Consider the following 115343-nt stretch of genomic DNA (forward strand, 5'->3'; position numbering starts at 1 on the left):
CGCCCCCTCGAAGGGGGCGGCCCACCGCCGTTTCTGTCCGCTCTGTCCGCGGGTGACCCGTCAGGCGGGGGCGCCGCCCAGGTGGTGCACCCGGACCATGTTGGTGGTGCCGGGGACGCCGGGGGGCGAACCGGCGGTGATGAGCATGGTGTCGCCCTTGCCGTAGCGCTGGAGCTTGAGCAGCTCGGCGTCCACCAGGTCCACCATCGCGTCGGTGTTGTCGACGTGCTCGACGACGAAGCTGTCCACGCCCCAGCTCAGGGTGAGCTGGTTGCGGGTGGCGATGTCGGTGGTGAAGGCGAGAATCGGCTGGGTGGCGCGATAGCGCGACAGCCGGCGGGCGGTGTCACCGGACTTGGTGAAGGCGACCAGCGCCTTGCCGTCCAGGAAGTCGGCCATCTCGCAGGCCGCGCGGGCCACCGCACCGCCCTGCGTACGCGGCTTCTTGCCGGGCACCAGCGGCTGGAGGCCCTTGGACAGCAGCTCCTCCTCGGCCGCCTCGACGATCTTCGACATCGTCTTGACGGTCTCGATCGGGTACTGGCCCACCGAGGACTCCGCGGAGAGCATCACCGCGTCCGCGCCGTCCAGGATCGCGTTGGCGACGTCGGACGCCTCGGCGCGGGTCGGCCGGGAGTTGGTGATCATCGACTCCATCATCTGGGTCGCCACGATCACCGGCTTGGCGTTCCGGCGGCACAGCTCGATCAGCCGCTTCTGCACCATCGGGACCTTCTCCAGCGGGTACTCCACCGCCAGGTCGCCGCGGGCCACCATGACGGCGTCGAAGGCCATCACGACCTCCCGCATGTTGGCGACCGCCTGCGGCTTCTCGACCTTGGCGATGACCGGGACCCGGCGGCCCACCTCGTCCATGACGCGGTGCACGTCCTGGACGTCCTTGGCGTCCCGCACGAAGGACAGCGCGACCATGTCGCAGCCCATGTGCAGCGCGAACTTGAGGTCGTCGATGTCCTTCTCGGACAGCGCCGGGACGTTGACCGCGGCGCCGGGCAGGTTGATGCCCTTGTGGTCGGAGATGACCCCGCCCTCGATGACGATGGTGCGCACCCGCGGGCCGTCGACCTCGACGACCTGGAGGGCGACGTTGCCGTCGTTGATCAGGACCGGGTCGCCCTTGGAGACGTCGCCGGGCAGGCCCTTGTAGGTCGTGCCGCAGATGTGCTTGTCACCGGGCACGTCCTCGGTGGTGATGACGAACTCGTCACCGCGCACCAGCTCGACGGGGCCCTCGGCGAAGGTTTCCAGGCGGATCTTGGGGCCCTGGAGGTCGGCCAGCACGCCGACGGCGCGGCCGGTCTCCTCGGCCGCCTTGCGGAGGCGGTGGTACCGCTCCTCGTGCTCCGAGTGGGTCCCGTGGCTCATGTTGAAACGGGCCACGTTCATACCAGCCTCGATCAGCGTCTTCAGCTGGTCGTAGGAGTCGACGGCGGGGCCCAGGGTGCAGACGATTTTGGAACGGCGCATGGCTGGAATCCTATCGGTTTGTTTCAGAGCGGAATATTCCACGTGGGGGAAACACCAACGGCTACGCGTTGACCAGGGCGTATGTCTGCTGGGCGATCTCCAGTTCCTCGTCGGTGGGCACCACGGCGACCGCGACCCGGGCGTACTCGGGCGAGATCAGCCGGGCCTCGTCGGACCGTACGGCGTTGAGCGAGGCGTCCACCGCCATGCCCAGCTCCTCCAGCCCGGCGACGGCGGCGGCCCGCACCGGGGCGGCGTTCTCGCCGACGCCCGCGGTGAAGGCCACCGCGTCGACCTTGCCGAGGACCGCGGTGTAGGCGCCGATGTACTTCTTCAGCCGGTGGATGTAGATGTCGAAGGCGAGCGCGGCGCGCTGGTCGCCCTCGTCGATCCGGCGGCGGATCTCCCGCATGTCGTTGTCGCCGCACAGCCCAAGCAGCCCGCTCTTCTTGTTGAGCAGCTCGTCGATCTCGTCCGCCGACATCCCGGCCACCCGCTTGAGGTGGAAGGTGACCGCCGGGTCGATGTCGCCGGAGCGGGTGCCCATGACCAGGCCCTCCAGCGGGGTCAGACCCATGGACGTGTCGACGCACCGGCCGCCCCGCACGGCGGACGCGGAGGCGCCGTTGCCCAGGTGCAGCACGATCACGTTGACGTCCTCCGGCGCCTTGCCGAGCAGCTGCGCGGTCCTGCGGGAGACGTAGGCGTGCGAGGTGCCGTGGAAGCCGTAGCGGCGGATGCGGTGCGCGTCGGCGGTCGCCACGTCGATGGCGTAACGGGCCGCGTACTCCGGCATCGTGGTGTGGAAGGCGGTGTCGAAGACCGCGACCTGCGGGAGGTCGGGGCGCAGCGCCTGCGCGGTGCGGATGCCGGTGATGTTCGCCGGGTTGTGCAGCGGGGCGACCGGCACCAGCCGCTCGATCTCCTTGAGCACCGCCTCGTCGACGACCGTCGGCGCGCTGAACTCCAGCCCGCCGTGCACCACCCGGTGCCCGATCGCGGCCAGCTCCGGGGAGTCCAGCCCGAGCCCGTCGGCGGCCAGCTCCGCGGCGACGGCCTTCAGCGCGGCCTCGTGGTCGGCTATCGGACCCTCCGTCTCGCGCCTGGCGCCACCGGCCGCAAGCGGGGTGTGCACCAGGCGCGAGGTCTCCTCGCCGATCCGCTCGACCAGGCCGGTGGCGAGCCGGGTGCCCGCGGCGGAGCCGCTGTCCGACGCTGTGCGCATGTCGAGCAGCTGGTACTTCACCGACGAGGAGCCGGAGTTGAGGACGAGGACGCGGGTGGCGGTGGCAGTCATGGAGCGGCTTTCCGGTGGGGAGGCGGGGGCAGGCGGTGTCAGGCGGTGTGTCCGGCGCCGGGCTGGGCGCCCTGGGCCTGGATGGCGGTGATGGCGACGGTGTTGACGATGTCCTGGACGAGGGCGCCGCGCGAGAGGTCGTTGACCGGCTTGCGCAGGCCCTGGAGGACCGGGCCGACCGCCACCGCGCCCGCGGAGCGCTGGACGGCCTTGTAGGTGTTGTTGCCGGTGTTGAGGTCCGGGAAGATCAGCACGGTGGCCTTGCCCGCCACGTCGGAGTCCGGCAGCTTGGTCCGCGCGACCGCCGCGTCCACCGCCGCGTCGTACTGGATCGGCCCCTCGACCAACAGATCGGGCCGCAGCGCGCGGACGATCTCGGTGGCCTTGCGGACCTTGTCGACGTCCGCACCGGACCCGGAGGTGCCGGTGGAGTACGAGAGCATGGCGATCCGCGGCTCCACGCCGAACCGGGCGGCGGTGGTGGCGGACTGGATGGCGATGTCGGCCAGCTGCTCGGCGTCGGGGTCCGGGTTGACCGCGCAGTCGCCGTAGACCAGCACGCGGTCGGCCAGGCACATGAAGAAGACCGACGAGACGATCTTGGCGCCCGGCCTGGTCTTGATGATCTCGAACGCGGGGCGGATGGTGGCGGCGGTGGAGTGCACGGCACCGGACACCATGCCGTCGGCCAGCCCCTCCTGGACCATCAGCGTGCCGAAGTACGAGACATCGGCGACCACGTCGTAGGCCAGCTCGTGGCTGACGCCCTTGTGGGCGCGCAGCCGGGCGTACAGCTCGGCGAACCGTTCGCGCAGCTCGGAGGTGTGCGGGTCGATGATCTGCGCGTCGGCGAGGTCGATGGCCAGGTCGGCGGCGCGCTTGCGGATCGCCTCCGCCTCGCCCAGCAGCGTCAGGTCGCAGACGTCGCGGCGCAGCAGCACGTCGGCGGCGCGCAGCACCCGCTCCTCGGTGCCCTCGGGGAGGACGACCCGGCGGCGGCCGGCGCGGGAGCGCTCGATCAGCTCGTGCTCGAACATCATCGGGGTGACCCGGCCGGAGCGGGCGACGGAGATGCGGTTCGTCAGCTCCGCGGTGTCGACGTGCCGCTCGAAGAGCCCGAGCGCGGTCTCGGCCTTGCGCGGCGAGGCGGCGTTCAGCTTGCCCTCGATGGCGAACAGCTCGGCGGCGGTCGGGAACGAGCCGGCCGGTACGGAGATCACCGGGGTGCCGGGTGCCAGCCGGGCGGCCAGCGCCATGATGTCGGGGCCGGGCCGCTCGTCGAGGGTGAGCACCACTCCGGCGATCGGCGGGGCCCCGGCGCTGTGCGCGGCGAGCGAGCCGATGACCAGGTCGGCCCGGTCCCCGGGGGTGATCACCATGCAGCCGGGGGTCAGCGCCTTGAGGAAGGTCGGCAGCATGGCGCCGCCGAAGACGAAGTCCCGCGCGTCCCGCGCGAGGCCGGAGTCGTCGCCGAGCAGCACCTCGGCGCCCAGGGCGTGCACGATCTGGTTCACGGTCGGCGCGGAGAGCGAGCCCTCCTCGGGGAGCGCGTAGCAGGGCACCGGCAGCCGGGCCGCGAGCCGCTCCACGACGGCCTCGCGCAGCTCGGGGGTGACGCGGTTGACGACCATGGCGACGACGTCGCAGCCCAGCGAGGTGTAGGCGCGGTAGGCGTTGCGGGCCTCGGCGCGGACGGCCTCGGCCTCCTGGCCCTGGCCGCCCACGACGGGTATCACCGCGGCGCCGAACTCGTTGGCGAGCCGGGCGTTGAGGTTCAGCTCGGCCGGCAGGCTGGTGGCGGCGTAGTCCGAGCCGAGGACCAGGACGTACTCGTACTCCTTGGCGACCTGGTGGAAGCGGTCGACGAGCCGGGAGACCAGCTCGTCGGTGCCGCGCTCGGCCTGGAGGGCGGCCGCTTCCTCGTAGCTGATGCCGTAGACGGTCTCGGCGGGCTGGGTGAGCCGGTAGCGGGCCCGGAGCAGTTCGAAGAGCCGGTCGGGTCCGTCGTGGACGAGCGGGCGGAAGACCCCCACCCGGTCGACGTGGCGGGTCAGGAGCTCCATGACTCCCAGTTCGACGACCTGGCGGCCGTCGCCGCGCTCGATACCGGTCACGTACACGCTGCGCGTCACGTGTGCTCTCCGTCCCTCTCCGATGCCCGCGAGCGTGCGTGCCCACGAGTTTTCCCTGCTCGCAAGGTCAAAATTACCCGTTATTGTGGGCTTGCCCCTCTTGACAATACCTGCGCGTGTGGCTAAGCCGCTCTCCCAGTTTCCCCGGTGTGCTCGGGGCGGGGACAGTGGGGGTGGTCCCTGTGTGAGGCCGGGGCCGGCCGGCCCGTGAAACAATCGGACCGGCTCACACGAACCAACAGCGAGCACAGGAGACACAGCACGATGCGTATCGGAGTCCTCACCGCGGGCGGCGACTGCCCTGGCCTGAATGCTGTGATCCGGTCTGTCGTCCACCGCGCGCTCACCGGCCACGGCGACGAGGTCATCGGCTTCGAGGACGGCTTCAAGGGCCTGCTCGACGGCCGCTTCCGCAAGCTCGACCTCGACGCGGTCAGCGGCATCCTGGCCCGCGGCGGCACCATCCTCGGCTCCGCCCGGCTGGAGCGCGCCCGGCTGCGCGAGGCGTGCGAGAGCGCCAAGGACTTCTCGCGCGAGTACGGGATAGACGTGCTGATCCCGATCGGCGGCGAGGGCACGCTGACCGCGGCCCGGATGCTCTCCGACGCCGGCATGCCGGTAGTCGGCGTCCCCAAGACCATCGACAACGACATCTCCTCCACCGACCGCACCTTCGGCTTCGACACCGCCGTCGGCGTCGCGACCGAGGCGATCGACCGCCTCAAGACCACCGCCGAGTCGCACCAGCGGGTCATGGTCGTCGAGGTCATGGGACGGCACGCCGGCTGGATCGCGCTGGAGTCCGGGATGGCCGGCGGCGCCCACGGCATCTGCCTGCCGGAGCGCGAGTTCGACGTCAACGACCTGGTCAAGATGGTCGAGGAGCGGTTCGACCGCGGCAAGAAGTTCGCCGTGGTCTGCGTCGCCGAGGGCGCCCACCCGCTCGCCGGCACCATGGACTACAAGAAGGGCGCCATCGACCAGTTCGGGCACGAGCGGTTCTCCGGCATCGGCACCGCGCTCGCCCACGAACTGGAGAAGCGCCTCGGCAAGGAGGCTCGCCCGGTCATCCTCGGCCACGTCCAGCGCGGCGGCACCCCGACCGCGTACGACCGGGTGCTGGCCACCCGCTTCGGCTGGCACGCCGTCGAGGCCGCGCACCGCGGCGAGTTCGGCCGGATGACCGCGCTGTGCGGCACCGACGTCACGATGGTCCCGCTGGCCGAGGCGGTCACCGAGCTCAAGCGGGTACCGGCGAGCCGCATGGACGAGGCGGAGTCGGTGTTCTGACGTTTGATACGTCAACTCGCTGCGGGCGGTGCGCTGTTGGGCGCGCCGCCCGTGCTTGCTTTTCGACGTGTTCGGCGCATCACGCGGCCCGGCGCGGCCCGGTTCGTACGAGCCGGCCGCCGTAGGCTGCTGCGCATGATCCGTGCTGTGGCATTCGACGTCGGCGAAACCCTCATCAGCGATGATCGCGGGTGGGGGGCATGGGCCGACTGGCTCGGTGTCAGCCGGCACACGTTGTCAGCCCTGGTCGGCGCGGTCGTTGCCCAGGGCCGGGACAACGCCGACGCGCTGCGCCTGCTCTGCCCGGAGATCGACATCGAAGCGGAGCGGGCAGCGATGGAACGGGCGGGGCGCGGCGAGTACTTGGACGACAGCGACCTTTACCCGGACGTCCGGCCGGCGCTCGCCGCACTCCGGGAGTCGGGGCTGCGGGTGGTCGTGGCGGGCAACCAGACCAGGCGGGCGGGGGAGTTGCTGCGTTCCCTGGATCTGCCGGTGGACGCGGTGGCCACGTCCGGGGAGTGGGGCGTGGCCAAGCCGGCCCCGGAGTTCTTCATCCGTACTGTCGAACTGGCCGGCGCCGAGGCGGGCGAGGTGGTGTACGTGGGGGACCACCCGCAGAACGATGTCCGGCCGGCGCGTGCCGCGGGGCTCCGGACGGCGCACCTGCGCCGGGGGCCGCTCGGGCATCTGTGGGCGGACGGCGCGGACGCCCAGGCCGCGGACTGGCGGATCGGCGGTCTGGCCGAGCTGGTGGACGTGCTTCGGCTGGACTGAGTCAAATCGGCGGCGCCGTCCATGTGCTGGCCTGCGAGGTCGTTTGCGTACCCGGACGGTGACGACGCGAGTACGGTTCGCAGTGGTCGCGCCGAACGGAGAGCAAATGCCCAGCATTGTGTATCGCGGGGTAGGGCCCCGTATCGCCTATGAACGCCGCATCGCCGGTCTCACCCAAGCCGAGCTGGCCCGCGTCGCCGGCATCGCCCTGGGATCCCTGCGGAAGGTGGAGCGCGGGGAGCGGGGCATCTCGGAGGCTGTCTTGGACTCGGTCGCCACAGCCCTCGACATCGACCCTTCCCGATTGCTGCCACTCCGGGAGCAACCGGACGATCGCGTGCACCAGGCCATGCCCACGCTGTCCGCAGCCCTCGCAACCTACGAGGCTCCGGAGGATGGCCCGTGCCGAGCCCTGCCGGCCATTGGCGAGGCCGCGGCATCAGTTGCCGCCTACCGTCTCAGCGCGCAGTACCTCCGTATCGCTCGCACCGTTCCGGATCTTCTCGCCGAGCTGTGCCGCGCACTGCACACCGCGGCGTCGGGCGACCGACCGACGCTGGCCCGGTTGCTGGTTGACGCCTGTCGGGCGGCTGACGCTGTCGCCTTCAAGTACGGTGCGAAGGACCTCTCGGCCCGGCTCATCGCCCTCATGGGGTGGGCATCGAGTCAGGCCGATGATCCTCTGGTCAATGCGACGGTGGCCTACGTCCGCGCCGAGACGTTCTTCGCGGCCCGAGCGCACGCAGCAGGATTACGCATCCTTGAGCAGGCCGTGGTCGAAACGCCGCCGGACAGCGCGCCGCCCGCGCTCGCTGCCCGCGGGGCACTGCACATGCGTGCCGCTGTGATGGCGGGTCGGGCGGGCGACGGGGATGCGGCCGAGTGTCATCTCGATGAAGCGCGTGCCGTTGGTGACCAGGTGCCCGAGGGGGTGTACCGCGGGACCGCGTTCGGGCCGGACAGTGTCCGCGTCCATGAGGTATCGGTAGCGGTAAGTCTGGGGGACAACCACCTGGGCCGGGCGCTGCAACTGGCTCGGGAGTGGGCGCCTCCTCGGGACCTGCCGGCAGAGCGTCGCAGCGGGTTCTACATCGAGCTTGGGCGCGCACAGCTCTGGTCCGGCCGCCCGGACGCGGCATTCGAGTCGCTGAAGGCTGCGCGCCGGATCGCTCCGCAGCACGCACGGGAGCACAGGTGGGTGCGGGAGGACGCGGCAACGTTGCGGCGGCTGAAGCGTGCCGACGCCGAATCCCTCAGCAATTTCGCCGAGTGGTGCCACGCCGGATCCGCCGTCTGAACGGCACCCCTCACAGGGGTACTTGAGGGTCGCCCCCTCCGGGACTCTCTTCCTGAGCCCAACGGCACAGGGAGACGACCGTGACCACAACGACATTTCCGTCTGCGGACCCCGGCGTGCGCATCGACGCCGAAACCATCAGCGAGACGATCCGCGAAGCACTGCGCGTCGGCTCCGGTCGGCCGGATCTTACGACGCTCGCCGCGCTGGAGGAGGTGTTGCGTGGTCACGTCGCGCTGCTCCTCACCGAGGCTCGCGAGATGGCCCGCGGCCGGTGGCCGTCCGGTTGTGAGGTGTCACGGCTGACCGCCCGGCTCGACGGTATCGAACGGCAGATGCGACAGGGGCTCGGCGACGGCGCCCTGTCCGCTCACGTACAGGTGCACCAACTGGCCCGGGACTGCCAATGGTTGCTGGCCCATCATGCCGCCGGGTCCCGGTCCCTCCGATGAGCCACTGCCACCCGGAACACGCGCCGTTGGCGTTCATCTACGATCGGTGCGCCGGCCGTGCCCGCCGTCGGCTCGACATGCGACTGGACGGCTGCCGCAGCTACGCGGAGCACCAGGGCTGGACGGTGGTGGGGCTCTGGATCGACCTTGGCGATCACGCCCTGAGCGCGTACCGTCCACGGCATGCTGCACTGTTGGACGCCATGCGGGAGGGGGCGGGCGGCTGCAGTCGTGAGGCGCTGTGCCTGGTACACAGCATGCCCCGGCTGGCCACCGACCCCACGCACCGGCTCGTGCTCCAGCGGCGCATCGCCGAAGCCGGCGGCCGGACCGTGACCACCTTCGGTGCGTACGCGTGAGAACCTCCACGCACCGCACCCCGCTCCGTACACCTCCGGTGGGGGGGCGCACCGTTGGCTGCGCCGCCCCCGCTGGCCTACCGCCGACTCACTGGCGCACAGTCCAGTGGTCGTCGGCACCGGCCTGGATGAACTTCAGGGCCGGGCAGAGGAAGGATGGCCGGGCGGCGTGCTCCGTCGGGCGCGTCGCCCGCGCTTTTCCGTGCGGGTCAGCCTTTCGCGGCGGCGCGCTCGATCCGGTCCAGGAGGCGGTGGCGGCGTACCGCATGGGCGAAGTCGGGTGCGTGGTGGGTGCCGTTCGCGAGGTCGGCGCGGATCTGCTCGTAGGCGTGGGCGACGGTGTAGGCCATCTCGGTGCGGCGGGTCGTAAGTTGGGGCAGTGTCTCGTATGAGGCGGGGATCGGCAGTTCCTTGAGGGCGGCCTCGTCGGCGCGCGCGCCGTGTACGGTCACCTGGCCGAACTGGAGGTGGCCGGTGCCGCCGGTCAGGAGGAGATCGCCCTCGGTGCCGTTGATTTCCCAGTGGAAGTCGGTGGCGCGGGAGAGGCCGCCGCGGAAGTGGACGGAGGCGACCGCGCCGCTCTCCAGCAGGCCGTGGACGGCGAGTTGGTCCGGTGCGGTCATCGGCAGGGTCTCGCCGGTCGTCTCGTTGCGGACGGATGTGCGGCGGGTGGCCAGGGTCGCGCCGAGGTCGGTGAACTCCCCGAGGGCCATGGTGAGTGCGTCGATGGTGTGGCCGAAGGGGACGGTCAGCAGGGTCGCGCCGTTGGTCGGGTCGAGGGTGTAGGCGTTGCGCCCCGGGATGTCCCCGCCCCAGCCGCGGCCCGAGGCGATGACGCTGGTGGAGAGGACCTGCCCGACGTACCCCGAGGCGATCAGATCGCGGGCGTAGCGGACCGGGGGAGCGGAGCGGGCCTGGAGGCCCACGAAGGTGCGCAGCCCCTTGGACTCGGCGAGGGCCGTCAGCTCCTCGGCCTCGGCGAGCCCGTTGCCCAGCGGCCACTCGCTGAGCACCATCTTCCCGGCGTGCAGCGCGGCCAGCGCCAACTCCCGGTGCTGCGGCACCTTTACCGTGATCACCACCAGGTCGACCTCGTCGCGCCGGACCAGCTCCTCGGGGGTGCCGAAGGCCAGCGGGATGCCGTACTTCTCGCCCGCGGCCCCGGCGGAGGCGGCACTGGAGGCGGACAGCGCGCGGACCTCGAAACCGTCCAGGGCGCGCAGCGCGGGCAGGTGGGCGGTGGCGGCCCAGCCGCCGGAGGCGCTCAGGCCGATGATGCCGACGCCGATGGGGGTGCGGAGTGACCGGGTGGTGGCAGGCATGGGTGTCTCCTTGGTGCTGCGGGCGGGGCGGGGTGTCCGGCGGCCGGTGATCACGACCGTAGCTCATGTTCGCGTGGATGTGAACATGAGGGTTTGGTCATGGATAATGGGCGCATGGCCAGCCGTACTTCGTCGCCCCTGGTCCACCCCGACGAGCGGGAGCTGGACCTTTTCGTGATCATGAGCGCCCTCGCCGACCCGATCCGCCTGAGCATCGTCGTCACGCTCGGCGTCCATACCGAGGTTCCCTGCGGGACGTTCGAGCTGCCGGTCGCCAAGTCCGCGCTCAGCCGGCACTTCAGGATCCTGCGCGAGTCCGGGCTGATCCGGCAGCGGGACGCGGGCACCCGGCGGGTGAACGCCCTGCGCCGCGAGGAGCTGGGCCGCCGCTTCCCCGGGCTGCTCGACCTCGTACTGAAGGAGGGGGCCGGGCGGGAGGTGGCGGTGGCCGGGGCGGACTGAACGGGACCGCGACGTGCCGGCGGGCAGGCCCCCGCCCTGACGTCAGGAACGGGGGCCTGCCCGGCGTACGTGCCGCGGGCCACCGGCTTGTGGCTGTCGGCTTGTGGCTACTGCGCTCCGATCGCCTCCAGCATGTTCAGCCGGGCGGCCCGGCGGGCCGGCCAGAGTGCGGCCAGGACGCCGACGACGAGGGCGATCAGCAGGAACAGGCCGAGCCGGCCCCAGGGGAGCACCAGCGCGTACGCCGGGAAGGACGAGCCGACCAGGCTGCCGCCGGCCCAGGCCAGGAAGACGCCCACGCCCATGCCGAGCACCGCGCCGAAGAGGGAGATCACCACCGACTCCAGCCGGACCATCTGCTTGACGCCGCTGCGGGCCAGGCCGATGGCGCGCAGCATGCCGATCTCCCGGGACCGCTCGAAGACCGACATGGCAAGGGTGTTGACCACGCCGACCACCGCGATGATCACGGCCATGCCGAGCAGCCCGTAGACCATGTTCACGATGGTGTCGATCGCTCCGGCGGCCTTCTTGCGCAGATCGTCGTGGGTCTGGACCTTCAGCAGCGGGCTGTCGCCGAGCGCGTGCCGGATGTCCTTGGTCAGCGCCGGGGAGCCGCCGCCGGACGCCTTCACCAGCAGCCGGTCGTTCTTGGCCCGGGGCAGATGCGGGTCGACCACTGACACGTCGGTGAAGGACTCGCCGAGCACCTCGTTGTCCTTGTAGACGGCGGCGATCTTCAGCTTCGCCGGCTTCTCCTTGTCGAAGAAGTTCGCGTTCACCGTGTCGCCGACGTGCCAGCCGTGCTCCTCGGCGCTCTTCTCCGAGACGGCGATCCCGTTGGCGCGGACCGTGTCCAACGAGCCCTGGACGAAGGTGATGTGGGTGACCTTGCCTATCTGGGCGAGGTCGGTGCCGCGGAGGTAGCCGAAGCCGCCGTGGCCGTCGGCCCGGGTGCTGAAGCCCGCGCCGCGCAGCGGGGCCACCGCCTCGACGCCCGGGAGCTTCGCCACCTTCTTCGACAGCTCGGGGTCCAGGCCGGCGAGCGTCGAGGTCTCGACCTGGTAGTCGGCGGTCAGCTCCTTGGCGGCCATCTTGTCCATGGCCACCTGCGCGGAGTGCCCCACGACGGTCATGCCGGTGATCAGGGTGAGGCCGATCATCAGGGCGGACGCGGTCGCCGCCGTACGGCGCGGATTGCGCAGCGCGTTCTCCTTGGCGAGCCTGCCGCCGATGCCGAAGAGGCGGGTGGTGACCGGGCCGGCGAGGGAGATCAGCGGACGGGACAGCAGCGGGGCGAGGATGATCACGCCGGTCAGGGTCAGCGTGGAGCCGAGCATGGCGATCGGGAGGCCGTCACCGGTCTTGAGGGTGGAGACGTAGAACATGACGGCCACGCCCAGTGCCGTGACCACCGCGCCGAGGGTGTTGCGCAGGACCAGGCCGCGCTGTGTCGGCGGGGCCTCGACGCTGCTCAGCGCCTCCACCGGGGCGATCCGGGCGGCCTTGCGGGACGGCAGCCAGGCGGCCAGGACGGTCACCAGCACACCGACGGCCAGGGAGGCGAGCACCGTGGTGGGGCTGATGACCACCGGCCCGTCCGGGAAGCCCGCGCCGTTGGCGTCCAGGACGGCGCGCAGCCCCACGGCGATCCCGGTACCCAGCGCGAAGCCCACGACCGAGGAGATCAGCCCCAGCAGACCCGCCTCGGCGAGCACCGAGCGTACGACCTGGCGGCGCGAGGCGCCCACCGCGCGCAGCAGCGCGATCTCGCGGCTGCGCTGGGAGATCAGCATGGTGAAGGTGTTGGCGATGATGAACACCCCGACGAACAGGGCGATCCCGGCGAAGGTCAGCAGCGTCTTGCTGAGGGCGCTGTTCTGCTCGGCGATCATCCGGGCCTGCTCGGCGGCGAGTTGCCGTCCGGAGGTCGCCTGGGCGCGCTTGGCGGGCAGGAGTTGACCGACCTCGGCGGTCAGCTTCTGCTGGTCGGTGCCGGGGGCGGCGGCCACCACCAGCTCGTCGAACTGGCCGGGGTGCAGATACAGCCGCTGCGCGGTGGCGGTGTCGAACAGCGCCAGGCTGCCGCCCGCGGTCACCGCCGGGTCGTCGGTACCCACGATGCCGACCAGCTTCTTCGTCAGCACCGGGCCGTCGGTGGCGAACCGCACGGTGTCGCCGATGCCGACACCGGCCGCCTTCGCGGTGGACTCGGCCAGCGCGATCTCGTTCCCGTTCGCCGGGCCGCGGCCGCGGACCAGCGGGTAGCGGCTGTCCGTACCGTCCTTGCCCGGCTGGTAGTTCGCGGCGTGGTTCTGCCAGCCGTTGCCGATCGGCTGGTCGTCGCGGCCGGCCAGGGTCGCCTCGCCGGTGACGTCGGACCGTACGGACGTCACGCCCGGCAGCGCGCGGATCCGGTCGGCGAGCCGGGTGTCGAGCGCGGTGGTCCGCCTGCCGTCCTTTCCGGGGCCGGGGCCGGCGTCGGGGTCCGAGGTGGCCTTCACGGAGACGGCCACGTCCTTGAGGTTCTTGGCGGAGGCGTTCTTGACGGCCTCGCCGACGGAGTCGCTGAAGATCAGGGTGCCGGCGACGAAGGCGACGCCGAGCAGGACCGCGAGCGCGGTCATCAGCAGACGGGCTTTGTGCGCAAGGACGTTGCGCAGGGCGGTTCGCAGCATGGTGGTGGTGTCAGTCCTGGGTCCGGGAGGTGGCGGGGACGCGGCCGGGCGGTGCGCCGGCGGCCGTACGGCCTGTGGTGAGGGCGGCTCTAGCTCGTCCGGCCCTTGGCGTCGAACATCCGCATCCGGTCCAGGACGGCGTCCGCGGTCGGCTCGTGCAGCTCCTCGACGATCCGGCCGTCCGCGAGGAAGACCACCCGGTCCGCGTACCCGGCGGCGACCGGGTCGTGGGTCACCATCACCACGGTCTGGTCCATCGCGCGCACCGACTCCCGCAGGAAGCCCAGGACTTCGGCGCCGGAGCGGGAGTCGAGGTTGCCGGTCGGCTCGTCCGCGAAGATGATCTCGGGCTGGGCGGCCAGTGCGCGGGCCACCGCGACCCGCTGCTGCTGGCCGCCGGAGAGCTGCGCGGGCCGGTGGCCGAGCCGCCCGGAGAGGCCGACGGTCTCCACGACCCGGTTTATCCACTCCTGGTCGGGGCGGCGGCCGGCGATGGCCATCGGGAGCGTGATGTTCTCCAGCGCGGTCAGCGTCGGCAGCAGGTTGAACGCCTGGAAGATGAAGCCGATCCTGTCCCGGCGCAGCCGGGTCAGCTGCTTGTCGCCCAGCGACGCCAGCTCGACGTCCCCGATCCGGGCGGAGCCGGCGGAGATCGAGTCCAGCCCGGCCATGCAGTGCATGAGGGTGGACTTGCCGGAGCCCGACGGGCCCATGATGGCGGTGAACCGGGCCCGGCCGAACTCCACGTTGACGGAGTCCAGCGCGACCACCCGGGTCTCACCCTGGCCGTAGACCCTGCTCAGGTCGGTGGCGCGGGCGGCGACGGCGGTGGCGCGGGCGGGGACGGTGGGACGGGGGACGGCGGCGTGCGGCACCGGAACTCCTGAAGGGGGATGGAAAAGGCGATACCCCCATCCTCGATCCCGCAGGTCAGCGCGGTCTTCGCCCGCAGGGACCGAATGCCGCACCGGCCGCAGGTGCCACGCCGGCCCCCGGCGTCATCCTCTGGACGGACGGGGCTCCGCCCGCAGACCGACGGGGACACGTCAGGGTCGGGACCGGCCGCGGCCGGTCACCGTGGCGGCTCCGCCTCACCTGCCAGGCGCCAGAACTCCGCCACGATGCCGCCGAGGAAGTCGCGCCCGGCCCGGCCGGACTCGTCGGGGGCGTCCCCGCCGGTCCAGCTCAGCGAGGCCGCCATGGTCGCGTGGTATTCGTCGTGCAGCTGCTGGAGGACGTCCTGGAGCAGTTCCTTGGGCAGCGGTGCGAGCTTGCCGACCGGACGGACAAAGCCCTGCCAGCGGGTGGTGGCGGCGCTGGTCAGCAGCTCGGCGAGCTGCTCCTCCTGACCGGTGCAGCGGAGCAGCGCGGGCCGCGGCAGCTGCAGCGCCTCGGCGAGGGCGGCGGCCTGGCGCTCGGTGCCGCGCCAGGGCCCGCCGTCCTCCAGGCGCTCGTACGCGCTCTGGTCCATGCCGATCCACCGGGCCAGGTCGGCCGGGGCGAAGCCGAGCGCGAGGCGGTGTTCGCGCAGGGTTCCGGGCGCGCTGAGGAGTTCGGCGGGGGCGCACCACAAAGCGCCCGCGAGTGCGGTCAGCTCGGCTTCCGTGGGGGCGCTCTCGCCCAATTCCCAGGAGGCCACCGTCACCGGTTGCAGCTGAATTCCGTAAGCGGCCCAGATTCCATAGGCGACATGCGCATGGGTCATGCCGAGGGCCTCGCGCAGCCGGCGGGCGGCGGCGGCGTTGAAAGGGGGCCTGCGCGCGTCCCCGTCGTGCGTGTTCACCGGCACACGGTAGGTGACGGTACGGCTTCGCACCTATCGTGCGGATATCCAAGTTTCCGGGTTGGAGGAAGGTACGTGGCGACAGTCCGTCCCCGGCCGTCTTTCGCCGCTTTCCGGCCAACGGGCCGCCGGGCCGGTGCGCCGGCCCTTCCCGGATCCCGTTCCGGTCCCGGCCGGTCAGCCCTTCACCGCGCCGCCGAGCGCGAAGCCGCCGCCCAGCCGCCTGGAGACAAGGATGTACAGCAAGATCACCGGTGTCGAGTAAAGGATCGAGAATGCGGCGAGTTCACCGAAGGCGATGGCGCCGTAATTCCCGAAGAAAGTGAAAATGCTGACCGACGCCGGAAGCCGGTCGGGCGAGAGCAGCAGCATGAACGGGACGAAGAAGTTCCCCCACATCATGATGAAGGTGTAGATCGCGACGACACCGCAGCCGGGCCCCATGAGCGGCAGGATGATCCGCCGCAGGGTCTGCCACCAGGACGCGCCGTCCGTCCAGGCGGCCTCCTCCAGCGCCTTCGGCACCCCGTCCATGAAGTTCTTCATCAGCCAGATGGCGAACGGGAGTTGCGCCGCGGCCAGGAACAGCGCGGTGCCGTACCGGGTGTCGATCAGGTCGACCCGCACGAACAGCCCGTAGACCGGGACCATCACCGCGGTGATCGGCAGGCAGGTCGCGAACAGGACGGTGAGCAGGTACGGGCGGCTGAAACGGGACCGGTAGCGGGACAGCGGGTAGCCGGCGAGCGCCGCGCAGACCACCGTGAGCAGGGTCGCGCCGCCGCAGATCAGCAGGCTGTTGAGCATCGGGGTGAAGGTGATCTCGTCGGTCAGCACCGCCGAGAAGTTGCGCAGGGTGGGCGGGGCGGGGAGCCCCACCCGGAGCGTCGCGTGCGGGTCCAGCGACGCCAGCACCAGCCAGGCCAGCGGGATCGCGAACGCCACCGCGGCGACCAGCAGCGCGGCGTCGGCGGCGAGCCGGTGCCGGGTGGCGCGCCGGAGCACCGGCCGCCCGCGGACCGGGCGCCGCCGGGCGGCCGCCGCCGGCCCCCGCGGTCCCGTACGCACCGGCCGCATCAGGTGTCCTCCCGCAGCAGTCGCAGGTAGACCGCCGAGAACAGCGCGCCCACCACGAGCAGCAGCAGCGCCACCGCCGTGCCGTACCCGATCAGGGACTTCAGGAACGCCTGGTCGTACATGAACACCGGCAGCGTCTGGCTGCGGTTGCCGGGGCCGCCGCGGGTGATCGCCCAGATCAGCCCGAAGACGGAGAGCGTCTGGAGGGTGTTGAGCATCAGATTGGTGCCGATGGAGCGGCGGATCATCGGGAGCGTGATGTGCCACAGCCGGCGCAGCCCGCCCGCGCCGTCCACCGCCGCGGACTCGGCGACCTCCTGGGGGATCTCGGAGAGCGCCGCGGAGTAGACCAGCATCGAGAAGGCCGTGCCGCGCCAGACGTTGGCGAACGACACGGCCAGGATGGGCAGGGTGAACAGCCAGTCCTGGGTGGGGAGATGGAGCCATGCCAGGAGGGCGTTGAGGGTGCCGCGCCGCTCGAAGAAGGTGTAGAGGAGGAAGCCCGCGACGATCTCCGGGAGCACCCAGGCGGTGATCACCACCGCGCCGGTCACCGTCCGCACCGGCCGCGACGCGCGCCGCATCAGCCCGGCCAGCGCCAGCCCGAGCGTGTTCTGGCCGAGGAGCGAGGAGACGACCGTGAACACCAGCGTCAGCACCACCGCGTTGCGGAAGGCCGGATCGGCGAAGGCGTGCCGGAAGTTGGCCAGCCCGACGAAGGACGCCGACTGCTGGCCGGTCAGCTGGGTGTCGGTGAAGGCGAGGTAGCCGCAGTAGCCGATGGGCCCGGCCAGGAAGAGCAGCAGCAGGACGGTGGCCGGGGCCAGCGGCGACCAGCGCAGCAGGTGCCGGTTCACGGCTTGGCGACGACCCGGCCGCCGACCACGGACCGCACCGTGGCGTCGTACTCCCCGGCCGCCTTGTCCGGCGAGGCGTCGCCGGCGGTGACGGACTCCGTCGCCTCCCCGATCGCCGCGGCGACCCTGGGGTATTCGGGCAGCGCGGGCCGGTACTGGCTGATGGGCACCAGACCGGTGAAGAAGCCGACGCCCGGAACCGACTTCAGATACCGCGGATCGGCCGCCACGTCCTTGCGAACGGTGATCTGGGCGCCCCGCACGCACCACTCCAGCGCGTTGCTCCGCGACTGGAAGGTCTCGATCAACTTCCAGGCAAGATCGGGGTGTTGGGCCCGCTGCGGTACCGACCAGGTCCAGCCGCCGGCCAGGCTGACCCGGCCGGGCGGGGCGCCGTGCTGCGTCGGGAACGGCGTCTGGCCCAGCGTCGTCGACCAGGCCGGCCACGGCTTCCCGCCGCCCGTCTTCTGCCACTGCTGGGCCAGCCAGGAGCCGTCGAGGTCGATGGCGAGCTTCTGGTCGGGCAGCAGCTCGGCGGCCACGTTGGTCTGGATGTTGGGGCTGAGCGCGTCGGAGACGTCGGGCCCCAGCTTCTCCTTGTAGACGGTGTCGATGAAGCCGAGGCTATCCTTGAACCCCTGGGTGCCGGTGACCCACTTCCGCGCGCCGGGGTCGTAGAGCTGGTCGTGCCCGGTGCCGTACAGCAGCATCTCGAAGCCCTGCATCACGGCGGCCTCGCCCGCGCCCTTGCCGGTGAAGACGTTCAGCGGGATGACGCCGGGGACCCGCTGCTTGATCGTGCGGGCGGCCTGCAGAACGTCGTCCCAGGTGCGGGGGTGCCAGTCGGCGGGCAGCCCAGCCTTGCGGAAGACGTTCTTGTTGAACCACAGCCCGCGGGTGTCGGTGCCGTCCGGGACGCCGTACGTCCTGCCGTCCTGCCCCCTCGCCGCGGCCCTGGCCGACGGCTCGAACTGCCGCCAGGCGGCCCACTTCGCGAGGTAAGGGTCCATGGGACGCAACAGCCCCGCCGTGATGTCGGAGTTGACCAGGAAGGTGTCCTCGTAGACCACGTCGGGCGCGGTCTTCGGGGAGCGCATCATCTGCTGGATCTTGGTGTAGTAGTCGTTCTCCGCGGCCTGGATGGGGATCAACCGGACCTTCTTGCCGGGGTTCGCCTTCTCGAACTGCCGTGCCACGAGGGCGACATAGTTGTCCCGGACGCGCACCGCGTTGTCGGTGTCCTTGATGAAGGCGACCGTGACGGTGTTCCGGTCGCTCCCGGACCCGCCGCCGCAGGCGGTGAGCGCGCCGGCGGCCAGCACGGCGGCGGTGAACAACATCAGCAGGGTGGTGGAGCGCACGGCACGACCTCCAACGGACCACGGTCAACTCACCACGGCGTACTGCCTGCTGAAAGTAAGCCACCGGTCACACCGGGTCAATGCCCCGACCAGCGATAGCGCAACTCCGGGCGGCCGACCTGGCCGTACTGCGGGGCGCGGACGGCCTGGCCGCCCGCCACCAGGTGCTCCAGGTAGCGGCGCGCGGTGATCCGGGAGATCCCGACGTCCGCGGCGGCCTCGGTCGCGGTCAGCCCCTCGACGGCGCCCCGCAGCACATCGGTCACCGCCCGCAGGGTGGCCGCGGTCAGCCCCTTGGGCAGCGAGGCCGGCCGCGGGGCGCGCAGCGCGGCGAGCGCCCGGTCCACCTCGTCCTGCCCACTGGCCTCCCCGGTCGTCGCGCGGAACTCGGCGTAGCGGACCAGCCGCTCGCGCAGGGTGGCGAAGGTGAACGGCTTGAGCACGTACTGGACCACGCCCAGCGAGACGCCCTCGCGCACCATCGCCAGATCGCGGGCGGAGGTCACCGCGATGATGTCCGCGCCGTGTCCGGCCGCGCGCAGCGTCCGCACCAGCTGGAGTCCGTGACCGTCCGGCAGGTAGAGGTCGAGCAGCAGCAGGTCGACCGGGTGGTGGTCGAGATGGCGGCGCGCGTCGGCGCACGAGTGCACGGTGCCGGACACCGCGAAGCCCGGCACCCGCCCCACGTAAAGGGCGTGCGCGGCGGCGGCGACCGGATCGTCCTCGACGACCAGGACCCGGATGTCGGCAGGGCTCACCGGGCACGTCCTTTCGCCGCCGGGCGGCCGGCGGAGCGGGGGAGAGGGCGCCTCATGGTGCCACCCGCAGCGGCAGCCGGACGGTGAACCGGGCGCCGCCGTCCGGCCCCCGGCCGAGGACGATCGTGCCGCCGTTGCGCCGGACCGCCTGCCGGACCAGCGCGAGCCCCAGTCCCCGGGAGCCGTCGCGGTCGCCGCGCCCGGCGGGCTCCTTGGTGCTCCAGCCGCGCCGGAACACCTCGTCGGTCGCGTCCGCGGCGACCCCGGGCCCGTTGTCCGTGACGCACAGCAGCAGTTCCCCGGCGTCCGCCCGCGCGCTCACCCGCACCTGCGGGGGCGCGCCGTGCTCCTGCGGCGGGGCCGCGGCGTCGATGGCGTTGTCGACGAGGTTGCCCAGCACGGTCACCAGGTCGCGGGCCGGCAGCCGCGGCGGCAGCAGCCCGTCGTCGATCCGGCTGTCCGGGGTGAGGACCAGCTCGACGCCGCGCTCGCCGGCCTGGGCGGCCTTGCCGAGCAGCAGCGCGGCCAGCACCGGTTCGGCGACCGCGCCGACGACCCGGTCGGTCAGCGCCTGGGCCAGCTCCAGCTCGGCGGTGGCGAACTCCACGGCCTCCTCGGCGCGCCCCAGTTCGATCAGCGAGACCACCGTGTGCAGCCGGTTGGCGGCCTCGTGCGCCTGCGAGCGCAGCGCCTCGGCGAAGCCGCGTACGGAGTCCAACTCGCCGGACAGCGCCTGGAGTTCGGTGTGGTCGCGGAGGGTGACGACGCTGCCGCGGTGCTCCCCGCCGGAGACCGGGGAGGAGTTGACGACCAGCACCCGCTCGCCGGTCAGATGCAGCTCGTCGACCCGCGGGCCGGCCGCCCGCAGCGCCTCGGTCAGCGGCTCCGGCAGCCCCAGCTCGCCGACGGTGCGGCCCACCGCGTCCTGCGAGAGGCCCAGCAGCTCCCGCCCGCCGTCGTTGATCAGCGCGACCCTGCGCTGCCCGTCGAGCATCAGCAGCCCCTCGCGGACGGCGTGCAGCGCGGCCTGGTGGTAGTCGTGCATCCGGCTCAGCTCGGCGGCGTTCATCCCGTGGGTGTGCCGGCGCAGCCGGGCGTTGATCACGTACGTTCCGGCGCCGCCCAGCGCCAGCGCCGCCGCGGCCACCCCGGCCAGCGCCAGAACCTGGTCCCGCAGCTGCTCGCTGATCGTCGCGATGGTGATCCCGGAGCTGACCAGCGCGGTGATCCGGCCGTTTCGCCCCGGGTCGCGGACCGGCGCGACGACCCGCACCGACCGGCCCAGCACGCCCAGGTGCGTCTCGGCGAAGATCCGGCCGTGCAGTGCGGGCCCGATGTGCCCGAGGTACTTCCCGCCGATCGCGGACGGCTCCGGATGCGTCCAGCGCGTCCCGTCCGGCGCCATGACCACCACGAAGTCGACCCCGGCGTCCCTGCGCAACCGCTCGGCGTACGGCTGGAGCGCGGCCGTCGGGTCCTTCGTCCGGGCCGCCGCCACCACCGCCGGGGAGTCGGCCACGGCGGTGGCCGCCGCGGTCGCCTGCCGGCGCGCGGTCTCCTCCGCCTGCCGCCCCGCGCTGAGGTACGCGAACACCGCGCAGCCCACGACCACCACCGCGACCAGCACGACCTGCATGGCGAAGAGCTGCCCGGCGAGGCTGCGGGGGCCGCGCAGCCGCCAGGGCCGTCGGGGCGGCCGGGGACGGGGGAGGCGCATGCATAACAGTCTGCACGGTCACTTTTACGTGAACGAAATGTACGTAAGGGTGACGGGCGCCACACGGCCATGCATAGTCGCCGGGACTTGTTGTGCGCCGGAGCCGCAGATCGGCGCAGAACCGCAGACCCGAGGAGGCAGCCGTGGCTGCACAGACCCCGCCGTCCGGGGACACCGCCGAGGAGACCCCGCCGGCCAAGCGGGACCGGACCCATTTCCTCTACATCGCCGTCATCGCGGCGGTCCTGCTCGGCATCGCCGTGGGCTTCGTCGCACCCGGCTTCGCCGTCCAGCTCAAGCCGCTCGGCACGGGGTTCGTGAACCTCATCAAGATGATGATCTCGCCGATCATCTTCTGCACCATCGTGCTGGGCGTCGGCTCGGTCCGCAAGGCGGCCAAGGTCGGCGCGGTGGGCGGGCTGGCCCTCGGCTACTTCATGGTGATGTCCACCGTCGCGCTGGCCATCGGCCTGGTCGTCGGCAACATCCTGGAGCCCGGTTCCGGCCTGCACCTGACCGAGGCGCTCCGGCACGCCGGCCAGGCCCAGACCGCCGGTGGCCACGAGTCGACCACCGACTTCCTCCTGGGCATCATCCCGACCACCCTGGTCTCCGCCCTCACCAAGGGCGAGGTGCTCCAGACCCTGCTGGTGGCGCTGCTGGTCGGCTTCGGCCTCCAGGCGCTGGGCGCGGCCGGCGAGCCGGTGCTGCGCGGGATCGGCCACCTCCAGAAGCTGGTCTTCCGGGTGCTGTCGATGATCATGTGGGTGGCGCCGGTGGGTGCCTTCGGTGCCATGGCCGCCGTCATCGGCGCCACCGGCGTGAAGGCGCTGACGTCCCTGGTCGCCATCATGACCGGCTTCTACGTCACCTGCCTGCTCTTCGTGGTCGTGGTGCTCGGCGCGCTGCTGCGGCTCTGCGCCGGGGTGAACGTCTTCGCGCTGCTGAAGTACCTCGGCCGGGAGTTCCTGCTGATCCTGTCCACCTCCTCCTCGGAGTCGGCGCTGCCGCGGCTGATCGCGAAGATGGAGCACCTGGGCGTCAGCCGCCCGGTCGTCGGCATCACCGTCCCGACCGGCTACAGCTTCAACCTCGACGGCACCGCCATCTACCTGACGATGTCCTCGCTGTTCGTCGCCGAGGCGATGGGCAAGCCGCTCTCCCTCGGCCAGCAGGTCTCGCTCCTGCTCTTCATGGTCATCGCGTCCAAGGGCGCGGCCGGCGTCACCGGCGCGGGCCTGGCGACCCTGGCCGGCGGCCTCCAGTCGCACCGCCCCGATCTCGTCGACGGCGTCGGCCTGATCGTCGGCATCGACCGCTTCATGAGCGAGGCCCGCGCGATGACCAACTTCGCCGGTAACGCGGCGGCCACCGTCCTGATCGGCACCTGGACCAAGGAGGTCGACAAGGCCCGGGTCGCCGAGGTGCTCGCCGGCCGGCTGCCGTTCGACGAGCGGACCCTGGCCGCCGAGGCCCACGGCACACCGCCCGCCCCCGAGGCCGCCGCGCCGCGGGACGGTGCGGAGAAGACGTCCGCGACGGTCTGACGCTCCCCCGGCTGACGCTGGGCGGTGGCTCCGGACGCGCGGGACGCGCAGGAGGGGAGAAGGGGCGGGCGCCACGGGGCGCCCGCCCCTTCGGCGCCGCCCGCCTAGGCGGGCAGCATCCAGATGGTGGCCAGCGGCGGCAGGACCGCCGCGACGGAGCGCTCGCGGCCGTTCCAGGGGACCGGTTCGGCGGGCAGGGAGGCGGGGTTGGCGACGCCGCTGCCGCCGTAGCGGGGGGCGTCGGTGTTGAGGACCTCGCGCCAGGCGGGGACGCGGTCCGGGACGCCGATGCGGTACGCGTGGCGCACGACGGGCGAGAAGTTGGTCACCGCGACGAGCGGGCTGCCGTCGGCGGCGTGGCGGACGAAGGAGAAGACGTTGTCCTCGCTCGCGCCGCCGTCGATCCACGAGAAGCCCGCGGGGTCGGTGTCGCGCTCCCACAGAGCGGGCAGGGCCGCGTACCGGCGGTTGAGGTCGCGTACCAGATCGCGCATGCCCCGGTGGTCCGGCTCCGCCTCGTACGACGGGTCCAGCAGCCACCAGTCCGGGCCGTGGCTCTCCGCCCACTCCGCGCCCTGGGCGAACTCCTGCCCCATGAAGAGGAGTTGCTTGCCCGGATGGGCCCACATGAAGCCCAGGTACGCACGGTGGTTGGCGCGCTGCTGCCACCAGTCGCCGGGCATCTTCGACACCAGCGCGCGCTTGCCGTGCACCACCTCGTCGTGCGAGATCGGCAGGACGTAGTTCTCCGAATAGGCGTAGATCATCGAGAAGGTCATCTCGCCGTGGTGGTACTTGCGGTGCACCGGCTCCTTCTCGACGTAGCCGAGGGAGTCGTGCATCCAGCCCATGTTCCACTTCAGCCCGAAGCCCAGCCCGCCGAAGCCGCCCGCCCCGACGTGGTGCGTGGCGCGGGTGACGCCGTCCCAGGCGGTGGACTCCTCGGCGATGGTGACGACACCGGGGCAACGCCGGTAGACCGTCGCGTTCATCTCCTGGAGGAAGGCGACCGCGTCCAGGTTCTCCCGCCCACCGTGGGCGTTCGGCGTCCAGCCGCCGTCCCCGCGCGAGTAGTCGAGGTAGAGCATCGAGGCGACCGCGTCCACCCGCAGCCCGTCGATGTGGAACTCCTCGCACCAGTACACCGCGTTGGCGACCAGGAAGTTGCGCACCTCGGTGCGGCCGTAGTCGAACTCCAGCGTGCCCCAGTCCGGGTGCGCGGCCCGTGCCGGGTCCCCCGGCTCGTACAGCGGGCGCCCGTCGAACTCCGCCAGCGCCCAGTCGTCGCGCGGGAAGTGCGCCGGCACCCAGTCCATCAGCACGCCGATCCCCGCCCGGTGCAGCGCGTCGATCAGGAACCGGAAGTCGTCCGGGGTGCCCATACGGGCGGTGGGCGCGTAGAAACCGGTCACCTGGTAGCCCCACGAGCCGCCGAAGGGGTGCTCGGCGACCGGCATGAACTCCACGTGCGTGAAGCCCAGGTCCTTGACGTAGGCGGGGAGTTGGGCGGCCAGCTGGCGGTAGGTGAGACCGGGCCGCCAGGACGGGAGGTGGATCTCGTAGACCGAGAACGGCGAGGTGTGCACCGGCCGCGCACCGCGCCGGGCCATCCAGTCGGCGTCCCGCCAGCGGTAGTGCGACGCCTCCACCACCGACGCGCTGGCCGGCGGGCACTCGGTCCGGCGCGCCATCGGGTCGGCGCGCACGGTCGTCGAGCCGTCCGGCCGGGTGATCTCGAACTTGTACAGCTCGCCCTCGCCGATGCCCGGCAGGAACAGCTCCCAGACCCCGGACGAGCCCAGCGACCGCATCGGGAAGCCGGTGCCGTCCCAGTAGTTGAAGTCCCCGACGACCCGCACCCCTTGGGCGTTGGGTGCCCACACCGTGAAGCGGGTGCCGAGCACGCCCTGGTGCTCCATGGTCCGCGCCCCCAGCGCCTGCCACAGCTGCTCGTGCCGGCCCTCGCCGAACAGGTGCAGATCCAGCTCCCCGAGCGCCGGCAGAAAGCGGTACGGGTCCCGTACGGTCAGTCGGCCGCCGTCGCCGTAGTCGACCAGCAGCTCGTAGTCCGGGACCGTGCGCAGCGGCAGGACGCCGGCGAACAGCCCGTCCCCTTCGGAGCGGAGCGCGGCCCGCAGCCCCTTCCCCACGACCGTGACGGCCTTCGCGTACGGCCGCAGCACCCGGATCCGCAGCCCGCCGGACACCGGGTGCGCGCCGAGCAGGGCGTGCGGGTCGTGGTGCGCGCCGCCGAGCAGCCGCCCGCGGTCCTCGTCGGACAGGGGCTCGGCGGCGGGCACCTGCCGGCCGCCGGGGGCCGGGGCGGGGGCCTGGGGAGCGGCCTGGGGGGCGGCGGCCCGTGCGGTGGGATCGCGCGGCGGGGGGCCTCCGGGACGGAGCCCGGGGGAGAGTCCGTCCGGGGTGGTGGTGGGTGACGGCGATGTGGGGGAGCATCGCGAAGCGATTCCGTCCGGGGTGGTGGCGGGTGACGGGCGGGCGGTCACGAGGGGGCCTCCTAGGGGCGGGGTCGGTCGGTGCCGGGCGTCGGTGCCTGGTGGGTGGGGCGGGCGCGGGCGGCGGGCCCGGCGTACGGGCGCGGGTCAGCCGGCCGCCCCCGGCTCCCCGCAGGCCGCCAGCCTGCGGATCGCCGCCATCGGTACGGACAGCCAGTCGGGCCGGTGCCGTGCCTCGTACAGCACCTCGTAGACGGCCTTGTCCGTCTCGTAGGCGCGCATCAGTTCCGGGGCGGAGCGCGGGTCCAGGCCGCCGGCCTCGGCATAGCCCAGGCAGTAGGCGGCGCGGGTGCGGCGGGCCCAGTCCAGCGCCCAGGGGTCGCCGCCGGCCGGTCCGCTGCGGGCCGCGTAGTCGAAGGAGCGGAGCATCGCCGCCACATCGCGGACGGCCGGCTGCGGGCGGCGCCGCTCGGCCAGCGGCCGGGCCGGTTCGCCCTCGAAGTCGATCAGCGACCAGTGGCCTCCCCGGGCCGAGCGCAGCGTCTGGCCCAGATGGAGGTCGCCGTGGATGCGCTGGGCGGCCCAGCTGCGGCCGTCGTGGCCGACCGCGGCGAGCGCGTCGAAGGCGGTGCGCAGCCGCCCGCGGTAGGGCTGGAGCACCGGTACGGCGCGCGCGGTCGCCTCCAGCCGCTCGTGCATCTGGGCGGCGATCACCTCCAGCTGCGGGCGGCGCAGTTCGGTGGTGGGCAGGGTCTGGGCGAGCGCGGTGTGCACCTCGGCGGTGGCATGGCCGAGGGCCCGTGCCGACCCGGTGAAGTCGGCGCGCACCGCGAGCGCGTTGAGGGCCAGCTGCCAGCCGTCCGCCGAACCGGACAGGAACGGCTGGAGGACGCCCAGCGTGGTCGCCTCGCCGCTCTCCTCGGGGGTCGCCGCCTCGAACCAGGCGGCGGGGGCCGGGACCCGGGCGCACTGGGCGCCGGCCAGGGCGCGCGGCAGCTCCAGGTCCGGGTTGACACCGGGCTCGATTCGCCGGAAGACCTTCAGGATGAACGTATCTCCATAGACGATGGACGAGTTGGACTGCTCGACGGCGATCGGCCGGGCGGGCAGCCCGGTGGGGATGTCGGTGTCCGGCTCCCGGCAGAAGCGCAGCGCCCCGATCCGGCCCGGGACCCGCAGCCGCTCCAGCAGCAGCCCGCAGAGCCGGTTGTCGAGCAGCGCGTCGTAGACGGTGCGGCCGCGCAGCGGGCCGCCGGCCGGGCGGCCGATCACCGCGGGCGCGAGCTGCGGCGGCGGTGCGGGATGGGCGCCCAGCAGCAGCTGGTAGCAGTCCCCGCCGGCCGGCGCGCGGCCCGGCGGGGCGCTCTGCTGGGCGCGGATCAGCAGCTGGAGCAGGCCCGGTGTGCCGCCGCCGTCGCCGTTGGACGGCAGCAGTTCGGTCGCCGAGACCAGCGTGAAGCCGGTGATCAGCCGTCCCTTGCCGGCGAACCAGCGCTGGCGGGGCACCCATTCGGCGAGCAGCGGTGCCAGCGAGGACAGCAGATCGGGTGCGGTGACCAGCGGGCGGTCAGGGGTGTTTCGGGTGGCACGGGTCGAGGCGGTGTCCGACATGGCGTCGCGTCCTTTCCCCGGGCACACGACAGATAGGCAAAGTGTCCCGGAATGCGGCCTTCACTGAGCGGCGGTATGGGACGTGTCGGGCGAGATCGTCCGTACGCGCGCGCGTTTTCGGCGTTTCTGGGCGTTCGCTTCGCTGTGCGGCGGTGCTCCCCGAGCTCTGACGAGCAGGGGGGATCCCCACCCCCGAGCTCTGATGAGCAGGGGACCCCCACCCGGGCCGGGGGGACCGTCCATGGCCCTCGCGGCCCGTGCGGTAGTAGGGAGGTTGCCCGAGCGGAAGGTCAGAAAACGCCCGTACGCGCCGGCAGGCCGCGTACGGGCGGAGGCACCGGGGGCCCGTGCCCGGTGGGGCAGGGGCTAAGCGGGGTTCCTGCGCAGTCGGAACCAGTAGAAGCCGTGGCCCGCGAGGGTCAGCAGGTACGGCAGCTGGCCGATGGCGGGGAAGCGCACGCCGCCGATGAGTTCCACCGGATGGCGGCCGTTGAAGGACTGGAGGTCCAGCTCCGTCGGCTGCGCGAAGCGCGAGAAGTTGTGCACGCACAGCACCAGGTCGTCGTCCGCGCCCTCGCTGCCCGGCGCCTCCCGCAGGAACGCCAGCACCGCGGGGTTCGAGGAGGGCAGTTCGGTGTAGCTGCCGAGCCCGAACGCCGGGTTCTGCTTGCGGATCTCGATCATCCGGCGGGTCCAGTGCAGCAGCGACGACGGCGAGCTCATCGCCGCCTCGACGTTGGTGACCTGGTAGCCGTAGACGGGATCCATGATGGTCGGCAGGAACAGTCGGCCCGGGTCGGACGAGGAGAATCCGGCGTTGCGGTCCGGCGTCCACTGCATCGGCGTGCGCACCGCGTCGCGGTCGCCGAGCCAGATGTTGTCGCCCATCCCGATCTCGTCGCCGTAGTAGAGGATCGGCGAGCCGGGCAGCGAGAGCAGCAGCGCGGTGAAGAGCTCGATCTGGTTGCGGTCGTTGTCCAGCAGCGGGGCGAGCCGGCGGCGGATACCGATGTTGGCGCGCATACGCGGGTCCTTCGCGTACTCCGCGTACATGTAGTCGCGCTCTTCGTCCGTGACCATTTCGAGGGTCAGCTCGTCGTGGTTGCGCAGGAAGACGCCCCACTGGCAGCCGGAGGGGATCTGCGGGGTCTTGGCCAGGATCTCCGAGACCGGGTAGCGGGATTCACGGCGGACCGCCATGAAGATGCGCGGCATGACCGGGAAGTGGAAGGCCATGTGGCATTCGTCGCCGCCGACCGCGTAGTCGCCGAAGTAGTCGACCACGTCCTCCGGCCACTGGTTGGCCTCGGCCAGCAGCACGGTGTCCGGGTAGTGCGCGTCGATCTCCGCGCGGACCCGCTTGAGGAAGGCGTGCGAGGCCGGCAGGTTCTCGCAGTTGGTGCCCTCCTCGGCGTAGAGGTACGGCACCGCGTCCAGCCGGAAGCCGTCGATCCCCAGGTCGAGCCAGAACCGCAGGGCGGAGATCATCTCCTCCTGGACGGCCGGATTCTCGTAGTTGAGGTCCGGCTGGTGGGAGAAGAACCGGTGCCAGTAGTACTGCTTGCGGACCGGGTCGAAGGTCCAGTTGGAGGCTTCGGTGTCGACGAAGATGATCCGGGCGTTGGCGTACTGCTTGTCGTCGTCCGCCCAGACGTAGTAGTCGCCGTACGGCCCTTCCGGATCGGTGCGGGATTCCTGGAACCACGGGTGCTGGTCGCTGGTGTGGTTCATCACCATGTCGATGATGACCCGCATTCCGCGGTGGTGCGCGGCGTCCACGAATTCGACGAAGTCGGCCAGGTCGCCGAACTCGGGGAGTACCGCGGTGTAGTCGGAGACGTCGTAGCCGCCGTCCCGCAGCGGGGACTTGAAGAACGGCGGCAGCCACAGGCAGTCCACCCCCAGCCATTGCAGGTAGTCCAGCTTGGCCGTGATGCCTTTGAGGTCCCCGATGCCGTCGCCGTTGCTGTCCTGGAACGAGCGCACCAGGACCTCGTAGAAGACGGCCCGTTTGAACCATCCGGGATCCCGGTCCTTCTCCGGGGTGTCTTCGAACGTGTCGGGAACAGGCTCATTGACGATCAATTGGGTGACCCTCCGATCGGTGAGGACGGTCGCAGTGACAGCACATGAGCGGGCGCGAGCGAACTGCCCGGCTCCAGGCGCACATAGTTGTCCCTGCCCCAGTGGTAGGTGTCGCCGGTGAGCTCGTCGCGCACCGGGAAGGAATCGTGCCGGCCGAGGCCGAGTTCCGGCATGTCCAACGACACCGTCGCCTCGTGGGTGTGGTGCGGGTCGAGGTTGACCACTGTGAGCACCGTGTCGGCTCCGTCGCCGTGCCCCTCGTGTTTGGAGTAGGCGATGACGGCGTCGTTGTCGACCTGGTGGAAGTGCAGGTTGCGCAGCTGCTGGAGTGCGGGATGGCGGCGGCGGACCCGGTTGAGGGCGGTGATGAGCGGGGCGATGGTACGCCCCTCGCGGGCCGCGGACTCCCAGTCGCGGGGCCTGAGTTGGTACTTCTCCGAGTCGAGGTACTCCTCGCTGCCGCGCCGCAGCGGGGTCGCCTCGCACAGCTCGTACCCCGCGTAGACGCCCCAGGTGGGGGAGAGGGTGGCGGCCAGTACGGCGCGCACCTCGAAGGCGGGCCGGCCGCCCTCCTGGAGGTAGGCGTGCAGGATGTCGGGGGTGTTCACGAAGAAGTTGGGCCGCAGGTAGCCGGCGCTCTCGCCGGTCAGCTCGGTGAGGTACTCGGTCAGCTCCTGCTTGGTGTTGCGCCAGGTGAAGTAGGTGTACGACTGGTGGAAGCCGATCTGGGCGAGGGCGTGCAGCATCGCGGGGCGGGTGAACGCCTCGGCCAGGAACAGCACGTCCGGGTCGGTGCGGTTGATGTCGCTGATGACCTTCTCCCAGAACGCCACCGGCTTGGTGTGCGGGTTGTCCACCCGGAAGATCCGGACGCCCTTGGCCATCCAGAAGCGCAGCAGCCGCTCGGTCTCGCGGACCAGCCCGCGGAAGTCGCCGTCGAAGGCGATGGGGTAGATGTCCTGGTACTTCTTCGGCGGGTTCTCCGCGTAGGCGATGGAGCCGTCGGAGCGGTGGTGGAACCACTGGGGGTGCAGGGTGACCCAGGGGTGGTCGGGGGAGCACTGGAGGGCGAAGTCCAGCGCCACCTCCATCCGCAGGTCGCGGGCGGTCCGTACGAAGTGGTCGAAGTCCTCGAAGGTGCCCAGTTCGGGGTGGAGCGCGTCGTGGCCGCCGGCTGGCGAGCCGATGGCCCAGGGGGAGCCGACGTCGTCCGGGCCCGCGGACAGCGCGTTGTTGGGGCCCTTGCGGAAGGACGTGCCGATGGGGTGGACCGGCGGGAGGTAGACCACGTCGAAGCCCATCGCGGCGACCGCCGGCAGCCGCTCGGCGGCGGTGCGCAGGGTGCCGCTCGCGGCGGTGCCGTCCGGTCCGGTGACGGCGCCCTCGGAGCGCGGGAAGAGCTCGTACCACGAGCCGTACAGGGCTCTGCGGCGCTCGACGACGAGCGGCATCGGGCGTGAGACGGTGAGCAGTTCGCGCAGCGGATGGCGGTCCAGGGCGTCGACGACTTCCGTGGCGAGCGCGGCGGCGAGCCGGGTGGCGGCCGGCAGGCCGGTGTCGCGCAGCGCGTCGACGGCGGCCAGGACGGACTCCCGCCCGTCGCTCTTGGGGACCTCGGCGGCGGCCCGTTCGTGCAGCTCGGCGCCCTCGGCGAGCACCAGCTCGGTGTCGATACCGGCGGGGATCTTGATCGCGGCGTGCTTGCGCCAGGTGGCGACCGGGTCGGACCACGCCTCCACGGTGAACGTCCAGCGACCCTCGATCCCCGGTGTGACCTCGGCCGTCCACCGGTCGGTGCCCGGTGCCCGCTCCCGCATCGGGGTCCAGGGGCCGCAGCGGCCCGCGGGGTTGCGCAGCACCACGTTCGCGGCGACTGCGTCGTGTCCTTCGCGGAAGACGGTGGCCGAGACCTCGAAGGTCTCGTCCACCACCGCCTTCGCCGGGCGACGGCCGCAGTCGATCTGCGGGCGGATGTCCAGAACAGGGATGCGACCGATCATGGGCTCACCTGGGCTTGTGATGCTTTGTGGGGTTTTGTCCTTTGTATCCGCTCCACGGTAGGAGGACGGGGTGCGGGCATGGGCGCTCCTGTCCGCTTTCACTCTGCTGGCGGATGGCACGGCGGACCGGATCGGGTCCTGCGGATCGTGTGCGAGGAACGGCGTACCCGGTGAGCCTTCCCGTACGCGGCGGCCGGGAAATCAGCCGGAACGTGAACTACTGATACGTAACCGCTCACGCCCCGCGATCCGGCGGGCAGGGCCCGGCGCCCTGGCGGGCGGCGGTGGCTCGGTGCTGCCACGGTCGGCGTTCGCCTCCTCAACTCGGTGTGATCACAGCGGAGTTGCGGTGTGCGGAAGTCCGGTGCCGCGCCGGGGCCCGTCGGCGCGATACCGCAGCCTCTCGCCGCGGCGGGGTCCGTACAAGAGTGCACCAGGGGGTGGAATCGGCCATATCGGCGGACCGGGCGGTAGCAGGGCGACGGCATGGGAGCGGGGGGGGGGGGGGGAAAAGATNCCGCAGCCTCTCGCCGCGGCGGGGTCCGTACAAGAGTGCACCAGGGGGTGGAATCGGCCATATCGGCGGACCGGGCGGTAGCAGGGCGACGGCATGGGAGCGGGGCGGTGCCCGGAACACTTCCGGACACCGCCCCGCTCCTGGGGTGGGAGCACCCCGGTGCGCTCGGTGCGCGATCGGGCGGTTGCCCAATCAGCCGTGGCGCGGCCTTGTCTGACGCGATGTCAGCAGACGGCTCACTTGACGTTGACGCCGGTCCAGGCCGACTCGACGCCCTTGACCTCGGCGCTGTTCGCGCCGTAGAGGTCGGTGGCGGCCTTGACGGTCGCCTCGCGGGCGGCCTTGTAGTCGGTGGTCGAGGTCATGTAGGCGGTCAGCGCCTTGAACCAGATCTTCTCGGCCTTGTCCCGGCCGATGCCGGTGACCTTGGAGCCGTCGGCGGTCGGGCTGTCGTAGTGGTCGCCGTTGGCGTCCTTCGGGCCGCTGCCCTCGGACAGCAGGTAGAAGAAGTGGTTGGCGATGCCGGAGGAGTAGTGGACGTCGACGTTGCCGGCGTCGGCGCTCCAGTTGTCCAGCGACTGGCCGTCCTTGCTGGGCTTGTCCATGTAGCGCAGCGGCTTGCCGTCGCCGTTGATGTCGATCTTCTTGCCGATGAAGTAGCTGCCCGGCTCGGCGGGGTTCTTGGCGTAGAACGCGACGGAGGCGCCGAAGATGTCCGAGGTGGCCTCGTTCAGGCCGCCGGACTCGCCGCTGTACTCCAGCTTCGCGGTGGCCGCGGTGACGCCGTGCGACATCTCGTGGCCGGCCACGTCCAGCGCGGTCAGCGGCTTCTTGTTGCCCTGGCCGTCGCCGTACGTCATGCAGAAGCAGCCGTCGTCCCAGAAGGCGTTGACGTAGTTCTGGCCGTAGTGGACGCGGGAGGTCGCGCCCTTGCCGTCGCCCTTGATGCCGCTGCGGCCGTGCACGTTCTTGTAGTAGTCCCAGGTCTCCTGGGCGCCGTAGGCGGCGTCGACCCCGGCGGTCTCCGGGTTCTCCGGCTTGCCGTCGCCCCAGGTGTCCGTGGAGTTGGTGAAAAGCTTGCCGTTGCCGCTCTCGCTGCCGCTCAGGTTGAACGTCTGGTGGCCGCCGCGGGCGTCGTCGGTCAGCTCGAAGCCGTTGCCGCCCTTCTTGCTGGCGACGTCGACCTTGCCGGCGTACTCGCTGTTGCCGACGCCGTTCTCGATGCCCTGGTACTGGTAGAGCTTCTTGCCGGTGTTCGCGTCGGTGATGACGTGCAGCTCGTTGGGGGTGCCGTCCTTCTGGAGGCCGCCGACCACGGTCTCGTACGCCAGCACCGGGGTGCCCTTGGCGGCCCAGATCACCTTGCGCGGCGTCTGCGCGTCGACCTTCTTGGCGCCGATGGTCTTGGTGGCGGTCGACTCGGCGGCCAGCGCGGCCGTCTTCGGGGCGATCTTCGCCGTGGTGGAGGCCACCGCGATGGCGGACTTCGCCGCCTTGGTGGTGCTCTTGATCGCGCCGCCCTTGGCGGTGTGCACCACCAAGTCGCCGCCCAGCACCGGCAGTCCGGCGTAGGTGCGGTCGTAGCGGGTGTGCGTGGTGCCGTCGGCGTCCTTGATGACGTCCCTGGCGACCAGCTGCTCCTGGGAGCCGAGGCCGAGCGCCTTCGCGGTCTGCGCGCGGGCGGCACCGGCGTCGCGGAGCAGTTCCGCGCGGTGCGAGCCGCTCAGCTTGAGCGGGGAGCCGCCCTGGGCGGAGGCGGTGGGGGCGGGGGAGGCTCCGGCGGTGCCGGCGGTGATGCCGGCGGCGAGCAGGGCCGCCGCCGCGAAGGCGGTACCGGCCACACGGGTCTTACGGGATATGCGGGGGGTCACGCGTGCTCCTTCAACTTTGCCAAATGGTGGGGGTGCAAAGCGATGCGGGTGTGACATGCGTCGGGAAGACTGCCATTCGAACGCGCACATGTCAGGGGGGTGTAAAGAGGTTGTCCGAAACTCGTTCGGGGAGAGGTGCGCGCCGTCCGTATAACGGAGCCGGGCGCCGCCCCCGGAAGACCGGGAGCGACGCCCAACTTGTCCGCAGAGCGGGTGAGTTGCCGGAAATCAGATGACGCCGTGGCGCCTCTTTCATATACAGGTGACGATCAGGTGGCCACGCACCGTCAGAACGTCAACTTCCAGCCGTTGAGGGTGCCGGTGTCGCCGGAGTAGACGTCCCGGACCCGCAGCTTCCAGGTGCCGCTCGCCGGCTTCGCGGAGGCGTTGACGGTGTAGGTCGCCTTCACATCGGCGGCCGCGTCACGGGAGTTCGCGTTCTTCAGCCGGTAGGCCGTGCCGTCCGGGGCGAGCAGGTCGATCACCAGGTCGCCTCGGTAGGAGTGGGTGATGTCCACCCCGACCTTCAGGGTGCCGGGGGCGTTGCCGCTGCGCTTGACGGCGATCGGCGAGGTGACCGCCGCGCCCGCGTCCGGGATCGCCACCTTTGCGGTGCTCTCGAAGACCGTGCCGCCGCCGTCCGTGACGCGGGAGCCGACGTTGACCGCGGCCCAGGTGTCGGCGACCGTGTTGTACGTGGCGCTGCCCTGGCCGAAGAGGTCGGCCGCGGCCTGGAGGGTGGCGGTGCGGGCGCCCGCGTAGTCGGTGTTGGCGTTCATGTACTGGGTGAGCGCCTTGAACCACACCTGCTCCGCGTTGGCCCGGCCGATGCCCGGCACCGGCAGGTTGTCGGAGGTCGGGCTGTCGTAGTGGACGCCGTTGATGTCCTTGGGGCCGCTGCCCTCGGACAGCAGGTAGAAGTAGTGGTTGGCGACGCCGGAGGAGTAGTGGACGTCGAGGTTGCCGACGTCGCTCGACCAGTAGTCGGCAGAGGAGCCGTCCTTGCTGGGCTTGTCCATGTAGCGCAGCGGGGTGCCGTCGCCGTTGATGTCGATCTTCTTGCCGATGAGATAGCTGCCCGGGTCGGCCGGGTTGTTGGCGTAGAACGCGACGGAGGTGCCGAAGATGTCCGAGGTGGCCTCGTTGAGGCCGCCGGACTCGCCGCTGTAGTTCAGGGCCGCGGTGGCCGCGGTGACGCCGTGTGTCATCTCGTGGCCGGCCACGTCCAGCTCGGTCAGCGGCTTCTGGTTGCCCTGACCGTCGCCGTACGTCATGCAGAAGCAGCCGTCGTCCCAGAAGGCGTTGACGTAGCTGTCGCCGTAGTGGACGCGGGAGTAGGCGCCGACGCCGTCGCCCCGGATGCCGGTGCGGCCGTGCACGTTCTTGTAGTAGTCCCAGGTCTCCTGGGCGCCGTAGGCGGCGTCGACCGCGGCGGTCTCGGCGTTCTGCGGCGTGCCGTCGCCCCAGGTGTCGGTGGAGTTGGTGAGCAGCGAACCGGTCCCGGACGAGCCGTGGTTGAGGTCGTAGGTCTTGTGGTTGCCGCGGGTGGCGTCGGTCATCGTGAAGGTCGGCGCCGAGCCCGAGGTCCCGATGGTGACCTGGCCGCTGTACTCGCTGTTGCCGATGCCGTTCTCGATGCCCTGGTACGCGAAGATCCTGGCGCCGGTGGTGGCGTCGGTGACGACGTGCAGCTGGTTGGGGGTGCCGTCGTCCTGGAGGCCCCCGACCACCGTCTCGTACGCCAGCCGCGGGGTGCCGTCGGCCGCCCAGACCACCTTGCGCGGCGCCTTCGCCGCCGCCGTCCGCTTCGAGCCGCGGGCCTGCGCCGCCTTGACGGCCTGCGCTGCGGCGGCGGCCGGTGTGATCCTGGCGGTGGTGCCCGCCGGCGTGAGCCGAGCGCGGACGGCCTTGGTGACGCCCTTGAGCGCACCGCTCCGGGTCTGGTGCACCACGAGGCCGCCGCCGAGGACCGGCAGGCCCTGGTAGGTGCGCTCGTAGCGGGTGTGCAGGGTGCCGTCGGCGTCCTTCTCGACGTCCTTGACGACCAGCTTCTCCTGGGCGCCGAGCCGCAGTTGCCGGGCGGTGGCCGCGGTGGTGGCGGTGGCGTTCCGTATCAGCTCCGCACGCTGGGACGGGGAGAGCGTGGCCGGCAACGCGCCGGCGAACGGCGTGGCGTGCGCGGTGCCGGGACGGGCCGCGGCGCGCGGCTGGGCGGCCGCTCCGGCGCCGGCCTGTGCGCCAACAGCCAGCAGCGCGGTGGCCGCGACGAGCGCGCAGGCGGCGGTGGTGCGTCTGGGGCGGGTCGGTGCATGGGGGGTGCGTCTCACACTGACTCCTTCTGCGGGGCCGCCGGCCTCCGGGAGGGCGGCGGCTGAGGGGGACCGGGCGGCGGAGCGGCCGTCCGGGCAGAGCGAGGCAGAACTGTGGAGCGTGTGGGGGGAACTGGTGGTGCGAGAGAGGCGACCGCCCGGGATGGCGCTGTGGGGGATCCGTGCGGTGGTTGCCGGGAAGAGTCCCACCGTCGCCCGGCGATTGTCAGGTGCAGTCCAACTAATTGGCCGGAAAACGTCCGTTGGGCGAAATCGCTGTCCGGAAGCCGGACAGCGGGCCGGATTCCGAGGCGCGCCCCTCAGGCAGAGGCAGGCGAACCACCTTCACTGCCCGCGGAGTTGCGGATCCCGCAGTGACCGACCGTCACCCGACGCTCTCCCGCCACGCCCGGTGCAGCTGGGCGAACCGGCCCCCGGCGGCGGTCAGTTCGGCCGGACTTCCGTCCTCGACGACCCGGCCGCCGGCCATCACCAGCACCCGGTCGGCGATCTCCACCGTCGACAGCCGGTGGGCGATCACCAGGGCCGTACGGGCGCGCAGCACCGTGGCCATGGCGCGCTGCACCGCGCGCTCGCCCGGGATGTCCAGCGAGCTGGTCGCCTCGTCCAGGATGAGGACGGCCGGGTCGGCGAGCAGCGCGCGGGCGAAGCCGACCAACTGCCGCTGGCCCGCGGAGATCCGGCCGCCGCGCTTGCGGACGTCGGTGTCGTAGCCGTCCGGGAGGGCGGCGATGAAGTCATGGGCGCCGATCGCCTTCGCGGCCCGCTCCACCTCCCCGCGGGTGGCGTCCGGGCGGCCGATGGCGATGTTGTCGGCGACCGTACCGGAGAACAGGAACGCCTCCTGGGTGACCATGACGACCTCCCGGCGCAGCTCGGCGCCGGCCAGTTCGCGCAGGTCCACGCCGTCCAGCAGGACCCGGCCCTCGGTGGGGTCGTAGAAGCGGGCCAGCAGCTTGGCCAGGGTGGACTTGCCGGCGCCGGTGGCGCCGACCACCGCCACGGTCGTGCCGGGCGCGAGCGCGAGGTCGAAGCGCGGCAGCACCTCGGCACCCGTCCGGTACGCGAACCGGACGCCGTGGAAGGCCACTTCGCGGCCGGGCCGGGCGGGCGCCGCGGCCGGCAGCGCACGCGGTGCGGCGGGCTCGGGCACGGCCGGCCGCTGGGCGAGCAGCCCGGCGATCTTCTCCAGCGAAGCCGCCGCCGACTGGTAGTCGTTGAGGAACATCCCGAGGCGGTCGATGGGGTCGTACAGCCGGCGCAGATACAGCACCGAGGCGGCCAGCACACCGAGGACGAGAGTGCCGGTGGCGACACGGTAGGCACCCCACAGGACGATCGCGGCGATCGCGACGTTGGCCACCGCCCGGGAGCCGACGGTATAGCGCGCCATCTCCAGTATCGCGTCGCCGTTGACCCGCAGATGGCGGTCGTTCAGCCGGGCGAAGGCCGCGTCGTTGGCCCGCTCGCGGCGGAACGCCTGCACCGGGCGGATGCCGTTGAGGGTCTCCGCGAAGCGGACGATGACGGCCGCGATGGCGGTGGACCGCTTCTCGTACGCGCGCTTCGAGCGGCGCTGGAAGGAGCGGACGAGGAGCGCCAGCGGCACCGCGGAGACCAGGGCGGCGGCACCGAACCCCCAGTCCAGCCAGAGGAGGGTCACGGTGATGTAGACCGTCGAGAGGGCGACCGTGACCAGCTCCTGGAGGCCCTCGTCGAGGAGTTCGCGCAGCGACTCCACGTCGGCGGTGGCCCGGGAGATCAGCCGGCCGGAGGTGTAGCGCTCGTGGAAGTCCAGGCTCAGCGCCTGCGCGTGGCGGAAGATCCGGTCGCGCAGCTCGACCAGCACGTCCTGGCTGGCCCGGGCGGAGAGCCGGACGAAGGCGCACTGCAGCCCGCCGGCCGCCGTGGCGCACAGCGCCGCCACCACCGCCACCGCGATCAGCGGACCGCGGTCGCCCGCCCGCAGCGCCGGCACCGCGCGGTCGAGGGCGTAGGCGACCAGCAGTGGTCCGGTCTGCAGGGCGACCTGCTGGAGCAGCAGCACGAGGGCGGCGGCCCGGACGCGCCCGCGGTGCGGCGCCAGTAAGGACCGCAGCAGTGCGCGCGAGGCGCCCTTGGGGGTGGGCAGCCGGTCGGTCGCGAAGGCGTCGGGGGCCGCCTCCCGGGGGCGCCGCCCGGAGGGGGTGCCGTCCCGTTCGCCGCTGCTGTCCGGGTCGTCGGTCGGCAGGCCGGTCGCCGTGGTCGTCATCGGGCGCTCTCCCCCTCGCGCGGTCCGCTGCGGCTGGTACGGGTGGTGCCGCGGCCGGCTCCGGTGACCGGGCCGCCGCCCTGGGCGCGGCCGCCGGCGCCGGGCTCCGCCGCACCGGACATCAGCGCGGCGTACTCCGGGCTGTCCCGCAGGAGTTGGTGGTGGGTGCCGACCGCGGCTATCCGGCCGCCCGACAGCAGCGCCACCCGGTCGGCGAGCAGGACCGTGGACGGGCGGTGGGCGACGACCAGCGCGGTGGTGCCCGCCAGGACCTTCCGCAGCGCCGCCTCCACCAGGGCCTCGGTATGGACGTCGAGGGCGGAGAGCGGGTCGTCGAGGATCAGGAAGCGCGGCCGGCCGACCACGGCGCGGGCCAGGGCCAGCCGCTGCCGCTGCCCTCCGGACAGGCTCAGCCCCTGCTCGCCGACCTCGGTGGCGGCGCCCTGGGGGAGCGCGGCCACGAAATCGTCGGCCTGCGCCACCTCCAACGCCCCCAGCAGGGCTGCTTGTTGGTCCGTCTGACGGGCGGTGGTGGTGAGGCCGGTGCGGTCGGCAGGGACATCGCGCTCGCCGTGGCCGTCCTGGACGTTCTGGGCGTTCTGGGCGTCCGGGGTGCCCGACGCGCCCATGAGGACGTTCTCCGCAACGGTCGCCGAGAACAGGGTGGGCTCCTCGAACGCCACCGCCACCAGCGCCCGCGCCTCGTCCCGGCCGAGCGTGGCCAGATCGCGGCCGTCCAGCGTGATCCGGCCCGCCGTGGGGTCGTACAGCCGCGGCACCAGCGCCGTCAGCGTGGTCTTCCCGCTGCCGGTCGCCCCGACCAGCGCCATCGTCTCCCCGGGCCGGATGTGCAGATCGACGCCCCGGAGGGTGGCCGGGGTGCCCGGCGGCGCGTCCGGGTACCGGAACTCGACCGCTTCGAAGACCAGCCCGCCCACGGGCGGCGCACCGTCGGCCGGGCCGCCGCCCGCGACGTCCGCGGCGCGCGGCCCGTCCCCGTCCGCTCTCCCCACCGCTGCCCGGTCCGCCGTCCCGTCCGCCGCGCGGGCCGCTGCCCGGTCCGGTGCTGCCGGGTCGTCCGGCAGGGGCTCGTCCATCACCTCGAAATAACGGTCGGCCGCGGTCGCCGCCGCACTGCTCATCGCCAGCAGGAAGCCGATCGAACCCACCGGCCAGCGCAGCGCCAGCGCCGTGGACAGGAAGGCGACGAGCGTCCCCGCGGACAGCCGGCCGTCGGCCACCTGGACCGCCCCCAGCACCAGCGCGGTGCCCACCGCGAGCTCCGGGAGGAGGGTGTTGAAGCCCCAGATGACGGACAGCAGCCGGGCCTTGCGCAGTTCGGTCGTCCGGACCGACCGGGTCAGCTCCTTGAAGGCGCGGGCCTGGCTGCGGTGGCGGCCGAACCCCTTGATGATCCGGATGCCGAGGACCGACTCCTCGACGACCGTCGTCAGATCGCCCACCTGGTCCTGCGCCCGGCGCGCGACCAGCGCGTACTTCGCCTGGAAGACCGAGCACAGCACCATCAGCGGCAGCATCGGCGCCAGCAGCACCAGCCCGAGCGACCAGCGCTGGGCCAGCAGGATCGCACAACCCACCACGATCGTCGTGCCGTTGACCACCAGGAACGTCAGCGGGAAGACCAGGAACAGGCGCAGCACCGTAAGATCCGTCGTGGCCCGGGAGAGCAACTGCCCCGATGCCCAGCGGTCATGGAAGGCGACCGGCAGCCGCTGCACACGGCGGTAGAGCGCCTCGCGCATCGCCGCCTCCACCCCGGCCGTCGGCCGCGCCACCAGCCACCGCCGCAGCCCGAACAGGCCCGCCTCGGCGAGCCCGAGCAGCAGCAGGCAGCCGCCGCCCCACCACACCCCTCCGGTGTCACCGGTCACCACCGGCCCGTCCACCAGCCACTTGAGGACCAGCGGGATGACCACGCCGATGCACGACGCGACGACCGCCACGAAAGCGGCGGTGAACAGCCGTGCCCGCACCGGCCGCACGAACGGCCAGAGGCGCAACAGTGAGCGCACGGCGGAGAGTTGGACCGGCTCGGCCGGGTCCACCGGGTCGGTCCGGGGCGTCGGGTGCGTGGTGAGTGCCATCACTCGCGAGCGTACGGCGAGCCACTGACAACGCTCATGCGGTTTTGCGGCATGCGGGTCTTCCGCATACGGTCTCCCGTTTTCCGGAACATGGCGTTCCGCCAGCCGCCAGCGCCAGCCGTCCCCTGCTACGCCGGCACCACCCGGAACAGCAGCACCGTCCGCCCGGGCACCGCCACCGCGGCCCCCGCCGCGTACCGCACGGCCGTCCGCGCCCCGCCGTCCGCCGCACCGTCCGCGTCCGCCCCCTCGGCCGAGGTGTCCACGACCAGCTCGTACGCGCCCGCCCACGGCGGCCCCGGCAGCGTCACCGCCCGCGGCTGCGCGCCGGCGTGCAGCACGGCGAGGAAGCTGTCGTCGACGACCCGGATGCCGCGGTCGTCGCGCTGCGGGATGTCGTTGCCGGACAGGTACATGGCCAGGGTGGCGCCCGGCGCGTACCAGTCCGGTTCGGTCATCTCCGTGCCGTCCGTGCCGAACCACGCCAGATCGCGCAGCCCGCCGTGCCGCTGCGGCCGGCCGGAGAAGAACGCCCGGCGGCGGAGCACCGGATGGGCGCGGCGCAGCGCGATCAGCCGCGCGGTGAGGGCGGCGAGCGCCCGCCAGTGAGGGTCGTCGAGGAGCGACCAGTCCATCCAACTGGCGGGGCCGTCCTGGCAGTAGGCGTTGTTGTTGCCGTGCTGGGTGCGGCCCAGCTCGTCGCCGGCGACCAGCATCGGGACCCCGGTCGACAGCAGCAGGGTGGTCAGCAGGTTGCGCAGCTGGCGGCGGCGCAGCGCGGTGACGCCGGGGTCGTCGGTCTCGCCCTCGGCGCCGCAGTTCCAGGACCTGTTGTCGTGGGTGCCGTCCCGGTTGTCCTCGCCGTTGGCCTCGTTGTGCTTGTGCTCGTAGGTGACCAGGTCGCGCAGGGTGAAGCCGTCGTGCGCGGTGATGAAGTTGACCGAGGCGTACGGGCGCCGGCCGCCCCAGGCGTACAGGTCGCTCGACCCGGAGAGCCGGTAGCCCAGGTCGCGGACGTCGTGCGCGCCGCCGCGCCAGAAGTCGCGGACGGTGTCGCGGTAGCGGTCGTTCCACTCCGTCCACAGGGGCGGGAACGCGCCGACCTGATAGCCGCCGGAGCCCACGTCCCAGGGCTCGGCGATCAGCTTGACCCGGCGCAGCACCGGGTCCTGGGCGATCACCGCGAGGAACGGCGAGAGCATGTCGACGTCGTGCATGGAGCGGGCCAGCGCCGCCGCCAGGTCGAAGCGGAAGCCGTCCACCCCCATCTCGGTGACCCAGTAGCGCAGCGAGTCGGTGATCAGCCGCAGCACGTTGGGCTGGACGACGTGCAGGGTGTTGCCGCAGCCGGTGTAGTCGGCGTAGCGGCGGGCGTCGCCCTGGAGGCGGTAGTAGCCGCGGTTGTCGATGCCCCGGAGGGAGAGCGTCGGACCCAGTTCGCCGGCCTCCGCGGTGTGGTTGTAGACGACGTCCAGGATCACCTCGACACCGGCGTCGTGCAGCGCCCGCACCATCCGCTGGAACTCGCCGACCTGCTGGCCCCGGGTGCCGGTGGCGGCGTACCCCGCGTGCGGCGCGAAATAGCCGATCGAGTTGTAGCCCCAGTAGTTGCGCAGCCCCCGGCGCACCAGATGGTCCTCGTGCGCGAACTGATGGACCGGCAGCAACTCGACGGCGGTGACGCCGAGCCGGGTCAGATGGTCCAGCGCGGCCGGGTGCGCCAGTCCCGCGTAGGTGCCGCGCAGCTCCTCCGGGATACCGGGGTGACGCATCGTGAAGCCCCGGACGTGCAGCTCGTAGAGGACGGAATCCGGCCAGGGCGTCTTGGGCCGCCGGTCGTCCCGCCAGACGTCCCCGCCCTCGTCGTCGGCGACCACCACCCCCTTGGGGACGTACGGCGCCGAGTCGCGGTCGTCGCGCACCGTGTCGGCGTACTGCTGCTGCGGCCAGTCCCGGGCGTGCCCGTAGAGCTGGGCGGGCAGCGCGGGCCCGCCCGGGCCCGCTTCCGTGTACGTGCCGAAGTCGCCGTCCACCGCCCGGGCGTACGGGTCGAGCAGCAGCTTGGCCGGATTCCAGCGGGCGCCCGTCCAGGGGTCCCAGCGGCCGTGCACCCGGTAGCCGTAGCGCTGCCCCGGGCGGGCGCCGGGCAGGAAGCCGTGCCAGATCTCGTGGGTCAGCTCGGTGAGGGGGTGGCGGGTCTCCTGCCCCTCGTCGTCGAAGAGGCAGAGCTCGACGGCCTCGGCGCCGCCCGCCCACAGGGCGAAGTTGGTGCCCGCGACGCCGTCCGGCCCGGTGCGGCAGCGGGCCCCGAGGGGCGTCGGGCTGCCGGGGCGGACGTCCGCGGGCGCGGTGAGCGGTTCCCCCGCCACCGCCTCCTGCTCGGGTGCGCTGGACACTACCGGCCTCCTGCGGCTTCGGGCTCGGTCGAGTGGTGGCCCCGAGCCTGGCGGCGCTCCCCCAGCTCACGCTGGGGGGACCCGCACCCAGCGTGAGCTGGGGGAGTCCCGGCCGCGCGCGGGCCCACCGCCCGCAATGTCGTGCTGCGTCGTGCGGTGCCTGCTGCGTCGTACTGTGTCGTGCTGCGCCGTTCCGCGTCGATCCCGTCGATCCCGTCGATCCCCGTCACCCCGTCGATCCCCGCGGTCCACGGCGATCCCCGTCGTTCTGTGTCGATCCCCGCCCTTCGGCGTCGCCCCCCGTCGTGCTGCGTTGCCCAGCGTCGTGCTGACTTCTGCTGCCTTCCGCTGCATTGCCCGGCGTCGTGCTGCGTCGTGCTGCGTTGGTCTGCGTTGTTCTCCGTTGTTCTTCCCGCAACCGGGCGTTGCCTCACGCTTCCCGTCGCCGCGGACATCCGGTGCTCCCGCCGCCCGCCCGCGCACCGTCCCCACCCCCGCCGCGATCCCCGCCATGACATTCCGAACCGTGGCATACCGTCCAAGCGGCGCATCATCCGTCACAATCCGGCGTATGACCGGCCATCAGCACGACCGAGCAGGGGACCACACGGGGGACCGACCGGCGGACGGGACGAAGGTGCCGGGCCTGCCGGTCCGCCGCGCGCCATCCGCGGGCCCGCGGGCCCCCCGTCTCCGCGCCGCCCACGCGTTGCTGGCCGCGCTCGCGGGCTGGGCGGCGCTGGCCGGCTGCGGCGGCCCGGACGCGCTGGTCGGCGGCCCGCCGGCCGCCCCCGAAGAGGCGATCCGGATCCTGCCGGGTGACGGCGCGCGCGGCGTACGGGCCAACGGGCGGTTGGAGGTCCGGGTCCAGGAGGGGCGGCTGGAACGGGTGGAGGTCACCCGCACCGGGAGCGACGGCCGGGAATCCGTGAACGGCCGGTTCTCGCGGGACGGGACGATCTGGCGGCCGGCGGCCGACTCCCTCGAACTCGGCGCCCGCTACACCGTCGACGCCATCGCGCGAGACGGCGCCGGCCGCCGCCTGGCCCGCCACACCACCTTCACCACCTACCTGCCCCCGCACCGCATCATCGGCTCCTACACGCCCGAGAACGGCACCACCGTCGGCACCGGCCTGATCTTCTCGCTGGCCTTCAACCGGGCGGTCGCCGACCGCGCGGCCGTCGAGCGCGCCATCACGGTCAGCGCCCAACCGGCCGTCGAGATCGCCCCCCACTGGTTCGGCCGCCGGCGACTGGACTTCCGGCCCCGGCACCGGTGGCGGCCGGGCACCCGGATCACCGTGAACCTGCGGCTGCGCGACGTGAAGGCCGGACCCGGCTCCTACGGGCTCCAGAGCAAGACCCTCCACTACCGGGTCGACCGGGACCAGATCAGCGTCATCGACGCGGCCCTGCACACCCTGACCGTCCGCCGCTCGGGCCAGGTGCTGGCGACCCTGCCGGTGACCACGGGCAACGCCCAGAACCCCACGTACAACGGGAAGATGGTGATCCTGGAGCGCCATTCGGTGACCCGGATGGACGGCGGAACCGTCGGTTTCGGCGCCGAGTACGACATCCCGGACGTGCCGCACGCGATGCGGCTGACCCGGTCCGGGACCTTCCTGCACGGCAACTACTGGGCGCCGTCGCGGGTCTTCGGCGGTGCCAACACCAGCCACGGCTGCGTCGGGCTCAAGGACGTCAAGGGCGGCGGCGCGGACACCCCGGCCGGTTGGCTCTACCGGAACTCGATCGTCGGGGACACCGTGGAGGTCCGCAACTCCCGGGACCGCACGGTCGCCCCGGACAACGGCTCGGGCGGCTGGAACATGTCGTGGCCGGCCTGGCGGGCGGGCGGCGCGCCCCACTGAACGAGCCCCCGCCCGCGCTCGTACGTACGAGCGAGCGCCCACCCTCCTCCTTGGGACTGAACGGTGACATCCGGGGGGAGTTGAGTGTCAGTGCGGTGTGGTTATCTAGCGGCACGCGCGCGGCCCGCAGGTGCCGACGCGCGGTGGTCCGCGGGCGGTGCGAGGGGAAGAGGGGCCAGTCGTGAACGTCCAGCCGATATCGGGGGAGCCGGCTCGCCGGCGGTCGTGGCCGCGCCGGGGACGCGCTCCGCTCGGGCTGCTGCTCGGTTCGATGCTGCTGCTGGTGACGGCGTGCGGAGGCGGGGCGGGGGACGACGGAAAACCGTCCGGCAAGACGGGGCCGGACACCTCCGCCTCGCAGGCCGTCGTGACGATCGCGCCCAAGGACGGCGCGCACGACGTCGCCACCAACGGCGCGCTGAAGGTGTCCGCCCAGAAGGGCCGGCTGCGGTCCGTCAAGGTCAAGGACGCCAAGGGCAACGAGGTCGACGGGAAGATATCCGGCGGCGGTGCCCTGTGGGAGCCGAGCGGTCATCTCGGCGCCTCGACGCAGTACACCGTCGACGCGGTCGCCGTGGACGCCCGGGGCCGCCAGGCCGCCGAGCACGCCACGTTCACCACGCTCGTCCCGAAGAACACCTTCATCGGCCAGTACAGCCCCGAGAACGGACAGCAGGTCGGCGTCGGGATGCCGGTCTCCCTCCACTTCACCCGGGGGATCACCGACCCCGCGGCCGTCGAGAAGGCCATCACGGTCACGGCGCATCCGTCCGTCCCGGTCGCCGGCCACTGGTTCGGCAACGACCGGCTCGACTTCCGCCCCGAGAAATACTGGGCGCCCGGCACCAAGGTCACCCTCAAGCTCGACCTCAACGGCGTCGAGGGCCGCCCCGGCGTCTACGGGACCCAGGCCAAGGAGATCTCCTTCACGGTCGGCCGCAGCCAGATCAGCACCGTCGACGCCCGCGCGAAGGAGATGACGGTGGTCCGCGACGGCGCGACGCTGAAGACCCTCCCGATCACCGCCGGCGCGCCGGGCACCGAGACGTACAACGGCCGGATGGTGATCAGCGAGAAGCACCCGGTGACGCGGATGAACGGCGACACCGTCGGCTTCGGCGGCGAGTACGACATCAAGGACGTCCCGCACGCGATGCGGCTGAGCACGTCCGGCACCTTCATCCACGGCAACTACTGGTCGGGCCGGGACACCTTCGGCACCCGCAACGCCAGCCACGGCTGTGTCGGCCTGTTCGACGTGCGGGGCGGCGACGACGGGTCCACGCCGGCGGCCTGGTTCTACCGGAACTCCCTCGTCGGCGACGTCGTCATCGTCGAGAACGCCCACGACGAAACGATCCAGCCCGACAACGGCTTCGGTGACTGGAACCTCTCCTGGGACACCTGGCGGGCCGGCGGGTAGCCCGGCCGGACGCGGGGCGGCGGGCGGCGTTAACGCGTACTAACCTGCCCGCATGACTGTGACTCTTGAGGTAGCCGACGGCGTCGGCACCATCCGCCTGGACCGCCCGCCGATGAACGCGCTGGACATCGCCACCCAGGACCGGCTTCGCGAGCTGGCGGAGGAGGCCGGCCGCCGCGACGACATCCGTGCCGTCGTGGTCTGGGGCGGCGAGAAGGTGTTCGCGGCCGGTGCGGACATCAAGGAAATGCAGGCCATGGACCACGCCGCCATGGTCGTCCGCTCGAAGGCGCTCCAGGACGCGTTCACCGCCGTGGCCCGGATCCCCAAGCCGGTGGTCGCCGCGATCACCGGCTATGCGCTGGGCGGCGGCTGCGAGTTGGCGCTCTGCGCCGACTTCCGGATCGCCGCCGACGACGCCAGGCTGGGCCAGCCCGAGATCCTGCTGGGGCTGATCCCGGGCGCCGGCGGCACCCAGCGGCTGGCCCGGCTGGTGGGCCCGTCCAAGGCAAAGGACCTGATCTTCACGGGCCGCCACGTCAAGGCCGAAGAGGCGCTCACCATCGGCCTGGTGGACCGCGTGGTCCCGGCCGCCGAGGTCCACGCGCAGGCGCACGCCTGGGCGGCCCGGCTGGCGTCCGGCCCCGCGCTCGCCCTGCGAGCCGCGAAGGAGTCCGTCGACGCCGGGCTGGAGACGGACATCGACACCGGGCTGACGATCGAACGCAACTGGTTCGCCGGGCTGTTCGCGACCGAGGACCGGGAGACCGGGATGCGCAGCTTCGTCGAGGAGGGGCCCGGCAAGGCCAAGTTCCGCTGATGCGCCTGGTGTTGACGGGGCGCCTGGGGTTTGGCCGGGAGCCGGTGCCCCGTGTGGGCGAATTGCCGAAAACCTCGTTGCACCTTAAGAGAACCTTGCGGGCGGGTCCCGTCGGTCCGCCGCCGGTCCGCGGTCGGCGCAGGTCAGCGAGGTGACGCGGAACCTTAACTGCCTTTGGCATATGTCCGGTCGGGGGTGTGGGGCCGGCGATTCCGGACAACGGATTCCGCCGGTTCCGCCCCCGGGGTGCCGAGTAGCGGCCATGATGGGGGCATGGCGGGCCTCGAAGGAATGGAGCAGCCGCGGCCGGGGAGTGGTACGGCCGCCGCGCGTCGGTGCGCTCCCGGTGCGGACGGGGAGGCGGCTCCGGCGCCCGTCGGTCCGGCGTCCGCACCGCTCGACCTGGTCGCCGACCCGACCCTGGGCGAGGTCAGACTCCCGTCGCGCCCCCAGTCCGCCGGCACCGCCCGGCGGTTGACCGCCGAGGTGTTCCTCAGGCAGTGGTCGCTCTCGCCGCAGCTCGCCGAGCACGCGGTGCTGCTGGTCTCCGAGTTGGTCGGCAACGCCGTACGGCACACCGGGGCCCGCACGTTCGGGCTGCGGATGCTCCGCCGGCGCGGCTGGATCCGCGTCGAGGTGCGCGACCCGTCTCGCGGGCTGCCCTGCCTGATGCCGGTGCAGGCGATGGACACCAGCGGCCGCGGCCTCTTCCTCGTCGACAAGCTCTCCGACCGCTGGGGCGTGGACCTGCTGCCGCGCGGCAAGACCACGTGGTTCGAGGTGCGGGTCAACGACCGCTGACCGGGGAGCCCCCCGACACGGGACTGGGGCCCTCCCGCGGGGTGTCGCGGGGTGGGCCCCAGTAACCCGACCTCCGACGGGCGGAAGGGGTGGGCCCGCGGGGTCGTGGACGGCCCGGACCGCATCGGCGGGGCCGCCGCGGCCGACTAGGGCAGACGGGGCAGGAGCCGGCCAAAGACGCGGAACGGTAGATATCCGGGCATAGCGCTATTAATCGATCCATCCCTGCGGGGTGAGGTGTGCCACCGCGGGCCACCGCGGCCCACCGCGGGTCGTTGTGCGCCGGCGGTCCGTAGGATGGGACGTTCATCCGCGCGCCGGACCGGACCACCGGACGCAGACCAACGGATCACCGAGCCCGCCGGACACGGACCACCGGAGCGGGACCGCCACCGAGGGGGAGGGAACATGCGCCAGCTGCGCCGGTCGGCGACGCTGACCCTGCTGCTCCTCCTCGCGGTCACCTTCGGGCCCATGCTCTGCCGGATCGGCGGCGACCAGGCATGGCTCGCGGGCCGGGCGGCGAACGCCACGGCGGTTTGGGAGTCCGGCCCCGCCGGCCAGGCCGCGCAGCGCGGCCTGCCGCTCGCCGAGGCCGCCCCGGTCGCGGTCGCCGACACCGCCAGGAAGTGCTCCGGCCGCCATGCGCCGAGCCCCGACGAATCGGCCCCGATCCCCGCGCCGCACCGCGCCGAGCCGCTCGCCCCGGCCACCACCGGGACCGGGCCGCTCCCCGCGGACCTGACCGCGCAGTTCGCGCGGGCCCGCCCGCCGACGGACGGCGCCCCCGCCACCGACCACACCGCGCTCCTGCCCGTACTGCGGATATAGGCCGCTGCCCCGACGCACCCGCCTGTCGTTTTCCGCTTCCGTACGTCTGGAGCTCTCACATGCCCACTTCCGCTTCCCCCACCCGAAAACTGGCCGCGATCGGCGCGGTCGTCGCACTCGTCGTGGCCGTGATCGCCATCGCGGTCGCCGTCGGCAAGGCCGTCGAGGGCGGCCGGGACGAGGGCGGCACCGCCGCACCCGGCACCGCCGCCTCCGCGCAGTCCCAGGAGGACCCCGCACAGCAGAAGCTGTACGACGATTTCGCCCGGCGCACCAGCCGGCGCGTCGCCGGCGACCCGCTGGCCGTCGGCAAGCCGGACGCCCCCGTGGTCCTGGTCGAGTACGCCGACTACCAGTGCTCGTTCTGCGGGCGCTTCACCCGCGAGACCCAGCCCGCGCTGATCAAGAAGTTCGTCGACGCGGGCACCCTGCGCATCGAGTTCCGCAACTTCCCGGTCTTCGGCGCCGACTCCGAGCGCGCCGCCCGCGCCTCCTGGGCCGCCGGCAGGCAGGGCAGGTTCTGGCAGCTGCACGACCAGCTGTACGCCAAGACCCGCAAGGGCGACGCGCTGGCCGAGGACAAGCTCGTCGACCTGGCGCGCGCGAGCGGCGTGCCGGACATCGAGAAGTTCCGTGCCGACCTGAAGAGCCCCGCCGCCGACCAGGCCCTGAAGAAGGACCAGGACGAGGGCTACCAGCTCGGCGTGCAGTCCACCCCGTCCTTCCTGATCAACGGCCGGCCGGTGGCCGGGGCCCAGCCCACCGGGGTCTTCGAGCAGGCGATCACCCAGGCCGCCGCCGCGGCGAAGGGCGGGCACGGCACCGCGGGGGCCGGGAAGTGACCACCGACATCGGCTACCTCGCGGCATTCCTGGGCGGCGCGCTGGCGCTGGTCAGCCCGTGCAGCGCGCTGCTGCTGCCGGCGTTCTTCGCCTACTCCCTCGCCAACCCCGGCCGGCTGCTGGCCCGTACCGGCGTGTTCTACCTGGGGCTGGCCACCACGCTGGTGCCGCTGGGCGCGGCCAGTACGGCGGCCAGCCGGCTGTTCAACGGCCACCGCGATCTGCTGGTCGCGGCCGGCGGCTGGGTGGTGATCGCGATGGGGCTCGCGCAGATCCTGGGCCTGGGCTTCGCCTCGAAGCGCGCCCAGGCCGCCGCCGCCCGGATCACCCCACGCTCGGCGCTGTCCACCTTCCTGCTCGGCTGCGTCTACGGGCTCGCGGGCTTCTGCGCCGGGCCGATCCTGGGCGCGGTGCTGACCGTGACCGCGGTCAGCGGCTCACCGCTCTACGGCGCCTCGATGCTCGCCGTCTACGCCCTGGGCATGGCGCTGCCGCTGTTCGTCCTGGCGCTGCTGTGGGACCGCTTCCGGCTCGGCACCCGCGGCTGGCTGCGCGGCCGGGCCTTCCGCCTCGGCCGGCTGGAGCTGCACACCACGTCCGTGCTCTCCGGCGTCTTCTTCATCGGCATCGGCGTACTGTTCCTGCGCTTCAACGGGACCAGCGCGCTGCCCGGAATCCTGGACCCGGACGCCGAGATGCGGCTGGAGGAGTGGGCGACCCGGATCGGCGACGGCGTACCGGATTTCGTCCTGATCGCGCTGGCCGCGCTGGCCGCCGCCGCGGTGCTGGGCCGGATCGCCCTGCGGTCGGAGCGCACACCGCGGCCGGCGGACGACACCGCCGGGCCGCGGCCGGGGACCTCCGGCCGCGACCCCGGCCGGTCGGACGGGGCAGCCCCCGAACCATCGGACCGGTCCTAGGCGCTCAGCCGCCGGTGCCAGCGCGGATGCGGCCGGGGGCGCGGGCGGGCGTGCGGGGGGTGGGCGTCCGCCCGGCGCCGCCGGTCGTTGCAGAGCAGGCACTTGCCGTAGCCCGGCGGAAGGGGGTCTTCCGGGTCGCCGTAAAGCGGATCCACCGCGCCGTTGGGGTGCAGGGCGCAGCCCGTCGGGCCGGTGGGGTCCTCGCCCAGCGAGCTGGCGACGGTCAGCGCGCGCCGGAGGGCGTCGACGAGCCGGTCGGCGTCCCGCCGGGTGGGCGCGGACGGCAGGGCGGAGGCGAGGTCGGAGGCGGTGGTCAGCGCGGTACGGAGTTCGCGCAGGCTTGCGTAACCCATGTCCTGGAGAGTAGGCGGCCCCACTGACAGCTGATCTTCCGATCGCACTTCGTGGCTTCCCATGGCCGCATGCATGCCCGCTCCGGCCCATGGTTTAGCACCGGGACGGTGACCGCCCCCTTGCCGGAGCATGACGGAACGGGGTGCCCGCACCGCGCGGCCGCGGGCACCCGCGGCGTCACGGGGCGATCGGCAGCGCCCGCTTGTGCTCGGTGAGGCGGTAGCGCCGGACGATCGACGCGAAGGCGTCCGCGTCGACCGGGCGGCCCTCCAGGAAGTCGTCGATCTGGTCGTAGGTGACGCCGAGCGCGTCCTCGTCGGGCTTGCCCGGGTCGAGGGTCTCCAGGTCGGCGGTCGGGACCTTCCACACCAGCTCGGCCGGCGCGCCCAGGGCCTGCGCCACGGCGCGCACCCGGCGCTTGGTGAGCCCGGTGAGCGGTACGACGTCGGCCGCGCCGTCGCCGAACTTGGTGAAGAAGCCGGAGACCGCCTCGGCGGCGTGGTCGGTGCCCACGACCAGGCCGTCGTGGGCACCGGCGACCGCGTACTGGGCGATCATGCGCTGCCGGGCCTTGATGTTGCCCTGGACGAAGTCCTGGTGGTGGGCGTCGCGGAAGGCGACGCCGCCGGCCAGCGCCGCGGCCAGCGCCGCGTCGCTCGCCGGGCGGATGTCCACGGTCAGCAGCCGGTCGGCGCGGATGAACTCCACCGCCAGCTGTGCGTCCTTCTCGTCCGCCTGCTCGCCGTACGGCAGCCGCATCGCGTAGAACGTCGCGTCGTGGCCGGCCGCGCGGGCCCGCTCCACCGCGAGCTGGCAGAGCCGGCCCGCGGTGGTGGAGTCGACACCGCCGCTGATGCCCAGCACCAGGGAGCGCAGGCCCGTGGACGTCAGCCGCTCTGTGAGAAAGGCCACCCGGCGCTCGATCTCCCGCTCGGCGTCGAAGGCCGTGGTGGCCGGCGCCACCTGGAGTTCCTGGGCTATGTGCTGCTGCAGGGCCTTGGACGCCGGGTCGGTCACGGGTGCTCCTCTGATTCTCGTCACGCGCTGTGCGCACATTTCGCGAGATGGTCACGCGGTGTGCCCATGGCGCGTATCCGGATACTGCCGGAGAAGTTTATGCGGGGTGCGCCCAGCTCTTGAGCTCGGCCTTGTCGGAGAAAGCGGCGACGTCCTTGTCCAGCGGCTGGTCCGTGTACTGGTGGATACGCCACTTCGCCTTGACCCGCGGCTGCCCGGCGGTGACGTAGTCGGCGATCCACAGGCCGTCCGCGGCATACGACGTGGTGTCGCGGTTCAGCCAGAAATCGCGGTTGCAGTAGAGCAGCACGCGGTGCGCGGGCCGCAGTTTCTTGACCTCCAGAAGGAACTGGTCCTTCTGCGCGTTGCTGGCGTACGAGCCCGCCCCGGTGGTCTCCCAGTCGGCCGCCAGCAGGTCGCCGTGGACCGAGGCGCATTGCTCGACGAAGTATTGCGCCTGGGCCGCGATATTCCCCGGCCACAGGAAGTGGTAGAAACCGACCACGGCGCCCGCCTCGCGTGCCCGGGCGGCCTGTGCCGACTGGTGCGGATTGACGTAGGAGCGGCCTTCGGTGGCCTTGATGAATACGAAGTCCAACCCCTGGGCGGAATAACCGGTGTTGTAGGAGCTGACATCGACACCGTGCAGCATGAGCGACCTCCTGCCGAATCGGATCTGCGAAATGCGAAGCGTCATCTGCGCGAAACGGCAGCGGCCCCCCAGCAGTTCAGCATGTTCACGACCGGAGACGCCAGATCGACGCGCTGAAGTTCCCGGCTGCGCAGGCGAGTTGGTGACGCATGGCGCCGGTGGGACGGATGGTGCGGGAGGGGTGCGGGGCCCGCTCAGTGGCCGGTCGTCGGAAGGCCGCCGGCGCCGGGCTCCGGCCGCGCGTCCAGGCGCCGCCGCAGCCGCCGGACCTGTTCGCGCCCCCGGGCCTGGCCCGCGGTGGCGGCCCGGCGCAGCACCCGGCCGCGGCGGGTCGCCCGCAGGTCCCGGAAGAGGAGCTGGTACCGCTCGGCTATCGGCTCCGGGGCGTAGCGGTACGCGCCCGCCAGCGCGGCGGCACCCATCTCCCGGCGGCGCTCCGGGTCCTCGATCAGGTCGAGCAGCGCGCCGGCCAGCGCCCGTCCGTCGCCGCGCGGCACCAGCACACCGTCCGCGCCGTCGTGGATGATCTCGGCCGGGCCCAGCGGGCAGTCGGTGCTGACGACCGGTACGCCGCAGCGCATCGCCTCGACGAGGGGCATCCCGAACGACTCGGCGTCCGAGGCCGAGGCGACGATCGACGCCTTGGCGAACTCCTCCTCGATCGGCGACCGCGGCCCGGTGAGTTCGGCCCGCCCGGACAGTCCCAGCCCGTCGATGAGGTGCTGCAGCCGGGTGCGTTCGGCGCCGTCGCCGTGGATGCGCAGCCGCCAGTCGGGGTGCTTGACGGAGACCGCGGAGAACGCCTCGATCAGCAGGTCGAAGCGCTTGCCGCGGACCAGCCGGCCGGCCGCCGCGATGATCTTCGAGTTGCCGTCGGAGGGCGGCCCGGCGGGCGCCGGGACGATGTCGGGCACCGCCAGGATCCGTACGCCGGGCAGCGGCATCCGCGCGCGGTAGACCGCCGCGTCCGCCTCGGTCGTGGTGACCACCGCGTCCAACGCCCGGTAGCGGTGGGCGAGTTCGGTCCGCAGTTCGGCGCTGTGCGCGTCGTGCCGCAGGTGCTCCTGGGCGATCCGCAGGGCGCGGCGGGGGGCGAAGCGGGCCAGGTAGACGTTGATGCCGGGCCGGGTGCCGATGAGCACGTCGGCGTCGCTGCCGCGCAGGAACTCCGCGGCGCGGACGTCGACCAGCCGGCTGTACTGGTGGTGCCGCTTCTCGGCGAGCGGGAAGTCCACCGCGGGCTCGCCGAACAGCGGATGCGCCATGTCGTCGCTGCCCACCCGGGCGTCCACCAGGGGGATCAGCCGCACCCGGGGGTCCACCGCGAACCGCGGGACCTCGCGGTGCCGCAGCATCGACACGATCTCGACGTCGTGCCGGTCGGCGAGCGCGGCGGCGAGGTTCAGGGTGGTGCGGATGGTGCCGCCGATGGCGTACGCGTCGTGCAGCAGGAGGGCCACCTTCAGGCGGCCCGGGCGGCCCCGGCGCCCGTGCCGGCCCGTACGGCCGCGATCCGTACGGCCCGTGCCGTCCGTGCGCCCTGCGTCATCCGTGCTCTTCATGCGGTGCATATGGTGCTCTTCACGCGGTGTCGACCCGGTGTGTCCGGGGGTGCCGGCCTGCTGCGGCCGGCCGGGACCCGGGGCGGTGTCGTCCGCCCCCGCCGGCCCGTCCGGCACCGGTCACCGTCCCGGGACGGGGTAAGCCGAGGACGTGTGCCGGGTGAGAGCCCGGTAAGAAACCCACCGGTCGCAGACCCCCCGGACCGGTCTTGGCAGACTTGCCGGGTGACCCATTCCGTACTGCTCGCCGAGGACGACCGCCCCATCCGCACCGCGCTGGAGCGCGCCCTGACCCTGGAGGGGTACCGGGTCACCGCCGTCGCCGACGGGATCCAGGCACTGGCCACCGCCCACCGCGAGCGGCCCGACGTGATCCTGCTGGACGTGATGATGCCGGGGATCGACGGGCTCCAGGTGTGCCAGGTGCTGCGCGCCGAACAGGACCGCACCCCGATCCTGATGCTCACCGCACGGGTCGGGACCGCGGACCGGATCGCCGGCCTGGACGCCGGGGCCGACGACTACGTGGTCAAGCCCTTCGAGGTCGAGGAGGTGTTCGCCCGGCTGCGGGCGCTGCTGCGCAGGACCACGGCCGGGCCGGTGGCCTCCGGGGACCGCGGGACCGGGTCCGCCGAGGCCGGGGAGGCGTATGACGCCAGGGCGGCGGGCAGCGGCGTCGTCGAGGCGGCCGACCTGCGGATCGACGGCCCCTCGCGGCGGGCCTGGCGCGGGGAGCGGGAACTGGAGCTGACCCGGACCGAGTTCGAGCTGCTGGAGCTGCTGGCCCGCAATGCCGGGATCGTCCTGGACCACGCGACGATCTACGACCGCATCTGGGGCTATGACTTCGGTCCTGGCTCGAAGAACCTCGCGGTGTACGTCGGTTATCTGCGGCGCAAGGTCGACGTACCGGGCAGCCGGCCGCTGATCCACACCGTGCGCGGCGTCGGCTACGTCCTGCGGGAGGACTGAGTGCCCCCGTCCCGCGGCCCGCGGTGGTCCGGCCCGCGGCGGCTCGCCGCCCGGTCGGCCGCCCGCCTGTGGGGCTGCCGTCCGGTCGCCTGGCTGCGCACCCGCAAGCCCGCCAGCCTGCGCACCTCGTTCGCGCTGGCCTTCGCCGCCGGGGCCGCGGGGGTGACCGTCCTGGTCGGGTTCCTCGGCTACGACGCGGCGGCCCGGCTGGTGCGGATGGACGAGAGGTCCGTGTTCTCCGAGGTCGTACGGGATCTGCGGTCCCAGGTGCGGGAGCGGCCGTACACGCCCGCCGACTACGCCGCCGCCGACCCCGGCCACGACGGGCCGCGCGAGGACCTGACCCGGCCGGCCCGGACGGACGTGCAGATCCTGGGCGCCGGCGGGCGGGTCGTCGAACCGGGCCACCCCGCGCTCCCGGCCGGGGACGCCGAGCGGAACATCGCCGCCCACCGCGAGGCGGGCCGCTACGCACAGGGCGAGGCGCAGCTCGACGGCCACGCCTACCACCTCGCCACCGTGGCGCTCGGCGACGGGCGCGGCGCCGTCCAGGTCGCCCGCAAGGTCAGCGGGACCGAGGATCTGCTCGCCGCGCTCCAGAAGCGCACCGTGCTGCTGGCTGCCGGCGTCATCGCCCTGGCCGGCGCCGTCGGCTGGTGGCTGGCCTGCCGGATCACCGGCCGGCTGGTCCGGCTGACGTCGGTCGCCGAGCGCGTCGCGGAGCACGGGCCGGCGGACGTCCAGGTGCCGGGCGCCGGGCGCGACGAGGTGGCCCGGCTCGGGCGGGCCTTCGACGACATGCTCGGGCGGCTGACCAGCGCGGTGCAGGACCAGCAGCGGCTCGTCCAGGACGCGGGCCACGAACTGCGCACCCCGCTGACCTCGCTCCGTACGAACATCTCGCTGCTCAGGCGCTTCGACGAGCTGCCACCGGACGCCCGCGCGGAACTGCTCGCCGACCTGGCGGGCGAGGCCCGCGAACTGACCGACCTGGTCAACGAGTTGGTGGACCTGGCGGCCGGACAGCGCGACGACTCCCCGCTGTCGGACGTGCGGCTGGCCGAGGTCGCGGAGCGCGCCGCCGCCTCCGCCCGCCGCCGCACCGGCCGCGAGATCACCGTGCGCACCAGCCGCCCGGCGGTCGTCGCGGGCCGGCCGGCCGCGCTGCACCGCGCGCTCGGCAACCTCCTGGAGAACGCCGCCAAGTTCGACGCCGACGGCACCGAGCCCATCGAGGTCGTCGTCACCGGCGCCCGCGTCGAGGTCCTCGACCGCGGTCCGGGCATCGCCGAGGCCGACCTCGCCCGGGTCTTCGACCGCTTCTACCGCGCCCCGGCCGCTCGTGGCCTCCCCGGCTCGGGCCTGGGCCTCGCGATCGTCCGGGAGATCGCGGCGGCCCACGGCGGGCAGGTGTTCGCGACCGTGCGCCCCGGTGGCGGGGCCGGCATCGGCTTCACCGTGGGGGGCGGGGAGCCGGGCGCGGAGTAGCGCCGCCCGGCCGCCCCGGCCGGCGCTGCCTCAGTCCCTGCCTCAGTCCCCGTGGTGCTCGCCCTGGGCCGACTCCACCGTCTGGTGCAGATCGGCCGCCGCCTCCACCGCAGCGGCCGCGGAGAAGGTGACACAGGCCAGCAGCGCGGCGGCTATCAGCCGGCGGCCCTGCAGGCCGGGGTGGCGGCGGGGGTGGTCGGCCGGCTGGTCGGGGGTCAGCAGCGCGGCGACCCGGCGCGGGACCGGACCGGTGGTGGCGGCGAGCGCGGTGCTCGGGCGGGGGAGCGCCGTGGCGTGCGCACGGGCGGCCAGCGCGGCGCGGCCGATGGCGCGGGCGGTGACCCGGCGGTCGCCCACCCGGGAGGCGGCCGATTCGTCGGCCCAGCGCTCCAGGGCGTACGCCAGCGAGGGCCGCAGCCCGCGGAGCAGCGGATGGCAGGCCGAGGCCAGCGCGACCGTCAGCAGGAAGAGGTGGTGGCGGCCGGTGAGGTGGGCCCGCTCATGGGCGAACAGGGCCTCCCGCTCGGCCGGCGGCAGCGCCCGCAGCATCCCGGCGGTGACCACCACGCGGTCCGGCCGGCCGGGCAGCGCGAAGGCGTCGGGCGCGGCATCGGGCAGGACGCACAGATCGCCGGCGAGACGGTGGGCGTCGGCGGTGCGCCGGGCGGCGCGCAGCTCGGCGCGGTGGCGCAGCGCGCGGCGGGTGACGGCGATCGCGCAGCAGGTCAGCAGCGCGCCGGCGACCGAGGCGGCCGGCACGGTCACGTCCGCGTCGCCGCCCAGCAGCGACAGCGAGAGATGGCCGAAGGCGGCGACCGGCGGCAGCCACAGCGCCCCGGCGGCCATCAGCAGGCCGAGCGCGGCGGTCGTGCAGGCGGCCAGCGCGGCGGCGCAGCCGGTGAGCAGCCAGGCCGCGGCGCGCGGCGGCAGCGACTCGGCGAGCCGGCGGGCGGCCGGCACCGCGAGCAGCGGCATCAGCAGCGGGATCCAGACGGCGAAGATCATGGCGCGGCCCCGGGCAGCGGGCCGCCGGCGCCGTCGGCCTCGGCGTCGTCCAGCAGCGAGCGGAGCAGCTGCTCGTCCTCGGTGGTCAGCTCCGAGACGAAGCGGGCGAGCGCGGTGCCGCGGTCGTCCTGCTTGTCGAGCTCGCTGCGCATCCGCCGGGCGGTCAGTCCCGCGGAGTCGTGTATCGGCGAGTACGCGAAGCCGCGGCCCGCCCGGGTGCGGGACACCGCCCCCTTGTCGTGCAGCCGGGTGAGGATGGTGGTGACGGTCGTACGGGCGAGCCGGCCGCCCAGCGCGCCCTGCACCTCGGCGGGGCTCAGCGGGCCCTCGGCCGCCCAGAGCGCCGCCAGCACACCCGCCTCCAGCTCACCGGCCGGGCGCCGCTGCACGGGTGATGTCTCCGACATGGAACGCCCTCCACCTTTCCGTCGTCTACAGTTCCGTAGACCGTCTACGGGGCTGTAGACGGTGGGGTCGGCCGCTCGGCAGGCCCGGAACCCATTATGGGAGGGGCCACTGACATGGCCGTAGCCGCCGCAGATCTCCACCTGGGTGCGGTCACCCAGGCGGTCAACGTCCTCGACGCCGGCTCACTGCTCGCCGCCTTCGGTGCCCTCGGTGTCGCCGTCGTCCTCTTCGCCGAGACCGGGCTGCTGGTCGGCTTCCTCCTGCCCGGCGACTCGCTGCTGTTCACCGCGGGACTGCTGTGCGCCCCGGGCGTCGGCGGCGCCGTCCACCTCTCGCTGCCCCAGGTCCTGGTGTCCGCCGTCGTCGGCACGCTCGCCGGATCCCAGACCGGCTTCTGGATCGGCCGGCGCGGCGGCGGCGCGCTGCTGGCCCGCGGCCGCTCCCGCAAGCTCCAGGACGGCGCCGCCCGCGCCGAGGAATACCTGGAGCGCTACGGCCACGCCAAGGCGATCATCCTGGCCCGCTTCGTGCCCGTCGTCCGCACCGTGCTCAACCCGCTGGCCGGTGCCCTGCACGTGCCCACCCGCACCTTCACCCTCTGGCAGATCACCGGCGGCCTGGTCTGGACGTTCGGCCTCACCCTCGCCGGATACGCCCTGGGCTCGTCCGTCCCCAACGTCGACCGGTACCTTCTCCCGGTCGTCGGCCTCGTCGTGATCGCCTCGCTCACCCCGCTCGCCCTCGAAGTGCTGCGCTCCCGCAAGCGGCGTCCGGGCGCCGAACAGGGCACCGAACCGGTCGCCGAATCCGGTACCGCGCCTCCGGCACACTGAAGGACCCGGCACACTTGCTGAAGCACGTGGCCGGCCCCGGCGTCCCGAAGGCCGTCCCGTCCCCAGCCCACGCACCACGTAGCGACCCGCCAAGGAGAAACCCCAGTGACCGACCTCGCCTTCGGCGGAGCCTCGATCGACGGCGGCCTGTACACCTCTGTGACCGGCTTCGCCCAGGAGATGCCGCACTTCCTGAACGTCCTGGTCTCCGTCTGGACCGACTTCGGCCTCGGGATCTTCGCGGTCCTGATGCTCGTCGGCTGGTGGCGGGCCCGACAGCGGCTCGGTGGCAGCTCCCGCCGCCGGCTCGACCCCGGTGAGATGCGGCACACCGCCCCCGTCGCCATGGCGAGGGCACTGGCCGTCCCCGTGATCGTGGTCCTGGCCTACGTGGCCAACGACGTGGTCAAGGCGTTCTTCCACGAACAGCGCCCCTGCCAGACCATCCACACCGTCACCGTCGAGGCGTGCCCCCCGCTGGGTGACTGGTCCTTCCCCAGCAACCACTCGGCCATCGCCGCCTCCGCCGCGGTCGCCCTGATCCTCCTGGACCGCCGGCTCGGCTGGATCGCCGTCCCGGCCGCCCTCCTGATGGGCGCCTCGCGCGTCTGGGTCGGCGCCCACTACCCGCACGACGTCCTGGTCGGACTGATCGTCGGCGCCCTGGTCGCCGCGGTGCTCATGCCGCTCGCCCGGCGCGCCGCCCCGCTCGTCGAACGGCTCCGCGACACCTCGCTGCGCCCCCTGGTGTCCGCCAGGTGACGTCACCGGGGGCGGACCCGGCACCGGGGCCCCGGCCGGGCCCCGGTCCGGAGCGCACACCGCGCCCCGGACCGGCACCGGCCCGTCCACTCGCCGTCGCGGCGGCGGCCGCGGCCCTCTTCGCCGCTGCGGCCACCGTCATGGCCGTACGCGACGGAGCCCCGCTCGCCCCCGAACTGGCCGCCCTCCACTGGAGCACGGCCCACCGCGGGGAGCCGCTGCGCTCCCTGGCCCGCGCCCTGACGGCGACCGGCACCGGCGTCGTCCCGTACCTGATGGCGGTCCTCGCCGGACTGCTGGCCGGCCGCACCTGGCGCGGCCGGCGCCGCGCGGTGACCTGGGCGGTGGTCGTGCTGGCCGCCGGCCAGGCGATCCGCTACGGCCTGATGGAACTGCTCGCCCGCCCCCGCCCGCCGGTCGCCGACTGGGCCGCCGGGGCAACCGGCTATTCCTTCCCCTCCGGCCACTCCACCACCTCCGTGCTGGCCGCCGGCATCCTCGCCTGGGGCGTGCTGCACCACACCCGCACCCGCACCCGCCCCCGCGCCGGCCGCCTCTGGTGCGCCCTGCTCGCCCTCTGGGCCGCCGGCGTCGGCCTCACCCGCGTCTACCTAGGCGTCCACTGGGCCGGCGACGTCCTGGCCGGCTGGCTCCTGGCCACCGCCCTGCTGGCCGCCGCGCTCCTCCTGGAACCGCTGGTCCGCGCCCGTACGGGCCCGGGTGCGCCGGAAGCTCCCCCCTCCGCTTGTCCATGAATCGCTGACGAACGGTCCAGGTCTTCGCCAAGGCCGCATGGACGCCAGGCGCGCCGAGCACCACTGTCCTGGGTGCCGGCGACCGGGGAGCGCTCACCGGCACCTGAGCCGATTCACCGTGCACCACCGTGTGACAGGGGGGACAGCAATGGATCATTCGCTTGACGTCCCGACGGCCGGCCGTCCGGCCGCCTGGGGCGATCTCCGCGGCCGCTGCGCCGCCGCCGCGGTCGCCGACCCGACCCCGTGCGAGGGCCCGCGCGACGCCGCCACCATCGTCGCCCGCGACGGCAGAGAGGTCGCCGGCTGCGTCCACCACTGCGCCCGCCTCCTGGCCGGCCTGGACGGCGCCCGCGTCCACCCGTTCGTCCCGTCCGCCCAGGCCCTGGACATCTACTCCCGGGCCCGCGAACTCCCGCCCTTCGCCTGGGAGATCGGCAGATAGCCCGGCCCGTGCAGCCGGCCGGACGCCCCCGGACGCCGGCCGGCGTCCGGGGGCGTCCGGGCGAACTCCGCGCCCCGGAAGGCCGGTTGCCCGGCTCCGTTCGGGACGGCGACGACCGTCGGGGCCGCGGCGAGGTCGTCGGTCCGCCGACTGGGCCGCGGGCCCCAAAGCGGCCGGGTCAGCACTCGATGATGTTCACCGCCAGCCCGCCGCGGGCCGTCTCCTTGTACTTGACGCTCATGTCCGCGCCGGTCTCCTTCATGGTCTTGATGACCTTGTCGAGGGAGACGTGGTGGCGGCCGTCGCCGCGCAGGGCCATGCGGGCGGCGGTGACGGCCTTCACGGCGGCCATGCCATTGCGTTCGATGCAGGGGATCTGGACGAGGCCGCCGACGGGGTCGCAGGTGAGGCCGAGGTTGTGTTCCATGCCGATCTCGGCGGCGTTCTCGACCTGTTCGGGGGTGCCGCCGAGGACTTCGGCGAGGCCGCCGGCGGCCATGGAGCAGGCGGAGCCGACCTCGCCCTGGCAGCCGACCTCGGCGCCGGAGATGGAGGCGTTCTCCTTGAAGAGCATGCCGATGGCGCCGGCGGCGAGCAGGAAGCGGACGACGCCCTCCTCGTCGGCTCCGGGGACGAAGTTGGTGTAGTAGTGCAGGACGGCGGGGATGATGCCGGCCGCGCCGTTGGTGGGGGCGGTGACGACCCGGCCGCCGGCGGCGTTCTCCTCGTTGACGGCCATGGCGTAGAGGGTGACCCATTCCATGGCGCGGGCGGCGGCATCGCCTTCGGCGCGCAGGGCGCGGCCGGCGTTGGCGGCCCGGCGGCGGACCTTCAGACCGCCCGGAAGGATGCCCTCACGGGACATCCCGCGCTCGACGCAGCCCTGCATGACCCGCCAGATCTCCAGCAGGCCGGTGCGGATCTCCTCCTCCGTCCGCCACGCCTTCTCGTTCTCCAGCATCAGGGCGGAGATCGACAGGCCGGTCTGCGAGGAGAGGCGGAGCAGCTCGTCGCCGGTCCGGAAGGGGTGCGCCAGGACGGTGTCGTCGAGCTTGATGCGGTCCTGGCCCACCGCGTCCTCGTCGACGACGAAGCCGCCGCCGACCGAGTAGTAGGTCTTCTCCAGCAGGGGCGCGCCGGCGCCGTCGTAGGCGAACAGCGTCATGCCGTTGGCGTGGTACGGCAGCGAGCGGCGGCGGTGCAGGACGAGCTGGGTGGACTCGTCGAAGGCGATCTCGTGGGCGGTGCCTATCTCGGCGCCGAGGAGGCGCAGGCGGCCGGTGGTGCGGATGCGTGCGACCTCGTCGTCGGCGGTTTCCACGTCGACGCTGCGGGGGGAGTGGCCTTCGAGGCCCAGGAGGACGGCCTTGGGGGTGCCGTGGCCGTGGCCGGTGGCACCGAGGGAACCGAAGAGCTCGGCGCGTACGGAGACCGTCTGGGCGAGCAGACCGTCCTTCTTGAGCCGGCCGGCGAACATCCGGGCGGCGCGCATGGGGCCCACGGTGTGCGAGCTGGAGGGGCCGATGCCGATGGAGAAGAGGTCGAAGACGGAGATGGCCACGGAGGCGGACTCCTTTGTCTGCTCGTGATGGACGGTGGAGCAAGTCGGGCAGGAAGGGTGTTTCCGTCCCGATTGTCGAGCGTAACCCGCTCGGGTGGTGCTGCCGCCGGACGGTGGGCGTCGGGCGGATGTCGGCGGGAACAACGGAGGAATCCGGGCAGCAGGGCACGAGCCCGGGGCCGGTGGCCGGCCCCGGGCTCGCCGCCCGCTTCGGCCCGGCCCGCGAACGGGCCGGTCCTCATGCCATGAGACGCGTCACAGGGACGGGTACAGGGGGTACTTCTCGGCGAGCGCCGTGACCCGGGCCTTGAGGGCGTCGCGGTCGTAGGCGGGCTTGAGGGCTTCCGCGATGATGTCGGCGACCTCGCGGAAGTCGTCGGCCTGGAAGCCGCGGGTGGCCAGCGCGGGGGTGCCGATGCGCAGGCCGGAGGTGATCATCGGCGGGCGGGGGTCGTTGGGGATGGCGTTGCGGTTGACGGTGATGCCGACCTCGTGGAGGCGGTCCTCGGCCTGCTGCCCGTCGAGCTCGGAGTCGCGCAGGTCGACCAGGACGAGGTGGACGTCGGTGCCGCCGGACAGGACCGAGACGCCGTACTCCTTGACGTCGTCCTGGATGAGGCGCTCGGCGAGGATCCTGGCGCCTTCGAGGGTGCGCTGCTGGCGCTCCTTGAACTCCTCGGAGGCGGCGACCTTGAAGGAGACGGCCTTGGCGGCGATGACGTGCTCCAGGGGGCCGCCCTGCTGGCCGGGGAAGACCGCGGAGTTGATCTTCTTGGCGAGTTCGGCGGTGGAGAGGATGACGCCGCCGCGGGGGCCGCCGAGGGTCTTGTGGGTGGTGGTGGTCACGACATGGGCGTGCGGGACCGGGGACGGGTGCAGGCCCGCGGCGACGAGGCCGGCGAAGTGGGCCATGTCGACCATGAGGTAGGCGCCGACCTCGTCCGCGATGCGGCGGAAGGCGGCGAAGTCGAGCTGGCGCGGGTAGGCGGACCAGCCGGCGACGATGAGCTTGGGGCGGTGCTCCTTGGCGAGGCGCTCGACCTCGTCCATGTCCACGAGGTTGGTCTTCTCGTCGACGTGGTACGGGACGACGTTGTAGAGCTTGCCGCTGAAGTTGATCTTCATGCCGTGGGTGAGGTGTCCACCGTGGGCGAGGTTGAGGCCCAGGATGGTGTCGCCCGGCTTGATCAGCGCGAACATGGCGGCGGCGTTGGCCTGTGCACCGGAGTGCGGCTGGACGTTGGCGGCCTCGGCGCCGAAGAGGGCCTTGATCCGGTCGATGGCGATCTGCTCGACGACGTCGACGTGCTCGCAGCCGCCGTAGTAGCGGCGGCCGGGGTAGCCCTCGGCGTACTTGTTGGTGAGGACGGAGCCCTGGGCCTCCATGACGGCGACCGGAGCGAAGTTCTCCGAGGCGATCATTTCGAGGGTGGACTGCTGACGGTGCAGCTCGGCGTCGACGGCGGCGGCGACGTCGGGGTCGAGCTCATGGAGGGAGCTGTTGAGAAGCGACATGAGATCTTCCTGGAGGATCGGGAGGGGTGCGAAGCTCCGGCAGGGGCGGGCTCAGCCGGCGGCGAAGGCGGTGTACTCGTCGGCCGAGAGCAGGTCCTCCGGCTCACCGGTGATCTTCACCTTGAACAGCCAACCGCCCTCGAACGGGGCGGAGTTCACCAGCGAGGGGTCGGCGACGACGTCCTCGTTGACCTCCGTGATCTCGCCGTCGACGGGCGCGTAGAGGTCGCTGACCGACTTGGTCGACTCCAGCTCACCGCAGGACTCGCCCGCCGTGACCGTGGCGCCGACCTCCGGGAGCTGCACGAAGACGACGTCGCCGAGCGCGTTCGCCGCGTGCTCGGTGATGCCGACCGTCGAGACGCCGTCCTCGGCGGCCGACAGCCACTCGTGCTCCTTGCTGTAGCGCAGCTGCTGGGGGTTGTCCATGGTTCGATTCTCCTGTACGCGGGGGTGTGGTGGTGACGGGGGTCGCCCCCGGCGAGGCCGGGGGAGGGTCGTGCCGGGAGAGGCGCGGCGGTGCGCCGCTGTCGCGTCCGCGGCCGGTGAACCGTTACTGCGGCGCGGCCGACCGCTACTTCTGCCGCTTGTAGAAGGGCAGCGCGACGACCTCGTACGGCTCATGGCTGCCACGGATGTCCACCCGGACACCGTCGGTGCCCGGTGTGGCGTAGGCCGCGTCGACGTACGCGATGGCGATCGGCCTGCCGAGGGTGGGGGAAGGCGCCCCGGAGGTGACCTCGCCGATGACCGTGCCGTCGGCCGCGACGACCGGGTATCCGGCGCGCGGCACCCGGCGGCCCTCGGCGATCAGGCCGACCAGCTTGCGCGGCGGTGCGGTCTCGGCGCGCTCGGCCGCCGTCGCCAGCGCGGCGCGGCCCACGAAGTCCCCGCCGTTGGTGGTCTTCTCGAACTTCACCACCCGGCCCAGACCGGCGTCGAACGGCGTGGTGGCGGAGGTCAGCTCGTGCCCGTACAGCGGCATACCGGCCTCCAGGCGCAGCGTGTCGCGGCAGGACAGTCCGCAGGGGACGAGGCCCACGGAGGCGCCGGCCTCGGTCAGCGCCTCCCACAGGGCGACCGCGTCCGCCGGCCGGACGAACAGCTCGAAACCGTCCTCGCCGGTGTATCCGGTACGGGCGATCAGCGCGTCCACCCCGGCGACCTTGCCCGGCAGGCCCGCGTAGTACTTCAGCCCGTCCAGGTCGGCGTCGGTGAGCCCCTTCAGGATGCCGGGGGACTCCGGGCCCTGCACCGCGATCAGCGCGTAGGCGTCGCGGTCGTCGCGGATCGCGGCGTCGAAGCCGCCGGCCCGCTCCGTCAGCGCGTCCAGCACCACCTGGGCGTTGGAGGCGTTGGCGACGACCATGTACTCCTCGTCGGCGAGCCGGTAGACGATCAGGTCGTCGAGGATGCCGCCGTCGGGCGCGCAGATCATGGTGTAGCGGGCGCGTCCGGTGGCGACGCCGCCGATGTTGCCGACCAGCGCGTAGTCGAGGAGGTCGGCGGCCCGCGGGCCGCTGACGGTGATCTCGCCCATGTGGGAGAGGTCGAAGAGGCCGGCGCGGGTGCGGACCGCGACATGCTCGTCGCGCTCGCTGCTGTAGCGCAGCGGCATGTCCCAGCCGGCGAAGTCGGTCATGGTCGCGCCGAGCGCGCGATGGGTGGCATCCAGCGCGGTGCGGCGGGGGGCTTCAGTCATCGTTCCGGGCTCCCAGGCATGGGTGACAAGACGGTCTCCCCATCTGTCATCGGAACCTGAGAGGTTCACCGGGATCCCGCGAACGGACCCGGTTTGCACCTTGGGTGGAGCCGCGCCTGCAACCGGGCACTGGCTCGCTTTTCAGATCTGCCTCGCCCGCGCGGTATAGGGGCCTGAGAGATTCAAGGGAGGACTTGCTCCTTCGGCGCCCCGCCGTGGTGGCCGGGGACTCTCCCGCGCGGGTTCAAGCGGCCGGTATGGAGTTGGCAGCTCACGAGTGACCAGAGGTGTGCCCGTGGCGGCCACATCATTACACGGGATCGCCGGATAAAGGAGCCCTGGTCGTCGCCCCGTTCCGGTCGGCTCCGCCGGGCCGCCCACGCGGTTCCGGAACCCGCCGGGTGCGCGGCGCCTCCGGCGGCGGCCGTTGGGCGGCGGCCCGGTGCGCCGTCAGCCCGGCGCCCGCCACCTCGTCGGATCGGGCAATCGCCTTGATGGGCATTACCTTTTCTTGACACTCTGCCGTTGCGGCTCCGGTCCCGAAGCGGAGCCGGAACCGGACCGGGAGGGGTGTTCACGGTGCACAGGGAAGCGGCGTACGCGGCCACTTCGGGCATTGCGCCCTCGGACCCGGCGGACGCGTCCCGGCCTCAGTCCGAGACCCAGCCGCAGGCCCGGCGCCGCCCGCCGTCCGTCCCGCGGCCCGGTCGCCGCTCCCCGATCACCGACCTCCGGGGCGTCCGCCCGGTCCGCCGCACCGCCGAACTCCGGTTCCCGCCCGGGGATCTGGTCGTGGTCTCCGGCCTGCCGGGCAGCGGCAAGAGCACCCTGATGCGGCGCCTGGTGCCGCGGCTGGACGCGCGCGGCGCCGCGGTCCACCGCATCGACTCCCAGGACGCCCGGGAGCGCTGGGAACGCGGCCGGCTGCACCGGGTGCCGTACGGCCTGTACCGCCCGCTGGTCCGCGCGGCGCACTACCTCGCACTGCGCCGGGCGCTGCGCTCCGGCGGCAGCGTGGTGGTGCACGACTGCGGGACGCTGGTGTGGGTGCGCCGCTGGATCTCCCGGACGGCCCGGCGGGGCGGCCGGGGGCTGCACCTGGTGCTGCTCGACGTGCCGCCGGAGGTGGCGCTGAGCGGCCAGCGGACCCGCGGGCGCGGGGTGTCCCGGTACGCCTTCGCCCGCCACCGCAGGGCGGTACGGCGGCTGGTGGGCGGCGCGGAGGCGGACCGGCTCCCGGCGGGCTTCCGTTCCGCGGTGCTGCTCGACCGCCGGGCGGCCGGCACGCTGGAGGCGGTCAGCTTCGACTGACGGGGGGCGGCCGGTGCGCGTACGGCCGCCGCCCTCGCTCCCGTGTGCGGCTCCGGCTTCGGTCGTCTCCCCACCTGACGCTAGTGTCGTCGGCCAGAAAGCGCGCGGTCGGCAAGGGGTGGGTGACATGGACTATCCGGAGAACTATCCGGGGAACTTTCCGGCGCCGGGGGACTTCCCGGACCAGGGGATTCCGCAGCTGGCCTGGCCGGCGAACGAACTCGAAGAGGTGCTGGCCGCATCGGTCGGGCATCCGGAGGCGGGCGGCCGGATCGTCGAGGTGCTGGGCCGCAGCCGGGTGTGGGTGCCGCTGCCCAAGGGCGGTGGCCCGGACAGTGCGGGCTTCGGGGCGGCCGGCCTCGATGTGCCGACCGTGGAGATCGGCGGGGCCGCGTACGTCCCGGTCTTCAGCTCCGAGCAGGAGTTCATGAAGGTCGTGGGAGCGCATCTGGGCTTCACCGTCGCGCCCGCCCGGGAGTTCGCCCGCGGGCTGCCGCCGCTGGTGGGCATCGCGGTCAACCCCGACGGCACGGTCGGGGTCCCGCTGCCGCCGCCCGCGGTGGCCGAACTGTGCCGCGCCGCGCGCGCGGAGCAGGCCGGCGGTCTGCCGAGCGGCGCCCGGGTGCGGCTCTTCGAACCGGACTGGCAGGACGAGCCGGTGGACTTCCTCGCCGCGGCCGGACTGGAGTTCTCCGGTGCCGGAATTGTCGTGACTGCCCGGCGTGCCCTGGCAAGTGTCGAGGGCGACACGCCCGCGCTGTTCGTCGGCGTGCAACTCGACGTGCCCGCCGAGCGGCTGCACGACGGCAGCGCCCGCGAGGCGGCGCTGGCGGCCCTGGGACGTGCGCTCGGTGCGGTGCCGGTGCCCTGGCCCGTCCAGCTCGTCCTGCTCGACATCGCCCAGGGGGATCCGGTCGCCGACTGGATGCTGGAGCGCGTGCGGCCCTTCTATGCACGGGACCACTCGTAAGCTGGTTGGATGACGGGCGGGCGCACCCTCACGTGCCCTGCTGACAGAAGGGACGGGACCACGTGAGCGCGGGTGCGCATCAGGGAGCCGCGGCGGCCGGCCAGGTCGAGCAGATGCTGCAACAGGTCTCGCCCGGCCGCTACGACGCCTACGAGGCGCTGTTGCACGCGCTCGCCCAGAGCCAGGTCTGGATGCTCCTCTGGCACGGCCGCGCCGGGATGCCCGACGCCCAGTACGGGAACATGGAGGTCGACGGGCTGGGCTACGCCCCCTGCGTGACCTCCGCCGCCGAACTCGCCGCCTCCGGCTGGAACCGCGACCACGAGCTGGTCACCGGCACGGAGATCGCCGCCTCCCTCTTCCCCGACCGCTGGGGGCTGTGGCTGAACCCGCACGCGCCCGGCGGCGGCGTCGGCGTGCCCTGGCTCGACCTGCGGCGGATCGCCGGCGGTCTCGACCGGCTGCCCGCCGGTCCGCTACGGATCTCCGAACCGGCCGTCGACATCCCGCAGTTCTACGCCCTGCTCGCCCAGAACGCCCATCGGACGCCCGCTGTGCGGTCGTTGCGCCGGGCTTGGGTGCAACCCGCCCTCGGTGCCCCGTATCTGGCGATCGGGCTGGATCTGTACGACACCGGCCAGCTGTCGGTGGATTCGGTGCGGTTGATGATCCAGCAGTCGATGGGCGCCGTTCCGGACGGTCTGCCCGTTTCGACCGTCGCGATGAACGACGAGTTCGACCCGGTCGGCATGTGGATGCGGGCCTGTGCGCGCCCCTTCTTCGACCGTGACGGCTATGCGCAGCCGCCCGCTCCCGGACCGACCTACGGTTACGGATACCCGCGTCCCTACTGACGCCGGCGGGCCTTCCCGGCGCCGTGGCGGGCTGCCGTACTTGGCCTGAATTCCCCCTGTCCGCACGGCAGTTGGCCCCCTTTCGGACCCCCTTTCGGGCCCCCTTGCGGTCCGGTCAGCCCGCACCGTTGTTCGTATAACGGAAGCTCGTGGGCCAGATCACAGTTGTGCATCCATTCCCTGCGGGGGCTGGTGAGTGATCGCCGGTCGGATGAAGACTCCGGCGGCACAGGGCCTCGGTCCTTTGTACGAGGCCACTTCCGCACGGCAACACAGCACCTCTGATCTACCGCACCACCTCTGATCTTCCGTTGAGTGAACGCCCCTGACGCCATGACGAGTTGGCGGCAGGGGAAGCGTCAGTGATGGGAATCCGGGCCGCTACCGCGGCGGGCACCGGCCGGCCACCGCCGGCCGAGAGGGGTCAAGGGCACCGTGACCACACCGATCGAGACCACCGGGGCGGCTGCGCAGGCGCAGCCGGAAGCGGTGCTGGAGGGCGTGGAGAGCAAGCGGATCGAGGGTCGCTCGCTCGGCCAGATCGCCTGGCTGCGCTTCCGCCGCGACAAGGTCGCCGTGGCCGGTGCCATCGTTGTCGTCCTGCTCGTCCTGGCCGCCGCGCTCTCCCGCCCCCTCCAGGCGCTTTTCGGACTCGACCCGAATCTGCCGCACCCGGACCTGATCGACCCCAACACCACGCTCCCCAAAGGGGACTTCGGCGGGATAAGCGGCGACCACCTGCTGGGGGTGGACCCCAAGTTCGGCCGCGATCTGCTCGCCCGGATCCTGGAGGGCTCCTGGGTGTCGCTGCTGGTGGCGTTCGGCGCGACGCTGCTGTCGGTCGCCCTCGGCAGCGTGCTCGGTGTCGTCGCCGGCTTCTACCGGGGCCGGGTGGACGCGCTCATCAGCCGGATGATGGACGTCTTCCTCGCCTTCCCGCTGCTGCTGTTCGCCATCGCGATCTCCGCCTCGCTCCAGGGCGGTGCGTTCGGCCTGCAGGGGCTGCCGCTGCACATCTCGGTGCTGATCTTCGTGATCGGTTTCTTCAACTGGCCGTACATGGGCCGGATCGTGCGCGCGCAGACGCTGTCGCTGCGCGAACGGGAATTCGTCTCGGCCGCCCGCGGCCTGGGCGCGCGCGGGCCGTTCATCCTCTTCCGGGAACTGCTGCCCAACCTCGTGGGGCCGATCATCGTCTACTCGACGCTGCTGATCCCCTCCAACATCCTCTTCGAGGCGGCGCTGAGCTTCCTGGGTGTCGGCATCCAGCCACCCCAGTCCTCCTGGGGCGGCACGCTCACCCAGGCGGTCAAGTACTACGAGGTCGACCCCCAGTACATGATCGTCCCCGGCCTCGCCATCTTCGTCACCGTGCTCGCCTTCAACCTGCTCGGTGACGGGCTGAGGGACGCACTCGACCCGCGCAGCCGCTGACGGCCACCGGGCGCCCGAACTGCACCACCGCCGTTTCGTAAGGACGTTTCACGACGAACGAAGGGGATATCGACCACTATGCGAAGGTCAGTTCCGGTCGCTGCTGTCGCGGCCCTCACCAGTGCGGGCCTTTTGCTGGCCGGCTGCAGCGGAAAGGGTTCCTCGGCCGGCTCGGCCGAGGTCAACGCCGCCACCAAGAGCGTCGTCAACGCCTCGGACGAGAAGGGGGGCACGGTCACCTACGCGATGAGCGACGCCCCCGAGTCCTTCGACCCGGGTAACACCTACTACGCCTTCGTCTACAACTTCAGCCGCCTCTACGCCCGCCCCCTCACCACCTTCAAGCCGGGCCCCGGCACCAAGGGCGAGGAACTGGCCCCGGACCTCGCCGAGTCGATGGGCAAGCCCAGCGACGGCGGCAAGACCTGGACGTACAAGATCCGCAAGGGCGTCAAGTACGAGGACGGTACGACGGTCACCTCCCAGGACGTCAAGTACGCCGTGGAGCGCAGCAACTTCGCGCGCGACGTCCTCTCGCTGGGCCCGAACTACTTCCAGCAGTTCCTCGTGGACAACGACGGCGGCTACAAGGGGCCGTACAAGGACAAGTCCAAGGAGGGGCTCAAGTCCATCGAGACCCCTGACCCGCAGACCATCGTCTTCCACCTCAAGCAGCCGTTCGCCGAGTTCGACTACCTGGTGAGCGCCCCGCAGACCGCGCCGGTCCCGCAGGCCAAGGACAAGGGCGCGGACTACACCAAGAGCGTCGTCTCCTCCGGCTCGTACAAGTTCGAGAACTACCAGGAGGGCAAGCAGCTCACCCTGGTCCGCAACCCGAACTGGTCGGCGCGGACCGACCCGCTGCGCAAGCAGCTGCCGGACAAGATCGTGCTCAACCTGAAGGTCGCCCAGTCGACCATCGACAAGGACCTCCAGTCCGGAAACACCCTGGTCGACATGGCCGGCCGCGGGGTCGACGGCCAGACCCAGGCCCAGCTCCTGACCGACCCGAAGCTGAAGGCCAACACCGACAACGCGCTCGGCCAGCGCCTCGTCTACGCGGCGCTCAACACCAAGGTGGCGCCGTTCGACAACGTCGAGTGCCGCAAAGCCGTCGAGTACGCCATCGACAAGAAGGCGGTGCAGACCGCGCTCGGCGGCCCGATCCGCGGTGAGATCGCCTCCACGGTCCTGCCGACGGACATCGCCGGCTACCAGAAGTACGACCTGTACCCGCAGAAGTACAGCGGCGACAACCTGGACCTGACCGAGGCCAAGCAGCACTGGGCCAAGTGCGGTGCGGGCAACGTCAACACCACGATCCTGGCCCGCAACGACCGCCAGGACGAGGTCGACGCGGCCACCTCGGTCATCGGCTCGCTGAAGAAGATCGGCGTCAACGCCAGGATCCAGTCGTACCCGACCAGCAAGTACTTCTCGGACTACGCCGGTGTCCCGGCGTTCAACAAGTCCAACAACGTCGGCCTGATCATGATGCAGTGGGGCGCCGACTTCCCGACCGGATACGGCTACCTCCAGCAGATCCTCAACGGCAAGGCGATCAGCCAGTCCGGCAACTCCAACCTGTCCCAGCTGGACGATCCCGAGATCAACAACCTGCTCAACAACGCGATCGCCAACACCGACAAGGGCGCCCGCGAGAAGGCGTACGCCGATATCGACAAAAAGGCGATGGAGCAGGCGGCGATCGTCCCGCTGACCTACTTCAAGGTCCTGATGTACCGCTCGCCCAAGGCCACCAACATGATGTCCACCTCGGCCTTCAGCGGTGAGTACGACTACCTCAACATCGGCGTCAAGAAGTAGCAGCCCTGGAAGGCAGGTGAAGGCATTGGTGTCCGCGGGCCGGTCGCGCCCGGCCCGGGGGGGGGAAGGGGGGCCCCCCCCCCCCCTCCCCCCCCCCCCCCCCCCCCCCCCCCCCTGCGCCGGCGCCGCATCCCCGTGTTCTCGTACATCATCCGCAGGTTGATCAGCGCAGTGATCCTGCTGCTGATCGTCAGCGCGGTCACTTTCGGCATCTTCTTCCTGCTGCCGAAACTGGCCGGGCAGAGCACCGACCAGCTCGCCCAGCAGTACATCGGAAAGGCCCCCACCACCGCGGACATCGCCGCGGTGAAGAAGAACCTCGGGCTGGACAAGCCGGTGTACGAGCAGTACTGGGAATTCCTCAAGGGCATCTTCGTCGGCGTCGACTACAAATTCGGACCGGACGCGGCCAAGTGCCATGTGCCGTGCTTCGGTTACTCCTTCAAGACGCACATCGAGGTCTGGCCGGAAATCCAGTCCCGGCTCCCGGTGACGGTGTCGCTGGCCGCCGGCGCCGCGGTGCTGTGGCTGGTCTCCGGCGTCGCCACCGGAGTGCTCTCCGCGCTCCGCCCCGGCTCGGTCTTCGACCGGATGGCGATGGGCGTGGCGCTGGCCGGTGTCTCGCTCCCGATGTTCTTCACCGGTGCGCTGGCGCTGGCCCTGTTCACCTACCAGTGGCCGATCTTCGAGCGCAGCGACTACGTACCGCTGCTTCAGGACCCCTTCCTGTGGGCCCGGACGCTGGTCCTGCCGTGGGTCACCCTGGCCTTCCTCTACTCCGCGCTCTACGCCCGGCTCACCCGGGCGGGCATGCTGGAGACGCTGAGCGAGGACTACATCCGCACCGCCCGCGCCAAGGGCCTGCGGGAGCGCAAGGTGGTCCTGCGGCACGGGCTCCGGGCCGCGCTCACCCCGATCATCACCGTCTTCGGCATGGACCTGGGCCTGCTGCTGGGCGGTGCCCTGATCACCGAACAGGTCTTCTCGCTCAAGGGAGTCGGCGCCTTCGCGGTCGACTCGATCAACGCCAACGACCTGCCGAACATCCTCGGCGTCACCCTGCTCGCCGCGTTCTTCATCGTCATATGCAACCTGGTGGTGGACGTTCTGTACGCCGCCGTCGACCCGCGGGTGAGGCTCACGTGACCGACGCTTCCGAGAACACGACCGGCACGGCCGAAGAGGCCGGGGAAGCCGGGAAGGCCGGGGAGGCAGCGCCTGCCGGGCTTGCCGGGCCCGCCGGGCCCCCCGGGCCCACCGCCTTCCTCGAAGTCCGCGACCTGAAGGTGCACTTCCCCACCGACGACGGTCTTGTGAAGTCCGTCGACGGCCTGACCTTCAGCCTGGAGAAGGGCAGGACGCTCGGCATCGTCGGCGAGTCCGGCTCCGGCAAGTCGGTGACCTCGCTCGCCGTCATGGGGCTGCACCGCGCCTCCCGGCGGCAGCGCGGCAAGGTCCGGATGTCCGGCGAGATCTGGCTGGGCGGCAGGGAGCTGGTCTCCGCCGACCCCGACGAGGTGCGCCGGCTGCGGGGCCGCGAGATGGCGATGATCTTCCAGGACCCGCTGTCCGCGCTGCACCCCTTCTACACGGTCGGCAACCAGATCGTGGAGGCGTACCGCGTCCACCACGACGTCGACCGGAAGACCGCGCGCAGGCGGGCCGTCGAGATGCTCGACCGGGTCGGCATCCCGCAGCCGGACAAGCGCGTCGACGACCATCCGCACCAGTTCTCCGGCGGGATGCGCCAGCGCGCCATGATCGCCATGGCGCTGGTCAACAACCCCGAGCTGCTGATCGCCGACGAGCCGACCACCGCCCTGGACGTCACCGTCCAGGCGCAGATCCTCGACCTGATCCGCGACCTGCAGAAGGAGTTCGGCTCGGCGGTCGTCCTCATCACCCACGACCTGGGCGTGGTGGCCGAACTCGCCGACGACCTGCTGGTGATGTACGGCGGCCGGTGCGTGGAGCGGGGCCCGTCGGAGAAGGTCTTCTCAACCCCGCAGCACCCCTACACCTGGGGCCTGCTCGGCTCCATGCCACGGATCGACCGCGACCAGACGGACCGGCTGATCCCCGTCAAGGGCTCGCCGCCCAGCCTGATCAACGTGCCGTCCGGCTGTGCCTTCAACCCCCGTTGCCCGTACGCGGACGTCCCCGCGGACAACGCCACCCGCACGGTGCGCCCCGAACTGCGGCAGGTCGCCGGCCGGCACTTCTCCGCGTGCCACATGGCGCAGGAGGAGCGGGAGCGTATCTGGACCGAAGAGATTGCGCCGAAGCTGTGACCGAGACGAGCGAGACCACTCCGAGCACCGAGACCACTCCGACCACCGAGACGACTCGGACCACTCCGACGACCGGGGCCACACGGACGACTGAGGCAATCGGGAACCCGACCCAGGACGGCCCGCTGCTGAGGGTGCGCGGCCTGGTCCGGCACTTCCCGATCACCAAGGGGCTCCTCAAGCGCACGGCCGGCGCCGTCCAGGCGGTCGACGGCATCGACTTCGACGTGCTGCCGGGGGAGACGCTGGGGGTCGTCGGCGAGTCCGGCTGCGGCAAGTCGACGATGGGCCGGCTGATCACCCGCCTCGACGAACCGACCGGCGGCACCATCGAGTTCGCGGGCCGGGACATCACCCATCTGTCCCCGGGCCGGCTCCGGCCGCTGCGCCGCGACGTCCAGATGATCTTCCAGGACCCGTACGGCTCGCTGAACCCGCGGCACACCATCGGCGGCATCGTCTCCACCCCCTTCCGCCTCCAGGGCGTCGAGCCCGAGGGCGGGGTGAAGAAGGAGGTGCAGCGGCTGCTGGAGCTGGTGGGCCTGAGCCCGGAGCACTACAACCGCTATCCGCACGAGTTCTCCGGCGGTCAGCGGCAGCGCATCGGGATCGCCCGGGCGCTGGCCCTCAAGCCGAAGCTGGTGGTCGCCGACGAGCCGGTCTCGGCCCTGGACGTCTCCATCCAGGCCCAGGTCGTCAACCTCATGGACGACCTCCAGGAGGAGCTGGGCCTGACCTACGTCATCATCGCCCACGACCTCTCCGTCATCCGGCACGTCTCGGACCGGATCGCGGTGATGTACCTCGGCAAGATCGTCGAACTCGCCGACCGTGCGTCCCTGTACGCGTCGCCGCGGCACCCGTACACCAGGGCGCTGCTGTCCGCGGTCCCGGTGCCCGACCCCCGGCGGCGCACCGAACGCGACCGGATCCTGCTGAAGGGCGACGTCCCCTCGCCGATCGACCCGCCCTCCGGCTGCCGGTTCCGCACCCGCTGCTGGAAGGCGACGAAGGAGTGCGCCACCACCGAGCCGCCGCTGGTCGAGCTGCGCACCGGGCACCGGGTGGCCTGTCACCATCCCGAGGGCGAAGGTGCCAACTCGGCCACGATGACCGAAAGTTCGGCCGGTAATGTCGCAACAGATCAGTAACTACTGACGACTTGGCAAAGTCGCTGGTGAAGTCCGGCGGGAGAGTGCAGAGTTGGCACGGTTGTTCTAATCGCATCCGTGTGCTGAAGGGACGGCTCATGGCACTCTCCCGCTCTGCGCGTCGCACCTCCCGCTGGCTCGCCCTGGCGACCGCGGTGGCCTCGGCCGCCACCATCGCCGCCGCCCCGGGCGCCACCCCCGGCGCCCCCGGGGTCGGTGACCCCTATTTCCCCAAGATGGGCAACGGCGGCTTCACGCCCCTCCACTACGACCTCGGCGTCAGCTACCACCCCGACTCGGGCCGGCTCGACGGCCGGACCACGCTGACCGCCAGAGCCACCCAGAACCTCTCGACGTTCGACCTGGACCTCCAGAAGCTGACCGTCGACTCGATCCGGGTGAACGGCCGCCGGGCCCACTTCCACCGGAATGGCGACAAGATCGTCATCCGCCCCGAGGCCCCGCTCTCCCGCAGCGCCCGCTTCGCCGTCACCGTCGTCTACCACGGCGTCCCGCAGCCGCTCAGCGGCCCGATCGTCTTCGGCTCCAAGTACGGCTGGATGAAGACCAAGACCGGCGTCTTCGTCGCCTGCGAGCCGAACGCGGCCTCGACGTGGTTCCCCTCCAGTGATCACCCCAGCGAGAAGGCCACCTACGACATCCACATCGACGCCCCGAAGGGTCTGACCGGCGTCTCCAACGGGCGGCTCATCAGCTCCGGCGAGTCGCACGGCCGCTCCTGGTCCCACTGGCGCGAGAGCCGCCCGATGGCGACGTACCTGGCGACCGCCACCATCGGCAAGTTCGACACCCGGACCGGCACCACCCCCGGCGGCACCCCGATCTACGTCGCCGTCGACCCGACCCTCCCCACCGGCAAGGTCGACGTCTACGGCATCACCGCGGAGGCCACCGACTACTGGTCCAAGATCTTCGGCCCGTATCCCTTCGAGGAGACCGGCGCAATCGTCGACGACATGCCGGAGGCCGGCTTCTCCCTGGAGGTGCAGTCCAAGCCGGTCTACTCGGCGGTGCGCAACGAGACCACGATCGTCCACGAGCTGGCCCACCAGTGGTTCGGCGACTCGGTCTCGGTCAAGCAGTGGAAGGACATCTGGCTCAACGAGGGCTTCGCCACGTACGCCCAGTGGCTGTGGGCCGAGCACCGCGGCACCACGACCGCCCACGACGCCTTCCGCAAGGCGTACAACTCCCTGCCCGCGAACGACCCGCTCTGGAAGATCAAGGTCTCCGATCCGCAGCGGGACACCATGTTCTCCGACGCGGTCTACGAGCGGGGCGCGATGACCCTGCAGGCGCTGCGCGAACGCATCGGCGACAAGGCGTTCTTCAAGCTGCTGCCGACCTGGACCGCGCAGCACCGCTACGGCAACGCGAACACCGCCCAGTTCGTCGCGCTCGCCGAGAAGGTCTCCGGCCAGCGGCTGGGCGACCTGTTCCACACCTGGCTCGACACCCCGGGCCGGCCGGCCCTGCCGGGGAACTGACCGCTCACCCGGCCACCCGGCCGCGCGGCTACGCGCCGTCCCCGGGCTCCTCGGGCTCCTTCGCCCCCCGGGCGCGCAGCTGCTGCGGCCGGGGCAGATGCAGCCCGAGGTAGACCGCGCCCATCCGCAGTCCGAACACCACCCCCGCCGAGACCGCCGCGGCGGGGGTGGCCCCGACTCCGAGGCGGTCCAGCAGCAGATAGCAGCAGCCGCCGGCCAGCGCCGCGATGGCGTAGACGTCCTCGCGCAGCAGCAGCGGCGGGAACTCCCCGCACAGCACGTCCCGGATGACCTCGCCGGCCACCCCGGTCAGCACCGCCAGGATGATCACCGCGAGCGGGGTGGCCCCCGCCGTGATCGCCGCCCGCGCCCCGATCACCGTGACGACGGACAGTCCGATCGCGTCCGCGACCAGCAGCGACTTCCGCGGCAGCGACCAGAACCGCAGATAGACGATGGTGCCGACGCCGACGCAGATGATGACTGTGAGCAGTACCCAGTCGTGCGTCCAGTACAGGGGCCGCCGGTCCAGGATCAGGTCGCGCAGCGTGCCGCCGGAGATGGACGCGGCGAACGCCAGCACCAGCCCGCCGAACGGATCCATGTTCGCGCGGTAGGCGGCCAGCACACCGCTCGCCGCGAAGGCCGCGACGCCTATCAGGTAGAGCACATGAAGCATGCCGCCATCATTACAGCCGCGGAACGCACGGCTCCGCGGGTGGTCAGTAGGTGGACGCCGGCGGTCGGTCGGCGGCCCGCAGGGGCCCGCAGGCGGTCCTTGAAATTGACACTACCGGTCGGTAATAAACCGGTGTACGGTGCCGCCATGGCAACGGCGACCGTAGGAAACAGTGAGTTCGACCGCGACACCGCGGTCGTCCGGCGCGCCACCGGCGCCTACGACACCCACCTCTCCGCGGGCTGGACGATCATCAACGCGGTCAACGGCGGCTACCTCCTCGCCCTCATGGGCCGGGCCCTGGGCGACACCCTCCCGCATCCCGACCCGCTCACGGTCACCGCGCACTACCTCACCGCCTCCGTCCCCGGCCCGGCCGTCATCCGCACCGAAGTGGTCCGCACCGGCCGCACGCTGTCCACCGGCACCGCCTCCCTCGTGCAGTTCGCCGAGGACGGCACCGAGGTCGAGCGGCTGCGCGTGCTCGCCGCGTACGGGGACCTTACGACCCTCCCCGACGACGTCCGCACCACCGCCAAGCCCCCGGCCATCCCGCCGTACGAGCACTGCCTGGGCGCCGAGAGCGCCCCCGGCGAGCGCCCGGCCATCCCCGGCAGCACCGCGATCGCCGGCCGGCTCGACCTCCGCCTCGACCCGGCCACCGCGGGCTGGGCGGTCGGCGCCCCCTCGGGCAAGGGTGAGATGCGCGCCTGGTTCGGCCTCGCCGACGGCCGCGACCCCGACCCGCTCTCGCTGCTCCTGACGGTCGACGCCCTCCCGCCCACCGCCTTCGACATGGGCCTGATCGGCTGGGTCCCCACTGTCGAACTCACCACCCACATACGCCACCGCCCGGCCCCCGGCCCGCTGCGGGTCGCCATCACCACCCGCAATCTGGCCGGCGGCTTCCTGGAGGAGGACGCCGAGGTCTGGGACTCCGAGGACCGGCTCGTCGCCCAGTCCCGCCAGTTGGCCCGCACGGTCCTGATCGACTAGTCCGGGGAGGGGCGGGGCGCTCCGAGGAACTCCCGCAGGGCCACCGCCAGTTCGGCCGGCGCGTCCTCGTGGACCAGATGGCCCGCCCCCTCGATCACCCGCAGCTCGGCCCCGGGGATACGGGAGGCCAGCTCGTGCCCCTTGGCGACCGGGATCCAGGTGTCCTCGGCGCCCCAGCAGACCAGCACCGGCACCGTGATCTCCCCGTACCGCCCGGCCACCTCGTCCGTGAACCGCTGGTCGTTCTGCGCGATCTGCCGGTAGAACGCCGGCCGGCCCGCCTCCGTGCACCACGGCTCGACCAGCCGGTCCAGCACGTCCGGGCGCAGACCCCGATGGCCGGCGGAGGAGACGTACTCCCGCACCAGCGCCCGGTGGAGCTCCGGCGGCAGCTGCCCGAACACCTCGGAGCGCGCCCCCAGCAGCCGGTACGTGGGGGACCCCCAGGGAGCCAGCGCCACCGGGTCGACCAGTGCCAGCCGCTCGTACCGCGCCCTGTGCAGCAGCTGCGCCCGCAGTGCGACGCACCCACCGAAGTCGTGTGCCACCACGGCCGGTTGGCCGCCCGGGGCGGTCATGCCCCAGTGCTCCAGCAGCTCCCCGAACACCACCGCCTGCGCCGCGAGCGAGACGTCCTGCCCGGCCCGCATCTCCGACGCCCCGTACCCCGGCATGTCCCACACATGGACCCGCCGCCGCCCGGCCAGCGCCCGCGCCACGTCCCGCCACACGAACGACGAGAACGGTGTCCCGTGCAGCAGCACCACCGGCGGCGCGTCCCCGCCGCCCTCCCCGAGCACGGCCCAACGCACCTCGCCCGACGAACTGCGAAACGTACGGTCCAGAAGCCAGCGTGTCATGAGTGTCAGGCTAGACACTCCTTACCGGGGTGTCGAGGGGTGGTTCACTCGCGCTCCAGACCGGGACGAGCGCGTACTTCGTCATGGGGTACCCCGTGGACGGTGCCGGTCGCCTGCCGGGCCCGGTATGCGGCGAGCGCGAGGGCGTCCTCGATGTCCACCGGTCCTGCGGGTTGATCGGTACCGCGGCGGGCTGGCCGCGAGGGGTGAGGGTGATGCGCTCGCGGGCGAGTGCGGCCCGGCGGACGAGGGCGCCGAGGTGTGCTCGGGCCCGGGACATCGTGGAGGTGTCAGTCATGTAGCGCACCGTGCCCGTCCGTCTCCGGGCGTGCAGCGGCGTGCGCCGTGCGGTATGCGCCCCCGCGCGGGGCGTGCGCCGGGGGTGGGCTCGTAGAATCGGCCCACCATGGTTTACCTCGACCACGCCGCCACCACTCCGATGCTTCCGGAGGCGGTCCAGGCGATGACCGCCCAGCTGACCGTCACCGGAAACGCCTCCTCCCTGCACGCCGCCGGCCGACGGGCCCGGCGCACCGTCGAAGAGGCCCGGGAATCGCTCGCCGCCTCCCTGGGCGCGCGCCCCAGCGAAGTCGTCTTCACCGCGGGCGGCACCGAGGCCGACAACCTTGCGGTCAAGGGGCTTTACTGGTCCCGCAGAGCCGCCGACCCGGCCCGTACCCGGGTCCTCGTCAGCCGCGTCGAGCACCACGCCGTCCTGGACGCCGTCGAATGGCTCGGCGAGCACGAGGGCGCCACCGTCGACTGGCTGCCGGTCGACCGCTACGGCCGGGTGCACGCCGACGTGCTGCGCGAGGCCGTCGCCCGCAACCCCGACGATGTCGCGCTGGCCACCGTCATGTGGGCCAACAACGAGATCGGCACCGTCCAGCCGGTCCGTGAACTGGCCGAGGTGGCAGGGGAGTTCGGAATCCCGTTGCACGCCGACGCGGTGCAGGCGGTGGGTCAGCTGGACGTCGACTTCGCCGCCTCCGGGCTGGCCGCGATGACCGTCTCCGGCCACAAGATCGGCGGCCCGTACGGCATCGGCGCGCTGCTGCTGGGCCGCGAACACGCCCCGGTGCCCGTCCTGCACGGCGGCGGCCAGGAGCGGCACGTCCGCTCCGGCACCCTCGACACCCCGGCCATCGCCGCGTTCGCCGTCGCCGGGCGGCACGCGGTCGCGCACCGCGAGGAGTTCGCCCGCGAGATCGGCGCCCTGCGCGACGACCTGATCAAGGCCGTACGCGCCGCCGCCCCGGACGCGGTCCTGGGCGGCGACCCGGACCCCGCGGGCCGGCTCCCCGCCAACGCGCACTTCACCTTCCCCGGCTGCGAGGGGGACTCGCTGCTGCTCCTGCTGGACGCCCAGGGCATCGCCTGCTCCACCGGATCGGCGTGCACCGCGGGCGTCGCACAGCCCAGCCATGTGCTCCTCGCCACCGGTATGTCCCAGGACCTCGCCCGCGGCACCCTGCGCTTCTCGCTGGGGCACACCTCCACCGCCCAGGACGTCGCCGCCCTCGCGGCGGCCATCGGCCCGGTGGTGGAGCGGGCGCGGGGCGCGGGGCTCAGCTAGGGCATTTCCGAGAGGTCAGGCCCCGGCCCCGGCGGCCGGTGGCGTGGCCTCGGGCGTCTTCGCGGGCGGCGTGCGCAGCTCGGCGTGGACCAGCTGCAGATAGCGGTCCCAGTCCCAGTGGGGGCCGGGGTCCGTGTGGTCCGTCCCCGGTACCTCGACGTGGCCGATGACGTGCTCCCGGTCGGCGGGGAAGCCGTACCGCCGGCAGATCCCGGCCGTCAGCCGCGCCGACGCCGCGTACAGGGGGCCGGTGAAGGACTCCGGCCGGTCCACGAAGCCCTCGTGCTCGATCCCGACGCTGCGCTCGTTGTAGGCGCGGTTCCCGGCGTGGAACGCCACGTCCAGCTCCCGGACCGCCTGCGCCACGTGCCCGTCCCGGCGGACGACGTAGTGCGCCGACGCCTCGTGGAAGGGGTCCCGGAAGACCTTCAGGGCGGTCGCGAAGCCGCCCTGGACGACATGGATCACCACGCGGTCGACCGCGTAGTCGTCGGGGCGGTTGGCCCGGCGGTAGTTCGCCGGGGACGCCGCCACCCTCCCCCAAGTTCTCGACTTCGCTCGAACAGGGAGGGACCCCCATGGCGCCGGGGAAGTCGACCTCCCCCTCCTTGCGCGGCCTGCCGTTCCCCGGCAGCCGCCACCACCAGTACGCCAGCTCCTCCCGGGCCGCCACCGCCGCCCCCGCGGCCACCACGGCGCCGCCGCCGAGCAGCAGGGCCCGGCGCCGGGTGAGCCCGGACCGCCGGCGAGGCCGGTCGACGGACCCCTCCGCGGAGCCGTCCGTCCCTCCCCCCGATCGCTCCGCCGCGCCGCCCCCGGCCTGCCGCCCGTCCCGTGTCCCGTCCGTTTCCCCCATGCCCCGCACAACGCTTTCCGGCCGCTCTCCGGTTCCGTCTACTCTGGAGTGGTTATGACTGATGCCGCCGCTCCCCGCCGCCTCCGCGTACTCGCCGCCATGTCCGGCGGTGTCGACTCCGCCGTCGCCGCAGCCCGCGCCGCCGAGGCGGGCCACGACGTGACCGGCGTCCATCTCGCGCTGTCCGAGAACCCGAAGTCGTTCCGCACCGGCGCCCGCGGCTGCTGCACGATCGAGGACTCCCACGACGCCCGCCGCGCCGCCGACGTGATCGGCATCCCCTTCTACGTCTGGGACCTCGCCGAGCGCTTCCGCGAGGACGTCGTCGAGGACTTCTTCGCCGAGTACGAGGCCGGCCGCACCCCGAATCCCTGCCTCCGCTGCAACGAGAAGATCAAGTTCGCCGCCCTCCTGGACAAGGCCCTCGCCCTGGGCTTCGGCGCGGTGTGCACCGGCCACTACGCCACGGTCGTGGTGCGCGAGGACGGCGGCCGCGAGCTGCACCGCGCCTCCGACATGGCCAAGGACCAGTCCTACGTCCTCGGCGTCCTCGACGACCGCCAGCTGGCGCACGCGATGTTCCCTCTGGGCGACACCCGCACCACCAAGGCGGAGATCCGCGAAGAGGCCGCCCGCCGCGGCCTGTTCGTCGCCAAGAAGCCCGACAGCCACGACATCTGCTTCATCGCCGACGGTGACACCCAGGGCTTCCTCGCCAAGCGCCTGGGCACGGCCGAGGGTGACATCGTCGACGAGTCGGGCACGGTCGTCGGCACGCACGAGGGCGCGTACGGCTTCACCATCGGCCAGCGCAAGGGCCTGCGTATCGGCCGCCCGGCCCCCGACGGCAAGCCCCGCTACGTCCTCGACATCTCCCCGGTGGACAACACGGTCACCGTCGGCCCCGCCGCCTCCCTCGACGTCACCGCCCTCACCGCCATCCGCCCCCGCTGGTGCGGACGCCCGCCGACGGCCGGCCCCGCCACGTACACCGCGCAGCTGCGCGCGCACGGCGGCGAGACCGAGGTGAGTGCCGAGCTCGTCGACGGCACCGAGCTGCGGGTCGCCTTCACGGAGCCGGTGCGCGGTGTCGCTCCCGGCCAGGCGATCGTGCTCTACGACGGCACCCGGGTGGTCGGCTCGGCGACGATCGCCACGACCGACCGCCGGACGGCGGCGGAGGCGGGCCGGTCGGCCTGACCGCCGGACGCCGGCGGGCAGCGCCGGCGGGCCGCCGGTACTGACAAATGTCATGGCGTTCCAGGGACAGTTGAGACTGCCGCCGGGGCGGCGCGGTACCCGAAGCTGATGAGGCAAAGGAACGGCGCACAGTCGCAGTTCACAGCCCAGCTCGGGGGAGTCCGCCATGCGTCAGAGTCAATCCGCCGTCGACCCGGCCGCCGGGAAGTCCGCCGTCCGGCGGCCCGGTGACCAACAGCCCGCCGGGAACCAGCTGCTGGCGGCGTTCGGCCCGCTGATCCTGGACGCCGGGTTCCCGCTGGGCCTGTACTACGCCCTCAGCAGCGGCGCCGGGATGAGCGATGTGGCCGCCCTGGGATGGAGCAGCGTGGTCCCGGCGCTGCGCACGGTCTGGGGCCTGGTCCGCGGCCGGAGCGTCAACGGTCTGGCGCTGCTGATCCTGGCGGTCAACGCGGTGGGGCTGGCGCTGAGCACGGTGGCGGGCGATCCGCGGCTGATGATGGCCAAGGACAGCGGCGTCAGCAGCGTGGTCGGGATAGCGGTGCTGCTCTCGCTGCGGACCAGGCGGCCGTTGATGACCGCCGGCCTCAAGCCCTGGGTGACCAAGGGCAGTCCGGCGGGGGAGGCCGCCTGGGACCGGCTGCTGGCCACCTCGGAGCCCTTCCGGCGGGCGGAGCGGCGGTTCTCGCTGATCTGGGGGTGCGCGCTGCTGGCCGAGTGCGTCATCAGGGTGGTCGGCGCCTACACCCTGCCGGTGCACGTCATGGTCTGGCTGGGCACCGTGCTGGCCATCGTGGCCGTCCTGTTCGCCATGGTGGTGGCGGGCGCGGCCGGCGCCCACCCCCTGGAGCAGATGGTCGGCGCCGAGGTGGCGCGGGACGAGGCGGTGCGCCGTGCCGAGGCCGCCGGGACCCGGGTCGCCGAGCCGGTCGCCGCGGCGGACTGAGCCGGGCCGTCCCGCCCGCCGCGCGCCGCCGGGGGTGCGGCCGCCCAGGATTCCGGAGTACGGGGGTCCTCGAAGTCCCGGGCGGCGGCACCCACCCGGAGGGCCAGGTGAAGCAAGGGAGGTAACGGGCCATACCGGGCGGAGGAGTTGGGAAAGTTCTTGCAGGATTGGCGTGTCGGGCACCCCGCGGTCGATGCGGCGTGCCCGCGGCCAATAAGGTCGGCGGTGCGACGGGACGTCAGAGGCCCGCGCCGGCGGTTCGACGGTGATCCGGCGGTATGCGGCTTTCGTCGGCCACGAAGGGAACGCGAGTCATGTCGACTGTTCAATCTGAGGTCAGGTCCGGCGCGCGCGCCGCCGGGACGGCATCCCTGCACGCCGAGTTGGTCCGCCGGAACCCCGGCGAGCCCGAGTTCCACCAAGCCGCCCTTGAGGTCCTGGAGACGCTGGCGCCCGTGCTGGCGGCCCGTCCGGAGTTCGTCGACGCGAGGATCCTGGAGCGGATCTGCGAGCCGGAGCGGCAGATCATGTTCCGGGTGCCGTGGCAGGACGATTCCGGGACGATCCGGGTCAACCGCGGCTTCCGGGTGGAGTTCAACAGCGCCCTCGGCCCGTACAAGGGCGGGCTGCGCTTCCACTCGTCCGTGAATCTGGGGATCGTGAAGTTCCTCGGCTTCGAGCAGATCTTCAAGAACGCGCTGACCGGCCTGAACATCGGCGGCGGCAAGGGCGGCAGCGACTTCGACCCGCACGGCAGGTCGGACGCCGAAGTCATGCGCTTCTGCCAGTCGTTCATGACCGAGCTGCACCGCCACCTCGGCGAGCACACGGACGTGCCGGCCGGCGACATCGGCGTCGGCGGCCGGGAGATCGGCTACCTCTTCGGCCAGTACCGCCGCATCACCAACCGCTGGGAGGCCGGCGTCCTCACCGGCAAGGGCCTGGCATGGGGCGGCTCCAGGGCCCGTACGGAGGCCACCGGCTACGGCAACGTGCTCTTCACCCAGGAGATGCTCAAGCAGCGCGGCGAGGAGCTGGACGGGCAGCAGGTGGTGGTCTCCGGGTCCGGCAACGTCGCGATCTACACCATCGAGAAGGCCCAGGCGCTCGGCGCCCACGTCCTGACCGTCTCGGACTCCGGCGGCTATGTCGTCGACGAGAAGGGCATCGACTTGGCGCTGCTCAAGCAGGTCAAGGAGGTCGAGCGCGGCCGGGTCGGCGACTACGCGCAGCGCCGCGGGGGGTCCGCCAAGTACGTCGAGGGCGGCCGCGTCTGGGACGTCGCCTGCGACGTGGCGCTGCCGTCGGCCACGCAGAACGAGCTGGACGCGGACGCCGCGCGGATCCTGGTCCGCGGCGGCGTCAAGGCGGTCTCCGAGGGCGCCAACATGCCCACCACCCCGGAGGCCGTGGCGCTCCTCAAGGAGGCCGGTGTGGCCTTCGGTCCGGGCAAGGCCGCCAACGCGGGCGGGGTGGCGACCAGCGCGCTGGAGATGCGCCAGAACTCGGCCCGCGAGGCGTGGCCGTTCGCGCGCACGGAGGGTGAACTGGCCGCGATCATGCGGGGGATCCACGACACCTGCCACCAGACCGCCGAGCGCTTCGGGCTGCCCGGCGACTACGTGGCGGGCGCGAACATCGCCGGCTTCGAGCGGGTCGCGGACGCCATGCTGGACCAGGGCCTGATCTGATCCGGCGGCCCCGCCCCACGAGTGCCCCGCGCCCGCCCCGGGCGCGGGGCACTGCCGTTCCCGGGGGCGGGGCCGCGCGCACCGCCCCCGGATTAGCTGTCGCGACCCGGAGTTCGAACGGTCTCCAGAACTTTCCAGCCCCGGGAACCGCCGCTAACAACGGATTAGGGTGACCGCATGAACATCTGCGTCTTCTGTTCCGCCGCCGACCTCGACGACCGTTATGTCACCCCCGCCCGGCAGTTCGCCACACTGATCGGAAAGGGCGGTCATGCCCTGGTATGGGGTGGTTCGGACACCGGGCTGATGAAGGTCATGGCCGACGGCGTGCAGGAGGCCGGCGGGAAGCTGATCGGCGTCTCCGTGGAGTTCCTGGCCCACAAGGCGCGCGCCGGCGCGGATGAGATGGTCGTCACCAAGGACCTCGCCGAGCGGAAGGCGCAGCTGCTGGCGCGCGCCGACGCCGTCGTCGTCATGGTGGGCGGTACGGGCACCCTGGACGAGGCCACCGAGATCCTGGAGCTGCGCAAGCACGGGATGCACCGCAAGCCGGTCGTCCTGCTCAACACCGCCGGTTTCTACGACGGGTTGAAGGAGCAGCTCCGGCGGATGGAGGTGGAGGGGTTCCTGCCGCTTCCCCTCACCGACCTGGTGTTCTTCGCGGACGACGGGGCCGCTGCGCTGGCCTACCTGGAGGAGCGGGCCGGCGCCGGGGCGTGATCCCGTGCGCCCCCCGTGCGGCTCGCGCCCTCGTTAGGATCGGCCCCATGGGAACGCACTTGATCACGGGCGCAGGGTCGGGCATCGGAGCGGCGGTCGCGCAGCGGCTGCTGGCGCGCGGTGAGGAGCTGTGGCTGCTGGCGCGGGACGCCGTACGGGCGAAGGAGCTGGCCGACCGGTTCCCCGGGGCGCACGCCATCGTCGGTGACCTCTCCCGCCCCGAGAAGCTGTCCTTCGCCCTCGGGCAGCAGCCGCTGCCGGACCGCATCGACTCGCTCCAGCACATCGCGGGCGTCATCGAACTGGGCGCCGTCGGCGACCTGCCGGTCAAGGCGTGGCAGCGCCAGCTCGCCGCCAACCTGGTCGCGCCCGCCGAGCTGACCCGGCTGCTGCTGCCGCTGGTACGGATCGCCAAGGGCGACGTCGTCTTCGTCAACTCCGGTGCCGGGCTGGACGCGCACGCCAACTGGAGCGCCTACGCGGCGAGCAAGCACGGCCTCAAGGCGCTGGCCGACTCGCTGCGCGCCGAGGAGCACGGCAACGGCGTGCGGGTGACGTCGGTCTACCCGGGGCGCACGGCGACGCCCATGCAGGAGAGCACCCACCGCCAGGAGGGCAAGGAGTACGACCCGTCCCGCTGGATCGACCCGGAGTCGGTCGCGACGGCGATCCTCACGGCGATCGATCTGCCGCGCGACGCCGAGCTGAAGGACGTGGTGGTCCGGCCGGGGCGGTGAGCCCGGGGCCCTGACCGGAGGCGCAAAGGGGACGGCTGCCCTGCGGGGACGGCCGTCCCCTTTCGCTTCCGCGGCGGCGGCCGTGGGACGGCTGGGTGTCCGTGGCCGGGCCTGAACGGAGCGGGGCGGACGCGGGGAACGTGCCGCGGAGGACGTCCGGCAAGGGGCGGGGGGGGGGGGGGGGGGGGGGGGGGGGGGGGGGGGGGGGGGGGGGGGGGGGGGGGGGGGGGGGGGGGGGGGGGGGGGGGGGGGGGGGGGGGGGGGGGGGGGGGGGGGGGGGGGGGGGGGGGGGGGGGGGGGGGGGGGGGGGGGGGGGGGGGGGGGGGGGGGGGGGGGGGGGGGGGGGGGGGGGGGGGGGGGGGGGGGGGGGGGGGGGGGGGGGGGGGGGGGGGGGGGGGGGGGGGGGGGGGGGGGGGGGGGGGGGGGGGGGGGGGGGGGGGGGGGGGGGGGGGGGGGGGGGGGGGGGGGGGGGGGGGGGGGGGGGGGGGGGGGGGGGGGGGGGGGGGGGGGGGGGGGGGGGGGGGGGGGGGGGGGGGGGGGGGGGGGGGGGGGGGGGGGGGGGGGGGGGGGGGGGGGGGGGGGGGGGGGGGGGGGGGGGGGGGGGGGGGGGGGGGGGGGGGGGGGGGGGGGGGGGGGGGGGGGGGGGGGGGGGGGGGGGGGGGGGGGGGGGGGGGGGGGGGGGGGGGGGGGGGGGGGGGGGGGGGGGGGGGGGGGGGGGGGGGGGGGGGGGGGGGGGGGGGGGGGGGGGGGGGGGGGGGGGGGGGGGGGGGGGGGGGGGGGGGGGGGGGGGGGGGGGGTTGGGGGGGGGGTGGGTGGGGGGGGGGGTTCGTCTTCCTTCTTCCCCCCCCCCCCCCCCCCCCCGCCGCATACCCTTCCTGGGTGAGCGAGAACAGCACGCACAAGTGGGCCGCGGGCGCGGCGACCGGGATCGGGTCGATGCCGGGCGGTGACGCGCGGGAAGCGGCGCGGACCGTCACCGGGTCCCTGGAGGACTTTCCCCACCTGCCGGAGCTCCCTGCCCGGGGGCCGGGCGCCGACATGATCGGCCGGACCCTGGGGATGCTGGTCGAGCTCTACGCCCATGTGGAGCCCAGCGGCTGGCGGATCAGCGACCGGCCGGGCCGCGACACCCGCCGGGCCCGCGCCTGGCTCGGCGAAGACCTGGACGCCCTGGAGGAGTTCACCCAGGGGTACGAGGGGCCGCTGAAGGTCTCCGCGGTCGGCCCGTGGACGCTGGCCGCCTCCCTGGAGCTGCGCAACGGCGAGGCCGCCCTCGGCGACCCCGGCGCCCGCCGGGACCTGGTGGCATCCCTGGCGGAGGGGCTGCGCGGCCATCTCGCGGACGTCCGGCGGCGGGTGCCGGGCGCCGAGGTCGTGCTCCAGCTCGACGAGCCGTCGCTGACCGCGGTGCTCCAGGGCCGGGTGCGGACCGCCAGCGGCTACCGCACCCACCGGGCCGTGGACCGGGCGGACGTCGAGAGCGCGCTGCGCGAGCTCGTCGGGGCCGCGGACGGCGGTCCGGTCGTCGTCCACTCCTGCGCGCCGCAGGTGCCGTTCGGGCTGCTGCGGCGGGCCGGCGCGGCGGGCGTCTCGTTCGATTTCGGGCTGCTCACCGAGCGTGAGGAGGAGGCGATCGGAGAGGCGGTCGAGGGCGGTACGGCGCTGTTCGCGGGCGTGGTGCCGGGCGTGGACGGCCGATTGTCAGACCCTGCCGGTAGCGTCATGGGTGTCAGGACGCTGTGGCGCAGGCTGGGGCTGGCACCGGGGACCCTCGCGGAGTCCGTGGTGGTCACCCCCGCGTGCGGGCTTGCGGGCGCTTCGCCCGCATATGCCCGTTCGGTGCTCGCCCACTGCGTCCGGGCGGCGAGGTCGCTCGCGGACAACCCAGAGTGACCGGTCTCAAGGACACGGGAGGACATGACGGTGGCTGGCGAACAGCACGCAGCGGTATCCAAGGTGCCCGCAGCGGCGCGGGAGAAGCACGCGCAGCTCGCTGAGCAGATCGAGGAGCACCGCTTCCGGTATTACGTGAAGGATGCCCCGGTCATCAGCGACGCGGAGTTCGACAGGCTGCTGCGCTCCCTGGAGGCGCTGGAGGACGAGCATCCGGAGCTGCGCACCCCGGATTCCCCGACCCAGAAGGTCGCCGGCGCGTACGCCACGGAGTTCACCGAGGTCGCGCACCGCGAGCGGATGCTCTCGCTGGACAACGCCTTCGACAACGACGAGTTGGCGGCCTGGGCCGAGCGGATCGCCGGGGAGCTGGGCGGCGATCCGCGCAGTGCCGGCTACCACTTCCTGTGCGAGCTCAAGGTCGACGGCCTCGCGGTCAACCTCACCTACGAGCACGGCCGGCTGACCCGCGCCGCCACCCGCGGCGACGGCCGCACCGGCGAGGACATCACGCCCAACGTCCGCACGATCGCCGAGATCCCGCACCGCCTCACGGGCGACCGGGTCCCCGACGTGGTCGAGATCCGCGGCGAGGTCTACTTCCCGATGGAGAAGTTCCTGGAGCTCAACGAGCGCCTTGTCGCCGACGGGAAGCCGCCGTTCGCCAACCCCCGCAACGCCGCGGCCGGTTCGCTGCGCCAGAAGGACCCCAAGGTCACCGCGAGCCGCCCGCTCCACATGGTCGTGCACGGCCTCGGCGCCCGCGACGGCCTGGAGATCGACCGGCTCTCGGAGGCGTACGCCCTGCTGGAGGAGTGGGGCCTGCCCACCGCCGCGCACAACCGCGTCGTCGACTCGCTCGCCGCGGTGCGGGAGTTCATCGACCACTACGGCGACCCCGAAACCCGCCGCACGGCCGTGGCGCACGAGATCGACGGGGTCGTCGTCAAGCTGGACGAGATCCGGCTCCAGGGGCGGCTGGGCGCGACCTCACGGGCACCGCGCTGGGCGATCGCCTGGAAGTACCCGCCGGAGGAGGTCAACACCAAGCTGGTGGACATCCGCGTCGGCGTCGGCCGCACGGGCCGGGTCACTCCGTACGCGGTCGTCGCACCGGTCACGGTCGCCGGCTCCGAGGTGGAGTTCGCCACCCTGCACAACCAGGACGTGGTCAAGGCCAAGGGCGTGCTCATCGGGGACACCGTCGTGATCCGCAAGGCCGGCGACGTGATCCCGGAGATCCTGGGACCGGTCGTCGACCTGCGGGACGGCACCGAGCGGGAGTTCGTGATGCCGGCCGGGTGCCCCGAGTGCGGGACGGCGCTCCAGCCCGCCAAGGAGGGCGACATCGACCTCCGTTGCCCCAACGCCCGTGCCTGCCCCGCCCAGATCCGCGAGCGGCTGTTCTACCTGGCCGGCCGCAAGTGCCTGGACATCGAGAACTTCGGCTATGTCGCGGCCACCGCCCTCAGCCAGCCGCTGGAGCCCGCCGAGCCGCCGCTGAAGGACGAGGGCGGGCTCTTCGACCTCTCCATCGAGGAGCTGCTGCCCATCAAGTCGTATGTCCTCGACCCCGATTCGGGCCTGCCCAAGCGCGACCCGAAGACCGGCGAGGAGAAGGTCGTGACCTTCTTCGCCAACCAGAAGGGCGAGCCGAAGAAGAACGCTCTCGCCATGCTGGAGAACATCCAGGCCGCCAAGGAGCGCCCGCTGGCCCGGATCCTCACCGGCCTGTCCATCCGGCACGTGGGCCCGGTCGCGGCGCAGGCGCTGGCCCGGGAGTTCCGCTCGATCGACCGCATCCGGGACGCCAGCGAGGAGGAACTCGCCGCCGTGGACGGCGTCGGCGGGACCATCGCCGCCTCGCTCAAGCAGTGGTTCGCCGAGGACTGGCACAGGGACATCATCGAGCGCTGGCGGGCCGCCGGCGTCCGTATGGAGGAGGAACAGGCCGGTGACGAGGGCCCGCGCCCGCTGGAAGGCGTCACCGTCGTCGTAACGGGCACACTTCAGTCACACACCAGAGATGGCGCGAAAGAGGCCCTACAAGCTCTTGGTGCGAAGGTGACCGGATCCGTTTCGAAGAAGACCGGATTCGTGGTGGTGGGTGACAACCCGGGTTCGAAGTACGACAAAGCCATGCAGCTGAAGGTCCCTGTGTTGGACGATGATGGCTTCGCTGTGCTGCTGGAGCAGGGTCCCGAGGCGGCACGAGCGGTAGCTGTCACTCCACCTGAGGAGGAGTGAGGTGTCACCCTATCGGCGCATACCAGATGGATCTGGGAGGCCGGGTCGCATTCGGGCAACCGCTGCCGATCGCTGCCCGCGATGGCCTTCCGCGGCCTACTGTTGACGTGTGCGCCTGCCGTGGCGCGGGCACAGCCGGCTGTGAGAGGGATCGGAATGAAACCGACCGACAGCGCCGCTCCGGCGTCGCGGCTCCGCCGGCTCGTGGTGCCCGCGCTGCCCGCGGCCATCGTCATGGCGGCGGGCCTGGCGCTCGCCGCAGGTGTGGTGGGCACGCTCGGCGAAGGCGGGGCGCTGTTCCCGGCAGGCGCCGTCGGCTGGTCGCTGGCGATCCTGACCGGCGTCATCGTCGGCCATCTGGTCGCCCTCGGCCGGGACCGCTGGTGGGGCGGCACGGGCTCCGGCGCCGCCCTCGCCCTCGCCGTACTCCTCCTGTACGGCTGGGTGCCGGCCACCCTGGTCAGTCTCTCCGTCGTGGTCCTGGTCGGTGCCGCCCGCCGGCACCGCTGGCGACAGGCCCTGGTGCACGGGGCAGTTGACGTCCTGGGCATCGGCGCCGCGGCGCTCGCCCTGGCCGCCTGCGGGGTGCACGCGACGGTCCGTCACCCCTGGGCGCCCGATGCCTGGGACCTCTCCGTGCTGCCCCAGGTGGTGGTGACGGCGGCGGGCTACCTCCTCGTCAGCCGGGCGCTGCTCTGGTTCAGCCTGGCGCCGCGCACCGGCGGACTGCCCACCATCGCCCGCACGGCCGTGGTGCGCCAGGCACTCGTCGGTGTCGCACTGCTCGGCATCTCCCCGCTGATCGCCGTCTGCGCGGTCAACGCTCCGCTGCTGCTGCCGCTGTTCGCGGTGCCGCTCATCGCGCTGGACTCCACCCTCTGGATAGCCCGCGCGCGGGCCGAGGAGCAGCTCCGCGACCCGCTGACCGGCCTGCCCAACCGCCAGTGGCTGCTGGAGCGCACCTGGTCCGCCCTGGACGAGGCCGAGCGCGTCGGCGTCCGGTCGGCGCTGGTCCTCATCGACCTGGACCGCTTCCGCTCGGTCAACGACACCCTCGGGCATCTCGCGGGCGACCGGCTGCTGTTGCAGATCGCCGACCGGCTCCGGCACGCCCTCCCGCGCGGCGCCGAGGCCGCCCGGCTCGGCGGCGACGAGTTCGCCGTCCTGCTGCCGACCACCGACTCCCTCACCAGCTCCCAGCGGGTGGCCCGCAACCTCGTCGCCGCCCTGGGCTCCCCGCTGGACCTCGACGGACTGACCCTCGTGCTCGAAGCCAGCGCGGGGGTCGCCGTCTTCCCCGACCACGCCCTGGACGCCGAAGGGCTGCTGCGCCGCGCCGATGTGGCGATGTATCAGGCCAAGCGGGACCGCAGCGGCGTCGAACTCTACGAAGCCAAGCGGGACGGCAACACCCCGGACCGGCTGGGCCTGTTGGGCGATCTGCGCCGCGCCCTGGACGCCGGCGACGTCGAACTGCACTACCAGCCCAAGGTCGGCTTCGACGGGCATGTCTCCGGCCTGGAGGCGCTGGTCCGCTGGGTCCATCCGGACCGCGGCAGGGTGCCACCCGACGAGTTCATCGCCATCGCCGAGTCCTCCGGGCTGATGCCCCGGCTGACCGAGTACGTCCTGGAGACCGCGCTCGCCCAGGTGGCGCGCTGGCGCGCGATGGGCCTGGAGGTGCCGGTCGCGGTCAACGTCTCCCCGCGCGACGTGCACTCGCCGGGCTTCGCCGGGGCGGTCGCCGCCCGGCTGGCCCGGCACCGCGTCCCGCCCGGGGCGCTCCAGCTGGAGATAACCGAGCACGTCCTGCTGGAGGACCCGCAGCGGGCCGCCGACACCCTCGCCGGGCTCACCGCCCACGGCGTGAAGATGTCGCTGGACGACTTCGGCACCGGCTACAGCTCGCTGGTTCACCTGCGCCGCCTCCCGGTCAGCGAGCTCAAGATCGACCGCTCCTTCGTGGCCCGGCTGGCCGTCGACACCGAGGACGCCGAGATCGTCCGCTGCACCCTCGACCTCGCGCACTCCCTGGGCCTGCTGGTCGTCGCCGAGGGCGTCGAGGACGACGAGACCTGGGAGCGATTGCGGGACCTCGGCTGCGACGCCGTGCAGGGCTGGCTGGTGGCCGCCGCGATGCCACCGGACGAGACCACGGCCTGGCTCAGGGCCCGCGGCGAACGCGGCTGGCAGCGCGAATCGGAGACGACCGCCCTGGCGGCGGAGAAGGCAGCCGAGCGCCCTTCGGGACAGGTCCTGAAGTGACCCGGCCACCGGCCGTCCCGTGTCCCCGCTCCGAAGAACCCCCGCAGCTCCCGGCCCCGCCTGACCCGGCGGCCGAGCCCCGGCTCGACGAGAACGGCCCCGCCGACCGCGGGCCGCAGCAGCCGCCGGACGACCCGGTACCCCCGCCGGACGACCCGGTACCCCCGCCGGCGGGCGGCGCCTGACGCCTCCGCCCGCGGCCGTGCCGGCACCGTGCGCCGGTGCCGGCCGGGCCGTCCCGCACCGCCGCGGGCGGCCCGGCGAAAGCGTTTCGCGACAGCGATCCCGTACGCCATAGGATTGGCCCGGAAAACTCCAGCAGAGAATTCGACCGGAATTCTCCGCACCGGAACATCCCGCCCAGAACACTCCGCCGAAAACACCAGAGGATCGCTGCATGCCTGGCATCACGCGCGAGGAGGTCGCCCACCTCGCCCGGCTGGCACGTCTGGAGCTGAAGGACGAAGAGCTCGACCACTTCGCCGGACAGCTCGACGACATCATCGGCGCGGTCGCCCGCGTCTCCGAGGTCGCCGATCAAGACGTACCGCCGACCTCCCACCCGCTGCCCCTGACCAACGTCATGCGGTCGGACGAGGTCCGTCCGTCGCTGACCCCCGAGCAGGCGCTCTCCGGCGCCCCGGCCCAGGAACAGCAGCGTTTCCGGGTGCCGCAGATCCTGGGCGAGGAGTGACCATGGCCGACCTGATCAAGCTCACCGCCGCCGAGATCGCGGCGAAGATCGCCTCCGGCGAGCTCACCGCCGTCGAGGTGACCGAGGCCCACCTGGCCCGTATCGAGGCCGTCGACGAGAAGGTGCACGCCTTCCTGCACGTGGACCGCGAGGGCGCGCTGGCCCAGGCCCGCGCCGTCGACGAGAAGCGGGCCCGCGGCGAGGAGCTGGGCCCGCTGGCCGGCGTCCCGCTGGCCCTCAAGGACATCTTCACGACGGAGGGCATGCCCACCACCGTCGGCTCGAAGATCCTCGAAGGCTGGATCCCGCCGTACGACGCGACCCTGACCAAGAAGCTCAAGGCCGCCGATGTCGTCATCCTCGGCAAGACCAACATGGACGAGTTCGCCATGGGGTCCTCCACCGAGAACAGCGCCTACGGCCCGACCGGCAACCCCTGGGACCTGACCAAGATCCCCGGCGGCTCCGGCGGCGGCTCCTCCGCCGCGCTGGCGTCCTTCCAGGCCCCGCTCGCCATCGGCACGGACACCGGCGGCTCCATCCGCCAGCCCGCCGCCGTCACCGGCACCGTCGGCGTCAAGCCCACCTACGGCGGCGTCTCCCGCTACGGCATGGTGGCCTTCTCCAGCTCCCTGGACCAGGGCGGCCCGTGCGCCCGTACGGTGCTGGACGCGGCGCTGCTCCACGAGGCCATCGCCGGCCACGACCCGCTGGACTCCACCTCCATCGACGCTCCGGTCCCGCCGGTCGTCGAGGCGGCCCGCAACGGCAGCGTCGAGGGCATGCGGGTCGGCGTCGTCAAGCAGTTCCGCGGCGAGGGCTACCAGGCCGGTGTGCTCCAGCGCTTCGACGAGTCCGTCGCCCTCCTCAAGGAGCTGGGCGCCGAGATCGTCGAGCTGGACTGCCCGTCCTTCGACCTGGCGCTGGCCGCGTACTACCTGATCGCGCCGTCCGAGTGCTCCTCCAACCTCGCCCGCTTCGACGCCATGCGCTACGGCCTGCGGGTCGGCGACGACGGCACGAAGTCCGCCGAGGAGGTCACCGCCCTGACCCGCGAGGCCGGCTTCGGCCCCGAGGTCAAGCGCCGCATCATCCTCGGCACGTACGCGCTCAGCTCCGGCTACTACGACGCGTACTACGGCAGCGCCCAGAAGGTCCGAACCCTCATCACCCGCGACTTCGAGAAGGCGTTCGAGCAGGTCGACGTGATCGTCTCGCCGACCACGCCGACCACCGCGTTCCCGATCGGCGAGCGGGCCGACGACCCGATGGCGATGTACCTCGCCGACGTGTGCACGCTCCCCGTCAACCTGGCGGGCAACGCCGCCATGTCGCTGCCCTGCGGTCTGGCTCCCGAGGACGGCCTGCCGGTCGGTCTCCAGATCGTCGCCCCGGCCATGAAGGACGACCGGCTCTACACGGTCGGTGCCGCGGTCGAGGCCGCGTTCACCGAGAAGTGGGGCCATCACCTGCTTGAGGAGGCACCTGCACTATGAGTGGCAAGCTCGCGAAGGCCAAGGGCTTCAAGAAGTCCAAGCCCGGCACGTATCTGTCCATCGGCACCACGCTGTTCGGCGCGGTGAGCGTCGTGAAGCAGGCGAAGAAGGCCAGGGGGGAGCACGACACGCTCCAGCTGGTCGACGCCGTCGTCTCCGCCGCCGCCATCGTCACCGGCGTCGCCCTGCTCATCCGCGAACTGCGCCGTCTCAACGACGACGACGTCCTCGCGGACTGACCGGCGCCGGACCTGAGAGGTTAGTTTCACCGTGACTGTCACCGACCTGGTGCCGTACGAGGACGCGCTGGCTACCTACGACCCCGTGATGGGTCTTGAGGTGCACGTCGAACTCGGCACCGCCACCAAGATGTTCTGCGGGTGCGCCACCACCCTGGGCGCCGAGCCCAACTCGCAGACCTGCCCCACCTGCCTGGGCCTGCCCGGCTCGCTGCCGGTCGTCAACGCGACCGGTGTGGAGTCCGCCGTCAAGATCGGCCTGGCGCTGAACTGCACCATCGCCGACTGGTGCCGCTTCGCCCGGAAGAACTACTTCTATCCGGACATGCCCAAGAACTTCCAGACGTCCCAGTACGACGAGCCGATCGCCTTCGACGGCTACCTGGACGTGCAGCTGGAGGACGGCGAGGTCTTCCGCGTCCACATCGAGCGCGCGCACATGGAGGAGGACACCGGCAAGTCCACCCACATCGGCGGTGCCACCGGCCGGATCCACGGCGCCCGGCACTCGCTGCTGGACTACAACCGCGCCGGCATCCCGCTCATCGAGATCGTCACCAAGCCCATCGAGGGCGCCGGCGAGCGGGCCCCCGAGGTCGCCAGGGCGTACGTCGCCGAGCTGCGTGAGCTGATCAGGGCGCTGGGCGTCTCCGAGGCCCGTATGGAGATGGGCCAGATGCGCTGCGACGTGAACCTCTCGCTGCGCCCCAACGGCACCGAGAAGTTCGGCACCCGCTCGGAGACCAAGAACGTCAACTCGCTGCGCTCCGTGGAGCGCGCCGCCCGCTTCGAGATCCAGCGCCACGCCGCGGTGCTGTCCTCCGGCGGCACGATCATCCAGGAGACCCGCCACTTCCACGAGGAGGACGGCTCCACGACCTCCGGCCGGGTCAAGGAAGAGGCCGAGGACTACCGCTACTTCCCCGAGCCGGACCTGGTGCCGGTGGCCCCCTCCCGCGAGTGGGTCGAGGAGCTGCGGGCCGGGCTGCCCGAGCTGCCGCGGGTGCGCCGCAACCGGCTGCGCGAGGAGTGGGGCGTCTCCGAGCACGACATGCAGTCGATCCTCAACGCCGGCGCGGTCGACCTGATCGTCGCCACCGTCGAGGCCGGTGCGGACTCCGCGGCGGCCCGCAAGTGGTGGATGGGCGAGCTGGCCCGCCGCGCCAACGAGGACGGCGTGGAGCTGTCGGCACTGCCGATCACCCCCGAGCAGGTCGCCCGGGTGACCGCGCTGGTCGCCGACGGCTCGCTCAACGACAAGCTGGCCCGCCAGGCCATCGAGGGCGTGCTGGCCGGTGAGGGCGACCCCGACACGGTCGTCGAGAAGCGCGGGCTGAAGGTCGTCTCCGACGAGGGTGCCCTCGGCACCGCCGTCGACGAGGCGATCGCCGCCAACGCCGCCATCGCCGACAAGATCCGCGGCGGCAAGGTCGCCGCGGCCGGTGCCCTGGTCGGTGCGGTCATGAAGGCCACCCGCGGCCAGGCGGACGCCGCCCGGGTGCGGGAGCTGATCTTGGAGAAGCTCGGCGTCGAGGGCTGATTCCCGGATCGTGCCGGTACGGAGCGGCCGTCCCTCTACGGAGGGGCGGCCGCTCCGTCGTATACGCCGACGCCCCCCGCCCCCGGCCGGAATTCTCGATCTTCCCGCTCCGGGGCGGAATGCCGCGCCCGCCCGCGGTGCTGTCACCGGCAAAGGATCAACGGATACGGGACCTCGGGTCACCGCCCGCCGGACACTGGAGGAACGAGCAATGACGCAGCAGGACACAGCCGTTCAGGACCCGCGGGCGATCGCCGCGCGGCTCGGCCGGGTCGGCGTCTGGCACGGCGGGCTGGGCCGGGCGTCGGCCGCGGCGGGGCGCGAGTTCGCGGCCGAGATCGAGCGGCTGGGCTACGGGGCGCTGTGGTTCGGCGAGGCGCAGGCCACCAAGGAGGCGTTCAGCCACGCCGGGCTGCTGCTGGCTGCGACCGAGCGGCTGACCGTCGCCACCGGTATCGCCAACATCTGGGTCCGCGACGCGACGGCGATGAACGCCGGGGCGCACACCCTCGCCGAGGCGTACGACGGCCGGTTCCTGCTGGGCCTGGGCGCCAGCCACGCGCCGCAGGTCGAGGGGCGCGGCCACACCTACGCCAAGCCGCTCGCCGCGATGCGCGCCTATCTGGACGCGATGGACACGGCCCCGTACGACGCCCCCGCGAGCCCGCCGCCGGCCCGCGTGCTGGCGGCGCTGGGCCCCAAGATGCTGGAGCTGGCCGCGGAGCGGGCGGCCGGCGCGCACCCGTATTTCGTCACGCCCGAGCACACCGCCCGCGCCCGCAAGGCCCTGGGCGAGGGCCCGCTGCTCGCTCCCGAGCAGGCCGTGCTCCTGGAGACCGACCCGGCGACCGCCCGCGCCCAGGTGCGCGCACACCACCTCGGCTTCTACCTGGCGCTGCCCAACTACGTGAACAGCCTGCGCCGGCTCGGCTTCGAGGACGCCGACTTCCAGGACGGCGGCAGCGACCGGCTGGTCGACGCCATCGTGGCCTGGGGCGACGTGGACGCGATCCGGGAGCGCATCCGGGAACACCACGACGCGGGCGCCGACCATGTGGCGATCCAGCCGGTCGTCCCCGGACCGGGCCTGGGCATCGACCAACTGCGGGAGCTGGCACCGGCGTTGACCGCGCACTGAGCGGCGGGGCACCCCGGAGCGGCCGTGGGGGCGCCTCGGAACGGCCGAGTGGGGTCCACGGGTACGGCCGGGGGTCGCGGCGGGAACGGTCAGGAGTCGGCCGCCGGGCGGCAATCGCACGGTAAGGGGTGTTTGCCCGGGAATAACAAGCCCATAAGTGGTCTGGGTTGCCTATTCCCCGGTCTTTGTGGGGAAGGCCACAAAGCGGTCAAAGGATCTTTTCGGGCTGGCACCCTGCACCGAGAGCCCGGCCCGCCGCCCCTTCTCCGGAACGCGACGGGCCGCCCCGCGCCTGCTCCGCGCAGCCCTGTCCGTCCGCGTTCGGCACCACCCGCTCCCGGGAGATATCGGCGCACAATCCGGGAAGCAGCCCGTGACCGCTCTCGCTCGGTGGTGCCTCCGGCGCCGCATCGTGGTGATCGTCCTCTGGCTCGCCGCCTTCGCGGGGGTCGCCGTCGCCGCCGGGCTGACCGGAGCCGCGTACTCCAGCGACTACGAGGTCCCCGGCACCGAGTCCGGCCAGGCCGGCGCGCTGATGGCGAAGGCGTTTCCGGGGCAGTCCGGGGACAGCGACAGCATCGTGTGGCACACCGCGTCCGGCACGGTGCGCTCCGCCGCCGTCGAGAAGAAGATGGCGCACACGCTCGCCGAGGTCTCCCGGCTTCCCGGCGTTGCCGAGGTCCAGGGCCCCTACGGGCCGCAGGGCGCCGGGCAGATCAGCCACGACGGCCGCACCGCCTACGCCTCCGTCCTCTTCAAGAGCTCCACCGACGACCTGCCCGCGGGCCAGGTCCGCGCGGTCGTGAGCACCGCGAAGGCCGCGTCCGGCCACGGCCTCCAGGTGGAGCTGGGCGGCGCCGGGATCTCGCTGACCCAGGCGCCGCGCGCCCAGCTGCCGGAAGTGATCGGGCTGTGCGCGGCGGCCGTGGTCCTCTTCCTCGCCTTCGGGTCGCTGGCCGCGACCCTGCTGCCGATCGTCACCGCGCTGGCCGCCGTCGGCACCGCCTCCGCCGGGATCAGCCTGCTCAGCCACGCCATGACGGTCGCCGACTTCGCCCCGATGCTGGGCATGCTGATCGGCCTCGGCGTGGGCATCGACTACGCGCTCTTCATCGTCACCCGGCACCGCAGAGGGCTGCGCGCCGGCCTGTCCGTCCAGGAGGCCGCCGAACGCGCCGTGACGGTGTCCGGGCGCGCGGTCGTCTTCGCCGGGGCCACCGTCTGCATCGCGCTGCTCGGCATGCTCACGCTGCGGCTGGGCTTCCTCAACGGCGTCGCGCTCGCCGCCTCGCTCACCGTCGTCCTGACCGTCGCCGCCTCCGTCACCCTGCTGCCCGCGCTGCTCGGCCTGATCGGCACCCGGGCGCTGGGCCGCCGCGAGCGCCGCCGGCTGGCCGCCCGCGGCCCGCGGCCCGAACGCCGCGCCGGGATGGCCGCCCGCTGGTCCGGCTTCGTCGAACGGCACCCCAAACTGCTCGGCGCCCTCGCCGCCGCCGTCATGCTCACCCTCGCGCTGCCCACCCTCGGCCTCCACCTCGGCACCTCCGACCAGGGCAACGACCCGGCGACGTCCACCACCCGCAAGGCGTACGACCTGCTGGCGGACGGCTTCGGGCCCGGGTTCAACGGGCCGCTGACGGTGGTCGGTTCGCTCGACGGGGCCCAGGACCAGCTCGCCTTCGCCAAGCTGCCGGAGGAGCTGCGGCACACCCCCGGCGTCGCCCACGTCAGCGGGCCGGAGTTCGACGGCGGCCACGCCACCGGCGTGATCACGGTCGTGCCGACCAGCTCACCGCAGTCCCAGCAGACCTCCGACCTGGTGCAGCGGCTGCGCGGCGGCATCCTGCCGGCCGCCGAGGACGGCACCACGATGCGGGTGCACGTCGGCGGGGTGACTGCCGGCTACGACGACTTCGCCGGCGTCATCATCGGCAAACTCCCGCTCTTCATGGGCGTCGTCATCGGTCTCGGCTCCCTTCTGCTGCTGCTCGCCTTCCGCAGCATCGGCATCCCCCTCAAGGCCGCGCTGATGAACCTCGCGGCCGTCGCCGCGTCCTTCGGGATCGTCGTCGCGATCTTCCAGTGGGGATGGGGGAGCGAGGCACTGGGGCTGGGCAGCGCGGGCCCGATCGAGCCCTTCCTGCCGGTGATCATGGTCTCCGTCCTCTTCGGGCTCTCCATGGACTACCAGGTCTTCCTGGTCAGCCGGATGTACGAGGAGTGGCAACTGACCGGCGACAACCGCCGGGCCGTACGCGTCGGGCTCGCCGAGACCAGCCGGGTGATCAACTCGGCGGCGGTCATCATGATCGCGGTGTTCGCCGCCTTCATCCTCAGCGGCGACCGCATCATCGCGATGTTCGGCATCGGCCTGGCCGCCGCCGTCGCCCTGGACGCCTTCGTCCTCCGCACGCTGCTCGTCCCCGCCCTGATGCACCTGCTCGGCGGCGCCAACTGGTGGCTGCCGGTCTGGCTGGAGCGCCGGCTGCCGCGGCTGAGCATCGAACCGCCGCCGGAACGGCCCGGGCCGCGGGACGGGGAGGACGCGCCCGCGCTGCTGGAGGTCTGAGCGCCGGCGTGCCGGGCTTTCGGGGTCTCTCATACGACTCTCAGACAGGGCCCCTACGGTCGCGCCCATGGGAACGACGACCGACAAACGATCCGACGACGAGACGACCGCGGCCGGCACGACGGGGAAGGCCGTGGAGCCAGGGAAGGCCGAGGAGGCGGGCAAGGCCGAGCAGGACGGGACGACCGGGACCGCGGAGCGGGCCGGCGCCACGGGGAAGGCCGCGGAAGCGGGTAAGGGCACGGAGCCCGAGGACGGCGCCGACGAGAGCGCGCAGGCCGCCGCCGACACCGCCGAAACCGGCACCGACGACGACGGCGACGGCGACGACGAGTCGGCGCCCGGACCTGCCGCCACCGGGGTGGCCGCCGGCGCCGGCGCCGTGGTCGCGGCCGGACTGGGACTGGCCTCCCTCACCGGTACCTGGCTCGGCACGCTGATGGCCGAACGGCAGACGCTGCTGGGCCAGATCAAGCTCCAGTCCGGCAAGGCCACCGACCAGATCGCCACCGTCTACGGTGCGCCCTGGCACACCACCGCCCTGGTCAACGGGGTGTTCGCGGTGCTCGCCATGCTCGTCGCCACGGTGGTGCTGACCGGCCGCCGGAGCACCTGGGTGCGGGCCGTCGCCTGGGGCGCGCTGGCGCTGGGCGTACTGGGGCTCCTGATCTCCGCGGGGATGTACCTCGACCTGTTCGCGAGCATGCCCAGCATCCCTAAGGGGCCCGGCGGCGGTGCCTAAGCCCTCCGGGGGCGGCGGTGCCGCTCCCTAAGCCCCCTCCGTGACACGGACCCGGTCTCTAAGCACCACCGGGCCACGGAGATCGGGAACCCTCCCGATGTGGCGGACCCCCCTCGGCGACGAGAGTGGAGCACAGCGGCGCCCCGGCAGACGGCCGGGGCGCCGGCCCACCACCGTCGAGGGAGACATCATGTACACCTCCGAACCGGAGATCCGGGTCCGCTACGAGGAACTGCGCCGCGAGGCCGACCGGCGGCGCCTGGTCCGCGAGGCCACCGAAGTGGCACGCGCCGCCGCCTCTTCAGGGGGCGGCGAACCGGAAAGGCGGGTGAGCGTCCGGCGGTGGCGGGTACGGCGCGCCGGCGCCTGACCGCGGCGGACAACACACCTGGCCCACTGCCGCATTGTCAGACCCCTGTGCGATGCTCGGCAGCGTGGAGAACAGAGCCATCAGCCCCGTGTTCGTCGGCCGCGCGGCCGAACTCACCGCGCTGCGCGACGCGCTGGCGCAGGTCACGGCGTCCGGCGCGCCCCAGGCCCTGCTGATCGGCGGCGAGGCCGGGGTCGGCAAGACCCGGCTCATCGAGGAGTTCGGCGAGACGGCCCGCGCGCAGGGCGCGCTGGTCGCGCTCGGCGGCTGCATCGAGATCGGCTCCGAGGGCCTGCCGTTCGCCCCCTTCTCCTCGATTCTGCACACCCTCAACGCCCATCTGCCCGCGGAGCTGGCCGCCGCTGTAGCCGGCCAGGAGGGCGAACTGGCCCGCATCCTGCCGGAGTTGGGGGAGACCGCCGGCGATTCCCACGACGAGGAGACCGGCCGCGCCCGCCTCTTCGAGCTGACCGCCCGGCTCCTGGAGCGGCTGGCCGCCCACCGCACCCTGGTCATCGTCATCGAGGACCTCCACTGGGCCGACCGCTCCACCCGCGAGCTGCTGGCCTACCTCCTGCGCGCCCTGCACGACGCCGACGTCCTGCTGGTGGCGACGTACCGCTCCGACGACATCCACCGCCGCCATCCGCTGCGCCCGTTCCTCGCCGAGATCGACCGGATGCGGACCGTCCGCCGCGTCGAACTGGCCCGCTTCACCCGCGACGAGGTCCGCTCCCAGATCGCCGGGATCCAGGGCAGCGAGCCCGAAGAGGACACCGTCGACCGGGTGTTCAAGCGCTCCGAGGGCAATGCCTTCTTCGTCGAGGAGCTGGCCCGCGGCCTCGCCGAGGGCTCCCGGTACGGCCTCAGCGATCCGCTGCGCGATCTGCTGCTGGTGCGGGTCGAGGCGCTGCCCGAGGACGCCCAGCGGGTGGTGCGGATCGCCGCCGAGGGCGGCTCCACGGTCGAGCACGAACTCCTCGCCGCCGTCTGTCGGATGCCCGAGGACGACCTCATCGAGGCGCTGCGGGCGGCCGTCGGCAGCAACACCCTCCTCCCCACCCAGGACGGCACGGGCTACCGCTTCCGGCACGCGCTGGTCCGCGAGGCCGTCGTCGACGACCTGCTGCCCGGCGAGCGCACCCGGCTCAACCGCCGGTACGCCGAGGCGCTGGAGGCCGACCGCTCGCTGGTCCGCTCCGACGTCTGCGCCACCCGCCTGGCCAGTTACTGGTACAAGGCCCATGACGCCGCCAAGGCGCTGCCCGCGGTGCTCGCCGCCTCCGTCCAGGCCCGCCGCCGCCATGCCTACGCCGAGCAACTGCGGCTGCTGGACCGCGCCCTGGAGCTGTGGGACGACGCGCCCCCGGAGGTCCGCCAGGGCGTGCGCCCGATCGACTACGCCGAGGCGTACCCGGCCTGCGGCTGCGACGACGACGCGCTGCGCTTCCTCGACCTGCTCGCCGAGATCGCGGTGGCCGCCCGGCTGTCCGGCGACAGCGAGCGGGCCTTCACCATCACCAAGCGCGCCCTGCGCGCGCTGCGCGGCGAGGACGGCGCCGCCCCGGGCCCGCACCACGGTTCGGGCAAGGGGGACCCCCATCGCACCGCCTGGTTCCTCCTCCAGCGCTCCCGGCTCTGCCAGGGCACCGGCCGCGGCAACGGCTGGGAGGACCTGGGCCGGGCCCAGGAGCTGATGCGCGGTCTGCCGCCGTCCTCCGTGCACGCCGCCGTGATGGCCGCCGTCGCCAGCTGGCAGATGCTCCACGAGCCGGGCCCCGGCACGTTCACCACCGCCGAACGGGCCGTGGAGCTGGCCCGGTTGGTGGGCGACGAGGAGGCGGAGCTGAATTCCCGGGTGACGCTGGCGGGGCTGCGGATCGACGCCGGGGAGATCGAGGAGGGCCTGGCCGACTTCCGTACGGTGCTGGACCGCGCCGTGGCCCGCGGCTGTCTCGCCGTCATCGGCCGCGGCCACATCAACCTCGCGGGCAACCTCGAAGGCGTCGGCCGGTCCCGCGAGGCGGTCGAGGTCACCCAGCAGGGCGTCGAACTCACCACCCGCTACGGCCTCAAGGACACCACCAGCTGGGTGCTGAGCAACCGCGCCGAGTCGCTCCAGTCGCTGGGCCGCTGGGCGGAGGCGGGCCGGGCCGCCGCCGACGCCCACCGCTTCGCCCAGAACCCCCGCGCCACCGCCCTGGCCGCCAGCCGCCTCACGGGCCTCGCCCTGGACGGCGGCGACCTCGCCGCCGCCGAGCGCGAACTGGCCGTCGCCCAGGAGCACTACGGCACCCACGACCCCCAGCCGCAGCACGCCCTGCCCATGGCGCGGCACGCGCTGCGGCTCGCCGCCCGCCGGGGCCGCATCCTCGACGCGCGCGCCATCCTTGTCCAGTCGGCCCTCGACGCCGGCTTCGCCCCCGGCCTCCAGCGCTACGCCTGGCCGCTCCTGTGGTCGGCGACCGCCGCCGAGTCCGATGTCCGCGGTCTGCCGTCCGCCGAGCCGGGCCGGGTCCGGATCCTCACCCGGATCCGCGACGCTGCCAAGCGGCTGCCGCGGATCGCCCCGGTCTGGGACGCGTTCGGCCTCGCGGTCGAGGCCGAACTCCTCCGTGCCGAGGGCCGCGAGGCCCCCGACGCCTGGGCCGAGACGGTCGCCGCCTTCGAACGGCTGGAGCGCCCGCACGAACTCGCCTGGGCCTGCTACCGCTGGGCCGAATCGCTGCTGCACGGCGCCGAGCGGGCCACCGCCGGCCTCGACGGCCGCACCCCGCGCGAGGCCGCCGTGCTGCTGCTCGGCCAGGCGCACGCCGCCGCCGCGGCGATGGGCGCCCGCCCGCTCGCCGACGAGCTCGAACTCCTCGCCCAGCGCGCCCGGATACCCGTCCCCGGTCTGGCGGCCCCCGCCGCGCCCGAGGCGTCCCGCGCCGCCGGGGACCGGGCCCCGGACGGCACCGTCCCCGCGGAATCCCTCGGCCTGACCCCGCGCGAGCGCGATGTGCTCCGCCTGGTCGCCGACGGCCGCAGCAACCGCCAGATAGCCGACGCCCTGTTCATCTCGCCGAAGACCGCCAGCGTGCACGTCTCCAACATCCTCGCCAAGCTGGGCGTCTCCGGCCGCGGCGAGGCGGGCGCGGTCGCCCACCGGCTGCGGCTGTTCGAGGAGCCGACGGCGAGCAGATAGCCGGCGACGGGCCGCCGACTCCCCGCCCGCGGAGGCGCGGCTCAGTCCGCCCCCGTATTACCCGGTGCCGGCCGGGCATCCCGCCCGGCCCGGACGACCACGACCCCCGACCCGAGATCTATCGGTCCGTGCCTGGGATCCCCGTCGCCCACGTCGTCCACCACCAGCGACAGCTTCTGCCGCTCCTCTTCAGTGCGCTTGCGGCCGGGCGCGAACAGCTCTTCCACCACGTTGAACACGGTGCCCCCTTCCGGAGCGACCCGTCCCCCCAGGGTCCGTCCCTGGCCCCGAGTGTAAGCAGCTGCCCCGAAAAGGGGATCAGCTCACCGTGAGGCGGAGAATCCGGTCATCCCCCTCGCGGGGCTTGCCGCGTCCGTCCGTGTTGCCGGTGACCAGCCACAACGCGCCGTCGTCAGCCGCCACCACGGTCCGCAGCCGCCCGTACTCGCCCTGCAGAAAAGCCTGCGGCGCGGCGACCGGCTTCGTACCGTTCAGCGGGATCCGCCACAGCCGCTCCCCGCGCAGCGCCGCCATCCAGATCGAGCCCTTGGCGTACGCGATCCCGCTGGGCGAGGCGTCGGCCGGCTTCCACTGGACGACCGGATCGACGAACCCGCCGTGCGAGGAGCCGCCCTTGCCCTCGACCTCCGGCCAGCCGTAGTTCCTGCCCGGCTCGATCAGATTGAGCTCGTCCCAGGCGTCCTGCCCCAACTCCGAGGCCCACAGCCGCTGGTCACCGTCCCAGGCCAGCCCCTCCACATTGCGGTGGCCGTAGTCGTACACCACCGAGTCGGCCTCGGGGTTGCCGTGCACCGGCTCGCCGTCCGGGGTCATCCGCAGGATCTTCCCGGCCGGCGACTTCTTGTCCTGGGCCAGCTGCTTGTCGCCGGTCTCACCCGTCCCCGCGTAGAGCATCCTGTCCGGGCCGAAGGCGATCCGCCCGCCGTTGTGGAGCCGGCCCTTGGGGATGCCCTTGAAAATGGTGTTGGGCGCGCCCAGTTGGTTGCCCGGCTCGCGCTTCTCGTCGTAGATCATCCGCGCGATGCGGTTGTCGGACTCCGTGGTGAAGTACGCGTACACCTGGTGGTCGGCGCCGAACGTCGCGGGCACCGCCAGCCCCAGCAGCCCGCCCTCGCCCCCCGGGGCCACGCCCGGCACCGACCCCAGTTCCGTGATCCTGCCGCCGTGCGCCGCGACCCGGACGATCTTCCCGGTGTCCCGTTCGCCGACCAGCAGATCCCCGCCGGGCAGCACCGCGACGCCCCACGGCGACTTCAGACCGGTGGCCAGGACCCCGGTGACCCGCACCGAGCCCTTCGCCGGCGGCACCACCGCGGACGGCCTCGGCGAGGCCACCCCCGGACGTCTGCCCGGCCCGGCAGCCCCCGCGCCACCCCCTGCCGGCCCCCCGCCGGACGAACACCCCGCAGCCAGGAGCAGCGAAGCAGCGGCCAACACAGCGGTCCGGGAACGACGTTGCACGGCAGGAGTCCTCTCGTCGGCGGGCGTGACAAGGACACCACATCCACCCGTACCGCCCCCCTCACACCAACCCCCACCCACCGTTTCTTCCCCCCACCCACGGGAGGTGACGGGCCGGAGGGGCGGGGTGTCCGGACGTAAAGCGAAGCAGTCCGGACACCCCGCCCCGCAGGCCCGTCACCGCACCCCGAAAGCCCCGCGCAGCGGACAAAATCCCCCACGGTGGGAAACCCGGCGACGTGGGCAGCAGGCAAAGCGCAGCAGCCCCGCGCCGCAGGCGCAAAATGGCGAACCCCCACGGCGGGAAACCCGACAACGTGGGAAGCAGGCAAAGCGCAGCGGACTAGTACCAAGACCCCCGAGCCCGCGGCAGCAACGCGATCTCCCGCAAATCTTCCTGAGTGAGCGTCAGGTCCGCCGCCTTGGCGTTCTGCGCCGCCCAGCGCTCCTTCTTCGTTCCCGGTACGGGGACCACATGGCGGCCCTGGGCCAGTACCCAGGCCAGTGCCACCTGCCCCGGGGTCGCGCCGTGCCGGGCGCCGACCCGGCGCAGCCCGGCCACCACCGGCTGGTTGGCGGCCATCATCTCGGCGGTGAAGCGCGGATGGCGGGCCCGTACGTCCTCCGGTTCGAAGCCCTGGCCCGGGGTGAGGGTGCCGGTCAGATAGCCGTTGCCCAGCGGCATCGCCGCCAGGAAGCCCACCCCGCGCGACTCGCACCACGGGAGCAGCTCCTCCAGTGCCTCCGGCGACCACACCGACAGCTCCGCCTGCACGCTGCTGACCGGGAACACCTGCTGGACACGCTCCAGTTGGCGCAGCGTCCCGTCGTGTATCCGCGACCGGGGGCGCCCTCCTGCCCCGGTCGCACGCAGCTCCATCCGGGCCGCGCGCGGCGGTCGCACGGCGCGCGCCCCGACCGCGCACAGGCCCAGCGACCGCACCTTCCCGGCCGCCACCAGCTCCGCCATCGCCCCCCAGGTCTCCTCGATGGGCACCTCCGGGTCGGCCCGGTGGAGCTGGTAGAGGTCGATGCGGTCGGTCTGGAGCCGGCGCAGCGAGGCGTCGCAGGCGCGCCTGATGTAGCCGGGCCGCCCGTTGGCGACGATGTGCTGATCCCCGGCCAGCAGCCCGCACTTGGTCGACACGAACGCGTCCTGGCGCCGCACCCTGAGGGCCCGCCCCACCAGCAGCTCGTTGGTGAACGGGCCGTACATGTCAGCGGTGTCCAGCAGGCTGCACCCCCGGTCGAGCGCGGCGTGCACGGCCCGCAGCGAACCCTCCCCGCTGCGCTGCGACTCGGTGTACCCCCAGCTCATCGGCATGCAGCCGAGCCCGATTGCGCCCACTTCGAGGGCTGCCGCGCCGATTGTCCTGCGCTCCACCTGGTCGTGCCTCCGTCCCCTCGCCCCCGATCAAGGGCCAGACCAAACTAACGTCTGAACCAAACGTCTCTTCGCATAGCCTCAGGCCATGGCAACAGCAGACCCGCACGCAGCCGCCGGCGACGTATGGCTCCCGATCCCGCCGGGCGACATCGACGGCCTTCCCGGCGGCCTGAGCTACGTCCACTGGGATGCCGGCCCGGACTATCCGGCCGACCCCGCCCGCTGCGTCTTCTACGCCGTCCCCTACATGAAGCGGGCCGACATCTGCCTGCGCCCGCTGCCGCGGATGGGTCGGGTGCGGGTGGTGCAGGCCCTGACCGCCGGGACCGAGCACCTGCTGCCGGAGATCTCCCGGATGCCGTCCGGCGCGCAGCTGTGCAATGCCCGCGGGCTGCACGACGCCAGCACCGCCGAGCTCGCGCTCACCCTGACCCTGGCGTCGCTGCGCGGTGTCCCGGACTTCGTCCGCGGCCAGGACGCCGGTGAGTGGCGAGCCGGCTTCCAACCGGCACTTGCCGACAAGTCGGCGCTCATTGTGGGCTATGGTTCGATCGGCAGTGCCATCGAGGACCGGCTCACGCCTTTCGAGTGCGCGCGGGTGATGCGCATCGCGCGCACCGCGCGTGACACTGTGCGCGGTCCGGTGCATCCACTCTCCGAGTTGACCGCCCTCTTGCCCGAGGCGGACGTCGTCGTGCTGGCCACTCCGCTCACCGAGCAGACCCGTGGCCTGGTCGGACGCGGTTTCCTGGCCCGGATGAAGGACGGCGCACTGCTCGTCAACGTCGCCCGCGGCCCGGTCGTCGACACGGGGGCGCTACTTGCCGAACTGGAGTCGGGACGGCTCCGCGCCGCCCTCGATGTGACCGATCCGGAACCCCTCCCCGCGGGCCATCCGCTGTGGCACGCTCCCGGCGTGCTCATCACTCCACACGTCGGCGGCCCCAGCTCTGCCTTCCTGCCCCGTGCGAAGCGGCTGCTGCGCGAGCAGTTGACGCTTTTCGCGGCCGGCGAGCCCGTACGGAACGTGGTCGCGACCGTCCCCGCACGGCTTGCGGGTCGCTCTACGAAGCCGTAGGACTGCAGGGGGTGTTCACTCTCCGCAGGGCTGTCACGCTCCGTAGAGATGCTATGTCCCTGAGTGACGGATCTGGTGTATCGTCCCGATCGGGGATCGCGCCGGGATCGTGACGGCGCGGTACGAAAGATCCGGAACCGAGGGGGGCGACGGGCGATGTACTGCCGATGGATGATCCGCGAGACACGCGATCCACGAGTGCCCGCGGGAATGCCACAGGAACCCCGGGCGCGCCGGTCCCGAAGCGGTCCGACGCGGTGGAACGGGAGAGAGCGGTGAGCGCCCAGGGGGCGACGCTCTCGCGGTCGCCCGCGCAGGCCGGCGGTCAGCCGAGCGCCGTCCCGCAGATCGCGTTGACCGCCGTCTGCGGTGGCTACGCCATCGGCGCCTCCGTAGGCTGGGGTTCGGCGTATCTCGCCGTGTTCATGGGGGACTTCGGGCTCAGCGTGGCCGCCCTCGTGGCGGCCGTCTCGTGCGGTCTGTACGCCCGCCGGTACCGCACCCCCTTCCGCCCGGCCTGGGCGCTGTTCGCCGTCTCCTCCGGGATGGCCGGTCTCGGCAACGCCGTCTGGGGCTGGTACGAGGTCATCAAGGGGGCCAGCGTGCCCAGCCCCTCGCTGGCCGACTTCTGCTTCCTGCTGTTCGCGCCGCCGGCCATCGTCGGGCTGCTGGTGCTCGCCAAGCGGCCGGTGACCCGGGCCGGTTGGGTCTGCCTGGGGCTCGACGCCTGGCTGATCGCCGGTTCGCTGCTGACCCTCTCCTGGAGCCTGGCGCTCGCGCACACCGCGCACTTCCACGGCCGCTCGGTCGCCCGCAGCGCCCTGTCGCTGGCGTATCCGCTGCTGGACATCGTGCTGGTGAGCATGGTGCTGGCGCTGCACTTCCGGCGCTCCTCCGTGCACCGCTCCGCGGTCAACACCGCGATCGCCGCACTGGCGTTGACGGTGCTGTGCGACGCGCTGTTCAGCTCGCCGCTGCTGCGCGACCACTACCGCTCCGGACAGATCCTGGACGCCGGCTGGTTCGCCGGTTCGATGCTGCTCGCGTACGCCCCGTGGGTGGCCCGCCGCTCCGGCCGGGAGCTGGCCGGCGAGGCCGTCGCGCAGGCGGTGCGCCGCCCGCAGCCGCCGCCCGGCAGCCGCCCCATCGCGGGCTCGCTGGCCGCGCTCACGCCGTATCTGGCCGCCGCCGTCTGCACCCTCGGCATCCTGACCAACGTCCTGGACGGGCGGCGGATCGACCGCGTGGTGCTCTTCACCGGCTGCACGGTCGTCCTGGCGCTGGTCGTCCGGCAGGGCATCATGCTGCTCGACAACATCACCCTCACGCAGGAACTGGCCCAGAAGGAGAACCACTTCCGCTCCCTGGTCCAGGGCTCCAGCGACGTCATCATGATCGCCGCCCCGACCGGTGTGCTCCGCTACGTCAGCCCGGCCGCCGCCGGTGTCTACGGCCGCGACGCCGAGGAGCTGGTCGGCTCCGAGCTGGCCTCGCTGATCCACCCCGAGGACCTGGGGCGGGTGGTCCACGAGGTCCGCCGGTTCCTCGCCGCCTCGCCCGAGGCCGAGCCGACCACCCGTATCGAATGCCGCTTCCGGGCCGGCGTGCAGCGTTCCGGCGGCGGCTGGCTGAACGTCGAGTCCACGGTCAACCGCCACCACGGCGGCCTGATCTTCAACTCTCGCGACGTCACCGAGCGGGTCCGGCTTCAGGCCCAGCTCCAGCACAACGCCTCGCACGACGCGCTCACCGACCTGCCCAACCGCGCACTGTTCACCGAACGCGTCACCAAGGCCGTCACCGGCCGCCGCGCCAGCGACCACGGCACCGCCGTGCTCTACATCGACCTGGACGGCTTCAAGCAGGTCAACGACACCATCGGGCACCAGGCGGGCGACGAGCTGCTGGTGCAGGCGGCCCGCCGGCTGGCCGAATCGGTGCGGGCCGGCGACATAGCGGCCCGGCTGGGCGGCGACGAGTTCGCCGCGCTCATCACCGGCGACGGCACCCGCGACCGGGCGGCCCGCGAGCACCGCATCCACGAGATCGCCGACCGGCTGCGCATCCGGCTCTCCGACCCGTACCGCATCGACGGGCGGGACGTCCGGGTAGCGGCCAGCATCGGTGTCGCCTTCGCCGACCCGGGCGTCAGCCCGTCGGGCCTGCTGCGCAACGCCGACCTGGCGATGTACCGCGCCAAGCAGGCCGGCAAGGGCCGCGTCGAGCTGTACGCCCCGCAGATGCAGGACGAGGTCACGCACCGCGCCGAGCTGGCCACGAAGCTGCGGACGGCCCTGCACGACGGGGAGTTCGCGCTGCTGCACCAGCCGGTGGTCGAGCTGGCCAGCGGGCGGATCACCGCGGTCGCCGCGCAGGCCCGCTGGCGCTCCGCCGAGGGCATCCTCTTCACCCCCGCCGAGTTCCTCCGGGTCGGCGCCCGCGGGCGGCTCACGGACGAGGACGGCCAGCGGGCCGCGGAGCTGGGCCGGTGGCAGCTGGAGGAGGCGGTCGCGCAGGCCGCGGTGCGGCACCGCGCCGGCCACAAGGCCCCGGTCGCGGTCCGGCTCTCCGCCCGCCGACTGCTGGACCGCGCACTGCCCCCCAAGAGCATCGAGGCGATGCTCGTCCGGCACGGCCTCCCCTCGGGGGCGCTGGTGCTGGAGTTGTCCGAAAGTGATCCCCGCATTCCGCTCGACGACCTGGAACGCCGGCTGGCCGCGCTCCGCCGGCTCGGCGTACGGATCGCGCTGGACGCCTTCGGCAGCGGCTGCGCCGCGATGGGGGCGCTGCGCCGGCTGCCCGTCGACGTGCTGCGGCTGGACCGCGAGCTGATCGACGGCGTGGTGGAATCCCCCCGGGTGCACAAGATCACCGCGGGGCTGCTGAGGATCGCCTCCGACCTCGGCATGCAGTCGGTCGCGGAGGGCGTCGACCTGCCCGAGCAGGTGCTCGCGCTGCGCTCCCTGGGGTGCACGCACGGGCAGGGCATGGCCTTCGCGGGGCCGATGGACGAGCACCGGCTGCGGCGGGCGCTGACCCGGGGGAGCTACCCGGTCCCGGACCTGACGGGCCCCGGCCGGGCGGTGGTGCTCAGCGGCAGCGCCCGGCCCGCTCGGCACGGCGGCGCGGCCGGTGCGGACACCCTGGCGCATCCCCCGTTGCGCTCAAATAGTGAGACCTCCGTCCCACCCACTTGACACTCGGTGCGCACCGGGGGGAGGGTCAGTGCCATGCGCACCCGAATTCTCGTACTTGGAAAGCGCGTCGGCTGAAGCTGGGCCCCTGACGAAGTCCAGCTGACCACACCGGCGCGCTCCCCTCGCTTGCCTCACGGCACGGGGGGTTTTTTGTTGCACAGCAACCTCACAAATCCGTCAAAACCCTCAGCTTCGAGAAGAGACGCAGATGACCGAGCAGGCCACCGGGGCCCACCATCCGCAGCCGCGGGCCCGTAACTCCGGCGGATCGCAGAAGCCCGCGACCGTCGAGCACGTCACGGGCGCGCAGTCCCTCATCCGTGCGCTGGAGGAGGTCGGGGCCGACACCGTGTTCGGCATCCCCGGAGGTGCGATCCTTCCCGCGTACGACCCGATGATGGACTCCTCGAAGGTCCGGCACGTGCTGGTGCGGCACGAGCAGGGCGCGGGACACGCCGCCACCGGATACGCCCAGGCCACCGGCAAGGTCGGCGTCTGCATGGCGACCTCCGGGCCGGGCGCCACCAACCTGGTCACCCCGATCGCGGACGCGCACATGGACTCCGTCCCGCTGGTCGCGATCACCGGCCAGGTGGCCTCCAAGGCGATCGGCACGGACGCCTTCCAGGAGGCGGACATCTGCGGCATCACGATGCCGATCACCAAGCACAACTGGCTGGTCACCGACCCGGCCGAGATCCCCAGGACGATCGCCGAGGCGTTCCACGTCGCCTCCACCGGCCGCCCCGGCCCGGTCCTCGTCGACATCGCCAAGGACGCCCTCCAGGCGCAGACCACCTTCGTGTGGCCGCCGCACACCGACCTGCCCGGCTACCGCCCGGTCACCAAGCCGCACGCCAAGCAGATCCGCGAGGCCGCCCGGCTGATCGCCGAGTCCCGGCGCCCGGTGCTCTACGTCGGCGGCGGCGTCATGAAGGCCGGCGCCACCGCCGAGCTGAAGGTGCTCGCCGAGCTGACCGGCGCCCCCGTCACCACGACCCTGATGGCGCTGGGCTCGTTCCCCGACACCCATCCTCAGCACCTCGGCATGCCCGGCATGCACGGCTCGGTCGCCGCGGTCACCGCGCTGCAGAAGGCGGACCTGCTGATCACCCTCGGCGCCCGCTTCGACGACCGGGTCACCGGCAAGCTGGACTCCTTCGCGCCGTACGCCAAGGTCGTGCACGCCGACATCGACCCGGCGGAGATCGGCAAGAACCGTGTCGCCGACGTGCCGATCGTCGGCGACGCCCGCGAGGTCATCGCCGACCTGATCGTCGCGGTCCAGGCCGAGCACGACGCCGGCCACAAGGGGGACTACAGCGCGTGGTGGAAGGACCTCAACCGCTGGCGCGAGACCTACCCGCTGGGCTACGACCTGCCGGAGGACGGCAGCCTCTCCCCGCAGCAGGTCATCGAGCGGATCGGCAAGCTCGCCCCCGCCGACACCATCTACGCGGCCGGCGTCGGCCAGCACCAGATGTGGGCCGCCCACTTCATCGACTACGAGCGGCCCTCGACCTGGCTCAACTCCGGCGGCGCCGGGACCATGGGCTACGCGGTGCCCGCGGCGATGGGCGCCAAGGCCGGGATGCCGGACCGCACGGTCTGGGCGATCGACGGTGACGGCTGCTTCCAGATGACCAATCAGGAACTGGTCACCTGCGCGCTCAACAACATCCCGATCAAGGTCGCGATCATCAACAACGGCGCGCTGGGCATGGTCCGCCAGTGGCAGACGCTGTTCTACAACCAGCGCTACTCCAACACCGTGCTGCACAGCGGCCCGGACGCCGGCGCCGGGGCGCCCGGGAGCGGCCCGGCGGCCGGCACCCGGTGCCCGGACTTCGTCAAGCTGGCCGAGGCCATGGGCTGTGTCGCGATGCGCTGCGAGGACCCGGCGGAGCTGGACGCGGTCATCGCCAAGGCCAACGCCATCAACGACCGCCCGGTCGTGGTCGACTTCATCGTCCACGAAGATGCACAGGTGTGGCCGATGGTCGCCGCCGGCACCTCCAACGACGAGGTCATGGCAGCCCGGGGCGTGCGTCCCGACTTCGGCGACAACGAAGACGACTGATCCAGGACGTCACGGACGCACGGAAGAAGAGAGAAGACGACATGTCCAAGCACACGCTCTCCGTCCTGGTGGAGAACACCCCCGGCATCCTCGCCCGGATCGCCGCGCTGTTCTCCCGCCGCGGCTTCAACATCGACTCGCTCGCGGTCGGGGTCACCGAGCACCCCGACATCTCCCGCATCACCATCGTGGTCAGCGTCGAGTCGCTGCCCCTGGAGCAGGTCACCAAGCAGCTCAACAAGCTCGTCAACGTCCTGAAGATCGTCGAGCTGGAGCCCGGCTCGGCCATCCAGCGGGAACTCGTCCTGGTGAAGGTGCGCGCCGACAACGAGACCCGCTCGCAGATCGTCGAGATCGTCCAGCTCTTCCGGGCCAAGACCGTCGATGTCTCCCCGGAGGCGGTCACGATCGAGGCGACCGGTTCCAGCGACAAGCTGGAGGCGATGCTCAAGATGCTGGAGCCGTTCGGCATCAAGGAGTTGGTGCAGTCGGGCACCATCGCGATAGGCCGTGGTGCCCGGTCCATCACGGACCGCTCGCTGCGTGCCCTGGACCGCACGGCCTGATCCGGCGGTCCGCCGGACCGTATGCCGAGACCCCGCAACTTTCCCCGCCCCGCCCGACGTACTGTGTGGGCACCCGCTAGATCCAAGGAGATACCCGAAGTGGCCGAGCTGTTCTACGACGACGACGCCGACCTGTCCATCATCCAGAACCGCAAGGTCGCGGTCATCGGCTACGGAAGCCAGGGTCACGCCCACGCGCTGTCCCTGCGCGACTCGGGCGTCGACGTGCGCGTCGGTCTGCACGAGGGCTCCAAGTCCAAGGCGAAGGCCGAGGAGCAGGGCCTGCGCGTGGTGACGCCCGCCGAGGCCGCCGCCGAGGCCGACGTCATCATGATCCTGGTGCCGGACCCGATCCAGGCCAAGGTCTACGAGGAGTCCATCAAGGACAACCTGAAGGACGGCGACGCGCTGTTCTTCGGCCACGGCCTGAACATCCGCTTCGGCTTCATCAAGGCCCCGGCCGGCGTGGACGTCTGCATGGTCGCCCCCAAGGGCCCGGGCCACCTGGTCCGCCGTCAGTACGAGGAGGGCCGCGGCGTGCCGTGCATCGCGGCCGTCGAGCAGGACGCCTCCGGCAAGGCGTTCGAGCTGGCGCTCTCCTACGCCAAGGGCATCGGCGGCACCCGCGCCGGCGTCATCAAGACCACCTTCACCGAGGAGACCGAGACCGACCTGTTCGGTGAGCAGGCGGTGCTCTGCGGCGGTGCCTCGGCGCTGGTCAAGGCGGGCTTCGAGACCCTGGTCGAGGC

Annotated in this window: 90 protein-coding genes, 1 pseudogene and 2 riboswitches (1 of these 93 only partly in view); of the genes and pseudogenes, 53 read left to right on the forward strand and 38 right to left on the reverse strand. The window is 72.6% G+C overall.

What is annotated here, in order from left to right:
• Window positions 1-60 precede the first annotated feature (60 nt).
• From pyk to pta, 3 genes are all read right to left on the reverse strand, one after another.
• On the reverse strand, window positions 61-1488 hold the full coding sequence (pyk, locus tag ACO1BR_RS05735) for a pyruvate kinase (RefSeq protein ID WP_426793895.1): 1428 nt from the start codon (window positions 1486-1488) through the stop codon (window positions 61-63).
• Window positions 1489-1549: 61 nt separating this feature from the next.
• Window positions 1550-2785 carry an acetate kinase gene (locus ACO1BR_RS05740; protein WP_426793896.1) on the reverse strand — a complete coding sequence of 412 codons (1236 nt, stop codon included), beginning with the start codon at window positions 2783-2785 and terminating at the stop codon, window positions 1550-1552.
• 38 nt (window positions 2786-2823) lie between these two features.
• Complete coding sequence (gene pta, locus ACO1BR_RS05745) at window positions 2824-4917, reverse strand: phosphate acetyltransferase (RefSeq protein ID WP_426793897.1); 2094 nt, start codon at window positions 4915-4917, stop codon at window positions 2824-2826.
• Between the two features lie 264 nt (window positions 4918-5181).
• On the opposite strand from pta, the gene ACO1BR_RS05750 reads away from it, so the two are divergent.
• From ACO1BR_RS05750 to ACO1BR_RS05770, 5 genes are all read left to right on the forward strand, one after another.
• Window positions 5182-6207, forward strand: coding sequence for an ATP-dependent 6-phosphofructokinase (locus tag ACO1BR_RS05750; protein WP_426793898.1), 1026 nt, complete (start codon window positions 5182-5184; stop codon window positions 6205-6207).
• Window positions 6208-6342: 135 nt separating this feature from the next.
• The gene (locus tag ACO1BR_RS05755; protein ID WP_426793899.1) at window positions 6343-6984 is read left to right on the forward strand and encodes an HAD family hydrolase; all 642 of its coding nucleotides are present in this window, start codon (window positions 6343-6345) and stop codon (window positions 6982-6984) included.
• A gap of 106 nt (window positions 6985-7090) precedes the next feature.
• Window positions 7091-8281, forward strand: a complete 1191-nt coding sequence (locus ACO1BR_RS05760; RefSeq protein WP_426793900.1) for a helix-turn-helix domain-containing protein — start codon at window positions 7091-7093, stop codon at window positions 8279-8281.
• A gap of 80 nt (window positions 8282-8361) precedes the next feature.
• The gene (locus ACO1BR_RS05765; RefSeq protein ID WP_426793901.1) at window positions 8362-8733 is read left to right on the forward strand and encodes a DUF6415 family natural product biosynthesis protein; all 372 of its coding nucleotides are present in this window, start codon (window positions 8362-8364) and stop codon (window positions 8731-8733) included.
• Window positions 8730-9092: a recombinase family protein gene (locus ACO1BR_RS05770; RefSeq protein ID WP_426793902.1), complete on the forward strand. Its 363-nt coding sequence runs from the start codon at window positions 8730-8732 to the stop codon at window positions 9090-9092. The genes ACO1BR_RS05765 and ACO1BR_RS05770 overlap by 4 nt, the downstream gene beginning before the upstream one ends.
• A 209-nt stretch (window positions 9093-9301) precedes the next feature.
• Here the strand turns inward: ACO1BR_RS05770 and ACO1BR_RS05775 are convergent, their stop codons facing one another.
• A complete protein-coding gene (locus ACO1BR_RS05775) occupies window positions 9302-10414 on the reverse strand; it encodes a Gfo/Idh/MocA family protein (protein ID WP_426793903.1) in 1113 nt (370 codons plus the stop codon).
• A 114-nt stretch (window positions 10415-10528) separates the two neighbouring features.
• Between ACO1BR_RS05775 and ACO1BR_RS05780 the strand changes: the two genes are divergently transcribed.
• Window positions 10529-10876 carry an ArsR/SmtB family transcription factor gene (locus tag ACO1BR_RS05780; protein ID WP_426793904.1) on the forward strand — a complete coding sequence of 116 codons (348 nt, stop codon included), beginning with the start codon at window positions 10529-10531 and terminating at the stop codon, window positions 10874-10876.
• A gap of 107 nt (window positions 10877-10983) precedes the next feature.
• Here the strand turns inward: ACO1BR_RS05780 and ACO1BR_RS05785 are convergent, their stop codons facing one another.
• The 8 genes from ACO1BR_RS05785 to ACO1BR_RS05820 form a co-directional block, all read right to left on the reverse strand.
• Entirely contained in the window at window positions 10984-13554 is a 2571-nt protein-coding gene (locus ACO1BR_RS05785) for an ABC transporter permease (protein ID WP_426793905.1), read from the reverse strand.
• Window positions 13555-13643: 89 nt separating this feature from the next.
• Window positions 13644-14429, reverse strand: coding sequence for an ABC transporter ATP-binding protein (locus tag ACO1BR_RS05790; protein WP_426793906.1), 786 nt, complete (start codon window positions 14427-14429; stop codon window positions 13644-13646).
• Between the two features lie 197 nt (window positions 14430-14626).
• The gene (locus ACO1BR_RS05795) at window positions 14627-15343 is read right to left on the reverse strand and encodes a helix-turn-helix domain-containing protein (RefSeq protein ID WP_426793907.1); all 717 of its coding nucleotides are present in this window, start codon (window positions 15341-15343) and stop codon (window positions 14627-14629) included.
• Window positions 15344-15514: 171 nt separating this feature from the next.
• On the reverse strand, window positions 15515-16414 hold the full coding sequence (locus ACO1BR_RS05800) for a carbohydrate ABC transporter permease (protein WP_426793908.1): 900 nt from the start codon (window positions 16412-16414) through the stop codon (window positions 15515-15517).
• Window positions 16414-17271, reverse strand: coding sequence for a carbohydrate ABC transporter permease (locus tag ACO1BR_RS05805; RefSeq protein WP_426793909.1), 858 nt, complete (start codon window positions 17269-17271; stop codon window positions 16414-16416). Before ACO1BR_RS05805 ends, ACO1BR_RS05800 begins: the two co-directional genes overlap by 1 nt.
• Window positions 17268-18632: an extracellular solute-binding protein gene (locus tag ACO1BR_RS05810; RefSeq protein ID WP_426793910.1), complete on the reverse strand. Its 1365-nt coding sequence runs from the start codon at window positions 18630-18632 to the stop codon at window positions 17268-17270. The genes ACO1BR_RS05805 and ACO1BR_RS05810 overlap by 4 nt, the downstream gene beginning before the upstream one ends.
• Window positions 18633-18709: 77 nt before the next feature.
• The gene (locus ACO1BR_RS05815; protein ID WP_426793911.1) at window positions 18710-19390 is read right to left on the reverse strand and encodes a response regulator; all 681 of its coding nucleotides are present in this window, start codon (window positions 19388-19390) and stop codon (window positions 18710-18712) included.
• A gap of 52 nt (window positions 19391-19442) precedes the next feature.
• Entirely contained in the window at window positions 19443-21107 is a 1665-nt protein-coding gene (locus ACO1BR_RS05820; RefSeq protein WP_426793912.1) for a sensor histidine kinase, read from the reverse strand.
• A gap of 143 nt (window positions 21108-21250) precedes the next feature.
• On the opposite strand from ACO1BR_RS05820, the gene ACO1BR_RS05825 reads away from it, so the two are divergent.
• Window positions 21251-22654 (forward strand): cation:dicarboxylate symporter family transporter, encoded by a 1404-nt coding sequence (locus tag ACO1BR_RS05825; RefSeq protein WP_426793913.1) that lies wholly within the window; start codon window positions 21251-21253, stop codon window positions 22652-22654.
• Between the two features lie 104 nt (window positions 22655-22758).
• Here ACO1BR_RS05825 and glgB read toward each other — a convergent pair whose 3' ends face one another.
• The 9 genes from glgB to glgX all read right to left on the reverse strand — a co-directional run bounded on the left by glgB (window position 22759) and on the right by glgX (window position 42273).
• Window positions 22759-24954: a 1,4-alpha-glucan branching enzyme gene (gene glgB / locus ACO1BR_RS05830; RefSeq protein ID WP_426794010.1), complete on the reverse strand. Its 2196-nt coding sequence runs from the start codon at window positions 24952-24954 to the stop codon at window positions 22759-22761.
• A gap of 300 nt (window positions 24955-25254) precedes the next feature.
• Window positions 25255-26718, reverse strand: a complete 1464-nt coding sequence (locus tag ACO1BR_RS05835; protein WP_426793914.1) for a maltokinase N-terminal cap-like domain-containing protein — start codon at window positions 26716-26718, stop codon at window positions 25255-25257.
• A 366-nt stretch (window positions 26719-27084) separates the two neighbouring features.
• Window positions 27085-28803, reverse strand: a complete 1719-nt coding sequence (gene treS / locus ACO1BR_RS05840; RefSeq protein ID WP_426793915.1) for a maltose alpha-D-glucosyltransferase — start codon at window positions 28801-28803, stop codon at window positions 27085-27087.
• A complete protein-coding gene (locus ACO1BR_RS05845; RefSeq protein ID WP_426793916.1) occupies window positions 28800-30803 on the reverse strand; it encodes a maltotransferase domain-containing protein in 2004 nt (667 codons plus the stop codon). Before ACO1BR_RS05845 ends, treS begins: the two co-directional genes overlap by 4 nt.
• A 753-nt stretch (window positions 30804-31556) precedes the next feature.
• A complete protein-coding gene (locus ACO1BR_RS05850; protein WP_426793917.1) occupies window positions 31557-33191 on the reverse strand; it encodes a M4 family metallopeptidase in 1635 nt (544 codons plus the stop codon).
• A 287-nt stretch (window positions 33192-33478) separates the two neighbouring features.
• Window positions 33479-35518 carry a M4 family metallopeptidase gene (locus ACO1BR_RS05855; protein ID WP_426793918.1) on the reverse strand — a complete coding sequence of 680 codons (2040 nt, stop codon included), beginning with the start codon at window positions 35516-35518 and terminating at the stop codon, window positions 33479-33481.
• A 367-nt stretch (window positions 35519-35885) separates the two neighbouring features.
• Window positions 35886-37772: an ABC transporter ATP-binding protein gene (locus ACO1BR_RS05860; RefSeq protein ID WP_426793919.1), complete on the reverse strand. Its 1887-nt coding sequence runs from the start codon at window positions 37770-37772 to the stop codon at window positions 35886-35888.
• Window positions 37769-39877, reverse strand: coding sequence for an ABC transporter ATP-binding protein (locus tag ACO1BR_RS05865; protein ID WP_426793920.1), 2109 nt, complete (start codon window positions 39875-39877; stop codon window positions 37769-37771). Before ACO1BR_RS05865 ends, ACO1BR_RS05860 begins: the two co-directional genes overlap by 4 nt.
• Before the next feature lie 128 nt (window positions 39878-40005).
• Window positions 40006-42273 carry a glycogen debranching protein GlgX gene (gene glgX, locus ACO1BR_RS05870; protein ID WP_426793921.1) on the reverse strand — a complete coding sequence of 756 codons (2268 nt, stop codon included), beginning with the start codon at window positions 42271-42273 and terminating at the stop codon, window positions 40006-40008.
• A 571-nt stretch (window positions 42274-42844) separates the two neighbouring features.
• Here glgX and ACO1BR_RS05875 point away from each other — a divergent pair.
• From ACO1BR_RS05875 to ACO1BR_RS05905, 7 genes are all read left to right on the forward strand, one after another.
• Complete coding sequence (locus ACO1BR_RS05875) at window positions 42845-44149, forward strand: Ig-like domain-containing protein (protein ID WP_426793922.1); 1305 nt, start codon at window positions 42845-42847, stop codon at window positions 44147-44149.
• A 181-nt stretch (window positions 44150-44330) separates the two neighbouring features.
• Complete coding sequence (locus tag ACO1BR_RS05880) at window positions 44331-45572, forward strand: L,D-transpeptidase (RefSeq protein ID WP_426793923.1); 1242 nt, start codon at window positions 44331-44333, stop codon at window positions 45570-45572.
• Window positions 45573-45624: 52 nt separating this feature from the next.
• Window positions 45625-46392, forward strand: a complete 768-nt coding sequence (locus ACO1BR_RS05885; protein WP_426793924.1) for an enoyl-CoA hydratase/isomerase family protein — start codon at window positions 45625-45627, stop codon at window positions 46390-46392.
• Between the two features lie 273 nt (window positions 46393-46665).
• Complete coding sequence (locus ACO1BR_RS05890; protein WP_426793925.1) at window positions 46666-47193, forward strand: ATP-binding protein; 528 nt, start codon at window positions 46666-46668, stop codon at window positions 47191-47193.
• A gap of 408 nt (window positions 47194-47601) precedes the next feature.
• The gene (locus tag ACO1BR_RS05895) at window positions 47602-48024 is read left to right on the forward strand and encodes a hypothetical protein (RefSeq protein ID WP_426793926.1); all 423 of its coding nucleotides are present in this window, start codon (window positions 47602-47604) and stop codon (window positions 48022-48024) included.
• A 59-nt stretch (window positions 48025-48083) separates the two neighbouring features.
• Window positions 48084-48866 carry a DsbA family protein gene (locus ACO1BR_RS05900; protein ID WP_426793927.1) on the forward strand — a complete coding sequence of 261 codons (783 nt, stop codon included), beginning with the start codon at window positions 48084-48086 and terminating at the stop codon, window positions 48864-48866.
• Window positions 48863-49786 carry a cytochrome c biogenesis CcdA family protein gene (locus ACO1BR_RS05905; RefSeq protein WP_426793928.1) on the forward strand — a complete coding sequence of 308 codons (924 nt, stop codon included), beginning with the start codon at window positions 48863-48865 and terminating at the stop codon, window positions 49784-49786. Before ACO1BR_RS05900 ends, ACO1BR_RS05905 begins: the two co-directional genes overlap by 4 nt.
• Here ACO1BR_RS05905 and ACO1BR_RS05910 read toward each other — a convergent pair.
• The 4 genes from ACO1BR_RS05910 to ACO1BR_RS05925 all read right to left on the reverse strand — a co-directional run bounded on the left by ACO1BR_RS05910 (window position 49783) and on the right by ACO1BR_RS05925 (window position 53275).
• Window positions 49783-50139, reverse strand: coding sequence for a hypothetical protein (locus ACO1BR_RS05910; protein WP_426793929.1), 357 nt, complete (start codon window positions 50137-50139; stop codon window positions 49783-49785). The two genes, ACO1BR_RS05905 and ACO1BR_RS05910, sit on opposite strands and share 4 nt — an antisense overlap.
• A 178-nt stretch (window positions 50140-50317) precedes the next feature.
• Window positions 50318-51157, reverse strand: coding sequence for an ammonia-dependent NAD(+) synthetase (gene nadE, locus ACO1BR_RS05915; protein WP_426793930.1), 840 nt, complete (start codon window positions 51155-51157; stop codon window positions 50318-50320).
• Window positions 51158-51254: 97 nt separating this feature from the next.
• Entirely contained in the window at window positions 51255-51809 is a 555-nt protein-coding gene (locus ACO1BR_RS05920) for a GH25 family lysozyme (protein ID WP_426793931.1), read from the reverse strand.
• A 194-nt stretch (window positions 51810-52003) separates the two neighbouring features.
• Window positions 52004-53275, reverse strand: a complete 1272-nt coding sequence (locus ACO1BR_RS05925; protein WP_426794011.1) for a glycosyltransferase family 4 protein — start codon at window positions 53273-53275, stop codon at window positions 52004-52006.
• Between the two features lie 321 nt (window positions 53276-53596).
• Between ACO1BR_RS05925 and ACO1BR_RS05930 the strand changes: the two genes are divergently transcribed.
• Together ACO1BR_RS05930 and ACO1BR_RS05935 are read left to right on the forward strand one after the other, a co-directional pair.
• Entirely contained in the window at window positions 53597-54343 is a 747-nt protein-coding gene (locus ACO1BR_RS05930; RefSeq protein ID WP_426793932.1) for a response regulator transcription factor, read from the forward strand.
• Window positions 54344-55831 (forward strand): ATP-binding protein, encoded by a 1488-nt coding sequence (locus ACO1BR_RS05935; RefSeq protein ID WP_426793933.1) that lies wholly within the window; start codon window positions 54344-54346, stop codon window positions 55829-55831.
• A 42-nt stretch (window positions 55832-55873) separates the two neighbouring features.
• Here the strand turns inward: ACO1BR_RS05935 and ACO1BR_RS05940 are convergent, their stop codons facing one another.
• Window positions 55874-56836 carry a M56 family metallopeptidase gene (locus tag ACO1BR_RS05940; protein WP_426793934.1) on the reverse strand — a complete coding sequence of 321 codons (963 nt, stop codon included), beginning with the start codon at window positions 56834-56836 and terminating at the stop codon, window positions 55874-55876.
• A complete protein-coding gene (locus ACO1BR_RS05945) occupies window positions 56833-57243 on the reverse strand; it encodes a BlaI/MecI/CopY family transcriptional regulator (RefSeq protein ID WP_426793935.1) in 411 nt (136 codons plus the stop codon). Before ACO1BR_RS05945 ends, ACO1BR_RS05940 begins: the two co-directional genes overlap by 4 nt.
• A 114-nt stretch (window positions 57244-57357) precedes the next feature.
• On the opposite strand from ACO1BR_RS05945, the gene ACO1BR_RS05950 reads away from it, so the two are divergent.
• The 4 genes from ACO1BR_RS05950 to ACO1BR_RS05965 all read left to right on the forward strand — a co-directional run bounded on the left by ACO1BR_RS05950 (window position 57358) and on the right by ACO1BR_RS05965 (window position 60039).
• Window positions 57358-58077, forward strand: a complete 720-nt coding sequence (locus ACO1BR_RS05950) for a DedA family protein (RefSeq protein WP_426793936.1) — start codon at window positions 57358-57360, stop codon at window positions 58075-58077.
• 105 nt (window positions 58078-58182) lie between these two features.
• The gene (locus ACO1BR_RS05955) at window positions 58183-58839 is read left to right on the forward strand and encodes a phosphatase PAP2 family protein (protein WP_159507973.1); all 657 of its coding nucleotides are present in this window, start codon (window positions 58183-58185) and stop codon (window positions 58837-58839) included.
• A complete protein-coding gene (locus tag ACO1BR_RS05960) occupies window positions 58836-59594 on the forward strand; it encodes a phosphatase PAP2 family protein (protein WP_426793937.1) in 759 nt (252 codons plus the stop codon). The genes ACO1BR_RS05955 and ACO1BR_RS05960 overlap by 4 nt, the downstream gene beginning before the upstream one ends.
• A gap of 148 nt (window positions 59595-59742) precedes the next feature.
• Complete coding sequence (locus ACO1BR_RS05965; RefSeq protein WP_426793938.1) at window positions 59743-60039, forward strand: hypothetical protein; 297 nt, start codon at window positions 59743-59745, stop codon at window positions 60037-60039.
• A gap of 178 nt (window positions 60040-60217) precedes the next feature.
• Here ACO1BR_RS05965 and ACO1BR_RS05970 read toward each other — a convergent pair whose 3' ends face one another.
• The 4 genes from ACO1BR_RS05970 to gcvT all read right to left on the reverse strand — a co-directional run bounded on the left by ACO1BR_RS05970 (window position 60218) and on the right by gcvT (window position 64817).
• Window positions 60218-61600 carry an L-serine ammonia-lyase gene (locus ACO1BR_RS05970; protein WP_426793939.1) on the reverse strand — a complete coding sequence of 461 codons (1383 nt, stop codon included), beginning with the start codon at window positions 61598-61600 and terminating at the stop codon, window positions 60218-60220.
• A gap of 255 nt (window positions 61601-61855) precedes the next feature.
• Window positions 61856-63115, reverse strand: a complete 1260-nt coding sequence (glyA, locus tag ACO1BR_RS05975) for a serine hydroxymethyltransferase (RefSeq protein ID WP_426793940.1) — start codon at window positions 63113-63115, stop codon at window positions 61856-61858.
• A 51-nt stretch (window positions 63116-63166) separates the two neighbouring features.
• Window positions 63167-63544 carry a glycine cleavage system protein GcvH gene (gene gcvH, locus ACO1BR_RS05980; RefSeq protein WP_426793941.1) on the reverse strand — a complete coding sequence of 126 codons (378 nt, stop codon included), beginning with the start codon at window positions 63542-63544 and terminating at the stop codon, window positions 63167-63169.
• 145 nt (window positions 63545-63689) lie between these two features.
• On the reverse strand, window positions 63690-64817 hold the full coding sequence (gene gcvT, locus ACO1BR_RS05985; RefSeq protein ID WP_426793942.1) for a glycine cleavage system aminomethyltransferase GcvT: 1128 nt from the start codon (window positions 64815-64817) through the stop codon (window positions 63690-63692).
• A gap of 33 nt (window positions 64818-64850) precedes the next feature.
• A riboswitch (glycine riboswitch) is annotated at window positions 64851-64968 on the reverse strand.
• Window positions 64969-65064, reverse strand: a riboswitch (glycine riboswitch).
• A gap of 332 nt (window positions 65065-65396) precedes the next feature.
• Between gcvT and ACO1BR_RS05990 the strand changes: the two genes are divergently transcribed.
• The 9 genes from ACO1BR_RS05990 to ACO1BR_RS06030 all read left to right on the forward strand — a co-directional run bounded on the left by ACO1BR_RS05990 (window position 65397) and on the right by ACO1BR_RS06030 (window position 76163).
• Window positions 65397-66128, forward strand: coding sequence for an AAA family ATPase (locus ACO1BR_RS05990; protein WP_426793943.1), 732 nt, complete (start codon window positions 65397-65399; stop codon window positions 66126-66128).
• Window positions 66129-66255: 127 nt separating this feature from the next.
• Complete coding sequence (locus ACO1BR_RS05995) at window positions 66256-67098, forward strand: enhanced serine sensitivity protein SseB (protein ID WP_426793944.1); 843 nt, start codon at window positions 66256-66258, stop codon at window positions 67096-67098.
• 62 nt (window positions 67099-67160) lie between these two features.
• Window positions 67161-67952, forward strand: coding sequence for an enhanced serine sensitivity protein SseB C-terminal domain-containing protein (locus ACO1BR_RS06000; RefSeq protein ID WP_426793945.1), 792 nt, complete (start codon window positions 67161-67163; stop codon window positions 67950-67952).
• A gap of 435 nt (window positions 67953-68387) precedes the next feature.
• On the forward strand, window positions 68388-69386 hold the full coding sequence (locus ACO1BR_RS06005) for an ABC transporter permease (RefSeq protein ID WP_426793946.1): 999 nt from the start codon (window positions 68388-68390) through the stop codon (window positions 69384-69386).
• A gap of 78 nt (window positions 69387-69464) precedes the next feature.
• Window positions 69465-71213 carry an ABC transporter substrate-binding protein gene (locus tag ACO1BR_RS06010; protein ID WP_426793947.1) on the forward strand — a complete coding sequence of 583 codons (1749 nt, stop codon included), beginning with the start codon at window positions 69465-69467 and terminating at the stop codon, window positions 71211-71213.
• A 135-nt stretch (window positions 71214-71348) separates the two neighbouring features.
• On the forward strand, window positions 71349-72359 hold the full coding sequence (locus tag ACO1BR_RS06015; RefSeq protein ID WP_159507964.1) for an ABC transporter permease: 1011 nt from the start codon (window positions 71349-71351) through the stop codon (window positions 72357-72359).
• The gene (locus ACO1BR_RS06020; protein WP_426793948.1) at window positions 72356-73504 is read left to right on the forward strand and encodes an ABC transporter ATP-binding protein; all 1149 of its coding nucleotides are present in this window, start codon (window positions 72356-72358) and stop codon (window positions 73502-73504) included. Before ACO1BR_RS06015 ends, ACO1BR_RS06020 begins: the two co-directional genes overlap by 4 nt.
• 98 nt (window positions 73505-73602) lie before the next feature.
• Window positions 73603-74655 carry an ABC transporter ATP-binding protein gene (locus ACO1BR_RS06025; protein ID WP_426794012.1) on the forward strand — a complete coding sequence of 351 codons (1053 nt, stop codon included), beginning with the start codon at window positions 73603-73605 and terminating at the stop codon, window positions 74653-74655.
• A 98-nt stretch (window positions 74656-74753) separates the two neighbouring features.
• Window positions 74754-76163, forward strand: a complete 1410-nt coding sequence (locus ACO1BR_RS06030; RefSeq protein WP_426793949.1) for a M1 family metallopeptidase — start codon at window positions 74754-74756, stop codon at window positions 76161-76163.
• 28 nt (window positions 76164-76191) lie between these two features.
• Here the strand turns inward: ACO1BR_RS06030 and ACO1BR_RS06035 are convergent, their stop codons facing one another.
• On the reverse strand, window positions 76192-76842 hold the full coding sequence (locus ACO1BR_RS06035; protein ID WP_426793950.1) for a trimeric intracellular cation channel family protein: 651 nt from the start codon (window positions 76840-76842) through the stop codon (window positions 76192-76194).
• A gap of 147 nt (window positions 76843-76989) precedes the next feature.
• Here ACO1BR_RS06035 and ACO1BR_RS06040 point away from each other — a divergent pair, with 147 nt between their 5' ends.
• Window positions 76990-77838: a thioesterase family protein gene (locus ACO1BR_RS06040; RefSeq protein WP_426793951.1), complete on the forward strand. Its 849-nt coding sequence runs from the start codon at window positions 76990-76992 to the stop codon at window positions 77836-77838.
• Here ACO1BR_RS06040 and ACO1BR_RS06045 read toward each other — a convergent pair.
• The gene (locus ACO1BR_RS06045; protein WP_426793952.1) at window positions 77835-78698 is read right to left on the reverse strand and encodes an alpha/beta fold hydrolase; all 864 of its coding nucleotides are present in this window, start codon (window positions 78696-78698) and stop codon (window positions 77835-77837) included. The two genes, ACO1BR_RS06040 and ACO1BR_RS06045, sit on opposite strands and share 4 nt — an antisense overlap.
• 10 nt (window positions 78699-78708) lie before the next feature.
• The gene (locus ACO1BR_RS06050; protein WP_426793953.1) at window positions 78709-78996 is read right to left on the reverse strand and encodes a hypothetical protein; all 288 of its coding nucleotides are present in this window, start codon (window positions 78994-78996) and stop codon (window positions 78709-78711) included.
• A gap of 108 nt (window positions 78997-79104) precedes the next feature.
• Here ACO1BR_RS06050 and ACO1BR_RS06055 point away from each other — a divergent pair, with 108 nt between their 5' ends.
• Window positions 79105-80274: a cysteine desulfurase family protein gene (locus tag ACO1BR_RS06055; RefSeq protein WP_426793954.1), complete on the forward strand. Its 1170-nt coding sequence runs from the start codon at window positions 79105-79107 to the stop codon at window positions 80272-80274.
• 15 nt (window positions 80275-80289) lie between these two features.
• On the opposite strand, the pseudogene ACO1BR_RS06060 reads toward ACO1BR_RS06055, so the two are convergent.
• A pseudogene (locus ACO1BR_RS06060) lies at window positions 80290-81130 on the reverse strand (N-acetylmuramoyl-L-alanine amidase).
• A gap of 54 nt (window positions 81131-81184) precedes the next feature.
• On the opposite strand from ACO1BR_RS06060, the gene mnmA reads away from it, so the two are divergent.
• From mnmA to ACO1BR_RS06145, 17 genes are all read left to right on the forward strand, one after another.
• A complete protein-coding gene (mnmA, locus tag ACO1BR_RS06065; RefSeq protein WP_426793955.1) occupies window positions 81185-82330 on the forward strand; it encodes a tRNA 2-thiouridine(34) synthase MnmA in 1146 nt (381 codons plus the stop codon).
• 166 nt (window positions 82331-82496) lie between these two features.
• Window positions 82497-83276: a VC0807 family protein gene (locus ACO1BR_RS06070; RefSeq protein WP_426793956.1), complete on the forward strand. Its 780-nt coding sequence runs from the start codon at window positions 82497-82499 to the stop codon at window positions 83274-83276.
• A gap of 314 nt (window positions 83277-83590) precedes the next feature.
• Window positions 83591-84967 (forward strand): NADP-specific glutamate dehydrogenase, encoded by a 1377-nt coding sequence (gene gdhA / locus ACO1BR_RS06075; RefSeq protein ID WP_426793957.1) that lies wholly within the window; start codon window positions 83591-83593, stop codon window positions 84965-84967.
• A 177-nt stretch (window positions 84968-85144) separates the two neighbouring features.
• Window positions 85145-85687: a TIGR00730 family Rossman fold protein gene (locus tag ACO1BR_RS06080; RefSeq protein WP_426793958.1), complete on the forward strand. Its 543-nt coding sequence runs from the start codon at window positions 85145-85147 to the stop codon at window positions 85685-85687.
• Window positions 85688-85734: 47 nt separating this feature from the next.
• Window positions 85735-86424, forward strand: a complete 690-nt coding sequence (locus tag ACO1BR_RS06085) for an SDR family oxidoreductase (RefSeq protein ID WP_426793959.1) — start codon at window positions 85735-85737, stop codon at window positions 86422-86424.
• An 879-nt stretch (window positions 86425-87303) separates the two neighbouring features.
• Window positions 87304-88317: a methionine synthase gene (locus ACO1BR_RS06090; protein WP_426793960.1), complete on the forward strand. Its 1014-nt coding sequence runs from the start codon at window positions 87304-87306 to the stop codon at window positions 88315-88317.
• Window positions 88318-88347: 30 nt separating this feature from the next.
• Entirely contained in the window at window positions 88348-90564 is a 2217-nt protein-coding gene (gene ligA / locus ACO1BR_RS06095; protein ID WP_426794013.1) for an NAD-dependent DNA ligase LigA, read from the forward strand.
• Window positions 90565-90720: 156 nt separating this feature from the next.
• Window positions 90721-92829: a putative bifunctional diguanylate cyclase/phosphodiesterase gene (locus tag ACO1BR_RS06100; protein WP_426793961.1), complete on the forward strand. Its 2109-nt coding sequence runs from the start codon at window positions 90721-90723 to the stop codon at window positions 92827-92829.
• A 397-nt stretch (window positions 92830-93226) separates the two neighbouring features.
• The gene (gene gatC / locus ACO1BR_RS06105; RefSeq protein WP_426793962.1) at window positions 93227-93523 is read left to right on the forward strand and encodes an Asp-tRNA(Asn)/Glu-tRNA(Gln) amidotransferase subunit GatC; all 297 of its coding nucleotides are present in this window, start codon (window positions 93227-93229) and stop codon (window positions 93521-93523) included.
• Between the two features lie 2 nt (window positions 93524-93525).
• Window positions 93526-95019: an Asp-tRNA(Asn)/Glu-tRNA(Gln) amidotransferase subunit GatA gene (gene gatA / locus ACO1BR_RS06110; RefSeq protein WP_426793963.1), complete on the forward strand. Its 1494-nt coding sequence runs from the start codon at window positions 93526-93528 to the stop codon at window positions 95017-95019.
• Window positions 95016-95258 (forward strand): membrane protein, encoded by a 243-nt coding sequence (locus ACO1BR_RS06115; protein ID WP_043266235.1) that lies wholly within the window; start codon window positions 95016-95018, stop codon window positions 95256-95258. Before gatA ends, ACO1BR_RS06115 begins: the two co-directional genes overlap by 4 nt.
• 31 nt (window positions 95259-95289) lie before the next feature.
• Window positions 95290-96798: an Asp-tRNA(Asn)/Glu-tRNA(Gln) amidotransferase subunit GatB gene (gatB, locus tag ACO1BR_RS06120; RefSeq protein ID WP_426793964.1), complete on the forward strand. Its 1509-nt coding sequence runs from the start codon at window positions 95290-95292 to the stop codon at window positions 96796-96798.
• 211 nt (window positions 96799-97009) lie between these two features.
• The gene (locus tag ACO1BR_RS06125) at window positions 97010-97936 is read left to right on the forward strand and encodes an LLM class F420-dependent oxidoreductase (RefSeq protein ID WP_426793965.1); all 927 of its coding nucleotides are present in this window, start codon (window positions 97010-97012) and stop codon (window positions 97934-97936) included.
• 373 nt (window positions 97937-98309) lie between these two features.
• The gene (locus tag ACO1BR_RS06130; protein ID WP_426793966.1) at window positions 98310-100505 is read left to right on the forward strand and encodes an MMPL family transporter; all 2196 of its coding nucleotides are present in this window, start codon (window positions 98310-98312) and stop codon (window positions 100503-100505) included.
• A gap of 67 nt (window positions 100506-100572) precedes the next feature.
• Window positions 100573-101247 carry a hypothetical protein gene (locus tag ACO1BR_RS06135; RefSeq protein ID WP_426793967.1) on the forward strand — a complete coding sequence of 225 codons (675 nt, stop codon included), beginning with the start codon at window positions 100573-100575 and terminating at the stop codon, window positions 101245-101247.
• Between the two features lie 190 nt (window positions 101248-101437).
• On the forward strand, window positions 101438-101617 hold the full coding sequence (locus tag ACO1BR_RS06140; RefSeq protein WP_426793968.1) for a hypothetical protein: 180 nt from the start codon (window positions 101438-101440) through the stop codon (window positions 101615-101617).
• Between the two features lie 52 nt (window positions 101618-101669).
• Window positions 101670-104804 carry a helix-turn-helix transcriptional regulator gene (locus tag ACO1BR_RS06145; RefSeq protein WP_426794014.1) on the forward strand — a complete coding sequence of 1045 codons (3135 nt, stop codon included), beginning with the start codon at window positions 101670-101672 and terminating at the stop codon, window positions 104802-104804.
• 41 nt (window positions 104805-104845) lie between these two features.
• Here the strand turns inward: ACO1BR_RS06145 and ACO1BR_RS06150 are convergent, their stop codons facing one another.
• From ACO1BR_RS06150 to ACO1BR_RS06160, 3 genes are all read right to left on the reverse strand, one after another.
• The gene (locus ACO1BR_RS06150; RefSeq protein WP_426793969.1) at window positions 104846-105043 is read right to left on the reverse strand and encodes a DUF6191 domain-containing protein; all 198 of its coding nucleotides are present in this window, start codon (window positions 105041-105043) and stop codon (window positions 104846-104848) included.
• 79 nt (window positions 105044-105122) lie between these two features.
• Window positions 105123-106286, reverse strand: coding sequence for a PQQ-dependent sugar dehydrogenase (locus ACO1BR_RS06155; protein WP_426793970.1), 1164 nt, complete (start codon window positions 106284-106286; stop codon window positions 105123-105125).
• Between the two features lie 343 nt (window positions 106287-106629).
• Window positions 106630-107670, reverse strand: coding sequence for an aldo/keto reductase (locus ACO1BR_RS06160; protein ID WP_426793971.1), 1041 nt, complete (start codon window positions 107668-107670; stop codon window positions 106630-106632).
• An 88-nt stretch (window positions 107671-107758) separates the two neighbouring features.
• Between ACO1BR_RS06160 and ACO1BR_RS06165 the strand changes: the two genes are divergently transcribed.
• The 5 genes from ACO1BR_RS06165 to ilvC all read left to right on the forward strand — a co-directional run.
• Window positions 107759-108751 (forward strand): 2-hydroxyacid dehydrogenase, encoded by a 993-nt coding sequence (locus ACO1BR_RS06165; RefSeq protein WP_426793972.1) that lies wholly within the window; start codon window positions 107759-107761, stop codon window positions 108749-108751.
• Window positions 108752-109026: 275 nt separating this feature from the next.
• On the forward strand, window positions 109027-111948 hold the full coding sequence (locus ACO1BR_RS06170) for a putative bifunctional diguanylate cyclase/phosphodiesterase (RefSeq protein ID WP_426793973.1): 2922 nt from the start codon (window positions 109027-109029) through the stop codon (window positions 111946-111948).
• 208 nt (window positions 111949-112156) lie between these two features.
• Window positions 112157-114028 (forward strand): acetolactate synthase large subunit, encoded by a 1872-nt coding sequence (locus ACO1BR_RS06175; RefSeq protein WP_426793974.1) that lies wholly within the window; start codon window positions 112157-112159, stop codon window positions 114026-114028.
• A gap of 41 nt (window positions 114029-114069) precedes the next feature.
• On the forward strand, window positions 114070-114594 hold the full coding sequence (gene ilvN / locus ACO1BR_RS06180) for an acetolactate synthase small subunit (protein WP_043266247.1): 525 nt from the start codon (window positions 114070-114072) through the stop codon (window positions 114592-114594).
• 99 nt (window positions 114595-114693) lie between these two features.
• Window positions 114694-115343, forward strand: the 5' portion of a protein-coding gene (gene ilvC / locus ACO1BR_RS06185; protein ID WP_426793975.1) for a ketol-acid reductoisomerase. Its footprint extends 349 nt past the window's final position; 650 of the gene's 999 nt are visible here — the first part of the coding sequence; its start codon is at window positions 114694-114696; its stop codon lies off the right edge, out of view.

The organism is Streptomyces sp. YGL11-2 (genome assembly GCF_050054615.1).
Taxonomy (GTDB): domain Bacteria; phylum Actinomycetota; class Actinomycetes; order Streptomycetales; family Streptomycetaceae; genus Streptomyces.

Excerpts from the sequence above, each read along its gene's own strand:
- ACO1BR_RS06085 (WP_426793959.1), top strand. The coding sequence starts at position 85,735 with ATGGGAACGCACTTGATCACGGGCGCAGGGTCGGGCATCGGAGCGGCG.
- ACO1BR_RS05835 (WP_426793914.1), bottom strand. The coding sequence starts at position 26,718 with ATGTCGGACACCGCCTCGACCCGTGCCACCCGAAACACCCCTGACCGC.
- ACO1BR_RS05760 (WP_426793900.1), top strand. The coding sequence starts at position 7,091 with ATGCCCAGCATTGTGTATCGCGGGGTAGGGCCCCGTATCGCCTATGAA.
- ilvN (WP_043266247.1), top strand. The coding sequence starts at position 114,070 with ATGTCCAAGCACACGCTCTCCGTCCTGGTGGAGAACACCCCCGGCATC.
- gcvH (WP_426793941.1), bottom strand. The coding sequence starts at position 63,544 with ATGGACAACCCCCAGCAGCTGCGCTACAGCAAGGAGCACGAGTGGCTG.
- ACO1BR_RS06045 (WP_426793952.1), bottom strand. The coding sequence starts at position 78,698 with ATGACACGCTGGCTTCTGGACCGTACGTTTCGCAGTTCGTCGGGCGAG.
- ACO1BR_RS05770 (WP_426793902.1), top strand. The coding sequence starts at position 8,730 with ATGAGCCACTGCCACCCGGAACACGCGCCGTTGGCGTTCATCTACGAT.
- ACO1BR_RS05780 (WP_426793904.1), top strand. The coding sequence starts at position 10,529 with ATGGCCAGCCGTACTTCGTCGCCCCTGGTCCACCCCGACGAGCGGGAG.
- ACO1BR_RS05945 (WP_426793935.1), bottom strand. The coding sequence starts at position 57,243 with ATGTCGGAGACATCACCCGTGCAGCGGCGCCCGGCCGGTGAGCTGGAG.
- ACO1BR_RS05890 (WP_426793925.1), top strand. The coding sequence starts at position 46,666 with ATGGCGGGCCTCGAAGGAATGGAGCAGCCGCGGCCGGGGAGTGGTACG.
- ACO1BR_RS05965 (WP_426793938.1), top strand. The coding sequence starts at position 59,743 with ATGGATCATTCGCTTGACGTCCCGACGGCCGGCCGTCCGGCCGCCTGG.
- gcvT (WP_426793942.1), bottom strand. The coding sequence starts at position 64,817 with ATGACTGAAGCCCCCCGCCGCACCGCGCTGGATGCCACCCATCGCGCG.
- ACO1BR_RS06145 (WP_426794014.1), top strand. The coding sequence starts at position 101,670 with ATGCTCGGCAGCGTGGAGAACAGAGCCATCAGCCCCGTGTTCGTCGGC.
- ACO1BR_RS06035 (WP_426793950.1), bottom strand. The coding sequence starts at position 76,842 with ATGCTTCATGTGCTCTACCTGATAGGCGTCGCGGCCTTCGCGGCGAGC.
- ACO1BR_RS06165 (WP_426793972.1), top strand. The coding sequence starts at position 107,759 with ATGGCAACAGCAGACCCGCACGCAGCCGCCGGCGACGTATGGCTCCCG.
- ACO1BR_RS06125 (WP_426793965.1), top strand. The coding sequence starts at position 97,010 with ATGACGCAGCAGGACACAGCCGTTCAGGACCCGCGGGCGATCGCCGCG.
- ACO1BR_RS05775 (WP_426793903.1), bottom strand. The coding sequence starts at position 10,414 with ATGCCTGCCACCACCCGGTCACTCCGCACCCCCATCGGCGTCGGCATC.
- ACO1BR_RS05950 (WP_426793936.1), top strand. The coding sequence starts at position 57,358 with ATGGCCGTAGCCGCCGCAGATCTCCACCTGGGTGCGGTCACCCAGGCG.
- ACO1BR_RS06140 (WP_426793968.1), top strand. The coding sequence starts at position 101,438 with ATGTACACCTCCGAACCGGAGATCCGGGTCCGCTACGAGGAACTGCGC.
- ACO1BR_RS05785 (WP_426793905.1), bottom strand. The coding sequence starts at position 13,554 with ATGCTGCGAACCGCCCTGCGCAACGTCCTTGCGCACAAAGCCCGTCTG.
- ACO1BR_RS06050 (WP_426793953.1), bottom strand. The coding sequence starts at position 78,996 with ATGACTGACACCTCCACGATGTCCCGGGCCCGAGCACACCTCGGCGCC.
- ACO1BR_RS05865 (WP_426793920.1), bottom strand. The coding sequence starts at position 39,877 with ATGGCACTCACCACGCACCCGACGCCCCGGACCGACCCGGTGGACCCG.
- mnmA (WP_426793955.1), top strand. The coding sequence starts at position 81,185 with ATGACTGATGCCGCCGCTCCCCGCCGCCTCCGCGTACTCGCCGCCATG.
- gatC (WP_426793962.1), top strand. The coding sequence starts at position 93,227 with ATGCCTGGCATCACGCGCGAGGAGGTCGCCCACCTCGCCCGGCTGGCA.
- ACO1BR_RS06100 (WP_426793961.1), top strand. The coding sequence starts at position 90,721 with ATGAAACCGACCGACAGCGCCGCTCCGGCGTCGCGGCTCCGCCGGCTC.
- ACO1BR_RS06070 (WP_426793956.1), top strand. The coding sequence starts at position 82,497 with ATGCGTCAGAGTCAATCCGCCGTCGACCCGGCCGCCGGGAAGTCCGCC.
- ACO1BR_RS05885 (WP_426793924.1), top strand. The coding sequence starts at position 45,625 with ATGACTGTGACTCTTGAGGTAGCCGACGGCGTCGGCACCATCCGCCTG.
- gdhA (WP_426793957.1), top strand. The coding sequence starts at position 83,591 with ATGTCGACTGTTCAATCTGAGGTCAGGTCCGGCGCGCGCGCCGCCGGG.
- ACO1BR_RS06040 (WP_426793951.1), top strand. The coding sequence starts at position 76,990 with ATGGCAACGGCGACCGTAGGAAACAGTGAGTTCGACCGCGACACCGCG.
- ACO1BR_RS05910 (WP_426793929.1), bottom strand. The coding sequence starts at position 50,139 with ATGGGTTACGCAAGCCTGCGCGAACTCCGTACCGCGCTGACCACCGCC.
- ACO1BR_RS05740 (WP_426793896.1), bottom strand. The coding sequence starts at position 2,785 with ATGACTGCCACCGCCACCCGCGTCCTCGTCCTCAACTCCGGCTCCTCG.
- ACO1BR_RS05900 (WP_426793927.1), top strand. The coding sequence starts at position 48,084 with ATGCCCACTTCCGCTTCCCCCACCCGAAAACTGGCCGCGATCGGCGCG.
- ACO1BR_RS05820 (WP_426793912.1), bottom strand. The coding sequence starts at position 21,107 with ATGCGCCTCCCCCGTCCCCGGCCGCCCCGACGGCCCTGGCGGCTGCGC.
- ACO1BR_RS06115 (WP_043266235.1), top strand. The coding sequence starts at position 95,016 with ATGAGTGGCAAGCTCGCGAAGGCCAAGGGCTTCAAGAAGTCCAAGCCC.
- ACO1BR_RS05895 (WP_426793926.1), top strand. The coding sequence starts at position 47,602 with ATGCGCCAGCTGCGCCGGTCGGCGACGCTGACCCTGCTGCTCCTCCTC.
- ACO1BR_RS05995 (WP_426793944.1), top strand. The coding sequence starts at position 66,256 with ATGGACTATCCGGAGAACTATCCGGGGAACTTTCCGGCGCCGGGGGAC.
- ACO1BR_RS05940 (WP_426793934.1), bottom strand. The coding sequence starts at position 56,836 with ATGATCTTCGCCGTCTGGATCCCGCTGCTGATGCCGCTGCTCGCGGTG.
- ACO1BR_RS06080 (WP_426793958.1), top strand. The coding sequence starts at position 85,145 with ATGAACATCTGCGTCTTCTGTTCCGCCGCCGACCTCGACGACCGTTAT.
- ACO1BR_RS06175 (WP_426793974.1), top strand. The coding sequence starts at position 112,157 with ATGACCGAGCAGGCCACCGGGGCCCACCATCCGCAGCCGCGGGCCCGT.
- ACO1BR_RS05920 (WP_426793931.1), bottom strand. The coding sequence starts at position 51,809 with ATGCTGCACGGTGTCGATGTCAGCTCCTACAACACCGGTTATTCCGCC.
- ACO1BR_RS06135 (WP_426793967.1), top strand. The coding sequence starts at position 100,573 with ATGGGAACGACGACCGACAAACGATCCGACGACGAGACGACCGCGGCC.
- ACO1BR_RS05750 (WP_426793898.1), top strand. The coding sequence starts at position 5,182 with ATGCGTATCGGAGTCCTCACCGCGGGCGGCGACTGCCCTGGCCTGAAT.
- pyk (WP_426793895.1), bottom strand. The coding sequence starts at position 1,488 with ATGCGCCGTTCCAAAATCGTCTGCACCCTGGGCCCCGCCGTCGACTCC.
- ACO1BR_RS05755 (WP_426793899.1), top strand. The coding sequence starts at position 6,343 with ATGATCCGTGCTGTGGCATTCGACGTCGGCGAAACCCTCATCAGCGAT.
- ACO1BR_RS05860 (WP_426793919.1), bottom strand. The coding sequence starts at position 37,772 with ATGACGACCACGGCGACCGGCCTGCCGACCGACGACCCGGACAGCAGC.
- ACO1BR_RS06030 (WP_426793949.1), top strand. The coding sequence starts at position 74,754 with ATGGCACTCTCCCGCTCTGCGCGTCGCACCTCCCGCTGGCTCGCCCTG.
- glyA (WP_426793940.1), bottom strand. The coding sequence starts at position 63,115 with ATGTCGCTTCTCAACAGCTCCCTCCATGAGCTCGACCCCGACGTCGCC.
- ACO1BR_RS05845 (WP_426793916.1), bottom strand. The coding sequence starts at position 30,803 with ATGATCGGTCGCATCCCTGTTCTGGACATCCGCCCGCAGATCGACTGC.
- ACO1BR_RS05800 (WP_426793908.1), bottom strand. The coding sequence starts at position 16,414 with ATGCGGCCGGTGCGTACGGGACCGCGGGGGCCGGCGGCGGCCGCCCGG.
- ACO1BR_RS05875 (WP_426793922.1), top strand. The coding sequence starts at position 42,845 with ATGACCGGCCATCAGCACGACCGAGCAGGGGACCACACGGGGGACCGA.
- ACO1BR_RS06010 (WP_426793947.1), top strand. The coding sequence starts at position 69,465 with ATGCGAAGGTCAGTTCCGGTCGCTGCTGTCGCGGCCCTCACCAGTGCG.
- ACO1BR_RS06055 (WP_426793954.1), top strand. The coding sequence starts at position 79,105 with ATGGTTTACCTCGACCACGCCGCCACCACTCCGATGCTTCCGGAGGCG.
- gatA (WP_426793963.1), top strand. The coding sequence starts at position 93,526 with ATGGCCGACCTGATCAAGCTCACCGCCGCCGAGATCGCGGCGAAGATC.